Source organism: Nostoc sp. UIC 10890, from assembly GCF_054786515.1.
In genome coordinates this window covers 5,894,675-6,010,017 of sequence record NZ_JBSGKF010000001.1, presented here as the reverse complement: position 1 = coordinate 6,010,017, position 115,343 = coordinate 5,894,675, and the positions used below count along the sequence as shown (strand labels likewise).

The window sequence follows — 115,343 nt, the reverse complement described above, 5'->3', positions numbered from 1 at the left end:
TAATCCTTGTGCCCCTTGGATTATAGCTGTATTCATGGCAATTACCTCGCCACGAGAATTTAGCAGGGGGCCGCCGGAGTTACCAGGATTAATCGCTGCATCAGTTTGAATATACTCTACTCGCTTATCCGCAGCACCGATTAGATTACTACTGCGTCCAGTAGCACTGATGATTCCGGTAGTTACTGTATTATCTAGTCCAAGGGGGTTGCCGATCGCGATCGCCCATTCTCCTGGTTGCAATTGATCTGAGTTCCCTAAAGCTACTGAAGGTAGATTCTCTGCCTGAATCTTGACAACAGCGACATCGGTTAATTCATCTTTTCCTAACACCTTACCTTCCAAGGTGCGCCCGTCTTTGAGTGTCACTGTCACTGTATCAGCACCATCTATGACATGGGCGTTAGTGAGAATCCGACCATCGGAACTGATGAGAAAACCTGAACCAGTACCCCGTTGTACCCTTTCTCCTGATTGTGGCAGTTGGGAACCAAAAAAGCGGCGAAAAAACGGATCGTTGAATTCATCTGGTATCCGGCTTCTTACAGTTCGGGAAGAGTTAATCCGCACTACTGCTGGCCCGACCTTCTGCACCACCTGTGTCACAAAATTAGGATCTGTGGCGGCTGGTAATGGAGGAGCGGCATTGACTCGACTAACTGCCAAGTTAGATGCACTCTCAGACATCTGCCGAGAATTTCCAGCCATATAGCCACCGGCTAATGTCATACCTGATCCCAGCAGCACCAGCGATAGAGAGGCGGCAGCCTTTTTCCAGGGCGCTCGATTTTGGTATTTGGTGTCAACAGTGTTTGATAAAATGCTATTTGATGGGTGTTCTCCATCACGAGATTGGTTTTGCATTGCTGTCTGGAAAGATATTTTAGATATATTACTAATGTAGATATTATTTATGACAGTTTTGTTGCGGAGGTATTGCGTTGTTGTGAAAGATTTGGTATTTTAACCATCGCATCCCACCTTAACTGAACTCTACCTATATGGAATATAGTCATTCGTAGGGGCGCACATCTGTGTACTCCGATTGCGTGTTCCATCCATGTCTGAAGGAATAAAATGGCACAGGGTAAAATCTTACTTAAGCCTGGTACTTTATGGACAAGTGTCAAAGAGCAGACGGAACATGCTTTGCAATGTGGAGCGTTGCTGTCAATACCAACGGAATTTGAGTTTGTCGAACAGGATAATGTGCGCTTTTTAGTGCGGATTTTGTCTAACTTGAATCGCAAAAAAGCAGCCGATGAAAAACAGAAAAAACAATCTGCTACGTCTGGTCAAGAGTTTAATCCTTTCTTGCCCTACGAAGAGGATTTATTTGTAGCGGATATCTCTGATACGCATGTATGTATTTTAAATAAATTCAATGTTGTTGATTATCACTTGCTAATCATCACCCGTGATTTTGAGGAACAGGAAAGTTTGCTCACCTTGGAAGATTTTACGGCTATGTGGGCATGTCTAGCTGATTTCGATGGTTTAGCATTTTACAATAGTGGCAAAACGGCAGGTGCAAGTCAGCGACACAAGCATTTACAGTTAGTTCCTCTACCACTTGCATCTTCAGGCCCGCAAATACCTATTGAACCTCTGTTGAAGGCAGCACGATTTCAGGACTCGAACGCAACTTTACCAGGGCTTCCTTTTATACACGCTTTCGCACCGCTAGATCCCGATTGGATGCGAGGGGGTCAAGCAACACTGGAAGTTTATCTCACTTTGCTAGATGCGGTGGGTTTAGATGCAAAGCAATTGGGTGCTTACAATTTGCTGGCGACACGAGAATGGATGTTGATTGTACCGCGATCGCAGGAGCATTTTCACTCCATCTCTGTAAATTCATTGGGATTCGCTGGTGCTTTGCTAGTGCGAAATGCCGCAGAAATGGAGCTTCTCAAAGCTGAAGGGCCGATGACTATCCTCAAGAATGTTGCTATATCCTAATTAAGTTGGTGCGATATCTACGACGGATTACGCCTACACAGGTAATAAAACTTGAGAATTACCCTCACTTCCACAATTCACGGTCAACGTCATGATTTGAGCATCTCGTAAACTATCGCTATTTATGACTGCACCGTTTCCAGAATTCATCGCATAGGCTGGAAAGCACGCCGCACTTAAACTTAGACGTAAGGCGTTACCTTTGGCGATTCGCGCACAAGTCGGTTGCAGTTGAATTGTTGTAGAGATGTTACTTGCCACGTCTCGACAATGTACATAACCTTGGGTCAAATTATACACACGCCCATCAGGATGTACTTCTGATAGCACCGCACACAAATCATAACTAGGTTTATCAGCAGTACATGAGACTTTTACTACCACGTCTCCTGCCAAATGTAAATTTTCTACCAAGGGTTCACTAGTGTAAGTTAAGACATCGGAACGGCAATCAATATGCGATCGCTCAAATACACCCGCAGGAATTGCTGCATGACCACCCAAAGCCGGAACTGGTCGCCAAGGGTCATGAACTAATACATCTGGGGCATGGGGCATGGGGCATGGGGCATTGGAAAGAGTTCCTGAGTCTTCGCGGATGCTGGCTAGTCCGGTAGTTGACAAGAAATAGTATTTATGATTTTCTGTAAGGAAATTGGGGAAACTACGCCAAATATTACTTCCCATCTCAAATAGGCAAACAGGCGATTCCTGAAGCAATCCTGTATCTACACCTTTGAGAAACTGATCGAACCAGCGGACTTGCATCCTATCTACAGGACTCGCCGCTTTGGTACCAAAATCAATTTCACCAACTTTACGACCCCAAGGCAAATGCGCCCAAGGCCCGACTAACAAATGTTGGGGTGTATTGTTACGAACTGCCATATCTTTATATAAATGCAAAGTACCCCGCAGGTAGGTGTCAAACCATCCTCCAATGTGGAACATGGGCAAATCAACAGATTGCAAGTGGTGTTTAGGCGAAAGTTTTTCCCAGTATGCATCTGGTTGGGAATGTGCCAGCCACTCATGATAAAAAGAATCAGGGGCAAGTTGCTGGAGAATTTCTGGATTAGTCAAAGGCAGATTCCGAGAAGCGGCAAATAAGGCTTGATAGGCTGCTGTATCTCCTCGCAAACGGGCGCTTTCTGTAGCTAATTGAATTGCCCAAGCGAGATTAGTTTGTAAACAGAATGCACCTCCTTCATAAGCCCAATCTGTGTACAAATCATAGCCAATCATGGCAGGGCAAATCGTTGTGAGGGCGCTAGGCTGATTAACTGCGGCATATAGCTGAGTCATTCCTTGATAGGAAAAGCCATACATGCCAACTTTGCCATTGCTAGAAGGTAGATTTGCTACCCAATTTACCGCATCTTCGCCATCTGTAATTTCGTGAGTAAATAGCTGAAATTCGCCTTCAGAAGTGCCGCGTCCTCGGACATCTTGAATTACTACAATGTAGCCGTAGGCAGCATACCAATTAGGATGGGCATAGACAACAGTGGATGCGATCGCTCGTCCGTAGGGTTGTCGCATCAATAATACGGGAAATTCCCCATCAGCATCGGGACGATAGATGTCTGCATCCAAGCGGACTCCATCACGAGTGTGCATGGAGGCGGTTTGTTTGGGAAGGACTTTGAGCATGGATAAGATTAGGGAAATTTCAAAAACAGGTAAACTATACAGCGATCACAATACTGCTCGGTTAAGGGGAAAAGGAGTGGAAGGCTTGATATTTTAACCTTTTCCCACTCCCCCAAAACCAGACAAGTATTGACAGCGATCGCAGTTACTTGGGCTGCGATAATTTACCATTGCTCCTTACTTCCTGCACAATATCCTCTAGTTGACGACTGTTAATTTTCTCTCTAGGTCAAATAAGAAGCCGTGGATATACTCTTCAGTCCATTCTGCACCATAGAAGCGTTTAAACATCCCTCGTGCTGGGTCTTTTTCAGCCCGATATCGTAGGTATCGCAGTTGGGCTTGCTCAATGGCTGCTAAATTTTGGGAATCTGTTACAACTTCTGCTTGTTCTACAAAATCCAGATAAGCTTTCAAATAGTCTTTAAAAGCGGCAAACACCTGAGTTTCTACTACAGCCGTTTCTTGGGGACGAGTCCACAGAAAAGCGGGAGAGAAAAAGGGCTGTGCTTCTTCTGGAAAATCTCCTCCCCAAGATAGATGCTGTTGATGGGAGTGGAAAATGGGCAGAATTGGTTCAGTATATTTTGCTTGATACGCTGGATCGTCTCGAAATAGGGGCTGCATATCCAAAGCAATTAGATGTCCTCCGGGCAATGTCACCAAATCTGCCCCAAAAAAGGGTAAATCGTAGTTGAGACGGGGAAAAATCACAAAATTCAGCACTTGCAGCGAATTGCCACCCTGTACGTGAGCTGCGCGAATTTGCCGCAATTTTGAAGTTTGAAAGGCATAACTGGTGGTGACAACCTCTTCCTGATTCTTTCCCTTGCCCACAACAGCACTCTTGGACTCAAACCCAGTGGGGATAGGATAGGGCTGTAAATCCAAGCGCGATCGCATATAGGCGATCGCATAATCGAGAAATGGTTGATAAAGCGTCACGTTGCTTCGCTCCGAATTCAAAATTAATAATCCCCAATGCCCAATGCCAATTATCTTTTGCTAGCGCCAACTGCTAGGGGAACAGCATCTTCAAATAAGAATTCATGGAGAAAGCGCTCTGCCCATTCATGTCCAAAGTAGCTGCTAAACAAACCAGATGCGGGATCGCGGTCTGCACTATATTGGTCATAATCTTTTTGAGCTTTGACAATCCGCTGGATATCTTCAGGATCTTGGAGCGGTTTGGCATCTGCTAACATTTGCCAATACAGGTTTAAATAATCCTGAAAAGCTTCAAAGACTCGCGTTGCTACTGTTTCAGGGTCGGTTTTGGCAAACAGTAGGTATTTAGAAAAATACTGATTAGCATCGTAAAACTTCATTTCTAAGTTTTGCGCTAAATCCGGGTATTTATCGTGGAGAGATTTCAGCGGAACTATATATTTTTTTTGATAATCTTCATCCTGAAATAAAGGCTGAAAATCAAGCACAATCAGGTTTTTGACTTTACCAAAGGATAAAAAATCAATCCCTAACAGAGGTAGATCGTAGTGATGACTAGGATAAACCACGCTGTTAAAAATTTGGGCACTCTCCCCGGCATCAATGTAGGTATAGCGAATTTTCCGCAACTCTTGACATTGGTGACACCAACTGCGAATAGTTGCTGGGTTTCTGCCGCGATCGCTAACTTTGAATTCCAAACCAGGGGGAATGACCCTACTTTGTAAATCAAACCGCTGAAATAGCTCTTTTTCTAAAAATTCCAGGAAAGGCTTATACATGGAGCATGATTTGTTAACCCTTGCATGAAAATAAGTTATGGCAATCATGCACGTCTCATTTATGAGAAACAAAGCAACATTCCTTAATGGGGCATTAGTCATTAGTCATTTGTCATTGGTCATTTGTCATTTGTCATTGGTCATTTGTCATTTGTCATTGGTCATTGGGTATTGTAGATTACTCTTTCCATTCCCCATTCCCCCTTCCCCATTCCCCCTTCCCCATTCCCCCTTCCCCATTCCCCCTTCCCCATTCCCCATTCCCCATTCCCCACTCCCCATTCCCCATTCCCCCTTCCCCATTCCCCACTTCCCACTCCCCACTCCCCACTCCCACTAACGCCTAGCATGATTGTGACTGATCATTTGCTCCAGCAATTCTTGGGAAACACAGCGACGCTCAGAACAATAAGTCATCAAGTTGACTCCGTTCATCATTCGCACGGTACTGACTCTGACACGAAAATCATCCGTAACAAACCAACAACGTTCCTGACCTTGATTATTGTCATAGTCAGTATCAATCGTCAGCACTCCATCATCGGCAAATCGATACCGACTCACAACCGGAATGCTCTCAACATAACCTTGGTTGCGGATCAGTTTTCCAGAACGTCTCGTTTCGTCGGGAACATCAACCAAAATGGCAGCATTATCAGTATTCGGTAGCCTGGTATCTAGATTCGCTTGCCATGCAAAGCTTGCACCGCTTGTTGCTTTAGTAGGATCTATCCCTTGGGCTGTACAAACTTCTTGGACTTTTGGATCATCCTTTTCCATGACTTTAATGATCAAATTCGACTCTCCCGACTCATCCGCTGCCGAGTCAAAATGATGAACTGAGCGTTCCGTAAACCATGTTCCCTCACTCTTGCGGAAGAAGTCGAGCATTGTCAAGGGCGGTATTAAATGCATCTGTTTTGAAACCTCGTTTTATCAAACTTTTGGCGTTATTGAATACTGAGTTATGAGATGAAGTCCCCATTTCGCTAAAGTGTAGGATAACTCCAAAAGTTATATTTTAATCAGCTGATGACAAATACTGAAATTCAACTTATTACTAGCGATCGCCCCAGTCCAACTCCAGAAATCTTAACAGCCCTGAAAAAAGGAATCCCTGTGGATGGGGTTGATTTGTACCAATTCAATCTAAGGGAAGTCGATTTACGACAAGCTAACTTGAGCAAAGCCAAGCTATTAGGAGCCGACCTCAGTGAGTTGGTCTTGAGTAATGCTGATTTAAGTGGGGCTGATTTGCGAGGCGCGAATCTGCGAGGAGCCGATTTAAGTGGGGCGAATTTGCAGGGAGCCTATTTAAACCGTGCTAACCTCCAACAAGCAAATCTCAGTGGTGCAAATTTGGAGGGAGCTAAACTCCAAGTAGCACGTTATGATTCACAAACTAAATGGCCCCAAGAATATAACTACAAAGCTTCGGGAGCGGTAGGGCCGGGTGCTAATCTCAATGGTGCTTTTCTGAATACAGCTTCTTTACGAAATGCAGATTTACAAGGCGCGAATCTGCGTGGAGCCTACTTGAGTGGCGCTGATTTGACTGGAGCCAATTTGCAAGGTGCGGCTTTGAGCGGCGCTGACCTGACAAAAGCTTATTTGACAGGGGCTTGTTTGCGGAATGCTCGGTTGACTGGAGCCGATTTGCGGGATACAGACCTGCGAGCAGCTGACTTCAGTGATGCAGAGATGGAGCATCTTCAAAGTATTGCTGGGGCAGATTTTACTCTTGCTCAAGGACTCACAGAAGCAACTAAAGCTATGCTTTCCAGCCGTCCATATTCAGAACTTGACGTTTGGAACGCCTATACCCGCACAACAACTCGTGAGAGTTTGAGTGCTTGATAAATACAGTGCTGAGTTGCGAGTTCAGAGTCATGAATTGGATAAAAAAGAAGAAGGGGCACTCAGCACTCTTCATAAAGGTTTCCAGTTCTTTTTCAGGAGTGCTAAAAATGTCGCGTATCCTTCGGAAAAACCTGGTGGATCTGGTAGAAAATATTGGGGAAATTCTTTATACGATCGCCAAGGTTCTGAAGCATTATGCCGCAAATGTAAGGCACATTCTGAGGAACCTGGTAGTCGCCAAGTCATTTGACCAGTTGGTGTATCAGTCACAAATGCCTCCTCATCTTGAAAAAGTTGATCTTTTCTTCCAGATTTTGGCAGATTAACCGGATATTTTTGTCAGATTTAAGGTAAAATAATATATTAACTATTTTTCTGATAATTTTTATCACAATATTGTGAACAAAGTCACACTGCTAAGTAATCAGACAGAAATAATTACACAAGTTTTTTCCCGTAACCTCTAACCTGTTCCCTATCTCCACCAATGAATTTAATTGTGTCCGACTACTTATTGTGGCAACAAGTCTTCTAAAGCCGCTCCGACGACTCGGTGATCCTCATCCTGTCTGAGTTGGTTCAGGGCTGCTTTGGCTTCCGGCTCATCAAATCGTTTGAGGGCATAGCTAACTCGCACCCGCATCCGCCAAGATTCATCATTCACCAATGTTAGTATTTGGGATAATGCCGCAGCATTTTGGCTAGAATCAGCTAGTAAGCCGAGTCCATCAACAGAGGATTCCTGAACTGTGAAATCTTCATCTTTTAAACCCTGAACGCAGATATCAAATAGTTCTTCAGGACAATCCATTTCAGCGATCGCAGCCAAAATGCTCCGCCGCACTAACCAATGGTCATCCTGATAAAATGCCAGAACTAGATGAGAAACTGCGACTCTACCAAATAGCGATAAAGAATTTGCCGCCTCAGCCCGCACGTTTGGGGTATCGTCAAATTTCATAATTTGCATCAAAGCCGCAAAAGATTCCGCTGATTGTTGATTACCCAAACCCCTGGCGACAAAAGAACGCACTAAAAATTCTGAGTCATGAAGTTTACTTGTGAGCAGAGGAACTGCAACTTCTGATTCATAATCATCGAGGGCTGCGATCGCCTTCAAACGATAGTGAAAATCTGGGTTCTTCAGTTCAGTTTGGATTTTATGGATTTCCATAGGTGCATTTGGTAAAGCTATTCTTACTTTATTTTACAGATGTAAAAAAATGGCGATCGCATGATCAGAAGATTGAATCAAGGGCATTGGGAATACATAAGACCTCTTGCAAAAGTGCTTTTTGCAAGAGGTGGGAAAAGGGAAAAGGTTAAAGGGGAAGGGGAAAATACAAAACCTTTCCCCCTTTCCCCTTCACCTTTTCCCGACTTCTGCAAGAAGTCTATAGGTTATTCTCGTTGTTCCCTGTCTGCCCAATGCCCAATGCCCTATCCCCTAAACTAATGACTCAATTAAGCGAAACCGTCAAAGAATTAATAGCCAAAGCTAGAATTGTCAGCTTTACTGAGTGGGAACAGTCCCATCCCAAACCAGCGATCGCCATATTCCAAGCTGCGGATGATGCTTTTCGTTACCTGGACGATGAAGATTTATCGCAGATTAAAACCTTGTCACCCGATAATTCTGAGTTGATTCCTGTTGCTCAATTGTTACGCGATCGCGCAGCCGAAATCGTTGATGAAGCAAGAGTTCAGGTTTTAGCAACTTATCCTGAAATTATCCAGCCTGGAGGCGGTCTCTATCCACCTGAACGCGCCCAAGCTTGCTGGCGAGACTTTTGGCATTTTCTCCGCTGTATTACATACAGCATTGCAGGTGGCCACACTCAGTATACAAATCCCACCGGACTGCACTATATGAACTTGCTTTATCAGGAATTACAAGTTCCATTGGATGCAATGCTTTTAGGCTTAAAAAGCATCAAGGCTGCTAGTTTGCAACGCTGCCAAGCCAATCAGCAGCAAACTCTTGCTCCCTATTTTGATCATTTAATCAGCCAACTGGCTACTTTCCAAATTCGATAAGTTAAGTGGGCGTGAATAATTAAAGGTTTGTAGTCAGAGCTTCATCTCTTACTAGGAGACAATTTTAATTAATTTTACATTGCGTAATATAGTTTTATTTATTCTTGCCCACTTATTGAGATTAACTTCTCCCTTCGCGTAGCATCTCGTAGTGAAGGGGAGACGCCAAGGGTACTCAGCACGATTAATACTTTTGCTCAAGAGGACGGTAAAATACCATCACTTGTATCCCAATCGCAAATCAAATGCTAAAAAAAAGCTAAATTTTCTTTAAAAGTATCATATAGCTTCACAAATTTTAATAAATATGGTTTCGGCATCGTATCACAATATGTAAAAGCAAACGGTGCAAAAACTTAAAATCATCAAGACTAATAAGGATTTAAAGTCTCTATGTCCTCTCCTTTGTCACAATGATGTAAAGTTTTTTAACATCTGCTGAATATCCTTCTCATAAAATTTAGTTGTTAACTGGGAGATAGTTTGAATGGCTTTTGGACCAGCATCACGATTAGGGGTCGCACTGTTTGAAGACACCGATCCCATTGATCTGTGGCCAAGTCGCTCTAATGAGGAAGCTGAAACCGTAATTAGATCAGTCTACAAGCAAGTTCTAGGCAATGCTTATGTAATGGAGAGTGAGCGGCTTTCCGTTCCTGAATCCCAACTCAAACGGGGTAACATTAGCGTTCGTGAGTTTGTACGTCAAGTTGGGAAGTCGGAACTTTACCGTTCACGCTTTTTTGATAGCGCACCCCGCTATCGAGCGATCGAATTAAATTTCAGGCATTTCCTTGGTCGTGCGCCATTGGATCTAGAAGAAACGCGTACACACAGCACTATTCTGGATACAAAGGGCTTTGAAGCTGAAATTGATTCCTATCTAGACAGCGACGAATACCAAGAAACCTTCGGGGAAAACATTGTGCCTTATATTCGGGGCTACAAAACCGAAGCTATCCAGAGTTTGGTTCAGTTTACTCACTTGTTCCAACTGGTACGTGGTTCTTCTAGCAGCAGCTTGAAAGGTGACTTAGCTGGCAAACAACCAAAATTGAACAGTTTGCTAATTCAAAGCACGCCTACCCCCGTAATTTCACCAGCTAGCAAGGGTGCTGCATTCCGCAACCCAACATCTACTGCTCGCACTCGTCAAGGTGTGGGATCTGGTGACAACGGTAAGGTCTACCGGGTTGAAGTCACTGGCTACAAGGCAAATGTGGTAAATAACATTTCCAAGTTTCGCCGCAGTAACCAGGTCTTTTTCGTGCCATACAATCAGCTTTCACAAGAGTATCAGCGGATTCACAAGCAGGGCGGTGTGATCGCCAGTGTTACTCCTGTCAACTAGAGAATAGAAATTGGGGATTAGAGCTTAGGGATTATTTGAAAAGTGTTTCGCTATGACTTTAGGTACTTTTCAAACATTCTCTTAGGGATTGGGAAATAATTTCCACCATACTCAATCTCCAGTCTTTAATCCCCAGTGTTGATAGTTACTATGACTTACGCAAAACTTACGTGCTCTGGGGCAATACCCTGCAAAAAGCCGTTTTACGTCTATATGAATTGCCCCTACCTGACAATTAGTAAGGGTTTTGGCTATTGTTTGCGTAAGTCCTGATTCATTAACAGTTAGCTCAAGCGATCGCTGATCTGGGGTTTGATCGGTTCTGCTGTCAGTTGTCATATACGAAGATATTTAACACACTTTCACAAACTAAAGTTTTACAAAAGCTGGTCAGTAGCAAAAATAACTGACAACTGATAGGAAATTCTACCTTTATCAGGGGTAGGATGCTCAGAAATTTCATTTAATGCAAGTTTTTAAGGAGATACTTCAATGTCACTTTGGGCTATTGATTCACCGAGAGTTGAACTGCGTCCGAACACCAGCGAAAGTGAATTACAAACACTGATTCGGGCAGTTTACAAACAGGTTTTGGGCAATGCTCACTTGTTGGAAAGTGAGCGACTAGCCACTGCTGAATCGCAATTGCGCGATCGCAAAATCAACGTCCGCGAATTCGTCAACACCGTTGCGAAATCAGAACTTTATCAATCCCTGTTTTTCAACTCTTCTTCCCAATATCGGTTTATTGAACTGAACTTCAAACATCTGCTAGGACGTCCTCCTGCTGATCAGGCTGAAATTGCCGAACACGTCCGCATCTATAACGAACAAGGCTATGATGCTGAGATCGAATCCTATATCGATAGCTACGAATATCAGCAGAATTTTGGCGAGAATATCGTTCCTTATGTTCGCAGCACAAGCTCCCAAATCGGAATTAAGAATGTTACCTTTAACCGCACCTTTACCTTACTCAGAGGGGTAGCTAGCAGCGATCGCGATCGCAAAGCCAAACTGATCAGCGATGTTGGTTCCAACTTACCCACATCCATCAAGGCTCCTGCGGCTGGTTCTAGTGTAAGCAGTACCGACAAACGCTTCTTGATTAAGGCAGTCAAAGGTTCAGCCAATCTCCGTACTCGTTTGGGCAACCTCGAATATGTAGTTAACTACAACCAACTGTCTGGACAAGTGCAAAACATTCATCGGACAGGCGGCAAAATCATCAGTATCACTGAAGTTGCTTAACTAGGTGAGTTAGGAGTGGGGAATGGGGAATGGGGAATGGGGAATGGGAAAGGGAAAAGAAAAAACCTTTACCCCTTAACCTTTAACCTTTTCCCCAAACCAGATTCCGAGTTAAAAGTGATTAACCGAGAAGTATTGGCACTGTTGGCTAGTATATAGACTAGGAGAATAACTTTTTAGCCAAGATATATCTTGGATTTTAAGCTACTTTTTAAGATTGCTTTTCTAATGGAAATTACTGAATTCTTTGAACTTTCAATTGGACGATGGCGATCGCAGCGTAGCGGTCATCATTTAGCATTCGCCCACTTTGAACAAGTCCTGTCTGACATTGACATTGAATCTCTATCCACCGATGATCCGGCAGTGTTAGCAATTTGTCAATTGTATGACACAGACCCCACCAGTATCACCCACCCCTTTCGGATGACTTGGAAAGGTGAGTCAGACTGGGACGATAAGCCCATTTCTGGTAGTACTGTGCTGGTGCCAATTCCTGATGCCGCAAATTCTTCTATAGGAAAACTTCTGCGGGATAAGGGATACGCTGAAACAATCCCAGCAGTGGCTAAATATCATCTGAGTGACGATGGGATTTTTACCCTGCTGACAGAGTATGAACTCGCTGCTGCTGAAGAAAAAATTTGGTTTGCTACCCCAAATCTGCGATTTCGGGTAGCGACAATTAAAACCAGTGATGGTAAAGGCGTGACAACAGCTTCCTTTTCTTCAGAAATTCGTTCTTTGTCAAATTCAACCAGTTAGCAAATATCAGGTTAAAACATAAAAGGAATCATCTAGTTTTGTCACTCTGAGGTTGAATATGACGATAGCGCCCAGTGAATCTAGCACCAACGCTAGCGATTTGCTCACCTTAGCCTGTTGGATGGCGGGAGATTTTAGCAACTACAAGCAATCTTTTGCAAATCCCCAACTTTACGCCCACATTCACATTTTTTTTCGTCCTTTACCGATTGAGTTTTTTTCTGCTATCGGTTTTTATTCTGAACAAGCGTATGACCACGATTTATGGACACCCTATCGTCAGGGAGTACATAAACTAGTCGATTTGGGCGATCGCATTTATATCGAAAATTACAGCTTGAAAGATCAGATGCTTTATGCAGGTGCGGCTCGTGAATTAGATATCCTCAAAACCATCACCCCAGAGAGCATTGAACGGCGTTATAACTGTTCAATGGTTTTTCAACGAGAAGGTGAAATATTTCGAGGCAGTGTGGAACCAGGCAATCAATGTTTGATTAAGCGCAATGGATGCCAGACATATCTTGTCAGCGAAGTAGAAATGACCGAGCGTACTTGGATAAGTCTAGATAAAGGTATGGATATTGAAACCCACAAGCAAATATGGGGATCAACTGCTGGCCCATTGCGGTTTGAAAAACGAGAAAGTTTTGCTGATGAATTAAGTGCGGTGAGCGCATTATGTTGATTCAGCTTGAATCTGTTAAAGCTAAAATGTTACCTCCACAGGCTGAAAAAAAGATGCGCTGCTGGATTCGCAGCCGCCACTTGATTTGTTCGGGTAACTTTTTTATATTCGAGACATTAGAATATACAACGATTGAAAGATTCTCTCAATGTGTTGCTTCTTTAGGAGGAACAGTAATATCCGTTGACTCCGTTAATAAAATTTGGATGGGCGCTCATCGCCAAGTTATTTTATATCAGGCAAAAGCTAGTTTACATACACCTCATCATACTTTGAAACAATACTGGATAAAATACGGTGGTTTCTACACTAGATTTGATGAGCGGGTTTAAGGGTTACTATTCTGCGGAAATTATTCTGACAGGCGTCTATACTCCAATTCAAAATTAAGTTTTGAATTTTAAATACTCCCCAAGGGGGTTGACGGCTAATTGTTAATGTCTAGTTGCTAATTTTTTTATCATGATTAGCTATTAGTTATTAACAGTTAGCCGTCTCAGTTTGTTAGAAAATGTAACTAAAAAAATCCCCAAAACTTGATAACTTAATATCAATAACTAGTAATTAGTAAATCTTCAGTAGAGTGTGTTACGGCTTTGCTATTTAGTATTGCCAGCCTACTATAGAAATTTGGCGTTGCATATTTGCGGGATGATTTTGCTAGTTTTGTGGGATGGGCATCTTGCCACTGGTGTCAACTTAACGCGAAACCGCACGTCCGCCAGGGATTGTAAATCCCTGTCTCATAGCTAAAGTCCTCTTCAGAGGACTTCATAGCGCAAAAATTTTCAGTCTACTTCAGTAGACTTGAGCAATTAGTCAGGATTTACAATCCCTGGCGGGTGAACAACACCCAATCAGTACGCTATTTTTGGCTTAAGTTGACACCAGTGGCATCTTGCCCGTCCCTTGTATTTCAGGGCGGGCGAGACGCCCACCCTACAAGAATCATCCCTTGATTCAGCAACGCCAGAAATTTTATTTTTACTTGATAAATTAGTCAATTCTACCCACACTAACTCAATTATGCAGACCTTCATAGACGACGCAACCAGACAACGCCAATATCAAGCATTTCCCCAAACAGAACCCATCGAACTGTGGAATACTGCTTCAGTTGATGACATTGAAATTGTCATTCGGGCAGTTTATCGGCAAGTGTTGGGTAATGCCTACATTATGGAAAGTGAGCGGCTTGTCGTTCCAGAATCCCAACTCAAGCAAGGGATAATCGATGTTCGTGAGTTTGTGCGTCAAATTGCCAAATCAGAGTTGTATCGCTCCAGATTTTTTGATAACGTTTACCGCTATCGGGCAATTGAACTGAATTTCAAGCACTTACTGGGTCGCGCTCCCGATGACTACTCTGAGACGGTACTTCACAGCAACATTCTAGACGAGTCGGGTTTTGAGGCGGATATTGATTCTTATCTTGATAGTGACGAGTATCTAGATGCCTTTGGGGATAACATCGTGCCATATTACCGGGGTTATAAAACCCAAACCGGCAAAAAAATATTGGAATTTAGCAATATGCTGCAACTGTTGCGGAGTAATTCTAGCAGTGATCAGAACCTAGCAACAAATAATCAACCTCAACTAGTGCGATCGCTAATTACCAACACTCCTTACGGTAAACTGAAACCCACCGATGTTAGTGCAATACTTGCCGAAATATTCAAGCCCAGACCAGAAACGGCTGCTACTCCAGTTAATAACTTTATTGCAACTCGCACAGCAGCCGAACAAGGCTTGCGGCAAAAGATTAAAGAGCAAGAAAGCCAGATTGCAACTTTGCAACAACAACTAGCAGACTTAAGACCCTTTGCCAGCATCGGTGCAACAAAATTTAGTAATAGTTGGCAGACTTCTAGTTCCGTGACCAGCACAGGCGAATATACATCTTTGCAACAGCAAGCTGACGCCCAAGAAAAACAGATTGCAGCTTTGCAAGAGCAAGTTGCTGATTCTCGACGGTCTGCCACAATTGGGGAAGCCCGGTTGAATAAGTGGCGCAGTCGCGTTTTTAATGGCTAATTTCTCTATTGTTTAGTTCTATCGGGTGGGTTAGGCTTTTCTTAACTCACCCTATTTTAATTTCCTGATGTTTTCCAAGTCAGTTTGAAACAATAAATAGTCAAGAAGTGTCTTAATTATTGTTTGAATAAGCTTGCAATGTATGAAAAAAGCTATCGTTTATCGATACCCTACTTATGGACTAATTGGGTTAATATCCTTAACAACTATATTAATAAGCACAGCAACATCTGCCCTAACACAGTTAGCAGGCGATTCCCCAATTGGGCAAACTCCTATTTCTGCTTCTAACTTAATCTGGCCAACTCAAGGGTTTATTTCTCAAGGCTTCCGCAAATATCAACATGAAGGAATTGATATTGCAGGTGCATCTGGAACTCCTATTGTTGCTGCTGCATCCGGTACAGTTGTCAAAGCAGGTTGGGATAATTGGGGATTAGGCAATGCCATAACTATAAAACATCTCGACGGCAGCATTACTGTTTATGGACACAATCGCCGTTTATTAGTGAGTAAGGGTCAACAGGTCATTCAAGGTCAAATTATTGCCGAGATGGGATCTACAGGCAATAGTACAGCACCTCATCTACACTTTGAAGTTTATCCAAATAGTCGAATAGCAGTTGACCCCCTGCGTCTGTTGACATCCTTAACTGCAAGCGTTAATTCCGGTTCTCAAGTTCAGCAAGTGGATAACCCGAACCGCCCAGTTTCGCCACCTCCAGTAGCAATTCAAGTTTCACCTTCACAGCCAATTCCCATAGATTTTGCACCTATAAGCACTGATACTAAATGTAATGGAATTACTGTTATTGAAGGTGAGACTGCAAGCATTCGTGTAAAAGTCTGTGAAGAAAATGGTCAGTTATTTTATATTGGGCAGTTAAAGCAAGACCTAAGTCAGCCTATAAAGATCACAGCTTTGAATATTGGTAAAAACAGATATCGAGCAAATAATGGCAGTTTTTCTTATTTAATCACTCCTGAAAAAGTGGAAGTTTGGCGAAATGGCAGTCAGATTCGTTCTGACCGTTTTTTTACCGGAAACACACGGAAGGCGGATAGCCTCGAAGTAAATCCCTCAAAATCCCAAAAATTTTGAGGGATTTACGTCTTTCAAGTGGGGGTGGAATAGGAAGTCTCTTTATGGAGAATTTTAGCGATCGCCTAAACTAAAAGCAAGCATCTTTTATCCACATAATATCTATGGTTCAGTCTTCTAATCAACGCCTAACCCTAGAAGAATTTCTCGCACTTCCCGAAGAAGATATTACATACGAGTTTGTTAACGGTGAAGCTGTACCCAAGTATAAAGACAATGAAATGTCACCAAAATTTTTTCATAGCTCGACTACTGGTGCTTTATTTATACTATTGTCTGCATGGGCACAAGCAAAGGGTCGGGTTGTGATTGAATGGGCAATTAAACTAACACGAAATCAACAAGATTGGATGCCTGTAGCCGATCTGACCTATATTTCTCATAACCGTCTTCCTGCTGATTGGCTATTAGACGAAGCTTGTCCTATCGCACCTGAATTAGTCATCGAAATCATTTCACCTGGTCAAACTTTTGGTGAAATTGCAGAAAAAGCTACTGATTATCTGAAAGCTGATGTTTCTCGTGTTTGGGTGGTTGATACAAAAGCTAGAACTGTAACTGTATTTGCGCCATCTTCCTTGCCGATTACTTATCGATCTCATCAAATAATTACTGATGATTTGCTACCAGAATTGGAAATTACCCCTCACGCAATCTTTCAACAAGCTGGATTAAATCCCTAAAGTTTCATCAGAAATCAACAGTTTTTAGCGATCGCTATTTTATGGCATCCAATGAATTGAATCTTCTGAACACCATCCTGTTTGAAGATGAAGCAGATAACAAATAGTTAACCTCAGCTTATAAATTACTTAGCGCAAGGTCAAATTCTTCAACCAAGCTCATGGCTAGGTCAATTAAACTGACTTTTCACCGATGCATCAAAGGTACAGGTCGATGCATCAAAGGTGCAGGTCGATGCATCAAAGGTGCAGGTCGATGCATCAAAGGTGCAGGTCGATGCATCAAAGGTGCAGGTTAAAATACTTGTGTGTACACCGTAGCTTCTGCGAGGAGAGGGAAAATTTTATCCTTACAATGCCAAACAATTAATCCCACCAAAACAACAAGTCGTCACTTGAACGGAGACTCTCAGCTAACTGCTCCACCGAACCACAGCCTTGGTCCAATACTTGTCAGTTAAAGGGAAAAGGGTAAGGGGAAAGAAAAAACCTTTACCCTTTACCCTTTAACCTTTTCCCAAAACCCAATTCCGAGTTCAAAATGCAAAGCCCAAGCAGTATTGATTCCCAATCAACAAAACCCTTACACTGTCTTCATTTTTAATTTTTAATTTTTAATTTTTAATTCCGCCTTGCGGTACTAGTGTCTAAATAGTTAACAGCAAAATCTATTGTGGAAAAACCTTTACACTATCACTGGCTATAGATAACTCTACTCTTGTACCCACAGGTAACGCTATATCTTTCAGCGTCCGCGCATGGAGTTCTTTACCAGAAGGAGTTTGTAAACAATATTGATATTCACGCCCTAAAAACCTTCGGGTGCGGACAACTACGGGCGCATCTGTGGCTGGCTTTAAGATAAAATCTTCTTGGCGGATCATGATTTCACCACTATCATCGGTATGATTTGCCCTTAACTCAAAACTGCCGATTTCTGTTTTCCATAAATTCCCTTGACGATGGGCGGGAAGAAAATTAGCTTGAGTCACAAATTCGGCGACGAATCTTGATGCTGGATGAGTATAAATTTCTTCTGGCGTGCCTATTTGCTCTAAATGTCCTTGGCGCATCACACCCACTATATCCGAAATAGCTAATGCTTCTTCTTGATCGTGGGTAACAAAAATTGCTGAAGTACCCGCAGCTTTGAGAATGTCGCGCACTTCTTCTCGCAAGCGCAACCTAACTTGGATATCAAGATTACTCAAAGGTTCATCTAAAAGCATGAGTTGGGGTTGGGGTGCTAAAGCGCGGGCGAGTGCAACCCGCTGCTGTTGTCCACCTGAGAGTTCGTAAGGATAACGTTTTTCTAAACCTTCGAGTCTCACTAAAGTAATAACTTCGGCTATGCGTTTTTGTATTTGTTGTTTACTGAAATGTTTCAACCCAAAAGCCACATTTTCTGCCACATTTAGATGGGGAAACAGGGCATAATCTTGAAAAACAACGCCGATGTCACGCTGTTCGGCTGGGATGCAAGTAGAATTATCGCAAACTATCTGCCCACCAATTTTAATTTCTCCTGCTTGCGATCGCTCAAAACCAGCAATCATTCGCAACAGCGTAGTTTTACCACAACCAGATGGGCCGAGCAATCCTAATATATCTCCTTGTTGCAACGTCAAAGATACGTTATCTACAGCAGGGAAGGCACTTTCTACAAACCGCTTGGTGACATTTTGTAAATCTAGAATTACTTGTTGCATAGGGAGTGGGAAGTAGTATAGTTCAATTACTTGAAAAGTTGCAAATCAGTAGAGGTGGAATTCTATAAGTGATTTACTCCTTCTACCTCCTGCCCCCTGCCTCCTACCTCCTTCAAGACTTGCTCTTTTTTGACGTTCTCTTGAGATAGCACCAATAAAGTTGAACCCATAGAAACTAGTAGCATAGCTAATGAAGCCGCCGCCGCATCGGCAAAATCTACATTTTCTGTGGCTTGCCAAATTTGCATTGCTAAAGTACTAAAGCCAATAGGCGCTAACAGCATTGTGGCGGGTAGTTCTTTAATCGCTGTGAGAAATACCAGCACCGCACCACTCAACACACCTGGTTGTACCAGAGGTAGGGTAACTTCTCTTAAAGTTTGCCAAGCATTCCTACCTAGACTACGCGCTGATTCTTCTAGCTGGGGATTTACTTGTAAAAGCGAACTGCGGACTGTTCCCACTGATTGCGGTAAAAATAAAACTAAATATGCAAATATCAGCATCGGGAGAGTTTGGTACAGTGCTGGCAGATAGTTGGCACCAAAAAATACTAAAGATAAGGCAACAACTATTCCCGGAACTCCAAAACCGATGTAAGAACAGCGTTCAATTATGGCGGTGATTTTACTTGGAAATCTGACTGCTAAAATTGCTACTGGTAAAGCAAAGATTGTGGTGGCTAAAGCCGCTAATCCAGCCGCGCCAATGGAGTTGAGAATGGTGGGGAATAAATTGGGGAAAGTGTAGCCACCGTTAAGTCCGCGAATCAGCCAAAATAAGGTGATACCTACTGGTAAAACTACACCAAAGCTAGTGATTAGCAGACAAAAGCCGAAAGCTGGCCATTTCCAAATTCCCAACTTGACAATTTTGGGTGGACGCAGAGAAGCGGAACCACGACTATAATAAGCTGCCCGCGATCGCATTCGATATTCCAGCCACAAAATTAGCAGTACTAATGTCACCAACATCAAAGACAAAGCTGCGGCTGAGTTCCGATTAAAACTAGTTTTATATTGTAAAAAAATTGCCCGCGTAAAGGCATCAAATCGCATCAGCGAAGGTGTACCAAAGTCGCGCAAGGCATATAAAGCTACTAATAATCCACCTGCAATTAATGATGGTTTCAACTGTGGCAAAACTACCTTAAAAAAGGTTTCTCTACTACCATAACCCAAACTACGAGACGCTTCTTCTAGAGATGGATCAATACCTTGTAATCCAGAACGTACACTCAGCAGCATATAGGGATAGGTAAACAAAGTAATTGCCAAAACTGTCCCAGGAAAACCATAAATGGAAGGTAATTCTTCTACTCCTAATGGTTGAAGCAACAGCTGCAAAAAGCTACCCCGTGGTGCCAAAGTTGCAATCAGCGCAAAACTGCCTACATAGCTAGGAACCGCTAAGGGTAATGTTGTCGCCACTAACCAAAAACGTCTTCCTGGTAAGTCTGTCCGCACAGTTAAAAACGCCAATGGTACGGCAATTAGTGTAGAAAATAACGTCACCGTTGCCGCCATCGCCGCACTGTTGAAAAAAACCATGATATTGCGGGGACGAGAAATCAATTCCCAGAACTCTTCCCCGCCAATACCTGCGGTGCGAATTACTAAGTATAGCAATGGCAGGGCAATGGCAACTGCCACTACCGCTGCCGATAATGTGAGAAATAATGGAGGGCGAACCGCTTTCAACTGTTACAAAACTCCTGCCTGCTGTAATAAATTCAACGTTGCTGGCAAATCATCTAAATCTGTCAAGTTAACATTGGGTGGATTTAGCTTACTGATTGGTACTTGTTTTGATGGCGCTGGAATTCCTTTTACTAGAGGATACTCGTTAGTTTCTTGAGCAAAGTAATTTTGTGAACTCTGTTTGAGCAGATAATCAATTAAAGCTTCTACATCAGCTTTTTGATCTGTGGTTTTCGTAATAGCTACTCCTGCCACATTAATCATTGATCCTGCATCTTTGCTTGTGTAGTGGTGGGCAACAGGAAAGTTCGGATTATCTTTTTTGAAGCGATACAAGTAGTAATTATTCACTAAACCAAGATGAACTTCTCCACGTCCCACAGCTTCGACGATCGCAGAATTTTTACCGTAATCTTTGACACCATTAGCTTTCATCGCTTTGAGCCATTGGAGAGTCTTTGCGTCTCCATCTAAGACTCGCATTGCCGTAACAAATGACTGAAATGAGCCGTTTGTGGGTGCCCAGCCGACTTTACCGCGCCATTTTGGTTCTGTTAACTGCGAAATTGATGTCGGTAGTTCCCCTGCTTTAACTAACTTTGTGTTGTAGTCAATGACACGAGCGCGACCGGAAATTCCTAGCCAATGCCCTTTAGCAGAACGAAAGCGGGAATCAACCTTGTTTAGCAGTTTAGAGGCTATTGGTAGTGTTACCTGTTTTTTCTCCAAAGTGCCTAAAGCACCAGCATCTTGAGCAAAAAACAAGTCTGTACGGCTATTTTTCCCTTCTTCCAAAAGTGCGATCGCTAATTCAGCAGTATCGCCATAACGCACTTGAATATCCTGATTCAAGTCTTTTTTTGCTTTCTCTATTAAGGGGCCAATTAGTTTTTCTTCTCTGCCTGAATAGATTACGAGGGTTTTCGTTTGAGCATTTACAGCCACACCGATTCCCCAACCGAGCGTTACAGCTAGAGCTAACGCTGAAACTTTCAGCAATGGTAAACTTTTCAATTTCCAATCCTCCACCTTAATACTTACCAGGAAGTTTTTGCAATAATCTTGGTATTCTCAACCTTTACCATTAACCTGTACTGGTAAGCAATAAACTTTCTCAAAAAATTTAGATTTTTCCTACTCTTGTCAGATGCATTCCAACTTACAGCAGGTTATATGACTTGTACTTGCTGCATGAGCTTGAGTGTTGTCTCTAAATCGCTCAGATTACTCAAGTCAATTTTTTGAGTTTGTTTTTTAATTTCTTGGAGAGATTTTAGTTTAGCTTTGGGTGCAACAGCCGAAGTTAGAGGATACTCAAAAGTTTGATTAGCAAAGTAGTTTTGGGCATTTTCATTCAGCATGAATTCGACAAACTTTTGAGCAATATTTGGATGTTTGGCGCTGTTAAGAATTGCTACACCTGCGACATTTACCAAGGAACCCACATCATCGGTAAAATGATGCTCCACAGGAACTTGAGGGTTATCTTGTTTGACTCGTTCTAGATAATAATGATTGACAAATCCCACACCAATTTCGCCGCGAGATAAGGCTTCTACGATCGCAGTATTATTAGGATAAACTTTAGCATTGTTAGCTTTAATACCTTCTAACCATTGCCTAGCTTTGTCTTCTCCTTCTGCAACTCGTAAAGCGGTGACAAAGGATTGAAAGGAACCATTTGTAGGTGCCCAGCCAATTTTCCCTTTCCATTTCGGTTCAGTAAAGCCAAAAATCGACGATGGTAATTCACTCGATTTTACTGATTTAGAGTTGTAATCTACTGTCCGCACTCTCCCCGTAATACCTAGCCATTTCCCTTCTGGTGAACGATAGGTAGTATCTACTTGATTCAGAAGAGATGTTGGTAACTGTACTGCTCGATTTGCTTTTTGAATAGCACCGAGGGCGCTAGCATCTTGGGCAAAGAAGACATCTGCGGGACTGTTTGCCCCTTCTTCCAAAATTGCTGATGCTAATTCAGCAGTATCGCCGTAGCGGACTTGTACCTTAGCATTGCTTTGTTGCTCAAATTGTTTGATCAGCTCGCCAATGAGTTTTTCGTTGCGTCCTGAGTAGATTACTAGCTCTTTTTCTAAGACACCAGTAGCAGCCGTAGCTGGTGTAGCTTGCCCTGAAGGCGATTCGGCAGTATCGGTGGGAGTTTGATTAGGATTACAAGCGATCGCTAATCCCCCACTAGCAGTTGCTAGTCCAACTATATAGACAAACTTACGGCGCTTCATAATTTTCTTCCACCAGAATTAAAACTATTACCCAAAATTATCAATAATTGTATTGATTAAATATATCGATAATATCATAAACTGGTTTTACTCTTGACTAACATCTAAAACATAATGTTTTTTCTAAATCAAGATATTACAGCAAATTTTACTTATTTTATCTGGTTTAGGCGAGACTTATACTCGCCAGGGCTAGCTATAAACTAGAGTTTACAAACACCATCTTGGAGAGTTTTTACCTTGATAATTGATAATATTTTGAATAAAGTTCCAAGAAATACTTGATATTAATTTCCATTAAATCAAAAAGGTTGCCTTTAAGCAACCAGATACAGATGGGAATTATTTTCGTGTGGAAATGAGTGTGAGGTAAGCTAATCGGCATTTAACTTGCATCATCAGGGCGGGCAAGATGCCACTGGTGTCAACTTAAGCCAAAAATAGCGTACTGATTGGGTGTCAATACTTGTCGGGTTTTGGGGAAAAGGGTAAGGGGTAAGGGGAAAGAAAAAACCTTTAACCTTTACCCTTTAACCTTTTCCCCAAACCCAATTCCGAGTTCAAAATGCTTATCCGAGCAGTATTGGATTGGGTGTTGTTCACCCGTCAGGGATTGTAAATCCCTGACTAATTGCTCAAGTCTACTGAAGTAGACTGAAAATTTTTGCGCTCTTTATACCATTTCACGAAAAATCTGATCCAGATGTAACCCCTGAAAGCTATGCTGCATCTAAGTTTTTTAATTGCGTTAGCGGAGCGGGGCGTTAGCCCATTGCGAATTGCGAATTGTGAATTGGTATTAGTCCTCTTCAGAGGACTTTAGCTATGAGACAGGGATTTACAATCCCTGGCGGACGTGCGGTTTCGCGTTAAGTTGACAGCAATGGTTTTTCGGCGCACCCCACAAATAATAGTAAAATCATCCCGCAAATATGCAACCCCAATCTTGTCTGTAATTTATGAGATTGAATTTAACGCTTAACTAAAGATAAATCCGGTGTTAGTCTCTGCAAAACTTGCTTCAATACCATCACTGCCCAATCTATATCAGCAGCGGTGGTATCACGCCCCAATGTGATGCGAATTCCCCCCAAAGCCGCTTTTTCTGAATAACCCATCGCTAACAATATCGGACTAGGGCTAAGTTTACCACTATGACAGGCAGCACCAGCACTGATGCCGATGCCTGCAAGGTTTAGCTGTCGTACTAAGGCTTTACCGCTGAGTTTTTCGCCATCGGCGTTTTCTAGGCACAGACTAATATGGTGAGGTAAGCGATCGCAAGCATCCCCTGTAGGAATTAAACCAGGAATCTCAGCTAATTGGGCAAAAGCGCGATCGCGTAACTCAATCAATCGTGGTGTTTCTGTAGGCAATTCTTCGGCTGCTAATTCTGCTGCGATACCAAATCCGGCAATTATCGGTACTGCTTGTGTACCAGAACGCAATCCCATTTCCTGTCCACCACCACTAAATAGAGGCATCAATTCCACACCAGGACGCACATATAGCGCCCCAGCACCTTGTGGCCCATATATTTTATGACTAGAAAGGCTAAGTAAGTCTACGGGGAGTTGTTGCACATCTATGGGTAAGCGTCCCGCAGCTTGCACTGCATCTGTATGGAACAAAGCACCATGCGATCGCACTATCTTACCCAGTTCTGCGATCGGTTGCACTGTCCCTACTTCACTTTGACCGTAAATTATAGAAACTAAGACTGTGTTGTGTCGCAACGCCGCCTTTAAATCTAAGGGGTTGACTCTGCCTTTAATATCCACAGACAAGCGCGTAACTTCCCATCCCCACACTTCTAGCAAGCGTACTGTTTCAGAAATTGCGGAATGCTCAATGCTAGAGATAATAATATGTTGAGGAACAGCATACAACCGAGCCACGCCCATAATTGCTAGATTATCTGCCTCAGTGCCGCCAGAGGTAAAAATGATAGATTCCGAATTGGCGGCGTTAATTAAACCAGCAACTTGGACTCTAGCTTGTTCTACAACTGTTGCAGCCCGTTGTCCCCACTCATGTAAGCTGGAAGGATTGCCCCACTGTTGAGTGAGGATTGTTTGCATAACTGCGATCGCTTCTTTTCGAGTGGGTGTAGTGGCGCTGTAATCTAGATAAATTTGCATATAACCGCTAATGGTGAGAATACACGTTGGTACATAGACTGCTGATATTATCAGCTTGAGTAAAAAAAACGGAAAAAATCTTTGTAATTCTGCCTCTAGCAATAGATTTTTCCCTTGCCTTGGAAAGCTATTTTTCTACTTAATTCAGAACACAACATTTTGGGAATGATAAATATGTCCACTCCCAATCCACTTTTAACAGATTACAGTGCAACTTATCTCTAGACAAAGATATTTTTTATATATCTTTTTACTAATATTCTCCCTTGCTGGTTGTCAACGAGTCCAGTCCTACAATCAGCGTCCAGAACCCTTACCACAAGACCCATTAGTTCAAGTTTACTTTAACCATTCTGAGTCTTCAGAATACAAAGAATCTTACCGTCAGCAAACTCGCCTTGGGGATGATTTAGAAAAACAGATTACCGATGCTATTACACAGGCTAAATCTACAGTAGATGTGGCAGTGCAAGAATTACGTTTACCCAAAGTTGCCCAAGCATTAGTTGATAGACAAAAAGCTGGGGTAAAAGTCAGGATAATTTTAGAAAATAACTACAGCCGACCTTGGAGTAGCTTAACATCTGCTGAAGTAGGTAAGTTAGATAAAAGGGAACAGGAACGCTATAAAGAGTTTCGCCAATTTATCGATATTAACCAAGACAATCAACTTAGTCCAGCAGAAATCAATCAAAGAGATGCTTTGATGATTTTGCAAAATGGCCAAATTCCCTGGATTGATGATCAAGCGGATGGTTCAGCAGGTAGTAGCTTGATGCATCATAAATTTGTGATTGTGGATAATCGGATTGTAATTATCACTTCCGCAAATTTTACTTTAAGTGATACTTATGGTGATTTTACAAATTCCAACACTTTAGGGAATGCCAATAACTTATTGCAAATTGACAGTCCAGAATTAGCATCTTTATTTACAGAAGAGTTTAACATTATGTGGGGTGACGGGCCGGGAGGTCAGCCAGATAGTCGATTTGGTTTGCAAAAGCCAATGCGTTTACCTAAACAAATAACTTTAGGTAACACCCAAATTACTGTACAATTTTCTCCTACTTCTCCAACTCAACCTTGGAGTAACAGTAGTAATGGTTTAATTGGCAAAACTTTAGATTCAGCAATTAAATCAACCGATTTGGCGTTATTTGTGTTTTCCGATCAGCGGCTTGCAAATATTTTAGAAAAACGCCATCAACAAAGTGTCCAAATTCGCGCTTTAATTGAACCACAATTTGCCTATCGTCCCTATAGCGAAGCATTGGATATGATGGGGGTTGCTCTCAGTAATAAATGTAAATATGAAGTTGACAACCATCCTTGGGCTAATCCAATTACTACTGTAGGCGTACCTGTGTTACCCAAAGGTGATTTACTGCATCACAAATTTGGTGTTATTGATAGTACAACAGTAATTACAGGTTCTCATAATTGGTCAGATGCCGCTAATTATGGTAACGATGAGACAATTGTAGTGATTGAAAATCCCATCATTGCTGCTCATTATGTGCGAGAATTTGCTCGTCTTTATACCAAAGTGAAACCGGGCTTGCCACCAGCGATTCAAGAAAAAATTAAATTAGAACAAACACAATGTCCCCAAATAAAAACTTCTTCATCAAGTGAACCACAAGCAATTAAACAACTAAATATTAACACTGCAACTTTGGAAGAATTAGCAACTCTCCCTGGTGTTGGTAAGAAATTAGCGCAGCGGATAATTCTTAGTCGTCAACAGCAAAAATTTACATCTTTGCAAGACTTAGAACGAGTTCCAGGAGTGAGTGCTAGAACTGTAGGAAAATGGAGCAACCGCCTAACTTGGTAGTAGTCTTTATGAAGAAGGGGAAGGGGGAAAGGGGAAGGGGGAAAGGTAAAAACCGTACTTCGTCCCGCTGCGCTAACGCCCGAAGTAAAGCGAAATAATCCAAATTTTATGGGGAAGGTAAAAAGCGAGACCAATTGTGGGCGACAATCATCATCCCTTTCCCCTTTCCCCTTTCCCCTTTAACCTTTTCCCTTTTATATCAGCCCACAGAGGTGGGCTTTGTTTGTGTAGCCCTGAATGACCTTCGCCAGGGCTGTAAAACCACATGAATAGGTATTTAAATGCGATCGCTAGCTAACTCAACCAAACTGCGAAAATGCCCATTCTGAGAAAATCGTTCTGCGATTATTTGTTGATAAACCGCCTCATAACCATCAGTCATGTGCTCAACACTGAAAAGATTTTCGACATACTGACGACAGGTATAGCGGTCTAACTCGATGACGCGATCAATAGCACTAATGCATTCTTGAATATTATTGCAGAGGAAACCCGTCTTGCCGTGGGAAATTACCTCTTCAGTAGACCCCAATTTCATTGCAATCACTGGCGTACCCGAAGCCATTGACTCCACCATCACCAATCCAAATGGTTCCCGCCAAGTGATGGGGAATAGAGTTGCTACTGCACCTCCCATCAAAGCATTTTTTTGAGCATGGTTGGCTTCACCCAGATACTCAATTTGCTCCCCGTCAATCAGTGGTTTGATTTCCTTTTCAAAGTATTCCACATCGACGACATCCACTTTACCTGCCATTTTCAAGTGCCAACCAGATTGTTTGGCAATTTCTATGGCTAAGTGCGCTCCCTTCTCAGGAGATATCCGACCCAAAAACGCGAGGTAAGGAGGATCTTGTGGTTGGGAGTGAAACTTATAACTGCTGACATCAATCCCGTTGTAAACTGTTGCTATACAATTCAACCCTAACCTTGGTTCTCGTTGTGCATCGGAAATATTGACGTAGGGTTGTTTTTTACCAAAACTAAACATCTTTTCGTTGTCAGAGGTAAAAATACCGTGCAACGTGTGAACTGTAGGGGTTGTGACAAGATTTGCGTAAGATAATGCCCCGTGCCCGATATGGGAGTGAATAATATCAAACTCTTCTGCGCGTTCGTACACCGAAGCTAGATTCAGCATCTCGTAAATGCCAAAATCTTTGATAGTCGGATCAAGTCTGAGGGCACGGGGATGAACTGACCTTAATTTTGCCAGACTCATAGAATCTCCCGATGCAAATAAGGTTACGTCATGTCCGCGTCGGACTAATTCATCTGTCAGTAACCCTACTACTAACTCTATCCCACCATAACCTGGAGGTGGAACTCTTTCCCATAATGGAGCGACTTGAGCAATTCTCATCACAAACCTCCTAAAAAATAAAAGTTTAATTAGAAGTTTTTTATTTCTGTTGTTTTAGTGCTTGTAATTGATTCACTTGGCATCAGAAAGTAACTTCAGATACTAAACTTTTTAACAATCTCCTTCAAATGTTATGCTGTTACTTCTATATTTCTTGTCTATCCTAGTACGGAAATTACCCACCCCTAAAGAGGTAGCTATATTCTTATTTATGATTATTTGGTGATTTAGGGCAATTAAATAATATGGGGTTTTTTATAAAAACAAACTTTCTAAAATCGTTATAATCTAAGCTAAATAGCGATATTTGGCGATAAAACTCTGTTATTGCTTGTCAATTAACTTGTTTACAAATATTGATTAAAAAATAAAGTATCTAGACACTCTTTGGGCGGCTTTCCGTACTCTAAAGGATAACCTGTATCTACCCAAAGGACAGATTTTGGTAAATTCGATGGTTTGCAATCAGAAGTAGTATTTTTTAGAAGTTCTATCTATTTTCTTAAAAGTAATAATTAACTAGTAAATAGTGGCGGGAGTTTTCCCACACTTAACAAGTAGAGGCAATACCCTGCGGGAAGACGCAAAGCGTCTACATGAATTGCCTCTACTTGTCTATTGAATTCCCCACTAGGCAAAAGAAAAAGGAGTTAAATTATTGACTAATTACACAAAATATGATATTTTGTATTGCTATCAATAAAAATCATATATAAACGTGAATATCTCTCCATCTCTCAAAAAACCGCGTGTCTCATGGCAAGCGGTTTTCTCACTACTGATATTTGTGTTCATGTACCTGCCCATACTGGTACTTGGCTTTTATAGCTTCAATCAGTCACCCTACAGTGCAACTTGGCAAGGATTCACTCTCGATTGGTATGGCAAGTTGTTCAGTGACGATCGCATCTTATCAGCTTTGCAAAACAGTATGATCGTTGCTGGTTGTGCCGTGGCAGTTTCAGCAGTGCTGGGAACCTTGATGGCGGTTGGGTTAGCGCGTTACGAATTTCCTGGTAAGAAATTGTATCGGGGTATTGCTTACCTACCATTGATTATTCCCGATATTGCGATCGCAGTGGCTACCCTAGTATGTCTAGCCGCCTTTGCAATCCCTTTGAGTTTGTGGACGATAGTTGCAGCCCATGTAGTGTTTTGTCTCGCCTACGTCGGACTAGTGGTTGCTTCACGACTGACTAATTTAGATCCTCACTTAGAAGAAGCAGCACTAGATTTAGGCGCTACACCAACCCAAGCTTTCATCAAAGTATTGCTACCTGAATTAATGCCTGGGATTGTAGCTGGTTGTCTCTTAGCCTTTGTTCTCAGCCTAGATGACTTTCTCATTTCCAGTTTTACTGCTGGTAGCGGTTCTAACACCCTGCCAATGGAAATTTTTAGCCGGATTAGAACAGGAGTTAAACCTGATATTAATGCTCTGAGTGTAATGTTAATTTTCGTATCTGCGATCGTTGCTATTATAGCTGAATTAATTCGCGCCTCTGGAGACAAGAAAACTTTTAAATAAGAGTTTTAATTTGCAATAAAGATTATTGGCAATTTCGTTCTTCGTGAACTTTTTTGGCTCATGAACAACAGCTATATTAAAATTTAGGGTGCATTACGGCAAGCCCAACGCCCAAACATTATGGCAATGTGCCATATTTTCTGCTAACACAACGTCATAATTATAGATAAGTAATACCAATTGTAAAAAAGAATGTGACAAATACACCATTTGTAGAGACGCGATTCATCGCGTCTTAACCCAAGTATGTGTTGCAATAATTAATTGAATTGGTATAAATAAATATAATTTATTCATCCTTCTATCCTCGTGTTAAAGATAGTTTTAAGCACATGAATAAACTTCCGTGTTCGCTTCTCTACATAACTGTTTTCAATTAGATAATATTGGGACTAACTTTGGAGAAGATGCTATTTCCCCCTCATTATGCAAATCTGCCAAAATCCCAATTGCTCAAATCCATTCAACTCTGATAGCAATAGATTTTGTGTGAGTTGCGGACAAAGCAACTTTGGCAAACTGCTAAGAAACCGTTACCGCGTATTAAGACTTTTAGGTGAAGGTGGATTTAGCAGAACCTATGCTACAGAAGACGTAGATAGACTAAACGCGCCTTGCGTCATCAAACAATTTTTCCCACAATTTCAGGGAACAGGACAACGTACCAAAGCAGCAGAATTTTTCAAAGAAGAGGCTTTTCGGTTGTATGAACTGGGAGAAAATCACACCCAAATTCCCAGATTACTTGCTTACTTTGAACAAGGTGCTAGTTTATATCTCGTACAAGAATTTATTCAAGGAAAAACTCTCTTACAAGAAGTTCAGCAACAAATTTATAGCGAACAACAAATTTGGGAACTTTTAGCTGATTTATTACCAGTACTGCAATTCATTCATACCCATAACGTCATTCATCGGGATATCAAACCAGAAAATATTATTCGTCGTGCAAGTGATGAAAAACCAGTATTAATTGACTTCGGCGGTGCTAAACAGGTAACACAAACCAGTTTAGGAAGACAAGCTACAGTAATTTATACCCTTGGTTATGCCCCAACAGAACAAATGGCTGGATTTGCTTGTCACGGCAGTGATTTGTATGCTTTGGGTGTAACTTGTGTGCGTCTTTTAACTCGATGTTTGCCCTTCCAAGATGCTTCTGGACAGGTTAATGATCCTATTTATGATGCCATGAATGCTAAGTGGTTGTGGCGCGAACGTTTGCAAGAAAAAGGTATTACTATCAGCGACGACTTAGGAAAAATATTAGATAAATTACTAAAACATCTGCCTAGCGAAAGATATCAAACAGCAGTAGAAGTTATCAACGATTTGAAATTTGCAACATCGAACATTGAACCAGTTGCTCTAAAAATTGTTTCGATGTCCCAACCCATATTACCGCGGCTACCACAAAAAGTAATCGTACCATTACCACCCTTAGAAACCTTTGAATTTGACGTAGTGACAGTAGACACAGGTGGTAGAGAAGTAAATCGCATGAGTTGCAATGCAAACTTCTTTGCCGAAGAATTGGGTAAATCTGTCACATTAGAAATGGTGTCGATTCCTGGCGGTACTTATATGATGGGTTCACCAGAGTTTGAAGGAGATGCTGACGAACGCCCTCGACATCAAGTTACCGTTGAACCATTTTTTATGGGGAAATTTCCCGTAACTCAAGCACAGTGGAGAGTAGTAGCAGCTTTACCCAAAGTCAAACAAGCTTTAAATCCCAATCCATCGAAATTCAAAGGTCTAGATAGACCAGTAGAAAATGTATCTTGGTATGAGGCTGTAGAATTCTGTCTCAGACTATCAGAAAAAACTGGACGCGACTATCGTTTACCGAGTGAAGCTGAATGGGAATATGCTTGTCGGGCTGGAACTACAACATCCTTCCACTTTGGCGAAACCATTACCTCTGAGTTAGTCAGTTGCACTATCGAACCAAAAAGCAAATTCCGTAAAGAAACAACCAACGTCGGTAGTTTTGAAGTCGCCAACGCCTTTGGATTGTATGATATGCACGGGCTAGTTTGGGAATGGTGTGCTGATGCATGGCACAACAATTACAACGATGCGCCCTCAGATGGAACAGCTTGGGAAGTTGGCGGTGATATTAATCGCCGGGTACTACGCGGTGGTTCTTGGAGTTTCAACGCAGAACTGTGTCGCAGCGCTAGCCGTAGCTGGAATGAGTCAGACGGTGGACTGAGGGTTTGTGGCTTTAGAGTAGTATTTTCGGTAGAGGAGATTATTTAGCAATTTAATTTAGAGGCTGTAGAAATCATGAAAGACAGAATTGAGAAAGGTGACATAGTACTTATAAATAAAACTGGAAAATATCATCAACAAGTTGGTGAGGTAAGTGAAATTGATTACAATATTTTCTTCGTCAAAATAGTGATAGTAAAGTTAGGTAATCAAGAAGAAACCTTTGAAGAAAAAGATTTGCAATTACAAACTAAAAAGCCGAACCTGCAAGAAGTTATTGCATCAGTAGACAAAATTTTAGAGAAAATTGATCAGATTACCCACTTGCCAACAAGAGAGCAAGTAGAGTTACCCAATCGGCTGAAATATCTGAAATTAGATATTCCTAAACTAGATAAGCAGTTGATTCAAAAAAACTTCGACAGTATAGAAAAAATACTCGCAGCAACAAGAGAAGCAGACTCTTCAGCAAGTTTTTGGCAGGAAATAGATCCTAATTTGGAGAAAATAGGCTGGTGGATTAGAACAAGTTTGTGAATCAAGAATTTCTAAAAGTATTTGGCGAATGGAATTCGCTCCTACACAAGCAAAGTCCACGGAGGTGGACTAATGCAAAATCAAGTTTTTTCTAACCTGCATGGTATGCAGACCGCAGCGCAAGCGTAATAGGCGCATATTTCAACGTGGTTTATAAACTTACTCGTGTTTTGACTTAAATTAATACGCATAATCATTACTGTACGCGTAGCAGCGGATTTGTATCATTATTAAAGTGAAACCGCATAAAATAGTGCTTCACTTCTTAACTTTATGCTTGGGTTCGATATCGATTAAGAGCAAAGCTAAAAGTACCTCGTCCTCGCATCCAAGAAATATTCGACCAAATTACACTTGAGTAGGTAATATCTATCTCTTCTTATAACTTTATCCTAGAAGCTCTTTTCTATGCAGCCTCATATTAAATTGGTATTAATAGTCATTATCAGCCACACAAATACCTTTACATTTAATACCGTTTGTAGCAGTGCGTTGACAATGAGGACATAGAACTTTTTCATTTTCTATTTCTTTATTTATGTTTATACTAGTGCTTTCCTGTAGCTTGTCTTTGTCAGTCTGAAGTTTTACATTCATAAGAATAGAGGAATTTTTCACGGTTTAATATTTAGTCGCTTTGTTATGACCGTTATTAAGCAGAGGTTTGCACTGAATCAGAAGGCTGGATCAGAATCTCCGCCGGAATACCTAACTCTTGATTTAACTTCCGAATCATCTCCAAGGTCAAGGAGCGTTTACGAGATAGTATCTCAGATACTCTGACATAATTATATTCGGAGAGGAGAGACAAAGACGAAGTTAAACGCGACTAGCGTTACTATAAATAAAATCAGAAACGCACTGGCAATTACCCTTATCTACAACCCTGATAAGTAGGCAAAAACTTTTTCCTGCCAGAAATTAATCCGGTTTTCTCGTGTTGCTGGTTTACCCATTAGCTTATAACCAGTAACATTTGCTGCACCACTAGGATGAGGAAACTCAAGGTGTTTGACTACTAACTACAATAAGTCAGACTGCTTAATCCAGGAGTATTTATTAAGTCAGTATTGGCTATCCAACCATTACCAGATAACTCTCCAGGGAAACTTCTGGCAAGGTCGATTTCTACCCAAATGTAATTTTCAGCTTTGTATGACTTAACTACATTACCTGTAAGCAAGTTCACAAACAATATTGTGTTTGGAGAAAGTGTTGCAATATAGGCTCCTTTTGTACTTGGTTGGAGACGTAGAGTTTGAGGTTGTACAAGTTGCCGGCATTCACTGCCAATAGTAGGTTTACTCGACAGGTTTTGAGCGTTGTTATTCGTTTGACAAAATTTCAGCACAGCGGTTTGAATAAACCCTGAAGTCGGAGATTGAATTCTGACAAATCTATCTCCACTAACTGGTATATATGCCAAAGCAATCTTTGTTTTTGCCGACAATATTCTGATAGCGTTGGATGATGTTGAAGGTTCTTTGAAAATTGGAGTATCTACTTTAGTTGCACGACAACTCGATTGTGAAGAATTGGAGGGAGTCTGTGTGATTTGAGCAAATACAGGTACACTCAGAGCGAACGTAGCAATCTTTACTAGAGTAAAAATATACAATAACTTCTGAAATTCCACGTTTTTTCCTCAATATCACTTACGAAAGACTGTACATTAGATTTGCAACTTATAAACTCTGATATTAAAAGATACTATAAAAATTATTTTGAACCATTAGACTATCATATAATGACTTATTACTACTAATTACAAGCTACGTACAATCTTTTAATTATGAATAAATCCAATAATAGTGGAATAGTTGAACAATTTGTCAATGCAGTGATGGGGGTAAAAACTCTTAATCAACAACAGTCTCCAAATACATCAATAGCTACTACACAAGAACTAGATGTTAGAGCAGTTTTAGTTTATACACTAGGGACTATCTTACAAATAGTAGTCATGGTTCTCGTATTGCTGGGAATGGAAAAAATAGTAATGTTGATTGATACCAATTCTTCTTTTCCCAATTGGTTTAGCACTTTATTAACCGGATTATTTTTTGCTCTATTAAGTATCCGTTCACGAATTTTTTCTCTTTTAGATAATACCCGTTCTCGTCAGACTTATGACCAGGTAATCAGACCAAGATGGTCTCCTCCACCTTTAGTATTTCCCATAGTTTGGATGATAATTGCAGTTTTGCGGGTAATTTCTTCTGTATTAGTTTGGCAGCAAATGAATCACCAGTTTTTTGTGCTGCCTTTAATTTTGTTTGTGGTGCATCTGGCTTTGGGGGATACTTGGAATACGATTTTTACTGTAGAACGGAGATTAGGTGCTGCTGTTCCTGTGGTTATTTTAGGCCCTTGGTTATCTGCTGTAGTGGTGACGGCAATTTATTGGCAAACTTATCCTGTAGCGGGAATGACTTTATCATTTTCTTGTGTATGGCTAACTGTAGCTGCTGTATTGGTATTTAGAATTTGGCAATTAAACGGATCTGAGCCATTGTATCCTTTAAAACTAACACCTGTGGAGAAATAAATACTCAAGATTCACTTTCACATGAAAGCAAGGGAAAATATCACTTGACTTTTGAGTACTACATTCAACATACATAAAAAACGGTAGATTGCTAATTGATCTACCGTTTTTTAAATTCTTAAATCTAAGACTTAATGGGAAAAGTAAGATTGGGAATCTATAATACAAACCGGAACTCTTTTATAAGCAGGTGTACCACTTTGTGGATCAATTTTTGCTTTAAATAAAATATTAGCTTCAGGATAAAACATAAAAGCTACACCTTCAAGGATTGCTCCACAAATAATTTCAATATTGTCTAATTCTCCCCTATCTCCTTTAACTTTTATTCGCTGATGTTCATGGAATCCCGCTTTTTTTACATCTAGAGAATTCATTAAAATACAGTGACGATTGGGCATTCCTCGATATTTATCTTCATTGCGATAAACTACAGTATTATGTTGACCATAGCTGCGTCCTGTTCCTAAAATTACCACAATTCCTGGCTGATTTTCTGTGACACCAAATGTTTCTTTAGAAGGTAGCGATAATTGTGGTAAAGGTGTGACAAACATCTGTGCTTTGCCATCAGATGTAGGAAATTTAGGTTCATCTAAAATCCGTCCTTCAATGATAAATTCCTGTTTGTCTTGGTCAATTATGCCAACTTTTTCATAACCAGGAATGGTTTTAGCAATTAATTTTCTTACATAAACTGTATCTTGCAGCTTCCGCCAATCTATTGGTGTTTTACCATGTAACCGATGGGCAATTTCTGTAATTAATTCTATTTCTGAAATCAGATCAGCGTCAGGTGGTTGTAAATGACTTTTACCTTCGTTATTTAACCGTACAAAGTTATTACCTGATTCAGTTGTTGTTTTATGAGGATTTTCAAAGCGATTGAAGACAGGTAATATTAAAGTTTGCTGTTTGGCTAATCCGTGAAAGTGTCCTAAGTTTGGTTTAGTAGATACATAAAAAATGGTTTCTATTTGCGACAATGCTTGTTTGGCTTGCTGTAAGTCTGGATTAGCTGCATAGAAATTTCCCCCTAAACAAAATAGTGTATCTATTTTTCCTAATTCTGCCGCTGTTATTAAGTCACGGGTATGATAACCAGGAGTTTCATTGAGAGGTTTTCCTAATAGTTCAGATAGTGCTTGTTTGATTTCTTCCCGCAAGTTTATAGTGACACCCATTGAACCAAATCCTTGCACATTGGAATGTCCTCGAATGGGCATTGTTCCAGCACCAATTTTACCAGCATTCCCTGTAATTAATGCTGTATTAGCAATACTAAAAACATTATCTACACCATTAGCATGTTGAGTTATTCCCATTGCCCAGGCAAAAACTACACGTGCTGATTTACCAATTATATAAGCTGTTGCTGTGATTTCTTCTTGGGATAAACCACAGGTATTAGTGATATCATCCCACGATTTATTATTAGCGTAATCTATAACTTTTTGCCAATCTCGTGTATAAGATTGAAGATATTCTGTTTTAATCAAGTTCTGTTCAATTAGAGATTTTTGCAAACCTACAAATAATGCGACATCACTACCAGGAATTGGTTGTAAATATAAAGAAGATATATCTGAACCTCCTATGAGTAAAGATTTGATGGGAAATGCAGGAGATGCAAATTTAACTAAACCTATTTCAATTTGAGGATTAATAATAATTACTTTACCGCCTCTTTCCCGCAATTTTATCAATTCGTTCATCAATCGGGGATGATTTGCAGGTGCGTTGGAACCAATTAAAACGATACAATCACTATGTTCCAGGCTCTCTAAGCTGACCATTGATGTACCTGAGCCGAAAACTTTTTTTAACCCCACTGTTGAGGGTGCGTGACACAAATCTGAACAGTCTGCTAGATTATTACTACCTAGCGATCGCACTAATAATTGTAGTAAGTAGGCAGCTTCATTAGATGAACGTCCAGAACTATAACTAGCAATTCGTGCTGGTGGTAAATTGAAGGCTTGTGTAGCGATATCATAAACTTCTTCCCAACTTATGCGTTGATAATAGGATGAACCTGATCTGAGAATGAGAGGATAACTTAATCTACCCAAGCGATCGCATTCTTGAGAAGTCAGTTTTTGTAACTCACTGATGCTATTTTCTGGGAAAAAATCTTGTTTAATTCCTGGTTGCAATTCCGCAGCGATCGCTTCTACACTTTTAGCACAGCGTTGTAAATATTCTCCCGCTTCATTAACAAACCCCCCCTTTTGTCCACCCGTACCCCAAGCACAGGATAAACACGCACTTTTATGATTGAGAGTTTGCCATAATTTTAATCCTTGTGGTGAGAGAGTTTTTTCTGCCCAATATTGAATCACAGGTAAACCACCCCCAACAGGGTAGCTAGAATTGGTTTGAGGGAAGTTATCCATACTTAGCTACATCTCTGCTCGTTTAACTAACTATTATTACTATAGGAATCCGCTTTGATTCCTGAACTAATTTGCGTAGGCAGGCAGGCAATAGGCAACAGGCAACAGTCAAGAAGGCTTCTTAGTTGTACTGAGTTTTTTCAGAAATAAAATATGAGTCCTATAGTACAGCACGGCGTAAATAAACCACCCACTCCCAATCAACAAAATCCTTACGCTGTCTTCATTTTTAATTTTTAATTTTTAATTCCGCCTTGCGGTACTAGCCCTGGCGACTAGAAGTCACGGCTATACAGACAAAACCCACCTCCGTGGGTTAAAAACTCTTGATTTTTAACGCTTTCCACGCAGGTGGGCTACTCTGCGGGAAGCCGCAAAGCGTCTAGGTTTGTGTAGTAGCGAATTCTATTCGCCTAATACTTTTCAAACATCCTCTTAGACATCGCTTCTACACATGTTAAGAAAGATCCGGGTAATGGATCACCCTACTTGGGGAGGATTGGAGCTGACTTTTCACGGCATCTGAAAAACCTCTCTCTAAATCTCTCTCCTTTTAGGCTACGGTGTACACACAAGTCCTAAAAACCTAGCTTGATAAGACTTTCCTCGTTCCCAGATTGGAGGCAGAGCCTCCACGAGGAGCATTCCCATGTAGAACATGGGAACGAGATAAAAACGAGGTAAACGAGATAAACGAGAGAAGAATGGAAAATCAAGCTTTTTTCGACTTGTGTGTACACCGTAGCCTTTTAGGAGAGAGACTTTGAATTTTCCCCCTTCCCGCGTCGGGAAGGGGGTTAGGGGGTTAGGTTTTTGGTGGACTTTTCCACATAACGTGAAAAGTCAGGATTGAAGAGACGTATTATCTATGTATAGATATCTGCGATCGCAATAAATAAAGACGGGTTGCAGCCCGTCTAAATAGCTTGAAAGTGCAAATACACCTTGTATAGTATTGAAAATAACACAGTTAATTTCCTCAAAATTGCCAATTTGCCAAGTCTTGAAGGAGGCAGAATACAAGAAGCGTCCCACAAGTCCTCTTATTTCCGGCGAAATCCTTTACCAGACTCAGTGCTGAGTGCTGAGTAAGAAGGAGAGTACTCAGTACTTTTGCTCTTGGGTTTTCGCCTCGCATATTGTGGGCGGAATCTTTCTAGTCTGAAAACAGTAATAATCGCCCTGACGAGATATTGCTTTGTCTAAATAAGTCATAGTAGAGATTATAGCTACTGGATACAGAAGCTCCTCTAATGTGTTCTGATGACTGGTTTAGTTTTATATGAAGTAAACCAGTAACAAAAATCAAGGTTTATAAGCATCAAATATGAACGTTTTACTTCTATACCCCCGTTTTCCAAAAAGTTTTTGGTCTTTTGAAAAGACTCTGGCTTTATTAGACCGTAAAGCAATGCTACCGCCTTTAGGCTTGGTGACTGTAGCGGCGATTTTACCCCAGGAATGGAATTTCAAGCTAGTAGATCGTAATGTTCGCGTTTGTACAGAGGCAGAATGGGCTTGGGCAGATTTGGTTATTATGTCGGCGATGATTGTGCAAAAAGAGGATTTGCTCTCTCAAATATTGGAAGCAAAGCAAAGAGGTAAACAAGTCGCTGTGGGTGGTCCCTTCCCGACGGCGCTACCAAATGAAATGACATCCGCCGGAGCAGACTACTTGATATTAGACGAAGGGGAAATCACCCTACCTTTATTTGTAGCAGCGATCGCACGGGGCGATCGCACAGGTATCTTTCGCTCTAACGGTGAAAAACCAGATGTCACCAACACTCCAACTCCTCGCTTTGACTTGCTAGAGTTTGAAGCATACGCGGAGATGTCAGTGCAATTTTCGCGCGGATGTCCTTTTCAGTGTGAATTCTGCGACATTATTGTGCTGTACGGTCGCAAACCCCGCACTAAAAACCCAGAACAGATATTAGCAGAACTTGATTACCTCTATCAACTGGGTTGGCGGCGTAGTATTTTTATGGTGGATGACAACTTCATCGGCAATAAGCGGAATGTCAAATTATTTTTGAAGTCCCTTTTGCCCTGGATGGTAGAACATAACTATCCCTTTTCCTTTGCTACAGAGGCTTCAGTTGATTTAGCCCAAGATCAAGAACTGATGGACTTGATGGTAGCGTGTAATTTTGGAGCCGTTTTTCTGGGAATTGAAACCCCCGACGAAGAAAGTCTCACTTTTACTCAGAAATATCAGAATACGCGAGACTCACTCAGTGAGGCGGTGAATAAGATTACCCGCTCAGGGCTGCGAGTCATGGCAGGTTTTATTATTGGGTTTGATGGCGAAAAGGCAGGTGCAGGCGCACGAATTGTCAAATTTGTAGAGCAAACAGCAATTCCCACAGCCTTGTTTAGTATGTTGCAAGCACTTCCAGATACAGCCCTCTGGCATAGATTAGAAAAGGAAGGACGACTCCGCAATAAATCTGCCAACATCAACCAAACCACGTTGATGAATTTTGTACCAACTCGACCGTTAGAAGACATCGCTCGTGAATATGTGCAGGCCTTCTGTGATTTGTATGAGCCAGAACGGTTTTTAGAGCGTACATACAAACACTTCCGTCTTTTGGGCGAAGCAACCTACCCGAAAAAGGGCAAAGGTGCCAAAAAACCATTGAACTGGAAAGTACTCCGAGCGTTGCTGGTGATTTGTTGGCGTCAAGGTCTACTTCGTCAGACGCGCTGGCAATTCTGGCGCAACTTGTGGAACATGTATCAGCATAATCGAGGTGGGGTGAGTAGCTACTTAGCTGTTTGTGCCCAAATTGAGCATTTCTTGGAATATCGCCAAATTGTTCGGGATGAAATTGAGGCTCAAGTAGCTGAATTTCTGGAAGCAGAAGCTAGGGTAAAACCGGAAGCAGAAGTTATGGAAGTGTTAGGAAGCGTTACAAAATAACTCATACAGCACATCCTAAAATTCCACACAGTCGTAACACATTCTACTGGCGTGGCAAAGCTAAAGTCGTGCATTAGGAAAAAAGCAGAAAATATTGATTTATCTCAATTTTCTCAAAAATCTATTGAAGCATTTTAGGCTTGCCATGCCCCTACTTAATATTTACTTTATAACTAGGCTCTTATATTTTCTAAATTTTATATTCAAGTCATTAATTCACTTCTCAATAACGAGCTAATCAGTTTGATTAATAGCTCTCAGCTAATATAGGAATCCGCTTTGATTTCTGAACTAATTTGCGTAGGCAGGCAATAGGCAATAGGCAATAGGATTTCAGAAGATTAAGGTGTACCGAATTTTTTTCAAAAATCAAATATGAGTCCTATATATAAAAAAAAGTCCGCTTTCGCGGACTGTGGACATTGGATAAGGTTAAGTTGTCACCAAGAGTGTCTACAAGATGTTAGACTCAATATTCATTCTTTCTTAGTAAAGGTTAAAAATCAAGTTCCACACACTAAATATTAGGACATAACTCCTTTATTTAAGTCTTTTTTAGATGTTATCTAAAAATAAATTCTACGCAGTTTTGATTCCGTAGCTAGTCGATAAAAAAGCTATTTTTAACAAAAAATTGAATAAAAGTGCTGTACTTTCAGCTAAAAATAGTAATTTATATCACTAATAACTCAGACATAATTAAGAGATTTATGTCGGAATTTATGGAAAATCACAGTATTTTTATTCTCGGATTTAAACCAGGTTTGGCAATGTGATATTTAAATTGAGAAATATTGAGATTTTACTTAGTTTGAAAGATATTTTGTACCATTTTTTTGTCGGCATTTGCCGCTGCACTATCCAACTCTGCAATCTCACTGGCGTCTAATTGCCAACCCAACGCACCAAGATTCTCCCTCGCTTGTTCGACGCTCTTGGCTCCAGGGATGGGAATGGTTCCTTTAGAGATACACCAATTAATTGCTACCTGTGACATGGTTTTGTTTCTAGACTGTGCCACCTCTCGCAAACATCCCAACAGCGATCGCATTCCTGGTAATATCTGCCTAAATAACAGACCTCGGATGCCTTTGGGCAAAGGGCCTTGCTCAGAGTATTTTCCTGTTAGTATTCCCAAAGCGAGAGGGCTGTAGGCAATCAATTTAATTCCCAACTCATCACAAAGGTCTTTGAGTTTGAGTTGAGTGACAGGATATGTAGATAACAGAGAGTATTGAACTTGCAGAGTTGCAATCGGAACGCCTCGTTCAGCAAACTTTTTCTGCACTTTCTTAAGTCGTTTCGGCCCATAATTGGATAGTCCTACTCCCTTGACCAGTCCTTGCTCATATACATCGGCAAGACCATCTAACAGCCCTTCCTCTTGCCAAGGGGCATAATTCGCTGTAGACCAGTGCATCTGTACCAAATCGACATTTCTTCCCAGGCGTTGAGCAGATGACTGGCAAGCCCTTATCATTGATTGGCGTGTCCATCTCCACGGGTAAGCAGCAAGCTTAGTAGCAATACAAATCTTTTCTTTGTCTGAACCTACGTATTCTCGGTTAAATCGTCCCAGGAGTAACTCACTGCGACCATTCAATCTCCCTGTTCCATAAGAATCACCTGTATCAAATAAAGTTACACCGTTGCTTACACAAAGGTTAAAGACGGCTTGCAACTGGTCATCCATACTTTCGTCATATCCCCAAAGCAGTTGATTGCCCCAGGCCCAAGTCCCGCAGCCCATACTTGGGAGGAAGAGTTTTTGGAGAGTCTGCATCTTTGCTCTGTGTAGATTGCCTTATTAATTATCAGGCATTAATGCGCGGGTAGTTTAAAAAGGGCGACTAGAAGTCGCGGCTACACAGACAAAACCCACCTGCGCGGGTTAAAAACCTTCATTTCTCGTTAGTCCACGCAGGTGGACTTCTCTGCGAGACGCTGTTCGCGTTCGTTTGTGTAGTAGCGAATTATATTCGCCCAATACTTTTCAAACTCTAAGAACAACGTTGGTGATTAAAACAGACATTTACTATATGTAAAAATTTAATTGACTTAAATTAATGAAGGATTCGCGGATTTGAGAATTTGGAAAGGGTGTAGCTTCAAACTGTACCACTCCAATTGCTTCAACCATTTGATTATTGTATTTTTCTACTTCATCTGGCGATCGCAACGATTGTTTATTCCAAGATGCGAAAATGCTTACTTTGGTGTCATCCTCAAGCACAATTTGCGATTTTGTATAAAGTCCTTGAAAACCTGGAATTCCAGTAGATTGCGGGTCAGGTTTCCAGGCTTTTGATGTGTAACGTCCAATAAGTTTGACCTGTTGATGATTGAGACGAAGTAAATCAGCACGTTTTTTGACTATTTCCAATTTGTTTGTAGGAGCTTGTTGATTATTGACAGCAGTTTGAAAGTAACTGAGGTACAAAATGCAGAACTCACACATCAGATATAAAGCACTGCAAATGACTCCAGGTTATTGTACTTACCAATAACGAGTGACTGCATAATTATCTAGCACTGCATCCACGCTAATGATCGGAATCTTTTCTGTGAGTGCTTGGGCAACCAAAAGCCGATCAAAGGGATCTTTATGATGGAATGGCAGAGCCACGATCACCGCTGCATGAGCAACTTTAATTGGTAATATTTCAAATTCGTTAACTTGGATTTGATGCTCCATCCACATTTAAAAATTTCCAGGAATTTGATACTTACCAATACTAACTTTGATAGCAATTTCCCAATAGGAAGCAGGACTGAGCAAGATATCATTGAGGGGATCGACAATCAAATCACAGGCGACTTGACTAAGGGCGCGATCGTTGAGTACAAACCAAAGGAATGCCTGAGTATCGAGCAAAAACTTCATGGCATGTAGTCGTGAAAGTCTTCCAAGTGGGTTTCGTCTTCAGACAGGATGGTTAGGGTTCCGATCGCACTACCGGGCTGGCGAGGCTTGCGGGGTGGTTGGAGTTCGCCAATCAGTCTGGCAACAGTGCGATCGCCGGAAAAAATCTGTACTTCTTCACCGGGTTGCAGACTTGCAATCAGTTCGGGTAAATGAAGTTGAGCTTCTGTTAATGGAATCCGTATCATTAGTTTTGTGCTTCTATGCGTTAGCCTTTCGCGGAGCGTCTCGGAGAAAAGGCAATGGCTCCGCCATCGCTCTTGCTTAATTTTACAGATATCTATAAGATTTTTTGATCGTCTGCTGTAAGGTTATTTGGGTTTTTGGATGCGATCGCAATTTACCTGTAAAGCAGTTACGATCAGATAGTTGAGCCTATAATTAGAATTCTTAGGGAGACTCCAAAGCATGAGTGAAACTGCCGAAAAACTTAAACTAGAACTTTCTCAGCTTTCTACAAAAGAACGTGCTGAAATTGCCTACTTTTTAATTCATTCTTTAGATGAGGGTATAGATGATAATCTAGAAACTGCTTGGGATACGGAATTAACTCAACGGTTGGAGGATATTAGTAGCAAAACAGCTATTGGAGAACCATCATCTCAAGTTTTTTCTGAGTTACGAGAAAAGTATTCGTGAAGTTTATTGTTATCCACACCGAAGCCCGAAAGGAGCTTGACACTGCAATAGCTTACTATGAAGCTCAAAAAGTAGGCTTGGGACTAGATTTACTGTCTGAATTGGAAAAAGTTATTCTTAAAATTCAGCAAAACCCCAATTTAGGAACCCCACACAAGATTGAAGGAATACGTCGTTATGCTATTCAACGTTTTCCCTATCTGATTTTTTATACGGTGCTTGAAGAAGTAATTTGGGTTATTGCGTAGACGCTTTGCGGCTTGCCACTAGGCATCGCGCATGGTAAGCGCAAACCGAATTACTGGAAAGAAAGAAATATTGAAATTTAATAAAAAAAGACTCAAAGAAATGACAGATTCAGTTATTAAATGTGTTTTCTTGAACTGAATTCAACCGTACCATCGCTGAGTGCATAGCAGCCAACCGCCGAACAATCTGGTCAATCTCTAAATCTAATATGCTGTAATCAATGACTGCCTGACGAATCGGTGTATGTCCTTGATTGACATCTAGCTCTTGTATCCGGGCTGTACGCAGTGCTTGCAGGTGCGGTTGGATTTTTCGCAGCGTTGCTTCTAAGTCAGGTAAAGGCGGTGGGGTAATTTCCTGCTGTATTGAATCAGCTAACTGCTCTAACAGTAGCGAAATTTGGCGGACAAAGGTTTCTAATTCTGGTAGGGGCACTGTTCCTCGAAAATGTTCGAGATGTACTGCCAAAACTGTCACGGCGTTAGTAAAACGTCCCATGTACACCAGCAGCGTCATTACTGGTTCTACTAATTCTTTGTGCATTTTGGGTTCGCGTAGCAATCCTTGGAAGGAGGCTTGGGCATTGCCGATTGCCAGTCCAGTTTGTCGCCGTTGACTGATAATTGTAGAGTCAGGCTCTTTTGTTCCCTGATAAACAGCCATCACATCCCGAAAGTAGTTGTGACATTCTCGCAGTGCAGTGGCGAGTTGACTGGGTAAGCGATCGCGTTCCCGATTTGGCAATATAAAATAATGACTCGCAAAAGCCAGTCCCGCCCCAATTAATGTATTCAATATGCGAAAACCAGCAAATTCCCAACCAATGGGATGACCAATGTCAATAATGAGTAAGACAAATATTGACAAAAAAACCACTGAATAGGCGTAGTTGACACTGATCAGGGAAATGCCAAAAAAGACTGTCAGCAAAATGATGATGTCTAATACAGTCTTACTAGTGATAGTTGCAACGATGACAGCGGCTAATACAGCTCCCAAGATTGTCCCGCCAACTCGCTGGAAAAACCGCTGAAAAGTTGCACCCAAGTTTGGTTTGAGGACTAGCATGATTGTCAGTGTCACCCAATACCCCATTGGTAAATTGGTAATGCTGTATAGGATTACGCCTACAGTTAGACTCACAGCTATGCGGAGAGCATGGCGAAAGATTGCTGAGTTTAAGGTGAAGTTTTCTTGGAGTAAACTTAAGAGCGATCGCTGTTTGTCTTCAATTAACAGAAGTCTATCTACATCTCGGCGATTCTTTTTGCTGTGATCTGCCAGAGATTTCGCTGTCTGAGCCGTGTATTGCAATTGCTTGATCAGCTTTTCGATCATCAGCACTAGGTTAGTGAAAGCAACGAGAGTTGTGTAGTCTGTCTCACTCCCAGCAATTGCTTTCCTTTGCAGACTTTCTTGTTCCTTCAGTGCCTCACAGATACGCTTGAGATTTCCGAGATCGATGCTGGCAGATTTGCCAGAGATGACTTTCGCTATAGCTTGGAGAATGACTGATATTTGTTCGAGTGCATCGTCTACTAATTGCTGGACTGCTTGATATTGATGTTGTTGGAAGTGAGTTTCAAGTAATTCGGTTAAGGCGATAACTGAACCAAGTAAGCGATCGCCATCCTGAATTAGCACTAACAATTGCTCATCCATCCAACTCCGCGCTGGCTGTCCAATCCTGACAGTACCTAAAGTAGTCCTTGCTGTCTCTAATGCCTGTCTAATTTCGAGAATCTTTTCAGATGTTGCAACTTTACCTACAAAAGCTTGAATGTAACTAGCTAACGCATTTAAGGAATTAGCCAAAGCTATCCGTAGTGGATCATAAGGTTTAAATGGCCACATTACCAAAGAAAGTAGCATCGCCCATCCACCTGCAATTAGACATAGCAGCGATCGCATGAATGCAGTTTCCAAGTTTCCTGATTGTGCGATCGTGGTAACAAATGATATCCCTAGCACCAGTCCGACATTTGCACCAGCATTACCGTACAGGGACGCAAAACCAGAAGCAAGTCCCCAGAGAAATGTCAGCACCACAGCTAGCGCTGGAACTCTAGCGACTATAGTACCCACAAATACTGAAACAGCCATTCCCAAAGTAGCCGCCGCCATCGCCTTAGCTTTGATCTGGTAAGGGCCACCAATATTCGCAAAGTTGACAAAGTAAGCCATCAAACCGACAAATAATCCGCTTTCCCTTTGGTTGATGAGTTGCCCAATTAGCATGGGAACCCCTAACGCTAAAGCAGCTCGTAAGCCGTTGGATATTGCTGGCTTTCCTGGCTCTGACTGGATCAGAATCTTGAGGAAATTACTTCGATTCAACTGCATTGTTTTTGTTAACAAAACAAAATTTTTATCTGGATTTTCTTCATATTCTGATATATTCAGATTTATTTTAATTTATATTAGATACGTAAGAGCTTTTGCAAAAACTTAATCTTAGGATGCACATTTTGCCAATTTAGAATTCATCCTTAATTCTTCGTTATACAGATATAAGGTTTACCGATAACAACAGTATAATTGCTGTGATTAGCGTATAAAAAGCACTGTCTGAATGCAAAGAGCTTTAGTCAAAAGTGATATAGGACTCATATTTGATTTTTGAACAAAACTCAGTACACCTTTATTCCTTCTTCCCAGTCCCCATTGCCCCTAATCCCCAGAGGGGGCCCCGAGTTCCCCAATCTCCAGTCCCTGAACTCTACGAGTGATTCAGAAATCAAATCGGATTGCTATATACATCAAGACATATCAATAATCTTAGTTGTTTATTGCTAACATTTAAAAAATATTAACAACAAAACAAAAAAGTTAAAATAATGTCAACGAATTTGATAGAAAAAAATACCAAATCTGTCCAAAAGTAGGGATAATTTTGAGAAGACAAAAACAATAAAAACCATTTAATTGGATAGGGTTTGATGTCGATAAACTGTTCCAACTTCAGGGGAGGATTCATTTATGAATCCTCCGGTGGCATAAACCTGAAGAGAAATCGATTGTGAGCAGATAAATCAGTGAAATAGACAAAAAGTTAAGCGCGAGGACATAGATTTAGTATGGCTAACAACAGTGCAATCACCCCAGCAGGACGCTTGAGTGAAAAGTTACCTTCACCGCTCAAGCGTTTGGCAGATTTGGCTTATAACTACTGGTGGAGTTGGAGTGGCGATCGCATCTCTTTATTCCAAACAATTGATTCCCAAGAATGGGAACGCTGTGGGCATAACCCAGTGGCAATTTTAGAGTCTGCAAGTTACGAGCGTCTGACCCAATTAGCAGAAGACCCGTTTTACTTAAAGCAGATATCCGCCCTAGCGCGTGAGTTTGACCAATACATCAACCAGCAAGATACTTGGGTCAGTCGAGTTGCACCGCAAGTATCTGCATCTCACCCCATTGCCTACTTTTGCGCCGAATTTGGCATCCATGAATCCCTACCTGTCTACTCTGGCGGCTTAGGTATTCTCGCCGGGGATCACCTGAAATCATCATCAGATTTAGGTGTGCCGTTGGTTGGTGTTGGCTTGTTGTATCGCCAAGGTTATTTTCGGCAACGCTTGAACCGCCACGGTTGGCAAGAAGATTATTATATTGATAACCCCTTTCAGCAAATGCCCCTGGAGTTAATTAAAAATGACCAAGGGGAACCAATTACTATCCAGCTACAAGTTCGCCAGCGATTTGTGAAAGTGCAAATCTGGCGAGTCCAAGTTGGGCGAGTCACATTATATTTATTAGATAGCGATCGCAACGATAACGATCCCATTGACCGCTGGCTAACGGGACACCTATATGGTGGTAACTTGGAAACCCGCATCGCCCAAGAAGTAGTTTTGGGAATTGGTGGTGTTCGCGCCCTACACGCTTTAGGAATTGAACCTTCTGTCTATCACCTCAACGAAGGACACGCTGCATTCTGCACCTTAGAAATTGCCCGCTTAGAAATTGAGCAGACTGGTAAATCCTTTTACGACATCGAAGCCAAGGTGCGAAACAGTTGTGTATTCACCACCCATACGCCCGTTCCCGCCGGTCATGATGTCTTCTCCCCCGATTTAATAGATTCCTTCTTTGCCAGCTATTGGCCGCAATTGCGACTTTCTCGTGAGCAATTTTTAGCATTGGGTGCAAGGCGATTGGGCGATCCTTGGGAACCCTTTGGCATGACCGTTTTAGCATTGCGGATGTCGCGTGCTTGTAATGGTGTGAGTGAATTGCACGGTCAAGTTTCTCGTAAAATGTGGACAGTTCTCTATCCGCAGCGATCGGAAGACAAAGTACCAATTGGTTACATTACCAATGGCGTTCATGCACCCACTTGGACTGCACCGCTGTTAGGTGATTTATATAACGAATATTTGGGAGCAGACTGGAAAAATCGCGCCGTTGATCCCAAGATGTGGGCTAAAGTTGATGACATTCCCGACGAGGAACTGTGGTCACGACATCTTATTCTCAAAGAAAGATTGATTGCGTTTACCCGTTATAAGGTGAAGAAAGCACGGGAGTTGCGTGGCGAAAATTATGAACTCATTCAAGCAACACAAAGCTTACTCGACCCCAACGTGTTGACCATTGGATTTGCCAGACGCTTCAGCCCTTACAAACGCGGGGATTTGATTTTGCGGGATGCCCAACGCGCACTGAAGATTTTTGGTAATCCTCAACGTCCAGTACAAATAATCTTTGCAGGTAAAGCCCACCCAGCTGATGAAGAAGGTAAGCGGATTATTCAGCGATTGATGGAGTGGTGTCACAATTCCGGGATTATTAACCGAGTCGCCTTTATTGAAGATTACGACATTTACACTGGTCAAAAATTGGTGCAAGGTGTGGATGTTTGGTTAAATAATCCTCGTCGTCCTTTGGAAGCGTCTGGTACAAGTGGGCAAAAAGTCTGCTTCAATGGTGGTCTTAATTGCAGCGTTTTGGACGGCTGGTGGTGCGAAGGCTACCAAGCAGGGCCAGATGGTAAAGGAATTAACGGTTGGGCAATTGGTGAAGATGCTCATACTAGCGATCAAGAATTGCAAGATCGGATTGATTCGCGATCGCTTTATCAGCTGTTAGAAGAAGAAATTGTCCCTTTATACTATGACCAAGATGCCCAAGGCATTCCCCATCGCTGGGTGCAGATGATGAAAACATCCATTAAAACAAATGCACCATTATTCAACACCGACAGAATGATTGCCGACTACGTTTCACAGGTGTATGTCCCAGAGATTTCTAAAAGTGTGGAACCGATTTTAGCTAAAGTACTGCTTTAAAGGGAATTGGGAATTGGGCATGGGGCATTGGGCATTTTAAAGAAATTTTTTCCCATTCCCCATTCCCCATTCCCCATTCCCCATTCCCCTTCCCGAAAGCGATAAGATCAAAAATAAATTCATGCTGTGTTTATGGCAACCCAACTCAGCCAAGCCAAATCACCAACAGAACTGGTAATCTCTTGGGAAGCCTTGCCCAAAGATTTTCAACTAGAGGATGAACCAGTGGAGAATACCGGTCAGCCACTTTTGGCTGGTGCTTTGCGTGAAAGCCTAGAAATCAGTGGATTCATCCAACCGCAGATGTTGATAGCTTCCAACTTTGGTCTTTGTGCGACAGTCAACGGCCAATTTATTGCCAAAGCACCAGACTGGGTTTATGTACCGTCGGTTAATGAAGTCGTGGGTAATCGCAAAAGTTATACACCCAATTTAGAAGGAGATATCCCTGCGATCGCTATCGAATTTTTATCCGATACTGAGGGTGGAGAATATTCGGTAAAGCGAACCTATCCACCAGGAAAATGGTTTTTCTACGAGCAAATTTTACAGATTCCCATCTACATAATTTTTGAACCAGATGGCGGTTTACTAGAATATTTTCAACTAGAAAATAAACGCTATGAGTTAGAGCAACCCGACGAAAATGGGCGTCATTGGATTGATGTAATGGGCTTATTTTTGGGAACTTGGCAAGGAACAAAAGAAGCGCGAACTGGTTATTGGTTACGCTGGTGGGATCGAGATGGTAATTTGTTACCGTGGGCTGTAGAACAGATTGAACAAGAACGCCAGCAAAAAGAACGACTAGTTGCTTATTTGCAATCTCAGGGTATTGACCCTAATAACTTACCCCCGTTTTCGTAGAGGCAATTCATGAATTGCCTCTACGAGAATCATCCGATTGTGCAAAACAAACTAGTTTGTTATAGCAATCCTGAATCATTCATCATAAACAAGATCCCCGACTTCTTTGAGAAGTCGGGGATCTGCGGGTTGCAATTTTCACAAATTAAATAGGATTGTTACAGCAATACTAAATCATTTCTGACTAGATATTCATCACTCTGGGAACATCTTTTTGAGTTTCAAGATAAGAGTAGAGTTAGTTATTTTCCAATCTTCCCATGCATTTTGAATAGCTTTTTTTTGTTCTTGGGTTAACTGCCAAGAAAGCGGGGGATTAATTTTACCACGAGGAAATTTAATCGGAATATACATAATTTCTACGCCTTTCTGACAAGATTTATCTTTCAAAAATTGCTGCAATTTTTCCTGCTCATCATGCTTGTAACCACATTTATATTTGTCTGTCAAGAGTTTAATATTTAATGCGTTGCCTTCGTTCTGCGTAGAACTACGAACATTTAATAAAGCAAGCAATGAACCAATAACTTCCATCTGCCATCCGGGAGCACCTTTTTCTTCTTGAAGATTTTCATCATCAGGAAAAGCATTTATTTGGATTAAAATAACTCTTTTTATTTGGTTACATCGCTCAGATTCTAATAGGTTATCAAGTAAATCTATGCTAGTACCAATACCAAAATTGTCGAAGTAACCACCATCACCTATATGATAATTCCATTTAGTTTCTTGACTAGGACGACACACAGGAGACACATAAGGGAAAGTAGCGGATAATCTTGCAGCTGTCGTCACATCAATATCATATTCTGGATAAAGGGTATTAAAATCTATAGATTTGCAATCCTCATGCTTACTAAAAGTCATCGGACTAACTAAAAAACGCCGTCCATCTTCAACTAAAGTTGCATTAAAAATAGGAATAGGAATAATTCCTTGGTCAATTTTCTCACTCCAGCTACCTAAACTTGCATCGGGATGTTCCATTTCCCCTTTCCAATCTATTTCGATAGCTGTACCACGGTCTTGCTCAGTTGCAGTATTATCTTCTTGCGCTTTTGGTACAACAAAAGGGAAACCAATAAAACGCAGTAAATCTGGATAAGCTAATCCCCAGGCTGTAGCATCTAAACTATCTTCTGTAGCGCTTTTAAAAATCTGTTTTAATTGATTTTCTTCTGGATAACCTTGCTCTCCAAATCTATCCAAATAAAACATTGTTCCAACAGAACCACCAGAAACCGAGCTTATCCAACCAATGGCTTTGGTAAATTCAGATCCAAGTTCTTCTTGTAAACCAGTCAAAACTTTAGTTGTCCATCCAGATGCTTGAATACCTCCACCACTTGCACAAACTACAACTAAAGTTTTATCTTCAGTTTGTTGATTATTCAGCCGTTGAGAGATAATATTAATCCACTTTTCTTCTGTAGGTTTTAACCAATTATTCTTTAAGTATATTTTGTAAAAATGATCTACTTTAAAAATAGTATAAGAAGCAGATGAAATTGCTAAAAATAATAGTAATGTGGGAACGCGAGATACGTCGTTAAAGAAAGAAATTCCGCCTATCCACACTACCATGATTGAAAGAATAAGAGTAATATAGAAAAGAGCAGGAACTTCAAATCTATTCCTGATTGGGCGAGGTTTAAAAATCAAATAACCCAACCCATAAACAATTAAGAGAAAGATAGAAAATACTGCTATTTCAGCAATCCCATAAGACAAATCACTACTTTCATCAATATAACCTCTTTGTATTCTTCCTGGCAAAAAAGAAATTATTTTCAATAATACCTGTTCTAAAATTTGATTGGATTTAAAAAATATCTTGGCAAGGTGAGTTGTTATTATCAGGAAAGCTCCTGCAACAACGCCAAATATAATTCCCCAGCCATGATCTCCTTCTTTTATTTCTTTCTTGGAAAGTTGAGTTGCCTTTATGGCAATCGGAAGACTTAAGATAATAGCGATTAAATATTGGAGAAATTCTGGAATTCCTTGGTGCTGAGGTACATCAAAACGAAGATGGGAATTATACAAAATGATATCGAAAACTTCTATCGTAGCTAGTCCTGCTAAAACTGCACCTCCAATCACTAAAACCAATTGATTATTAGCGCGAAGTATAAACAAGTTTTTTAGCATCGCGGATAAACCAGTATTCACTGAAATTGTTGGCAAGAACAATAGCAATAAGCCAACAATTATAGGTACTCGGAGAAAGAAAATATATTGCAATACGTTGTAGAAGTTTTGTAGCATTAAACCCAGGAATGCCAGTCCCACCCACAATAAAATACCGTTAAAAACCTGTTGTTTTTTCTTCATGACAAATTTCTGTAAATATACAAAGAGTTAATTATTCATATTGGTTTATATCTTGTACCCAGCTTTAATTTCAACGAGAGTAAAAGGGAAAATAATCAATCTACAAGATGTTTTACTTCACTCAATAACAGTTAATATTAGAGGAACACGATATAAGCCAATAAAGTTTGATACACAAGAACATATCAAAATTCCGCAAAAGATATTATAAAGTTATATTTAGTTAAGTTTTAAGTAGTAATACCAATTTGAAAAAAGAATGCGACAAATAGACCATTTGTAGAGACGCGATTCATCGCGTCTTTACCCAAGGATGTGTTGCAATCATTAATTGAATTGGTATTAGTAGGTTTTATCAGTCAACGAAATAATGCGGATTGTAGCGGTCGTGCTTTCAGACTGATTGATAAATCTGACTTTTCACCGTATCTGGAAAACCTCTCTCTAAATCTCTCTCCTAAAAGGAGAGAGACTTTGAATTTCATGCAAAAGAAAACTGCTGTATATATTTTTCCAGGCGTTTACCTTATTTTAAACTTCAAATATCTCTAGTAATTGCGCCTCGCTTAACTGCGTAATTCCCAACGAGATCGCCTTTTCTAATTTAGAACCGGCATCTTCTCCTAGCACCAAATAATCTGTTTTCTTACTCACTGAATCAGTCACTTTTCCCCCAGCTTTTTGAATCAAAGCCTTTGCCTCATCTCGTTTTAAGGTTGGTAGTGTACCCGTAATTACAAAAGTTTTACCTGCAAACTTTTGATTACCATCACCAACTGTTTTTGTTTCCTCTGTGGCAGTTAATTGTAATTTTTCTGCTTGCAAGCGTTCTATCAATCTTTGGTTGGCGTCAATCCGAAACCACTGGTATACAGATTGGGCAATTTCAGCACCAATACCGTAAATGCCTTCAATATCTGATTGCTTGGCTGTAGCTAACTGGTCTACGGTGAAATACTTCTGAGTTAACAATTGAGCATTCACACTGCCAACGTGACGGATGCCTAAACCATACAATACCCTTGACCAAGGTTGATTTTTTGATTGAGCGATCGCATCAATCAATTTCTCTGCCGACTTTTTCCCCATCCTTTCTAATGCAGATAACTTCTCTGCTGTCAACTCATATAAATCGGCAACGGAATGCACCAATCCTTTATCAACGAGTTGATACACCAACTTTTCCCCCATGCCTTTAATATCCAAGGCATCACGACTGACCCAATGTTCAATGGAACCTTTGAGAATCGCCGCACAGGAAGCATTGACACACCGAGTCACCGCCTCACCTGATTCTCGCACCACCAATTGACCGCAGACTGGGCAATGGGTAGGCATAACAAAGGGTTCGGTATCAGCGGGACGCAGTTCTTTGATTACTCTCACCACTTCTGGAATGATTTCCCCAGCTTTACGGACAATAACAGTATCGCCAATGCGGATGTCTAATTGAGTAATGCGATCGCTATTATGTAAAGTCGCGCGGGAAACTGTTGTTCCCGCCAGTTGCACAGGGCGCATCTCAGCTAACGGTGTTAACGCCCCCGTTCTCCCAACATTCACAGCAATATTTTCTACACGGGTGGGTGCTTCTTCGGCTGGGTACTTCAAAGCGATCGCCCAGCGGGGAAATTTCTGCGTAAATCCTAGCTGTTCCTGAAGCTTAAAAGAATTCAGCTTCACTACTACCCCATCAGTCATGTAGGGTAAATTCAGCCGTTCCGTATCCCAGTATTCATAATATTTTGCCACTTCTGCGATCGAAGCACACAGTTTGTGGTTGGGGTTGACTCGAAAACCCATTTTTTCCAACAATTCCAACGCTTCCCATTGGGTATTGGCAATACTGGTGTCATCTCTACCAGGAATGTGCAGAGTGTAGCTAAAGAAATCTAACCGCCGTTTAGCGACAATGCGGGAGTCTAATTGCCTGAGTGTACCAGCTGCGGCATTGCGGGGATTGGCAAATAATTGCTCACCTGCTTTTTGTCTTTCCTCGTTAATTTGTTTAAAAACTTCCAAGGGTAAAAACGCCTCGCCTCGCACTTCCACCCTTTCCAGAATTTCTAACCCTTCAAAATTCAAACGTAAGGGAATTGAGCGAATTGTCCGCACATTTTGGGTGATATCTTCACCCGCCACCCCATCACCCCTAGTTGTCCCCCTAACTAGAACGCCATTCTGGTAGGTAAGAGCCAAAGCAGAACCATCAATTTTCAGTTCAGTGACATATTCCACTGATTCTATTTTTGGTAATTGTCGCCGCCAACGCTGATCCCACCCTTTCAACTCATCGATATTGAATGCATTCTCCAGACTGTACAAAGGGATATTATGCCGCGCCGAAGTAAACTGTGTTGCTGGTCTTTCACCCACGCGCTGAGTCGGACTATCGGGTGCTGTCAACTCTGGATATTGAATTTCCAGTTGTTGTAATTCTCGATATAGTTGGTCATAGACTGCATCTTCCATGATTGGAGTATCTAAGACGTAATAAGCATAGCTGGCTTGTTGCAATAACTGGCGCAATTCTTCTGTGCGCTTTACTTCAGGCTTAATCTGTGTCATTGAATTATTACAAAATATCAACGAATAAAATTTAAAGATGATCGAACCTGCTTTGTTTGGATTCACTCGTAGAGGTAAGGGACTGGGGATTAGGGACTGGGGACTGGGAAGAAGGAATAAAGGTGTACTGAGTTTTGTTCAAAAATCAAATATGAGTCCTATAGTTAATTGAGATGTTAGCTAGATTTTCGCCAAGCTGTACTTAGAGACTTTTCCAGGTTACTTAATTTAATCCCAATCGTTCCATCCATCGGTAGACTTAACATTTTACGTGCAGCGCTTCGTGACAATAAATCATTGTTCGCTGTTAGACTTGTACAGTCGGCAGTATTTTCACTTATGTTTTTTAAACATCAAATAGGATTCTTATACTAGTTTTCTGTGAAGCTGCATATTATTTTGACCCCTCCCTAACCCTCTACGGTGTACACACAAGTCGAAAAAAGCTTGATTTTCCATTCATTGTTTTCTCGTTGATCTCGTTCCCAGTCGGAGACTGGGAATGCCTGATTAGGGGCTGCTGCCTCTAGTCAGATATTGAGTCAGAGACTCAATGAATGCATTCCCAGTCTGAGACTGGGAACGAGGAAATGCTTATCAAGCTAGGTTTTTAGGACTTGTGTGTACACCGTAGCTTGCCAAGGGGGGTAAATCTAGAGTGTAGGCTTCATTCCCAAGGGGAGGTGCCGCCGGCGGTGGGGTTCTTTCTATGCGTCTTCATAAAGAATTGGTATTATATCTTAAATAATTTATATACTACTTTTTGAGGATAGCTTGAATTCCACTAAAACCATATCTGCGGCAACAGTTCCATTAACGCGATCGCGCCCTAATTGACGAGAGAAGATTTTCCAAAATAGACTAGGATCTTTTAGTATTGCTTGGAGTAGTCTCAACTTCGATACTGTTTGATTTTTGCCAAATTTAGATAAACTAAAATTGTTTGTTGCTCGTGCGATCGCAGAATTTGCAGGTGGCATATAAAATTTTATCTCACAGCCTAGTTGACGTGCTAGTTCTTCGTAAGATTTTTTACTAAAACGTAGTATATGATGTGGTGGATGATTTAATATATCAAACCAATCTGATTCAACTGACATTGGTGAATAAGGAGTACTAATCAAGATACTACCCATCGGTTTCAGAACAGAAAGCATTGATGCAATAAATTCCTTTGGTTGGCTAATATGTTCTAAGCAATGAAAAGACAAGACATAGTTAAACTTTTCACTAGAAAATTTATTGTAAAAACTCTCAATTGTTTCACAATAAACTTCAAATCCTCTTTTCTGACATTGGTCAACAGATTCTGGAGTTGTATCCAAGCCAACTATACGAGTATTTGAAAGTTTTTTAGCAGCAATTTCCAGAAAATTACCTCCTCCGCAGCCCACATCTAAGACAGAAATCGGATTTTGTCTTTCTCGCTTTTTTATTTGCTCAATAACCGCAAACCATTCCCATCTAGACTCTGGATAATAACCAACTCTTGTAGTAACCCATTGATAAAATGACTGGCTACCTGCTTCTAAAGGGAAAGCATATTCAAGCGAGCACTTTTTACATTGCTGTATTTCATAGTCTATGATTTCAATTTTTTCTGGAGGCTTCTCGGCAAAATAATCTTCTAATTCGCTGATAATATTTTTTTGAGATAATGAACGAATATGGATGCCATCATGGTTGCAAACAGGACATTTATTTGAAAAAGTTTCAGACATAATAAACGTTGATTGATCTATTTCTTGATGTGTTTACTTAGAGTTTACTATGCTTTTTATGCTCTACTAGATTTATATTTTCCGTTATGTGTTAATATCTTTCTCTTTAATATGCCAGTTTTTTGAGGCGGGGAAAGTAATGACTAGAATTCTGCAAAATACACCTGCAATTATTATTGCACACCGAGGTGCTAGCGGCTATCGTCCAGAACATACTTTAGCTGCATACAAATTAGCGATCGCACTAGGCGCTGATTATATTGAACCTGATTTAGTTTCCACCAAAGACGGTGTTTTAATTGCTCGTCACGAAAATGAGATTTCTGAAACCACTGATGTTGCTAGCCATCGAGAATTTGCTTACCGTCAAACCACGAAAATAATTGATGGCGAATCGAAAACTGGCTGGTTTACTGAGGATTTTACCTTGACAGAAATAAAAACACTACGAGCTAAGGAGCGAATTGGGCAACTGCGATCGCAAAATACCACTTATGATGGACTCTTAGAAATTCCTACTCTCCAAGAAATCATCGATTTAGTCAAGGTTAAAAGTGCCGAAATTAATCGGGCGATCGGTATTTACCCAGAAACTAAGCACCCAACTTACTTTCAATCTATTGGGTTACCCCTTGAAGCACCCCTACTTGCAACTTTGACAGCCAACGGTTATCAGGGCGCTAATGCACCTGTTTTCATTCAGTCTTTTGAAGTGGGTAATTTACAAGATTTATCTACAAAGACTGATTTACCTCTGGTGCAATTGCTGAATGACAGTGGTAAACCTTATGATTTTGTCGTTAGTGGCTGCGATAGCACCTATGCAGATTTAGCCACTGCATCAGGTTTAAAAGAAATTGCTAAATATGCACAAGCAGTTGGCGTTCATAAAAATTTGCTGGTTCCGAGAGACAGCAATGGTAAATTGCGTAGACGCAAAGCGGCTTGTCGCCAGACATCGCCTACATCTTTAGTCACAGATGCTCATGCGGCTGGTTTGCTGGTTCATGTCTGGACTTTCCGCAATGAAGACTGCTTTTTACCACTAGATTTTCAAGGAAATCCCCAAGGGGAATATGAATTATTTTTCAGCTTAGGTATTGATGGCGTATTTACTGACTACCCAGATACGGCTTTTGCTGTCACTGAAAACCCTCGGTTTAAACTTGGTTCCCCATGAAATTCGGGAGCATAAAATCAAATTTGTGGTAATGCACAATAAGATTCACGAATGATTAAATAAGTCGGGAACCTGAGATTTAGCATTATCACAAACTAGTCATCACCTGAGCTAATTGATTAGATAAATCAATTACAGACTCCTGGCATTTTTTAAATAAAACGCCAGCTAAAAAATAATAATCGCCAGAATAATATGCCATCTTATTTTCTCGGAGTTTTTCGATATGCTTCTTTACCTTGGGATCAGAGCTATAGTAGCCGAACTGCAAAGGTAACACCATGAAGTTTTGAACAGAATAACCATTTTCTTTTGCGAGGTTTAGCGTACTTGTTGGATTAGAAAAGCTAGATATTAAAACCAACACATTTTCATAACCTAACGATAAAAGCTTGTTAGTAACTGTGGCTCCATCTACGCCCCCAAATAAAAGTGGCATATAAATATCGCTATCTGGTGCGGGTAGATAGGGTGGATTAGCTACAAGGTAATCGGCATCGGGTTGAGAAGAATTAAACAAAGATGAATTATGGATGATGTATTTATTAGTGAGATCGTATTCATCGATGGTTGAATTTGCGACTTTCCATGCAGAAGTATTTAACTCAAATCCCTGAATTATTCCATCAAACTTATTTCTCAATAAGGAATTAATTACAGGGCTGCCATCTCCTGAACCAAACTCAACAATAGATTCGTAATTTTTACAATTTCTGAGGACAAAGTTTTCTAAGCAGTTTGAGTAGAAATTAGATTCTTCAGGACAAAAAAAGATATCTTTCATTTGACTAAAATTCAGGGGTAAGGTATAATCAAGCTAATAAGAAGTTATTAATTACCTTGTATTAAGGCAATAAAAAACTGTTCCTTTAGCAAAGAACTGTTAAAGAAAATTATTTGCAGGTGAATTAGCAATAAAATGACTTAAAAATGTCAAATTAAAACGCTAAGAATAACCTGCTATTTTGAAGTTTTAATTGTTGAGATTTCTCACAAGAGTAAATTGGCTTATTCTGCTTGGCGTATTGATCGCACAACAGCAGCAGCGGCGCGATCGCCCATTAGTTTCTCCTGGTCATACCCAAGCAGCAGTTCCCACGCATCATTGGGATACTGTTCTGCCAAAGACAAAGCTACATCATCTAACATCCAACGACCGTGACGTTCATCTTCCCTGATATGCAGTTCCCAATAACCCATAGCCGCCTCTGACAGTCCCAGTCGTTGCGCCGCCGCCAGATAGTTTTTATAAGCCGCAGGGCCAGCCACCTCAAAATATGTCAATGCACCACAATAACGTAGGAAATAGCGTTTGCGATCAGTAGTCAGAAAGTTATGATTATCGCAAGCTAACACTTCCCAAGGTACTAAATCGAAGTATCCCTCTGGTTCAGTATTCATTCCAAACTCAGCCAGCATTTGAGCAAAGAATGTCGAATGCTTGCGAGATAAACGACCATTACCGTATTCTTCTAGTAGTACTCGCACTAGCGTGCATTGCACTTCATTCGCAGCACCACCCAATACGTAGCAAAGACGACTACCTTCAACCAAGCCATCAAATGAGCCGATCGCTAGCAAGTGACGATAGCCAGCTTCAGTCATCTCCTCACGAATGTAGCGACTACTCTCCGACAAAGGCGGATTTAAATCGGCAGATGCACGCTCAATTAAAGCGTGTTTTACATCCAATTGTTGCAACGCAGCTACATCGATTTGCGTCAATTCCCACTGTTGCCAAGCAGCTTCGATTTGGTCACGACATGAGTACAAATACAGCGATCGCTCGTTGGTATAATTGTGCAAATCATCGTACCAAAACAGTTTTAGGCGATTAATTCGATAAAGTATACGTTGCAGAAAACGGTGAGCTTGTTCATCAGAGCGATCGTTTCCATACGCAGCACGAATTGCTGTTGAGAGTGCCTGTTCAAACTCACTGGCTCTTGAAGGCTTGACATCCAGTTTATGATCCAAATCCTCCATTGCCAGCAGTTCTATAAATTGCTCCTCAGCACGGTGGTACTTGGTAATTGTTCTGTCTTCAGTTTGCGTGCTCTTTTTCGCAGCCCCAGCTTTCGGAAATATAACTAAATTGCTTTGCATGGAATCTTCGGTAGCTTTGGAAAAGTGATAAATTACTTTCACCTCTAATATCTAGGTTTCCACACCAGTAGCTTTCTGTACCTCTTTCCTTGGTTATAAAGAAAAATTAAGTTTAGAAGAGAAGGATTATTCCCCAATCCCCAATCCCCAATCAATACTGCTTGGGCTTTGCATTTTGAACTCGGAATTGGGTTTTGGGAAAAGGTTAAAGGGTAAAGGTTAAAGGTTTTTTCTTTCCCCTTACCCCTTACCCTTTTCCCTTTAACCGACAAGTATTGAATCCCCAATCCCCAATCCCTACGGCGCTTCCGTCCGTTGCTCAATCGCCTTACTTGGCGGAATTTCCTCAAGAGGAATCAGCGCTTCGATCACCGACTTCACAATTGGCGCAGCGACAGTAGAACCATAAGCACTTTCTCCTTTTGGTTCATCCACCAGTGCGAACACTACATAGCGAGGAGATTCCACCGGTAAAATAGCCACAAAGCTGGTCATTCTAGCACCCTTGATGTAACCGCCAGAGGGACTAGCTTTTTGGGCTGTACCAGTTTTACCAGCAATCCGATATCCGGGAATTTGTGAAGCCTTTCCGCTGCCGTCAGTAACAACAGTTTCCATCATTTCCACAACCTTTTGGGCTGTTGCGGCTGAGAAAATTTGGCGGGGTATAGTGCGATTGGGTGAATCATGCATCTGCCCTTTGGTATCAATCAACCCTTGCACTACATGGGGTGTTACCAACTTACCGCCATTGGCTAAAGCACCGTGCATTTGCACTAGCTGTAACGGTGTCATAGAAAAACCTTGCCCAAAAGAAGTAGTAGCTGGTTCAATTGGCGAAGCGATAAATTCTTCTTGACTTTTGAGCCGACCGCTAGCTTCAAAAGGTAAATCTGTATCAACTTTTTGTCCTAGCCCCAAGCGTTCTAGCCAGTTGTAATAGATTGAAGGCTTTAAGCGTTGGATAATTTTCACCATACCAATGTTGCTAGAATTTTGGAGGATTTGGGCAATGTTGATTTGCCCATAACCATTGTTCATAGCATTTTTGATAGTGTAATTAGCTACTCGAATAGAACCGGAGTCATTAAACACATCATCGGCTTTGATCACACCATTTTCCAGAGCGATCGCCACATTCAAAGGCTTAAAAGTCGATCCCGGTTCATAAAGATCCGCTACCGTCCAGTTTTTAAATAGCGAGATATTAGCTTTACCATATTCATTAGGGTTATAAGTAGGTTGAGAAACGAGGGCGAGTAAGGAACCATCCAACGCATCCATGACAATTACCGCCCCACGTTTAGCATTAAACTTATCCATCTGTTGTTTGAGCGCAACGCGGGCAATTCGTTGCAGACGACTATCAATAGTGAGTTGCAATCGCAAATCATCAAAATGCAAAAAACCTTCAGGGGCATGATCCGGCATCAGTGAACCATCACCCGACCGACTGAGCCGCACCGTTTGCACAGGACGTTCTAGCAACTTCTCTTGAGAATATTCCACACCAGCTTGACCACGGCGGTCAATATTCACATAGCCCACCACATCAGCAACCAAATCGTCTGGCGGGTAAAATCGGGAGTATTTTTGAGTCCATTCCAGGCCATTTAAGCGCAAAGAGATGACGCGATCGATCATTTCTTCTGGTATGGCTGGGGCAAGTAGAATTCCGCTTTTTTTGCTTTGAAAAGTTTTTACCAATTCAGCAGTATCTTTTGCCAATATTGGGGAAAGTCGCTCTGCTATATCCTCATTAGACTTATCAAACAGCTTGGGATGAGCGTACAAAGTATACACAGGGCGGTCAATCGCCAACAGATTACTATTACGATCTACCACCGGGCGACGCGGCATAAAAGGTCGCAAATTCAACATTTGCTGGCTGCGTGCCTGCTCAGTTAACTTTGGCCCCTTGACAATTTGGAGATTATACAATTTGACACCCAACCCCAACCCGGCTGCCATTAATACGCCCCAGACTATGAACATTCGAGACTTGGTGCTGGATGTTTGGTCTTGGATCTTAGAGGCTAATCTTCCCAAAAGCCCTTGTCTATAACCCTTTTGTCGCCTTGTAAAAGCTGAATTCCGAACCTTTCTAAATTTTGTTCTGCTTGGTGACTTCTGCATTGGGTTTGTCCTTTGTCATTTGTCTTTTGTCATTTGCCACAAATCTGAGTCCTAATCACTAATGACAAATGAATAATGACTCTTAACCTTTTACCAATTCTCCAAAATAAAACTACAGATACAAGAGGTGGAAACTCAAATTGCAGCGTTTTTCATCTCTTTGAAGCACAATCTTCGCGATTATGAATTACGATTAGTATCCCAGTGGCGAGAGTGTTTGCTGTTGCGTTTCAGAACTTGGCGTTGTATTAGACGATTCTGGCTTAGGACTTAGAGATGCTGGAGGCAAGAAAATCATCCCTTGAGGAGTTGGTGAAACCAGCCCTGCTGTTGGTTGTTCTGCTTCATCAGCCATTTTATTTGTCAGTGTCGCATTAGTTGTCGTTAGCATTCGCTCATGACGTTGGAGCTTTTGTAGTCTTCGATATGACTGACTCCAAAGCTCTTGCGAATATACTGTGCAGCCATAAACAGCAAGTGTCGATGCTACTAACAAGAACGCCAAAACTGACGAATAACGATGAAAGGTGTACAAGCGCAGCAACCAACCAGGTGTCGCTCCAGAATTAGGTATTGTGGGGAAGCGAAGAAAACCTACCCCCGAACTCTTCTGCTTGGTACTCGACTGCTCATAAACATTTGGCATTTTTTGTTTACCCAACTCTTTCACCGATTTGGGCATAACTGCCTCATCTGTGGGAGAAACCGCTAACTTTTTTGAGGAACGCCGTTGTCTTTGAGAGGATACTGGTGCGGCTTGGGTAGCTGATGTAGAAGCGCTCCGTGTTGCTGAGTCAGTAGGCGCAGAGCGTCGCCTCCCTAAAGAAAGGATAGAATTTTGCCAGAACCGATTACCTCTTGTAGAAACAGCAGATTTACGAGCAACTACCATAGATTTTTTTAGATGGGAAATACTGTACTTTAGATTGATTGTCTAAATTGTCTTTTTTTGCTGAGGTTACAATCACCTTCGGTGCAACAAGCACACATAACAGACTACACTCTTTTAACTCTTCTGATAGGTAGCTGCACCAATGTTTCCAATCAGTGATTATAAACTGGACAGCCTACTTCTTAGGTATCGCACCTAAAGTATGGCAACGTCCGGTAGCAAGGTGCAACACTCCATGAAAAAAAAATTAAAATTTTTTGCTATGATAGCTCAGTTAACTATTAAAATTGGTAATTTTCGTTTTGCTCCTGAGTTAAGAGAAACTAATCAGATGGCTGTAGGATATACAATCCCAAAGAGAATACCCCAAAGGATTGTTTTTTTAAATATGTAATCTTGTAACATTAAAAAAAAAGCAATAAATACGGTATCGTATTCAACAGGCGAAAAATTGTTCTAGCCACAATTGGTGAAAGAGGAGTTATGAAAACAAAAATCTTTGGTTTTGCTTTAATGTTAAGTCTGGCTGCGATTCTCGGAGCCTGTGAAGGTGGTGGCGGTGGGACTGGTACTAGTACTCCCGCTGCTACAGGTGAACCAACTGATGCACCTCCCGCAGCTACTCCCCCAGCTACACCCGCAGCTACTCCTAAATAAGGCATCTTAAACTTTAGCGAAAGCGTTCCTCACTACATAGCTTGAATTAATTAGGCTCACACAAAAACCTGCATTTTTTTGTTGGTGTATCAGAGCCTAAAGTTTGTTCAAAAATCAGCTAAGTAGGGCATGAAGTCAAGGACACTGGTAAAGAGGGTTACATCCTCAACCAAGTGTCCGCAGTAAGTTATTCCCAGATCAAACCTTCTTCCCCGCCCAAGGAAGTTGAGTTATGTGAATGTAAAGCATTTTGTAGGCAAAATACTTCCCTCGCTGGGTATTTAGAATTGCTTAGACTAATGAGCTTTGAGAGGGCAAAACAATTGATCGCGATCGCTGGCAATTGCTCTTGAGCATTCCCCATAGTCTATTTTTTATCAGGAGAGACCTGGTAATATCACTTGATATTGCCAGATTTTTATTATTGGTAAAATTTGTAACTTTGGCAATTGGGCATGGAGCATGGGGCATAGAAAAAACAGATTTTCATCCTGCGTTGCGAACGCAGTTTAGGAGATGGGGAGAGTTAAAGCGAGAAAGGCAATAAAATTATTGAGCTTAATTGTAATTAGTGCAACATTATTTGTGCTAAATAGCTATTGGGGATCAACGGTAATAGCATTACCGCCGCCAGAGGATACACCAGAAGAAATATTAAGGACAAAGATTATCATAGAAGCGCGATCGCCTATTGATGGAAAATTCCTAACCGCTGCCGAGTATGTCCAATTGCAAGCCCAGCTGCAAGAAGTTCCGCCACCAAAACTAGACCCCAACATTCGGGATCAGATTTTCTTGCTTCGCTTACGTAAAACATTATTTCAGTTTTTCCCCTTTTTAAATTTTTGATAAATTACTCCAGTTTCAAAAATCAAGAGCTTTCCCCCAGTCCCCAGTCTCCAGTCCCTAGTCACCATTCTGATGTAGGATAACGGTGACGACAAAATTGCAAATAAATGTAAAGAATATATATAGATATTAAAAAAGTAGATTTAGTCAATCACGTTATTTCACTTAGGTAGCTTCATGTCCATGACCACGATCGCCCCTGAACAGGTTAACAGCATCGTTTGGAATCAGCATAACGATCCCTTTGAAATACTAGGTTCTCATCCCATAGAACAAGACGGCAAAACTGTCTGGGCTGTGCGGGCATACCTACCAAATGCAAGTGCAGCATGGGTCGTTCTTCCTGAACAACGCAAGGAATACCCAATGCAAACGGTGCATGATCCTCACTTTTTTGAATGCACCATTGAAACCGCAGAACTGGCAAACTACCAGTTACGGATTAAAGAAGGAGAACATGAGCGTGTCATTTATGACCCTTACGCTTTCCGTTCTCCCCGCTTGACAGACTTTGACTTGCATTTGTTTGGTGAAGGCAACCATCACCGGATATATGAAAAATTGGGAGCGCACCCCACGGAAATAGACGGCGTTAAAGGCGTTTATTTTGCCGTTTGGGCACCCAACGCTCGCAATGTTTCATTGTTGGGAGATTTTAATCTCTGGGATGGACGTAAAAACCAAATGCGTAAAGGCCCCACCGGAGTTTGGGAATTATTTATTCCTGAAATTGGTGTGGGAGAGCATTACAAATATGAAATCAAAAATTTTGAAGGACATATTTATGAAAAATCTGATCCTTACGGTTTCTACCAGGAACCCCGCCCGAAAACGGCATCCATTGTCACTGATTTAGATGCTTACAGTTGGAATGATGAAAGCTGGATGGAAAAGCGGCGTCACACTGATCCCCTCACCCAGCCCGTCTCAGTCTACGAAGTACATTTAGGCTCTTGGTTACACGCTTCGAGTGCGGAACCAGCTAAACTCCCCAATGGTGAAACGGAACCAGTAGTTGTCGTTTCTGAACTGAAACCGGGTGCACGTTTCCTTACCTATCGGGAACTGGCAGACCGACTCATTCCTTATGTCAAAGAATTGGGATACACCCATCTTGAATTGCTGCCCATTGCGGAGCATCCCTTTGATGGTTCTTGGGGTTATCAAGTGACTGGGTACTATGCCCCCACCTCCCGTTTTGGCAGCCCCGAAGATTTCATGTATTTTGTTGACAAATGTCACCAAAATGATATTGGGGTAATTGTGGATTGGGTTCCTGGTCACTTCCCCAAAGATGGACATGGTTTAGCTTTCTTTGATGGTAGCCATTTATATGAACACGCCGACCCCCGTAAAGGCGAACATAAAGAATGGGGTACTTTAGTGTTCAACTACGGTCGCCATGAAGTTAGTAATTTCCTGGCAGCAAACGCCCTCTTCTGGTTTGACAAGTACCACATTGATGGGATTCGCGTTGATGCTGTTGCTTCGATGCTCTATAACGACTATTGCCGTAAACCAGGAGAATGGTTGCCCAACCAATACGGCGGTAGAGAAAACCTAGAAGCAGCAGATTTTCTGCGTCAGGTAAATCACATTATCTTTAGCTATTTCCCCGGTATTCTCTCAATTGCGGAAGAATCTACTTCTTGGCCAATGGTATCTTGGCCCACCTACACAGGCGGACTTGGCTTTAACTTGAAGTGGAATATGGGCTGGATGCACGATATGCTGGATTATTTCAGCATGGACCCTTGGTTCCGCCAGTTCCACCAAAACAATATCACCTTTAGTATGTGGTACAACCACAGCGAGAACTTCATGCTGGCTCTGTCCCACGATGAAGTTGTGCATGGTAAGAGCAATATCATCGGCAAAATGCCAGGGGATACATGGCAGAAGTTAGCTAATATACGTTGTTTATTTAGCTATATGTTTGCTCACCCAGGCAAGAAAACCATGTTTATGAGCATGGAATTTGGGCAGTGGAGTGAGTGGAATGCTTGGGCAGATTTGGAATGGCATCTATTGCAGCATGAACCACACCAACAGTTAAAAACGTTTTTCCGGGAATTGAACCATCTCTACCGTTCTGAGCCAGTTTTGTACACCCAGGATTTTGCTGAACCGGGGTTTGAGTGGATTGACTGTAGCGACAATCGCCATAGTGTAGTTTCCTTTATCCGTCGTGACAAGGATACTGATGATTTTGCGATCGTGGTTTGCAATTTTACACCGCAACCCCATTCTCACTATCGTATCGGTGTACCGCAAAAAGGATTTTATACGGAGTTGTTCAATAGTGATGCGCGTCAGTATGGCGGCAGCAATATGGGCAACTTAGGCGGTAAGTGGACAGATGATTGGTCTTTGCACAGTCGTCCTTATTCGCTGGATTTATGTTTGCCACCTTTGGGCGTGTTAATTCTCAAGTTGGATAAGAAGAAGACTGCTGAGATCATGGGATAAACAAGAGGGGAAAAGGTTAAAGGGAAAAGGGGAAAGGGATGAACAGGTCGCGCCACTTGCGGGCGAGGTTTTTACCTTTTCCCCTTCCCCTTCTTCATAAAACCTTCTGCCCTCTGCCCTCTGCCTTCTGCCTTCTCAAGGTAATTTCTATGGGACTTGCAAAAAACAAAAGGGGAGAGAAAACCAGCCAATGGCTATTCTTCCCCAATAACCATCAATTTACTGTGAATCGGATTTTTCACTTTGAGTTTTTGCAGATGAATTATTAGCACCATTTGCAGTGTCTTTCTGTAACTGAATTTTTAACAAATTAATTAAACCTTCAGAAAGTTGTGATAATGAATTTTCTAATTGTGGTGAAAGTTCTAAGGGTAAGCTACCAGTACGCAAATGTAGAGAGCGTTGGGGAAAGGGAATATTGATGTTTTTTTGTCTGAGAATCTCATCAATCTGAAAATATAAGTCGCTCTTAATTTGAAACTGCTTGCGCGGTTTAGAAATCCAAACTAATAACTGAAAATTTAAAAAATCTTCACCATATCCTTGAAACCAAACAGTAGGATGTGGTTTTTTTAAAATATCAGGATTTGTCAGCGCTATTTCTAATAATGCAGAGCGTATAGTATTAATATTCACACCATAAGCAACTCGTATTGGTAATACTAGACGAGATGCCGAATTCTGATGGTTCCAATTGACTACTTCTGTATCTAAAAAACGGGAATTTGGCACAATTACTACTATATCATCTAAGGTACGGAGGTAGGTGCTGCGAGCATTTAAACGCTCTACTGTTCCCATAAATTCGCCAACTTGCACAAAGTCGCCAATTTCAATAGCGCGTTCAAAAGTAATTACAAAACCGCTTACTAATTCTTTAGCAACTCCCTGTAAGCCAAAGCCGATCGCTACACCAAAGACACTGGCTACTATTGCTAAAGAACTGATGTCTAAACCCCAAATTTGTAGTAATAAAACTGTTCCAATAAAAATTAGACTGTAATAGATAGCAATGGCAATTGATTCTTGCACACCACGGCTAACATTTGTCATGCGTAATACGCGCGATCGCAGCAGATTAGTTAAAGTTCCAGCAATCGCTAATACTCCAAAAAGTAAGCTGATGAAGATAATTATATTGATGACTGAATAAGAACTTTCACCAATAGTAATCACTGGGGAAGTTAAGCTCATCCAGAGAATATTGGCAATGCTTCTGCTCCATTCTCGCGTTAAGGGGAATAAGTCGGTAATGTAGATAGCTATTCCTATCCATAGTAGCGATCGCACTACAACCAGCGTCAATTGTAAAAATAGCTCGATTCCTTTGGGTTGCGCTCCCGTTTCCGGGTGATTAGCTTCTCTAGGAACCAGTCGCCGTAACCAATAGCGCCCAACCCAACCCAAAAGAAAATGGAGTGCGATCGCGCCTAATACAGATAAAGCTACTAGTAATATTGCCCGCCAAAAATAATCTAATCTGCGTTCTTCTTGACCTTGTTCAACTGCTTCTCTAATTCGTTGCGCCCAAATTTCTGCTTGTTCCTGTTTTGTTCTCCCAGTGAAAGTATCTTGTTGAGTCACTGTTAATAGGTGACGATTATTTACCAGAATTACAGGTAATTGATTAGTTTCTACAATCTCTACCTTCACACCGCCTGAAGAACGGACTGCTTCTCTTAAAATTAAGTTGGCATCAGCAGCACGATTTTCCGCGCTAAATTGTCCTGCTTCTGAAAGTTCAAATAACTGACGACCATCTACTGTAATATGAGCAGTTGGTCTTGATTGAGCTTGCACCGACATTTCAGTAGTTAACAGCCATCCAATCATCATGAAGACAATTACCAGGATGGCAATGGCTTTCCGAAAGTGATGAAAGCTATTCATAACATCATATTTTTATAAGGAACCTTTTTTATGAAATAAAATTATTAGTATTATTTATTATTGCATATTTTAAATAATCATATATCTGTCAATAGTTTTGCTATAAAATCCTATTTTTCTACCAAAAGGTATAAACAAATGCAATTATAATAAGCTCAAAGCCTTTATTTAGAGGATGTTTTAAAAGTCCTCTGGTTGGTAGCAAAACGTTTTAGATCCCCCTAAATCCCCCTTAAAAAGGGGGACTTTTAGAGACTTTGCCCCCCTTTTTCAGGGGGGTTGGGGGGATCAACAAGTGCCTAAAATTACAGCCAACCACTTTTAAAACATCCTCTTAGATACAAGATTTATCGCATTTTTAAATATCAATTATTTACACCAATAATTTTTAGGTGAAGAATAGTACCATTGCGATAATGAGTTATTTACTGTAGCGTCACACTCTTTTAAAAGCGATGCTGGCTGAAGATTTGTTAAAAATAACTAATATAACGCCATCTGCAACTTTATCTCAAATCAACCCCCAACCCCTTCCCTACTAGCGTTGGGGAGCAAAAATCAAAGCCTCTATCCTTTTACGAGAGAGGAATGGAAGTCAGGTCAGAATATTAGGTCGCACATCGCGTTAATATACTGTGCATGGATATTAGGAGTAGTTTTATGGTTCTACAAGTTAACCCTATCCAAAAAGAACCAATTGTTACTTGGGAAGCACTTCCAGCCGACTTCATTTTACCTGATGATCCAGTGGAAAATATTCAACAACCTGCGATCGCAGCTGCGCTTACCGATGCTTTGGGAAGCACAGGACGCATCCAACCTCAAATGCTGATTGGCTCTAATTTTGGACTTGTAGCCACAGTCAACAAAAAAATTGTTGTCAAAGCCCCAGACTGGTTTTATGTCCCTCAAGTGCAGTCTGTGGGAACGAATGTTGTTCGTCGCAGCTATACCCCGAATTTAGAAGGCGCTGCGGTGGCTGTGGTGATGGAATTTCTCTCAGACACAGAAGGGGGAGAACTCTCAGTCCGCTCAACTCCACCCTACGGTAAACTCTATTATTACGAAAAGATTCTCCAAGTTCCAACCTACGTAACCTACGACCCTTACGAACCAAGCATAGAGCTACGCTGCTTGCAAAATGGACAATATACCTTGCAGCAAGCAGACGCCAATGGACGTTACTGGATTCCTGAGTTAGAGTTATTTCTCGGAATTTGGCAAGGTGAAAGATTATGTCAAACCATGAATTGGCTGCGCTGGTGGGATAGAGAAGGAAATTTGCTGTTGTGGAGCAGCGAACAAGCCCAACAAGAACGCCAGCGTGCTGAACAGGAAAGCCAGCGTGCTGAACAGGAAAGCCAACGTGCTGAACAGGAAAGCCAACGTGCTGAACAGGAACGCCAACGTGCTGATATATTAGCAGCTAAGTTACGTGAGCTAGGTATTGACCCTGATGCGTAGGCGTAGCCCGTCGTAGACATCGCATAAACTCAAGGGATGCTGGGAATAATAATTTTGGGACATCAGCACCAAAATTCCATGAAACAGCAAAAAAATCAGTTCAGCCATCTCACTGCGATCGAAAGAAATTATCTATCATTTCCTGCACGGTTTTTATTAAATCAAAACCTTCTCCAGGGCAAGATACTAGATTTTGGTTGTGGCTTTGGTAATGATGTTAAAATATTGCGCCAAAAAGGTTGTGATATTACAGGCTATGACCCTTATTATTTTCCAGAATATCCTGATAATAAATTTGATACTATAGTTTGCGTTTATGTTTTAAATGTTTTATTTACTGAAGAACAAACTAATGTTCTTATGGAAGTATCGCATTTATTAAAGCCAGGAGGTAAAGCTTATTATGCTGTAAGAAGGGATATCAAAAGAGAAGGATTTCGAGAACATTATGTCCACAATAAGCCGACATATCAATGTATTGTCAAACTTCCCTTTCCTTCAGTTTTCTTAGATGAAAATCGGGAAGTGTATGAGTATGTCCACTATAATCATCAACGTAATTCATCTAATTATTGTATATTCTGTAATCCCCATAAAAATCTGAAACTCTTAACTGAGTCAGCAACAGCTTATGCTATTTTTGATGGCTATCCAATCAGCAATGGTCATGTTTTAGTTATTCCCAAACGTCATGTTAGCAGTTATTTTGAATTACCAGTTAAAGAGCAATCTGCTTGCTGGTTTATGGTGAACAAGGTACAAGAAATTCTTAAATCAGAATTTGAACCTGATGGCTTTAATATAGGAATGAACATCAATCGAGCCGCTGGTCAAAATATTATGCACGCCAGTATTCATATCATCCCTCGCTACAAAGGTGATACTGTTGGCGCTAAAAGTGGAATCAGGAACGTTATTCCTAAAAAGCAATAGTTTTTTTTACTGACAGCTTTTAGTAGTAAATCTTGATTTATGACAAATGCATAAATCTGAAAAACTCAGTTTTTTGAGTCTTGTTAAAAATATTGCAAAATATTTCAGTTAACCCAGATTATCTGGATCTATTCCCAGCGCTCTTAATTGTTCTGTCAATTGTTGCACCCGTAGTTCTGCTTGTTGAGCACGTTGTGCTTCTTGTTGAGCACGTTGTGCTTCTTGTTGAGCGCGTTGTGCTTCTTGTTGAGCGCGTTGTGCTTCTTGTTGAGCGCGTTGTGTCTCTTGTTTTACTTGTTCTGCGGGCGTAAGATACCGTTTTCCTTGCTCATCATACCAATACATCCATTCCCGCGTTACACCACAATAATTTCCCCTTTCGCAACCAATTCCTAAGCCAATCTCTGGTAGCCAAACGGTATTTCCCTCTTGCAATTCATACTTACCATTAACTAACTTATGTACTTCCAGATGTGGTTTGCGACGGCGACGAGAGGAATAAATCACGTAATAAAGTACACCTAAAGCCTCATATTCATCCAATTTAGTAGTGTATTCTTTGCGATAATTTTGGGAAACTACTTCTAGCACGAAAATCGGTACAACATTTTCATCCCACAGCACATAACTGGGACGCAGTTCTTCATCATAAAACCGCTCTACCCCTAAGCTCAAAAACCCATCTGGCACAATGGGCGGTTTATCCGGGTGATAATAAATACCCATATCTATGGCAAAGAGCCAATCCATGCGTTCTGACCAAAGTATTAGCAGAATCGCCTTCAGCAAGCCTGGTATCAATTCTTGTAGTTCATTATCCACAGGCGTTTCATCAGAGTCTGGTAGTTCCTCGGCTGAGGGCAAGTACCTTGGCAAGTTGTACTCTAACATGGCTGGTTTCCCCAAAACTCAAAGGATATTTGGCTTTATTTGGCTCACCAGAATTATAGCGATTTCTCCCCTAGCGATGTCACGAATAGTCTGTCTGATTAACTACGAAGCATGAACGAGTTCGTAGTCAGGACTAAAGTCCTGGTTTTTTAAGCACTAAAGTGCTTACTACAAACTCTCAAAATTAGCTTGACAAATTACTAGTTTACTACTGTATATTAAGTACTCTACTGACACTAATTGCTAGCTTTTAACTACTAGACAATCTTAAATCTGCCGGAATCATGAGCCAGAAAATTTATTTGCTGCCTAAATTCTAACTGTCACAATCCGATTATCTTGATGATGAAATGTTTTGCTTTGACTAAGGGATACCACTTGTGGTATTGATAAACAGACAAGATTCGACAGATATAATAGTTACTAGCTCGTTTCCTGATTGTGGATAGCATTGCCTCAGCTAAAGTTCCAGCCCAGTCAAGAATACAAGCGTTTCTATCCCGTCAAGGAAGCTGCTTAAGCTGATAAAATTTTGGTAACTCTTAACTATTAATAAATATATAAGTGCTTAGTGCTATCCATGCTTTATATTTAGCCACAGGGTGGTACAAACAGCCACTCATCTTCAAGTACTTAGGAGGCAGTACCCAGCGGGAGCACACTCACGCTTCGATACTACCAGCACGTAGTGTAAGTAAAGGTTAAGTTGATATTCAAACGAATAATTTTTGCTGAATTGCGACAGATAAAGACTAAACTAAAAAGTCTTGTGCAGCAAAACCTGTAGCTTTAAATGAAGTAATCATGTCTAAGGTTCTTGTCTCTGATTCGATTGACCAAGCTGGAATTGACATTCTTTCGCAAGTTGCTACCGTTGATGTCAAACTAGGTCTAAAACCAGCAGAACTGATCGCAATTATTGGTGAGTATGACGCGCTGATGATTCGCTCTGGTACGCGCGTCACTCAAGAAATCATTGATGCCGGCACTCAGCTAAAAATCATCGGTCGTGCTGGTGTGGGTGTGGATAATGTGGATGTTCCCGCTGCCACACGTCGGGGAATTGTGGTAGTCAATTCTCCAGAGGGAAATACAATTGCTGCGGCCGAACACGCGCTAGCGATGATTTTGGCTTTGTCTCGCCACATCCCCGATGCTAACGCTTCGGTAAAACGCGGTGCGTGGGATCGCAATAGTTTTGTTGGTGCGGAAGTCTACAAAAAAACTCTCGGCGTTGTCGGTTTGGGTAAAATTGGTTCCCATGTTGCGGCTGTAGCTAAGACAATGGGGATGAAACTCCTAGCTTATGACCCTTTTATTTCTACAGAACGAGCCGAACAAATTGGCTGTCAGTTGGTGGAACTAGATTTACTCTTCCAGCAAGCAGACTATATCACCCTCCACATCCCGAAAACCCCAGAAACTACCCACTTAATCAATGCCACAACTCTGGCAAAAATGAAACCCACAGCCCGGATTATTAACTGCGCTCGTGGCGGGATCATTGATGAAGTAGCTTTAGCAGCAGCTATAAAAGCGGGTAAAATCGGTGGTGCAGCCTTGGATGTGTTCGAGTCAGAACCACTGGGTGAATCTGAATTGCGATCGCTAGGAAAGGAAGTTATCCTCACCCCACACTTGGGAGCCTCTACCACGGAAGCTCAAGTGAATGTGGCCATTGATGTTGCCGAACAAATTCGCGATGTTCTTTTAGGACTACCAGCACGTTCAGCCGTAAACATTCCCGGACTCGGCCCCGATGTGTTGGAAGAACTCAAGCCCTATATGCAACTAGCAGAAACTCTAGGCAATCTAGTAGGACAGCTAGCCGGCGGACGGGTGGAAGTACTCAATATTCGACTACAAGGGGAACTCGCTACCAACAAAAGTCAGCCTTTGATTGTAGCTGCCCTCAAAGGACTACTTTACCAAGCTTTGCGGGAACGGGTAAATTACGTAAATGCCAGCATAGAAGCCAAAGAACGCGGAATTCGGGTAATTGAAACCCGCGATGCTTCCATTCGAGACTATGCCGGCACACTGCATCTAGAAGCCACGGGTACTTTAGGTACTCATTCTGTCACAGGCGCTTTGTTGGGTGAGCGGGAAATCCACCTCACTGACGTTGATGGTTTCCCAATTAACGTCCCACCCAGCAAATATATGTTGTTTACCCTACACCGCGATATGCCGGGGATTATCGGCAAACTTGGTTCCCTACTCGGCAGTTTTAATGTGAATATTGCCAGTATGCAAGTTGGTCGTAAAATCGTCCGTGGCGATGCCGTCATGGCTCTGAGTATAGATGACCCTTTACCAGAGGGCATTTTGGATGAGATTATTAAAGTCCCTGGTATTCGGGACGCGTATACAGTAACACTATGAGTGCTGAGTGCTGAGTAACGAGTGCTGAGTGAAGTAGAGACGCGATTAATCGCGTCTGTGCAGGAGTGAATCGTGAGGAATTAAAAGTTAAAAACTCCTAACTCCTAACTCCTAACTCCCTCAAACTCAGCACTCAGCACTCACCACTCAGCACTCTAAAGATGGCAAACACCTGGTGGGAATTAAATATTTTATGTGAGCCAGACCTAGAAGAATCGATCTTTTGGCGACTGGAAGATTTTGGCTGTCGTGGTACAGCTAGTGAAAATAAAGGAGATTCATCTTTAGTAAGGGCTTATTTGCCGACAATTCAAACACAGCTACTAGATTTGGCGGCGCTATCATTGTGGCTGCGTCAAGATGCCCTCTGTGTAGGAGTTTCATCTCCTTCCCTACAATGGCAATTAATTGATGAGGAAGATTGGGCGACTAGCTGGAAACAATATTGGCATCCACAGGAAATAGGCGATCGCTTCCTAATTAACCCCGCGTGGCTACCATTACCAGAAACAACCGAACGGTTAGTAATTCGTCTCGATCCTGGTGTAGCATTTGGTACTGGCAACCATGCCACCACTCAGCTATGTTTAGAATCCCTGGAAATGCGGCTCAGTGAAGTTCCTCAGTCCTTTGTGGGTACTGGTGGCAAACATGAACATCTAGTAATTGCGGATATTGGCTGTGGTTCAGGTATCCTTTCCATTGGGGCGCTGCTACTGGGAGCAGAGAAAGTCTATGCAGTAGATAATGACCCTTTGGCGGTGCAATCAACTATCAGCAATGGTGCGCTGAACGACATTAGCCCAGAACGTTTACTACCAGCACTGGGAAGTGTAGACGTTTTAGCAAAACTAATTGAGAAACCAGTTGATGGTATCGTTTGCAATATTTTGGCTCATGTAATTATTGAATTAATTCCAGAAATGAGTGCGATCGCAAAACCTGAAACTTGGGCGATCTTCAGTGGTATTTTACTAGAACAATCTAAAGCTGTTGCTGACGCCTTAGAACAAAATGGTTGGGTCGTCGCTACTCTGTGGAAACGAAAAGAATGGTGTTGCTTAAATGTACGTCGTTCTTAACCCAATGGATACTAGTAGTCTGGCAACCCAAAAATGCTGCGTGATGGCTGGGTAAAGGGGAAGGGGTAAGGGGTAAGGGATTTGAAACCTTTCCCCCTTACCCTTTACCCTTTACCCCGCCAAGTTCACTTGGCGAACTACTAGTACACTGTTGCCTATTGGCTACCTTTAACAAATAGCGATCGCTACATAGATACTGGCGATCGCTATTTGTTATCTTTATCGTCTTATACTGCCAGTACCTACTTCCACCTTCTGTGATCCTTCAACGATTTGGTAGAGTTTTTCTTCAAATTTTTGCATACATGCCGACCAATCAAATTCGAGTATAGAAGGGCGAGCGTGCCGAGTCATATCTGCTTTTAAGTCGGGATTTTCTAGAATCGCAATCACCTTTTGGGCGAAGTCTGTGGGGTTGTTGGGTTGGGCAAGAAAGCCGTTACGACCAGGAGATACTTGTTCCGAGGTTGACGGTGCAACAACGGCAACTAGAGGGGTTCCAGATGCTAGTGCTTCGTTATTTGTAGTGCAGAAGTTCTCGGTCACGGAAGGATTGACAAAAACATCCGCTCTAGCAAACCAACCTAAAAGTTCTGTACCGTGGGACTCGCCCCATACAGTAACACCCGATCCAAACTTTTTGGCACGCTCCCGGATCTCTTCATCTAGCGGGCCACTACCAACAATCACCAGATGGACATCAGGAATTTTGGCAGCTATGACTGGAAATATATCAAGCAGTTGGTTGACATTCTTTTCGGGTGTGATCCGTCCGACAAACAAAAGAGTCGGGCGGTGATCATTAGGAATTGGGTTGTAACAAATGTTTCGGGGATGGAATTTTTCGCAATCGATGCCTTGATAAGCGACGTATTCAGCGCGTTGGCATTTCAGTTCTTCGTATTTAGTGAGTTGTTCTTTAGAAGAAAAGTAATTGAAGTCATAAGACTCACTAAATTGCTTGACTAAAACAGGAACGATGGGACGAACCAAGTTAAAGAATTTATCCCCAAAGTAATATTTGATATATGCAACAATATCAGTATGAAAGAGTGATATTATTGGCGTGCCTGTTCGTTTTGCGTATTGAGTGCCGATAGGGCGACCATAACCTTGCAAGAAAAATGAGTATAAACCTCTCATTTGGGCTGCTTCTTCAACCACGATAATGTCGGGTTTGAATTTCTCCAGCAACTTGGTATCACTCCAATGACGATAGCTCAATGGTTGAGGAAGAGACTTATAGAATACTAGTGGTTCTGTAGGGAATGCGTAAGCAGAGAAATTAGGGAAAGATTGGATTTCCTCTAAACCTGGCATAGGGCGATCACCAACATTTTTGGGGTAGCGATCGTTGATTTGTGGATGGATTAAAAAAACCTCATGTCCTTGCTCTAGCAACCAACGAACCCGTTGGTGAACTGCGACGGAAACTCCAGTCAAGAAAGGAGCGTACAACCCTGTAAATAGTGCAATGCGAAGTTTTTGCTTAGTCATAAAAAAAGGGAATATTTCACGAAAATGCTGGTTTTGAATTTAGGATTTACGCAGCTTATGTTTCATGAACATCCTGATGATTTGGTTCAGGAATTCCCACTAATACAGTTAGACTAAGGATTTACGCATTGTCAAATAGCCGAAATTGTCGATTTTGAAGTGGATGTTTATAAACCTGGATTGAAACTATCAAAACATCCAAATTACTAAGTCAAAATTCCCCTTCATATATTTGTCTAAACCCTTGCCATTAATGCAAATACATTTTGCTAATCAATAAGAGAAAGCGTGTATTCTGACAAGGGTTATAGCTAATATAGTTCTACTAAATATAAGATAATATAATTTGAATACTAGGGAATGTTTAGTGTAATAACTTTCATACCCTAGTTCATCATAATTCGTAATTCGTAATTCGTAATTCGTAATTGAATACGGGTTGATACCTCCGTTTATATATAGGACTCATATTTGATTTCTGAAAAAACTCAGTACAACTAAGAAGCCTTCTTTCCTGTAGCAAGATTGCCTATTGCCTATTGCCTGTCTACGCAAATTCGTTCAGAAATCAAAGCGGATTCCTATAAAACATAATTACGTTAGCATAGTGGTAGCTAGTTCACGTACTCCTGCAAAGGAGCAAGCTACGCGTAGCGTCTCGTAGAGAGCTTGATTACGAAGTACGAATTGTTCATATTTTAGCGATTTAATTCAAAGAGAAACCTTGCTATCAATCGGCTGATCTAACCATTGATAAGGGCGATATTCAATTAGCCGGACATTCCAGGGCCCTTGAACCCGATAGCTGACACCGCGCCAGGTGACTGTTGATGTCCACAGGGATGATAGCATCGCTAACCCATAAACCCACTGCGTCAAGGGAATCGCAATCAACATTTTGATGATTGTAGCAACTGATAATTTTGCGATCGCCTGGTCATTAGAGCGAATCACTCGCTGTACCTCTAATTCCAACACGAGCATGATCAAGAGTAATCCGACAGTGTAGACTCCATAGCAGCCTAACAACAGACCCGCAGCTTCCCATTTTGCCTGTAACAAAGACTCTAGAACTAAGATGATAACTGTAGTCGGAAACAAAATGCTAGAAACAGCTTCACTAACTAAAGCTAACCAACGTGGGTGATAGAGTCGAGAATAAAGAATGAGGCGTTTGAGATAATCTATTAAGTTGAATAAATCAGTCTCTTCACGATTTACCGTCAACAGCGAAGGCACAAACTTTATTTGCAACCCCTGTTTTTTGAGGATGTCGTGCATCATAAAATCTTCGCCTAAAGCTTGTCCCCACTTATCAAGCAGTTCTGTTTGGCGAAGAACTTCTGTTTTCACAGCCAAAGTTCCACCCCAAGGGATTTGGAAGATAAACATTTGCACTACTGTGGATACATTGCCGGCGTAGCGCACTAAAGATCCCCAATACCTACCTGTAGGTACATACCAACGATTACCTGTTGTCGCCCCTACTTTCGCATCCCTTAAAGGACTGACTAATTCTCTGAGCCAATTCACATGGACTATAGTATCAGCATCTACTAAGGCAACCACCTTGTAAGAATCATCCAACTCACGGACAGCTTGGATTAAAGAGCTACATTTGAGACTACAATTGTTGCGTACTATTCTCAAAGAGCTAATTTGAACATTAGTCGCTTCTTGCTCTGTGATGGTTTCACTGGCAATTTTCCAAGCGGGATCTTCGTGACTATCAACGATTAATTTTAAATCATACTGTGGATAGTTTTGATTTAGGAGCGATCGCAAACATCTAGGCAAAAACGGATCGGCTCCGCGTAGGCAAAGAATCACTGCGGTTTTGGGTAACTGATCATCTGGTAATAAGTTTTTTTGAGATGAGCGCAGATACCATATAAAGACAAGCGTGAAACACACCTGAATAAACAACCAACCTGTCAAAGACTTAGACAGAAATATCGCCAAATCTTCCATTAATTTTTTAGTCTCCGACAGAATGAGGGATTGGGGATTGGGGATTAGGGAATGGGGAATGGGGATTAGGGATTGGGAATCACAAATATTTTCTAGAAAGCCAGTTCCCAGTTCCCAGTTCCCAGTCCCCAGCCCCCAGTCCCCTTTACGAATCCAGTGAATATTTCATGATGATATTGACAGTTGTATTTTTGTCTACAACAAAACTGGCATCACGAAACTTTGGTGTACCTGTTTGTATGGACACAGTTGGATTTTTGGAAATACCAAAACCTTCTGTGGGAATACCGAAAAAGTCTTTATTGAGTTTGCGATCGCCATTTTGATCATCAACTACGGCGACAGCATAAGTTCCAGGCTTCAAACCGGAAAATTCTTTTGTTACAGAATTGCCAGTAATCTTAGCGCAGCCACTTTGAGCTTCACTAGTACTACTCATCGGAAATCCTTTTTCACTTGCGTAAACTCTGAAACAAACCTCACCTTTTTGGTGACGTATTCCATTTACAACCACACTTAGTGTTGTTGTTGGCTCTGCATTCACTGTTTTAGCAAAGCTGAGGCTCACTAAAGTAGCAAGCAAAACATGAGATAGTTGAGATAGTTTCAGCATAATTTTGTAGTAAATAATAGGTGATTTTGAACTGAGAAAAAGCTGGCGATCGCAGCTTTTATTTCTGAACTGATTTGTTTAAAGTGTGACTTGCTGTTTTTGCATTGATAGAGGTTGCGAACCTTTCCATAATCTTTGCAGTGCTATTAGCAAATCCTTCAGCAAAAGATATTCTGTCCCTTTTAACTGCTGATGTAGACTTCTATGACAACACAGCCGCTCATCCAAACTCAGGGGACTAAGCCAAATGGAAAGTATATACTCCCAGATTATTCTCCAATGTGGTAATAAAATTTGTCCTTTCTTTGCTGAATCAAACCACACTGAATATGCATAATAATCAGGCATGGTACTCAATAATGATTGGTCATTCTTATCAGCAAACAGCAAGTAATTGGGAAAGAACATACTCATTGATTGTTGTGGATGGCTTCTGGGAAAAAACAGGTATTCAGGGATTTCATAAAACCGACCGAGAAGACCAAGCCTTAACAAGAGAATTCCATCTGCATTACCATAACCACCCATAGGTGGTATCATTCTCAGGGCACTGGCGCGAATTACTCCATAACATTGATAACATAAATGTTTGATCAGCAATTCGTGAAAACGCTCCTGTGGTTTTAGTGCATCTGCCTTGAGTTTGATATTGTAATTTTGGAGATAGTTCCCCTGTTCATCAATGAAATATGCCTGGGAGTGACATAAGATTATGCTAGGATCTTGGTCAAGCACCTCAACACACTTCTTGATAAAATCTGGAGAATGTAGATCATCATAGGCTGCCCATTTAAAATACTCACCCGAAGACAATTTAAAGACGCGATTAAAGTTACGAGCGCAACCTATATTCCTGTCATTACGGTAGTAACAGATACGTTTGTCTTGTTCGGCGTAAGCTCTACAAATTTCCTCAGTTTTATCTGTAGATGCATTATCTGAAATAATTAGTTCAAAATCTTCAAAGGTCTGAGCCAAGAGTGAATCTATGGCTGCTTTGATAAATTTTTCACCATTGTATACAGGTAATCCGATGCTTAATCGTGGCTGATTACTACTCATAGAAAACAAGTATTCGGAAAATCTGTGGATTATTTTATGCTTAATTGCAGATAATTGTTAGGCAGATGCAACGTCAGAATTCAGAAGTTAGACTTCAGAGAATTTAACTCTTGTACAGACGCGATTAATCGCGTCTCTCCTAACTCCTTGCAATGATTCTAAAAAATCTGGGGATTATTTAATCAAGCTTTGAATATCTGTTTTTTGCAGCCATTCATGTGTTCGCTGCATTCCTTCTTCGAGGTCGATTGCTGGTTTATAATTTAACAGGTTTTGTGCTTTGACAATAGAACAAGCGTAGGGACGAGTCATAAAATCTATAGACTCTGGTAAGATATCAACTTTTTTCCGAAAAAGTTTTTGTCCTTGAACGCGTAGCTTTAGAAACAACTTGATTTCATCTTTCGATAATGAAAGGGGTGCTTGTAAATCTTCCATTGCTGCTAAACGCATAAAATACTCTTTCCACGCAGTTTCTTGTCCATCGGTGATATTAAATATTTCACCGTAGGTTTCTTTTTCTATCGCGAGAAAGATGCCATCAATCAGATTATCTATATATACGTGATTGATAACTCCTTTAGCATCATTGGCACAGGCAAATAACTTTTGGCGCATCATCAGAATTGGTCTGACTATCCAGGGGATACTTCCTGGGCCGTAAACATCACCGGCTCGAATAACAATAATACCCAAATCTGGAGGATGATTCAGTTCTAATACTGCTGTTTCAGCTTCTATTTTTGTTTGACAGTAGGGATTATTTTCGCCAGAAAGTGGCCCGGATTCTGTAACACCATCAGGATAGTTGAAACCGTAAACCATCACACTGGATAGATGCACAAATGTTTTGACTCCAGCCTGTTTAGCGGCTTTAGCCATGTTGACAGTACCGCCAACATTGATATCACGAAAATGCTTAATTGCACCAGCTTCTTCGGCAATTTGCTCTGTATGTAAAACGATATCTACTCCCTGACAAGCCTTTTGAGCAATAGTAGAATCGGTAATACTACCAATAATTATCTCTACACCTAAATTCTGTAATTGTTTGTTCTGTTCTGTAGAACTTTGTAGTCCCCGAACCTTCATCCCTTGGGCTATGGCTAACTCGGCTGTACGCAAACCGACAAATTCATTAATCCCAGTAATTAGGAGAGTTTTGTTGCTGAGGTTCATATAGTAAGGGTTATACCAATTTTGGATTTTTGATTAAAAGAAAAGTGCTAGTTTGATAGTTTGTAGTAAGCACTTTAGTGCTTAAAAAATAAGGACTAAAGTCCTTACTACGAACTTGCTTATCTTTAACAAGTTGTTTTGGTTAGAAAATATCTCCCGGATCTGCGGAACGGAGTTTGTTGATCGCAAGCGCTCCTGATGTTATGCACATTAAAACTGTGGAAGTTAAGACAATAACCGCATTATTAGTGGTCATCATTATTGGTAGTTTGGTTGCTTCTGCTGCAAAGCTATATAACAAAACAGAAGTAATAAATCCTGGGATATAACCTAAGATTGCTAAAATCAACGCTTGTTGAAATACCACATTTAATAAATAGCTATTGGCATAACCGATGGCTTTTAAGGTGGCGTAAGCAACGAACTGTGTAGCAATATTGCTGTAAAGAATTTGATAAACAATAACCACCCCAACAACCGCAGCCATTGTCAACATCAAGTTAAGAATAAAACCAATGGGTGTTCTGACAGCCCAGTATTGTTTCTCAAAATCAATGAAGCCTTGGCGGGTAAAAACTTGGACATCATTAGGCAAACTTGCTTGTAAATTTTTTAGTACTGTTTCTGCATTAGTACCAGGTTTGAGGGAAATCAAACCGACATCTATCATATCTGCCGGACGAGTATTGGGATTTATCCTCAAGAAAGTGGAGTCACTAACAAGTAAATTTCCATCTACACCAAAGGAAGGGCCTAATGTGAATAATCCACCGATTCTCACCCGATAACCAATTAATGAATTGAAGGGAAATATTTCAATTGTCTGTGCAGTCTCTCCCGCATTAAATTTTTCAGCTATTGGGCCAAATTCTGGGCGAGAACCCCGGTCAAAAAGCATGACATCGGGAGTTTTGAGTTTATCTAAATTTTTCTCAACTTCTGGAATATTCATCACAGGTCTACCTGGATCGAAACCAATAACGTATATTGAATATTTCTCACCAGTTGCCGGATTTTTTAGTTTGGCAAATTGCAAATACATGGGGCTAACTGACTCTACGCCATTAAACCCCAGAGATTGATACAAACGAGTCCGCGAAAAACTTTGATTTGAGGTCAAAGATTTATATTGCGAACTAACTAAAAATAAATCTCCCTTGAGATTTTGATGCACTGCGGTTGCACTGGAATAGAGGGCATCTTGAAAACCAAGTTGCACAAACATTAGCAGCACAATAAAACCAATTCCGGCTACAGCTACTAGTAAACGAACTTTTTGCTGGGCTAGCTGTAGCCATGCTAAAGGAATTTTGAAAATCATGGATTTATTTGTCATTTGTCATTTGTTATTTGTCATTTGCCATTTGTCATTTGTCATTTGCAAATGACTAATGTTCAATGCCTAATGACCAATTACTAAATCTGAATGGCGACATCTACCTGTAAGTTGGTTAAACGAGCCACCCGCTCACTATCTGCGGGATTATCGATGGAGATTTTTACTTCAATTATTCGACGGTCTGTATCTGAACCAGGGTTGAGACTGAAGATGCTTTGTTTGTCAACTTGCCAACCAATTTCTTTGACAGTTCCTTTTAATGTTCCATTAAATGCAGTGCTGTTAATGGTGGCTTTTTGTCCTACACGCACTTTTTGAACATCGGTTTGATACACCTCTGCAATCACATACATTTGAGATGTTTTACCGATTTCAGCAAATCCGGTGTTGGTGTTGATTACTTCTCCAGTTTTGGCGTGAATTTTCAAAATTTTGCCATTTATGGGAGATTTTATATAACTTAAATCCAAGTCGGCTTTTGCTTGTTGAACAGATGTTGTTGCACTGTTGACTTCGGTTTGTGCGACTTGAACATCTACACTACGCACTTCGCTAATACTGGTGAGTTGTGCTTGTGCTTGCTTGAGTTGTTCTTGGAATGTGTCTTGAGTTCGCTTGAGGGTGGCTTGAGCTTCTGCTAACTGCTGTTGGGTAGTTTTTAGTTGCAAAGCTTTGCTATCTGCTACAGAAGCCGCGATCGCACCTTGTTTATATAATTGCTGATAGCGATCGTTCTCAGCTTGAGCATTATCTACTTCCGCCTGGATGCGGGCAATTGTCGCCTCTTGGGTAGCAACATCCCCTTTATATTGTGGCTCTAAACGTGCGATCGCGGCTTTTTGAGCATCGATATCTCCAGTTTTAGCTCCAGATTTAACCTGCGCTAGTTTAGCTTTGGCAACTTGCAGTTGGTCTAAAGCTTGTTGTAAAGCTGTTCTAGAACGACCATAATTTTCTAGATACGCCAGTATTTGCCCAGTTTTAACTGCATCTCCTTCTTTCACCAATAGTCTGTCTACACGCACCCCGTTACTAGAAGCGGGAGCAGTCAAAGAAGTTACTTCACCTTCTGGTTCTAAACGTCCCAAGGCTGTCACAGCAACTTTCACAGGCGTAGCAGCTTTTGGAGGATTCGCTGGTGGTGTCTCAACTTTAGGTTTAGACCAAAACGGTACCAAACTATAAAAAGCGATTAATCCAGCAGCTAGAGTCAGAGAAGCTGCCAAAATTACTTGCGATCTACCTACGGGTTTTGTGAATAATCGGCTTTCTTTATTTGCTGCCATATTTTCATTCCAATTCTGCTTTTTTAGGAGATAGCCTGGTTATATTTAGTCGATTAGATATAGACTCATCCGCAAATTACCACGAGGATTTTTCCTCTAGGGTTTCTACTTAATAATGTGGATGGTTCTAAATTGGTTTTATATGAATTGTTGTACGCTTCTACCGCCCAAATTTACTATTGTGGCGTGAAAATTAATGGTGGTGTTACTTCAAAGCTTCCTAAGTTATATCCTAATTTGATATCTAATCCAGTAGCGTAAAATACAATAGCGCCAACCAGAAAACTTAACTCTCAAGAACAACGAAGCGCTAATAAAAATGAACTCAGAATTGGGATAAACTTGTCATTAAGTATGGCGTAAAAAGTGAATATTGTCAACCAAAAAACTTTGCATAAATCCTGATTCTCTCACTAAATTATTTCATCACAGTCAGATTAGATGCTGCAAAAGTTACTTGTCACTAATCCTTTGTCTAGCAATTGAATACCAACAGATAGTTAGTTATTAAGCAGATTTGATATTACTAACAGATTATTATTAGCAAGGTTGTGTACTATAAGACATTATTATTGCTTTCGATTCTACTAATTCAATGCATGAAGTGATACCTTTGGTGAGTTAACGGACGTTAAAAGGGCGGTTAGAAACCGCATCTACACGAGACTTTACCCACCTCCGTGGGTTTAAAACATCCTCTTAGCATTCTTGTATAGTAGCCGCAAATTCCATTCGCCCTAGCTTTCTAACCGTCCTTTTAACTGATGCAATCACGATTATGTTTATCAAGTAACATACTAAAAATTAATATTTGCTTTATAAATAACCGCTTTGCTTTTTAACTTGACTTATATTGAAAAATAACCAAAAACTTTGACTAAATTATGATGTTTCTCTGAGAAAACATACTTATAGATATTTAATTTATCTATGTATTCATTCAATTGTGACTTACTAGACAACAGATTTTCATTGTTAACTTAATTCAGCACAAACTTATGGCTAACGCGTAGATAAAAAATATCTCATACATTTATAGAGTCATAAATTATACTTTTTTGCTTAATTTTATTCAAATTAACATCAGTAATTGTGGATGTTTGTTTATAAAATAACTTTAAAGAAATGATTTAGTTTCTGTAAAGTATGCTAGTGTTTTTATTAATTCAATGCTTTAAAGTGGTTAGACAAACTAGTTATTCAATTGAGATTTTTAAATTAAAAATAACTAAAGATAACTGCTTTGTCATTACCTTGTGACCATTTCATTACTTGTTCAAGTTACATAAATTCGGATTAAAGGTGGTGTCTTTTGTGTAACAAGCTTGTCAACTTTCCTGGTTTAAATAGCATAAAATATATTATCCCGGACGTTGAAACTGGCTATGACATTGAACAAGATACAGAACGTTGTCATTCACAACAGCTATGTTGCTGTGGTTAGCCTAGATAATCAAATGCTTTTGGGTGAAAAAACGTTTCTGTTCTCTTAGCTACTCCTCAGTTCCCATCACTCCAGTAGGATACCATTCAATACGGTTCGGTTAAAGGGGAAAGGGGAAAGGGGAAAGGTTTTAAATACATCCTTTACCCCTTACCCTTTAACCTTTTCCCAGACCACAAGGAAAGTTTATTGTGCTTATCCGAACCGTATTGGGATACCATTACTCAAAATCTTTACCATTACAAATGGATTAAATTCACTGGTCAAGCAGCTATTACACTCCAAGACTATTTTACCAGTTTTAACAACGTCTTTGACCTATTGCCACAATTTCAAGAGTCTAGCGTTGGATAACATTTTTGTGCGATGTCTACGACGGGCTACGCCTACGCAGTGTGCCAAAGCCGCCTGGAAACATCAGGTTCTCCCCTGGCAGTATGTGTCGTGTGTTGTCGATTTGGAAACAAGCATTTAGCAAAGATAAGATAGCTAACTGCTTACAAAACGAGAGTTTTTCATTATTTAGTAGGCAACAGAAATTACTGTAGCTACACAATTCACAGTACTAACTATGCCCTATGTCTGCTTATTCAATTGATACTGCCTTAACGGAGTTAGAGAGCCTGATAAATAATTGTGAACAGGCTGTGATTAAGTCTATCGAGGGAAAAAAAATGAAATCGGATAAATCAGTGTCAATCAACAAAATTAACAGACAATTACAACACAATCCTATCGCCATTGTTGGAATGGCTTCTCTATTACCTCAAGCTAGAAATTTGCGGGAATACTGGCAAAATATAGTAAATAAAATTGACTGTATTACTGATGTTCCTTCCACTCACTGGAGCGTCGAAGATTATTACGATCCAAATCCTAGAACCACTGAAGATAAAACCTATTGTAAAAGAGGCGGGTTTCTTCCAGAGGTAGATTTTAACCCAATGGAATTCGGTATACCACCTAGCATTTTGGAAGTCACAGATGTATCGCAACTATTAAGTTTAGTGGTTGCGAAAGAGGCGATGGAAGATGCTGGCTATGGCGAAAAACGTGAGTTTAACCGCGAAATGGTTGGTGTCATCTTAGGTGTGGCGATGGCCAAGCAATTAGGAATGCCACTTTCTGCCAGATTGGAATATCCGATTTGGGAAAAAGCACTTAAAAGCAGTGGTTTATCTGACGAAGATACTAAAAAAATCGTTGATAAAATCAAAAGCGCTTATGTGAAATGGGATGAGAACGCTTTCCCTGGAATGTTAGCGAACGTAGTCGCTGGACGAATTGCCAATCGCCTCAATTTTGGCGGGATGAATTGTGTAGTTGATGCCGCTTGCGCTAGTTCCTTTGGTGCTTTGAAAATGGCAATCAGCGAACTAGTTGAACATCGTTCTGACATGATGCTGACTGGTGGCGTTGATACCGATAACACCATCATGGCTTACATCTCGTTTAGCAAAACACCGGCGGTTTCTCCCAGTGAAAATGTCAAGCCTTTTGATGCTAAATCTGATGGGATGATGTTGGGTGAAGGTATCGGGATGATTGTCCTCAAACGGTTAGAAGATGCTGAACGGGACAACGATAAAATCTATGCCGTAATTAAAGGTATTGGTACTTCCAGCGATGGACGTTACAAGAGCATTTATGCTCCGCGCAAAGAAGGTCAAGTTAAAGCCTTAGAACGCGCTTATGAAGATGCCGGTTTTTCTCCCGCTACTGTTGGGTTGATGGAAGCACATGGCACTGGTACAATGGCTGGAGATCCGACAGAATTCGGTTCTTTAAAAGACTTTTTTGATGTGCATGATGACAAAAAGCAGCATATCGCTTTGGGTAGTGTGAAATCACAAATTGGACACACAAAAGCGGCTGCGGGTGCGGCGAGTTTGATTAAAACTGCTTTGGCTTTACATCACAAAGTATTACCGCCCACAATTAACATCACCGAGCCGAACCCCAAACTCAACATTAAAAATTCATCCTTTTATTTGAATACCGAAACTAGACCTTGGATTCGTCCAGAAGGGGAAGCACCCAGACGCGCAGGTGTCAGTTCCTTTGGATTTGGCGGTACTAACTATCACGTTGTTTTGGAAGAATACGAAGCCGACCAAAACGCCGCTTACCGCTTACACAGTGGTGCTAGTGAAGTGTTGTTGTTTGCTCCCACAGTAGAGCAACTGTTGAGCAAATCGGAAGAGATTTTAGGGAAGCTGCGATCGCCATCAGGTAATTCACATTATGCACAATTAGTCAATGAGTGCAAATCGCCACAAATTCCCCTCTCTGCTCCCAGATTTGGGTTTGTAGCTGAGAATCTCGAAGAAGCTTGCAAGTTCTTGCAAACTAGCATTGACTGGCTGAAACTCAAAGGAACAGCCGCATCTTGGGAACATCCCCAAGGGATTTATTACCGTTCCTCTGGTATGGAGTTGGGTGGAAAAGTTGTCTCTCTATTTTCTGGTCAAGGTTCGCAATACCTGGAGATGGGACGCGAACTGGTGATGAATTTTCCTTTGATGCGCCGTCTTCATGGCTATATGGATAGCCTGTTGCTCAAAGATAATTTGCAGCCGTTGTCAGAAATTGTTTTCCCTCATCCTGTGTTTGGAGAGGCTGAAAAGAATGTCCAAATTGCTGCCTTACAACGCACAGAATACGCTCAACCAGCTATCGGGGTGTTGAGTGCAGGGATGTATAGCATACTGCAACAAGCTGGATTTAAGTCAGATTTTGTTGCCGGTCATAGCTTTGGTGAATTAACCGCGCTATGGGCTGCGGGGGTTTTGAGTACTGAAGATTACCTGTTTCTGGTGAAAGCTAGGGGTCAAGCAATGGCTGCACCCGAAGATCCGGATCATGATGCTGGTAGTATGTTGGCTGTCAAAGAAGACATCAGCAAAGTGGAAGCAGTGTTGAGACATTTTCCGCAAGTTGCGATCGCTAATCAAAATTCTCCAACTCAATTTGTCTTGGCTGGGCCTACCGCAGAAATAGCGAGAATCAAAGACGCTTTACACGAGAAAGGATATACAGCTGTATTGCTACCTGTATCAGCAGCGTTCCATACACCGTTAATTGCCTTTGCTCAAAAATCCTTTGCGATCGCTACCAAGTCAGTCAAATTCCAAAGTCCCAAAATCCCTGTTTACAGCAACGTTACCAGTAAGCAGTATCCCAAGGAAGCCCAAGGTATTCAAAAGATTCTGGAAACGCACCTTTCTAATTCAGTGCTGTTTAAGCAGGAAATTGAAAATATCTATGCGGCGGGTGGTACTTGCTTTGTGGAATTTGGGCCTCGGAGAATTCTCAGCAACTTGGTGAAAGAGATTCTTGGCGATCGCCCTCATATCACCGTATCTTTGAACCCCAGCACTCAAAAGAATAGCGATCGCTCCTTGCGAGAAGCAGTTGTGCAGTTACGGGTAATTGGTTTGGCTTTGAATAACCTCGATCCTTACCAACTTCCCCAAACTATCCCCCCAATTGAGACGAAGAAGACATTAAATGTGCGTTTAAACGGCATCAACTACAGATCCGAAAAAACGAAAAATGCCTTCGCTCTAGCTTTGCAGGATGGACACAAAGTTACATTACCCACCCCTGAATATTCTGAAACTGCGGCTCCTTTGTTTACTAGCCCAGGTGTGACTCCACCTTTAGCAGTGATAGAGACTAACGGACATAAAAAACTTACCCCAGCAATGAACGGTGTGACTGCTAGTATCATCACCCAGCCAGAGCAACAGATGAATCCTGTGACCCTTTCACAACCAGCCCAGGAATCTAAGATGCAACCAACACCAGAAAAACTTACAAATTACGAACAACTTTTAGCAAGTTTAGAATATCTCCTGACACAGTTCCAGGAAAATCAAGCCGAGAATTTACAAGTTCACGGTACTTATCTCAACCATCAAATGGAATACGCTAAAGCGTTTTTCCAACTGATGCAGCAGCAGAATTCCTTGTTGAGTGAAAGTAAATCAACAGCCGAAACTGCCAAAATGAAGCTAGTTGTCATGGAAAGCCTAGAGCGTAGCATGATGCAGTTTCACTCCCAACAAGGTGAAACTCTACGCATCCATGAGCAATATCTCCAAGAGCAACTGGAATATACTAAGAGCTTTTTCCAACTCATCCAGCAAGAGTATTCTCAAATCATCTCAGGTGAGGGAGCAACTCAACTAACAGAGAAACTCAGCAATTTCACTCCGTTCACCACAGAAACAACTGTTACTGATGCACCGACCAAGATAGTAGAAAGCCAGCCTTTGCCTGTAACTGAGCCAGTAGCTAAAAATGGCTTAAATGTTACCCAAGCACCTCTCCCGGCTGCTGTAGAGCCTGTAGTTGAAACTTCCTACTCCTCACTTCCTACTCCCCACTTCGCCACTGTCGAAACAGTTGAGCCTGTAGTCGCGCCACCTATCCCAGTAGTAGAAGAACCCCAAGCTGAGGTTGTAGTCAAAATTAGCTCACCCCCAGTCAAGGAAGTTGTTGCAGAACCAGCACCCACAACTGCTGCACCTGTATCTGGCGCAACCATAGATATTGTTGACTTGGATAAAAACCTCTTAGCCATCACCAGCGATAAAACCGGCTACCCAGTCGAAATGCTGGAAATGGACATGGATATGGAGGCTGATTTAGGGATTGACTCGATTAAACGGGTAGAAATCTTAGGGGCGCTACAAGAAATGTACCCCAACTTACCCAAGCCCAATTTAGAAGAACTGTCAGAAAAACGCACCATCGGTCAAGTTGTAGAGTATCTGCAATCCCACGCTTCCAAAAGTGTTTCTGTAGAAATTGCAGTTCACGAAGTGCAACCAGCAACCGAGATTGCAGTAGAGACTGCACCAGTAGTTGAGGTAGTCATTGCACCGGAACCAAGCGTAGTTGTCGCATTCACCCCAGAACCAGAAGTTGCTCCTTCTACAAGTGATGAATTTGCAAACTTAGGTGAAACCCTGTTAGCCATCACCAGCGATAAGACTGGTTATCCAGTCGAGATGCTGGAACTGGAAATGGACATGGAGGCGGATTTAGGGATTGACTCGATTAAACGGGTGGAAATCTTAGGGGCGATGCAAGAAATGTACCCCAACTTACCCAAACCAAATATCGAAGAACTCGGCGATCTTCGCACCATCGGTCAAATAGTTGATTACCTACAGCAGTTGGCTGGAGGTGAAAAAAAAAAGTCTGAGCCTGAGTTTGTCCAACAACCACCGGAATTAGAGCATACTATCCAGCGCCATCCGGTCAAACTCAGAAGTCTAGCACAGCCCGATTATTTGGATTTCACGTTACCAGAGGGACACATCGGTTTAATCACCGATGATGGTTCCCTCACCACTTATAAATTAGCTGAATCCCTAATCGAGAAAGGCTGGAAAGTAGTAGTTATCAGCTTCCCCCAATCGCTCATCGCCCAACAAGCGCCCTTACCCACAGGAGTAACCCGCGTCACCTTAGCAAACTTGAGTGAAGAACATCTTCAACAACAATTGCAAGCGATCGCATCTCACTGCGGAGCGATTGGGGCTTTCATCCATCTACACCCAATGTTTGTAGGAAATCACACCGGAAGTATTTCTTATAACGAATCAGAAAAGGCGATCATCAAGCACGTATTTTTGATGGCGAAACATCTGAAACCTTCCCTCAACGAAGCTGCAAAGCATGGACGTAGTTGTTTCTGCACAGTTGCTCACCTTGATGGAGCCTTCGGTTTAGAGTATAAAGTCAACTTCGGTGCGATCGGCGCTGGTTTGTTTGGATTGACGAAAACTCTGAGATGGGAATGGCCAAAAGTATTTACTCGTGCGATCGACCTAAGCCCCAGACTTGATGCCAAACAATCAGTACAAAACATCATCGCCGAACTTCACGACCCCAACCTTTATATAAGTGAAGTTGGCTACGGCTCACAAGGACGAGTCACCATTATCGCTGATTAAAAAGTTGATTAATGTTGTGTGCAACTTGATCTCGAACCTAACCCCCAACCCCTTCCCTACAAGGGAAGGGGAGTAAGAATCAAAGCCTCTCTCCCTGTGGGGGAGAGGAATGGAAGTGGGGGTTTCAAGAATCAGTTGCACATCAAAAAACCCAATTTATGCAGGTATTCACGAGGATTTATGACACAAACAGCCCAGCTTAGTCCATCATCTGTCTTTGTCGTGAGCGGCGGTGCAAAAGGGATTACGGCTGAGTGTACTATCAGATTAGCCCAACAGCAACCCTGCAAATTCATCCTCCTCGGTCGCTCCGAACTATTAGATACTGAGCCAGATTATGCTCAAAACTCTGATGACTCCGCATTGAAAAAATGCATCATGGAAAATCTTCTTTCTCAAGGAGAGAAGCCCACACCCATGAATGTGCAAAAAATATATAACAAAATTACCTCCAGCCGTGAGATTAAAAAGACTCTAGCAGCAATTGAAAAAACCGGAGCTAAAGCAGAATATATCAGCGTCGATGTCACAGATACGCCAGCTTTACAAGAAAAACTAGCCACTGCTGTACAACGTCTTGGGCCAATTACAGGAATTATCCACGGTGCTGGAAACTTAGCTGATAAGTTAATTGAAAAGAAAACAGAAGAGGATTTTGAAAAAGTTTACACTGCCAAAGTTCAGGGTTTAGAAAATCTACTGGCTTGCGTCAACCCTAGTCAACTTCAGCATTTAGTTTTGTTTTCTTCAGTAACAGGCTTTTACGGAAATCCCGGACAATCTGATTATGCGATCGCAAATGAAATTCTGAACAAATCAGCCCATATATTTAAGCAAAGTTATCCCTCATGTCATGTCGTCGCTATCAACTGGGGCGCTTGGGATAGTGGCATGGTGACAGCAGAATTAAAGAAGATTTTTCAAGAACGAAAAATTGAAATAATTCCCATTGCAGTTGGGGCACAAATGCTCGTTAAAGAAATGGATAATTCCAATCATACAACTGCACAAGTTGTTATTGGTAGCCCACTAGTTCCCCTGGCGGCGGAGTTAGATTCAGAACTACGAACTTATCGTATCCGTCGCCAAATGACATTAGAGGCTAATCCATTTTTGCACGATCATACGATTGCTGGCTCTCCAGTTTTACCAGCAACTTGTGCAATGACCTGGATTATCAATGCTTCTGAACAATTATATCCCGGTTATCGGTTGTTTAATTACCAAGATTTCAAAGTTCTGAAGGGGATTACTTTCAATGAAACATTAGCGAAGGAACATATTTTAGAAATAGAAGAAATTTCTAAAGTTAATCTTGAAAGAATCGAACTTAAAGCCAAAATTTCGAGTAAAAACCCAGAAGGCAGAATCCATTTTCATTTTAGCGCTCAACTCAATCTCCAGCGAGAAATCCCATCTGCACCAACTTATGAATCTCTCAACCTCCAAGAAGATAATATCATCACCGCTACAGGAAAAGCATTTTACCAAAATGGTGGGGCGACATTATTTCACGGCCCCGGTTTTCAAGAAGTTAAGAGAGTTTTAAACATTAGTCCTGAAAAAATCACTACAGAATGTCTTTGGCCAGAACTCAGCGCACAGCAACAAGGACAATTCCCAGTCCAATGGGTAAATCCTTACACCACTGACTTGAGTATGCACGCTTTATGGATTTGGACACAACACTTTCATGAAGAAGGTTGTTTACCTGGAAAAGTAGAAAAGTTTGAACAGTTTGAAGCGATACCACATAACGAAACATTTTACGTTTCTTGTGAAGTACTATCTAAGACACCAAGCAGTGCGATCGCAAACTTCATCATACACGATCGCCAAGGTAAAATCTATTCACGAATGCTTGGCGCTCATGCCATTATTTGGTCAATGAAAATGCTCAGAAGCTAGTAATCTGTGAAATTCAAAGTTTGTAGTAAGGACTTTAGTGCTTATTTTCTGAATATCGTGGCGAATTGAGGGTTGAATTTTCAACGCAAAGGGGCGCAAAGGGAAACGCAAAGGTTCGCAGAGGATTTATGAAATGTTGTACTAAGCAATCAAGTCTTTACTACGAACTATCAAAGCTAGCTTAATCTTAGGATTGTTATAATTTGCCTCGTTTAAAGTTTGGGGAACAGCGTAAATCCTGCCTTTTAATTATCTCTTGCTAAATACCCAAACTCGGAGCATATAAATCGTGGAAAAAATAGCCATCATCGCATTATCATGCCTATTCCCCGATGCAAAGAATCCTGAAGAATACTGGCAAAACATCGTTAATCAAAAAGATTCGACATCCTCTGCAACCGTCGAAGAAATCGGAGTAGATCCGACAATTTTTCACAATCCAGTTAAAGGTACACCAGACAAAACCTATTCTCTCAAAGGCGGTTACATCCGCAACTTCCAGTTTAATCCATCTGAATACAATCTACCATCAGAATTTGTTGCTAGTTTAGATAACACCTTCAAATGGTCATTGTATGCCGCTAAACAAGCAATCGTACAAAGTGGTTATTGGGGTAATCAAAATGTCCTGGCAAAATGCGGCGTAATTTTAGGTAATTTGTCATTCCCAACAAAATTATCTAATCAATTATTCTCGCCAATTTACCAGCAAGCTGTTAATCCTGCTGTCAGAGAACTTTTGCAGGATGAAGACTTTAATTTAGCTGTACCAAGTGCAACCAAAGCGTCTTTATACAATGCAATGATATCTGGTTTACCAGCATCTATCGTTGCTCAAGCTCTATCTCTATCCCAGATTAATTTATGTCTGGATGCTGCTTGCTCGTCATCATTTTATGCGATTAAACTAGCATCTCATTACTTATGGTCACACAAAGCTGATGTCATGTTAGCTGGAGCCATCAGTTGTGCAGATTCCCTATTCGTGCGGATGTTATTTTCCGGTGTTCAAGGATATGCAGAAAACGGCATTAGCCGTCCTTTAGATAAGTCCTCTAGAGGATTAATTCCCGCCGATGGTGTTGGGATGGTGATGCTGAAGAGATATTCTGATGCCGTCAGAGATGGTGATAATATTCTTGCCACTATCTGCGGTAATGGATTATCGAATGATGGCAAAGGGAAGCATTTACTAAGTCCGAATCCTAAAGGACAAACCTTAGCTTTTGAACGAGCCTACAATGAGGCGAAATTTAGTCCAAAAAGCATCGATTATCTAGAGTGTCACGCCACCGGCACATTGCTAGGAGATACAACCGAATTCAACTCCATCGAAACATTCTTTGGTCAACATCAAGCTGCACCTCTAGTAGGTTCTGCTAAGGCAAATACTGGTCACTTGTTAACTGCTGCTGGCATGGTTGGCTTGACTAAAGTGATTTTGAGTATGTCTCATGGTGTAATTCCAGCAACCATGAATGTTTCTGAACCTTTAACATCAGAAAAAGGTACAGTTTCTGCCGATAAAATTGTTAGAACAGCTACAACATGGCCGAATAATAATGCACCAATTAAACGGGCGGCTATTAGCGCTTTTGGTTTTGGTGGCACTAATTCTCATCTGATTTTAGAACAAGGAAATACAGCAGAATCAGTTGAATCAACTCCACCTGTTCCACCTACCAAAGTCGCCATTGTTGGCATGGATGCCTTTTTTGGTAACTGCAATGGTTTAGATGCTTTTGAACGCAGTATTTATGATGGAACACAACATTTTACTTCTCTACCGCCTCAAAGATGGCATGGGATAGAAAATCAAGAAAGTGTTCTGAAAGAGTACGGTTTACCAGACGGGAAAGCACCAGTAGGGGCATATATTAAAGATTTTGAAATCGATACTTTATCGTGCAAAATCCCACCGAATGAGATAGAGAAATTAAATCCACAACAATTGTTGCTTCTGAAGGTTAGCGATCGCGCCGTCAAAGATGCGAAACTACAGGAGGGTGGCAATGTAGCGGTTATAGTCGCCGCCGAGACAGAATTCTCTGTGCATCAGCTACAGCAAAGATGGAATCTCTCTTGGCAAGTTAAGGATGGCTTACTCAACCAAGGAATTTCTCTACCTGCTGAACAACTGGCGCAACTGGAAACCATTGTTAAAGATAGCATTCACCAACCAGTAGAAATCGGCGAATATGTAAGTCACATCGCCAACATCATGGCGAGTCGGATTTCTGCTTTGTGGAATTTCACTGGCCCTGCATTCACCGTCAGCGCTGGCGAGAATTCTGCCCTCAAAGCCTTGGAAATTGCCCAAATGCTACTCGCTACTGGAGAAGTAGACGCGGTGGTTGTGGGTGCGGTAGATTTAGCCGGCGGTGTGGAAAACGTCTTATTCCGCAGCCAATTTGCACCAATTAATACGGGTGTCAATACCTTGGGTTACGACCAACAAGCTAATGGCTGGACGGTTGGCGAAGGTGCGGGTGCAGTTGTCCTCAAGCGCTACGAAGCTGCTAAGGAAGACAACGAACGCATCTATGCAGTAATTGATGCTATGAGTTTCGCACAAGGTGATTCTACTTTGAGTGATGCTTTGGTAAAACCTGATGCTTCAGCTATCAGTGATGTCTGCAAACAAGCCTTCGAGATGGCAGAGATTCAACCCACAGAAGTTAACTATGTGGAAGTCTTCGGTAGTGGCGTTCCCCAAGAGGATGAAGCCGAAATTACAGGTTTACTGCAAGCTTATCCAAAAGTGGGCAATGGTTTGCACTGTGCATTAGGTAGCGTCAAAGCCAATATCGGCCACACCTATACAGCATCGGGAATTGCTAGCTTAATCAAAACTGCTCTCTGTCTTTATTACAGGTATATTCCCGCCACTCCTAAATGGTCTGGTGTCAAAACACCGCAAGTATGGGAAGGTAGCCCTTTCTATGTGGCGATGGAATCAAGACCTTGGTTTGTCGATAAAGGCGGCACACGCAGAATAGCAGCAATTAATAGCATGGGTATAGATGGCAGTTACGCCCATTTAATCTTATCGGAAGAACCCAGCCAAGAGGAACGCGACAACAGATATTTGCAACAAATGCCTTTTCATCTGTTTCCTATCGCAGTTAGCGATCGCACTACTATCTCCGATCTTCTCAACAATCTCCAACATACCATAGAAGCGAGTTCTTCTTTAGCAGCTACCGCCAGCGAAACATTTGCTACTTTTCAACAGCAATCTAATCCAAAATACGTCTTATCAATTACAGGACGTAACACAAAAGATTTACTCAAAGAAATTGAATCTGCCCGCAAAGGTATAAATAATGCCTTTGAAAACGGTACAGATTGGCAAACGCCACTAGGAAGTTATTTCACCGCGAAACCATTGGGTAAAACGGGAGCAGTTGCTTACGTTTACCCCGCAGCAGTCAATTCTTATATTGGCATTGGTCGTACCGTCTTCCGCTTATTTCCGAAAGTTTTCGAGGATTTAAAAAGTAACAATCTCTACAATCGGGCTGCTGATGTTGAAAAATTGGTTTATCCCAGAAGCTTACCTAAATTGACGACTAGGCAACTAGAAACTCTCGAAAAGCAATTGTTAGATGATTCACTGGCAATGTTTGAAAGTGAAATTGCCTTTGCTAGATACATGACAGCAATTTTCCGAGATGATTTTAAAGTCAAGCCGCAATCCGTATTTGGGTATAGCTTGGGTGAAACTAGTATGATGGTTGCCCAAGGGGTTTGGAGTGATTTTGAAGGTGGAAGTAATACTTTAAACTCATCACCTTTATTCGGCGATAAGTTATCTGGGCCAAAAAATGCGGTACGTGAATATTGGGGATTAACCGATTCACCAAACAACAATCTTTGGAATACCTATGTTCTCATGGCTACTCCATCGCAAGTTAGAGAATGCCTGAAACATGAGAATCGCGTCTACTTAACTCAAATCAACACACCAGAAGAAGTATTAATTGCTGGTGATGATGCCGCCTGTAAGCGAGTGATTGCAACTTTAGGTTGTAATGCCTTCCCCGCGCCCTTCGACCATGTGATACATTGTGAAGCGATGCGATCGCAGTACGAGGAAATCAAGAAGGTAAACAGCTTACCATCACAAAATCTTCCTGGTATCGTTTTTTACTCAGCTGCCGACTATCAACCGATTGTACTTGATAGTGATGCGATCGCTCACAACATCGCCAAAGGATTGTGCCAAGAACTTGATTTTCCGCAATTAGTTAATCGTGTCTACGGCGATGGAGTCAAAATATTCTTAGAAGCAGGCGCAGGTAATGTCTGTTCACGATGGATTGATAAAATTCTTGGCAACAAAGAACATATCACCGTCTCTCTTAATCGTAGAGGGATGGATGACCATGCTGCAATGGTCAAAGCATTAGCAAAATTACTCAGTCATCAAGTGAACGTGGATTTATCACCACTTTACAACAAAGCTCAAGGAACTGCTAATTCAAATAAAGCAACATTGAGAACAGTTACCTTGGGTGGAAAAGCAATTGCTGCTACAATTTTGAGCGAAGAAAATCGCCAGATTGTTAAAGATTTGGTTGAGGATATTAAATGCGATCGATTCAAAATACAGCATCCAGATATACCTAACATCCAGCAATCTGAAATCACAGATTTTCTTAAGACTTCCAACCAAATAACCCAAGAAGAAACTTACTCCCCTAACATCTTGCCTCAGCCAGAAGAAGTAAAACCGAAAAATATCATTGATAACGTTTTTGAAACGAGAGAACAATTACAATCTTCTGAGTCAAGCGCAATTGGGCAGCAAAATCTTCTTCATTCACAACCTGTCATCACTCAAAAAATTAGTAGCATCATCAGCATGTTCGATTTAAATAAGACCCAGTATCAAAAGCTCAATGCGAATAATTCAAAGATAACTAAAGCACATACTGCCTTCTTACAAGCTAGACAAGATTACAGTCAACAAATGAGCGAAATCATTCAATTGCAACTAGCTTGCGCCCAAAACTTGCTTAACGACGAATCCTGACATAAGTCTACATACTTCAACCGTCAATAACCTAGGGTAAGGGGAAAGGTGAACTGATAAAAGGAAAATATTTCTTCCCCATTCCCTATTCCCCACTCCCCATTCCCCTTTTTTAATAATTGTAATCCGAGGGATAACTACCGTGACAACCGTAGATACGGTACTAAGTAAACACGATAATGGTCTTAACTTCTCCGCTTGGTCATATAACAAAAACCAAGTTTGGAAAGGTTCTTTAGAAACTGTATCTTTCGAGAAACAAACCATCAAAGATAAATTGATGGTGTTAAATAAACCCTGCTACATCGTGAAAGTTGCCGGAAAAATCGGTGTTACAAATGAGGGGTATTTATGCCCTGGTGATAATGGCACAACAGCACAAGTAGAACTGCTAACATTTGCAGCACCAATCCGCATTCAACAATTTGGAGATCCGAATTTTCTCTCCTCTCATGGAGTGAAATATGCCTACGTTACCGGCGCAATGGCTGGCGGAATTGCTTCTGAAGAAATGGTAATTGCGCTAGGAAAAGAGCAAATTTTGAGTTCTTTTGGTGCAGGTGGTTTAACTCCAGAACGTTTGGAAGCAGCCATCAATCGCATTCAACAAGCTTTACCTCAAGGGCCTTATGCATTTAATTTAATTCACAGTCCCAATGAACCAGCGATTGAACGCCGGGCTGTGGATTTATACCTAAAATATCAAGTGAGAACAGTAGAAGCATCTGCATTTCTCGACTTGACTCCCAACATTGTTTATTACCGTGTTGCTGGATTGGGGTTGAATAGCGCCAATCAAATTGAAATCAAAAATAAAGTCATTGCCAAAATCTCTCGCCGAGAAGTTGCTACTAAATTTTTGCAACCAGCACCAGCGAGAATACTGAAAGAACTTCTGCAACAAGGATTAATTACTGAGTTACAAGCAACTCTTGCAACTAAAGTTCCGATGGCTGATGATATTACCGTCGAAGCTGATTCTGGAGGTCATACAGATAACCGTCCCCTGGTTTGTTTGCTGCCTTCTATTATTGCCTTGCGGGATGAAATTCAAGCCCAATATCATTACCAAACACCAATTAGAATCGGCGTAGCAGGGGGAATTGGGACACCACAATCAGCATTAGCAGCTTTCATGATGGGTGCTGCTTATATAATGACCGGTTCCATTAATCAGTCATGTGTTGAATCTGGGGCTTGTGAACATACCAAAAAGTTACTAGCCCAAGCAGAAATGGCTGATATGATAATGGCGCCAGCAGCCGATATGTTTGAAATGGGAGTCAAATTGCAAGTTCTCAAACGGGGTACGATGTTCCCCATGCGAGCGCAGAAATTATTTGAACTCTATCGCGCTTATGATTCCATTGAAAGCATCCCCCTTGCAGAAAGAGAGAAATTAGAAAAACAAGTTTTTCGTAAAACTATTGCTGAAGTATGGGAAGGAACTGCGGCTTATTTGTCCCAAAAAAACCCTGAGAAACTTGGGAAAGCAGTCAATAATCCTAAACTAAAAATGGCGTTGATTTTCCGCTGGTATCTAGGATTATCTTCTCGCTGGTCTAGTTCTGGTGAAAAAGGCAGAGAAGTCGATTATCAAATTTGGTGTGGCCCGGCAATGGGCGGTTTCAATGACTGGGTACGCGGTTCTTATTTGTCTGAACCAAATAATCGTCAGGTAGTTGATGTTGCTAATCAAATTATGACTGGTGCAGCCTTTTTGTATCGTGTCCAAAATTTGAAAATTCAAGGGCTACAAACTTCCGATTATTACAGTCAGTATCACCCTGTTCGTTCTACATCATTGTTGGAGATTTAAAAATGACTATAAAACAGTCTTTCACAGCAGACGATATTCAAGTATTTTTGGTATCTAACTTAGCTAAGTTGCTAGGAGTTGCAACTGATGAAATAGATGTCACAGAACATTTAGAAAACTATGGTTTGGATTCAGCCCAAGCAATGATTCTAGTCAGTAACTTAGAAAAGTTGCTCGGATTTCAACCATCTCCATTGCTGCTGTGGCATTACCCAAATATTGAAGCTCTTTCACAGCGTTTAGCTGAAGAAGTGCAAGAAGGTTCACCAGTTCAAGATACAAAGGTAGTAGCCTCTAATGCCAATACTGCACCCTCTGTTCTAGATTTAGGTGCTGAGGCTGTTCTTGACCCCACCATCCATCCCGGCGCTGCATCTAATGTAGCTATAGGTGAACCCAAGAACATCTTTTTAACTGGAGGAACAGGCTTTTTAGGAGCTTTCATCATCCGGGAATTGCTACAAGAAACTAATGCGGATATCTATTGCTTAGTGCGTGCTGCTAATGCCGAAGAAGGCAAAAGCAAACTCCAAAAGAATCTGGAACAGTATGCCATTTGGCAGGAAGAATTTAACTCCAGAATTATTCCGATTGTTGGCGATTTATCTCAGCCTTTGTTAGGTATTGGTTCGGAACAGTTTCAAATTTTAGCTGCAAATATTGATACCATCTATCATAGTGCTGCTTTGTTGAATTATGTTTTTCCATACTCTGCACTAAAAGCAGCCAATGTATTAGGAACTCAAGAAGTTTTGAGATTGGCTTGTCAAGTTAAAGTCAAGCCTGTACATTACGTTTCTAGTGTTGCTGTTTTTGAATCCACTGCTTATGCTGGTAAGGTTGTCAAAGAGCAGGATGAATTTAATCATTGGGAAGGCATTTATCTTGGTTACTCACAAACAAAATGGGTAGCTGAAAAGTTAGTCAAAATTGCTCGTGACCGTGGACTTCCTGTAACTATCCACAGACCACCACTGATTTCTGGTGATAGTAAGACAGGCATTTGTAACACACATGACTTTATCAATTTGATGACCAAGGGCTGTCTACAAATGGGATATTTCCCTGATGTAGATTATATGTTGGATATGTCTCCTGTGGACTATGTAAGTAAAGCCATTGTTTATCTATCACGCCAAAAAGAATCCATAGGTAAGGCTTTCAATTTACAACATCCCCAACCCGCAGCTTTGAAAATGCTAGTTGAGTGGATACGCTCTTTTGGTTATTCAGTTGAGATGATTCCTTACGAAAAATGGCAATCAGAGTTAATCAATAATGTGACTTCTGCTGACAATCCTTTATACACTCTGCGACCATTTTTACTGGAACGTTGGTCTGATGAACAACTGACTATTCCTGATTTGTACTTGCAAGCTAGAAGACCCCATATTAGCTGCCAAGATACTCTCCATGCACTAGCAGGGAGTTCTATTGCTTGTCCTCCAATTGACTCTCAATTGTTTATGACTTATACAGCTTACTTGATTCAAAGCGGCTTCTTGAATCTAGCTTAGGAATTCACAAATTGCGTAGGATATGTTAGGAACGTAACGCACCATCCCGGATACTTTCGGTGCGTTACGAACCTAAAAAATAAGTTTATTTAGTCCAAGCTTTTTAAAACTCAGTACTACTAAATAGCCAATATTTCAGATGCCAGCAACAACTAATACACTAACAGCGGCAATATAATTGCCCTGTTTTTTTATGCTCAATCATGTAAATTTTTAGTATTCAACCCTTGACAGAAGCAATTGAGGATAGAATGGTTAATATCGGGCATAAAAGGTTGATTTTACCTGCTGGCTTTTGTGAGTGATCAAAAGCCTAATGCTAGCAGTCTAAAATAACCGAACTCCTTTAAGGCCTAACTTCTTCGATGCATAAGTCCTAAATTTGCGTTTGGACTGCTACATCTATCCAATGCATCACATAAGCATTTGAAAGGGTAATAGCTCAAGATATTTCTTGTAGGTTGAGATATTACGCGTACTTAATTGTAGAACAAGAACCACTGTAAATGCAACGCAGCTTCATCAAGTTGAATTCACCAATATTCTTACATGAACACAACACATCAAAGACAGAGCAAACAAACTGCTCTTATTACTGGCGCAGCTGGTGGAATTGGCTACGAATTAGCCTGTATTTTTGCTGCTCATGATTACAATCTAATCTTAGTAGACAGAAACGGGCCAACGCTAGTAGAAATTGCAGCTAAATTCCAAGAAAAATTTGGAATTTTTGTCAAAACTATTGTTAAAGATTTATCTATATCAACTGCTCCTGAAGAAATTTTCACGGAGTTGCAACTCGCCGATATTAATGTTGATGTGCTGGTAAATAATGCCGGATTTGGTATCTATGGATTATTTCATGAAACAGACCTAGCTACTGAATTGGAAATGCTACAGGTAAATTTGGTGTGTCTCACCCATTTAACTAAGCTATTCGTGAAGCACATGGTTAAGCAAGGTGAAGGTAAAATATTAAATGTTTCCTCGGCTGCTGCTTTTCAACCTGGGCCTTTAATGGCAGTTTATTTTGCTACTAAAGCTTATATTTTATCGTTTTCAGAAGCGATCGCTAATGAGTTAGAAGGTACTGGTGTCACTGTGACAGTTCTTTGCCCAGGCTCAACCGCATCTGCTTTTCATGAAAGAACCGGGATGGCTGACTCGAAGTTGCTCAAGGGTAAAAGGATGATGGATGCACGAACAGTAGCAGAAGTTGGTTTTCGTGCCTTAATGAAGGGTCAAACCATTGTCATTCCTGGTTTACTCAATGCAATACTTGCAAAAAGCGTTAGATTTGTACCTAGAAACCTGGTGACAAAAATTGTGCGAAATATGCAGGAGGATAAGTAAGCAGATTGTCATTTGTCATTTGTCATTGGTCATTTGTCATTTGTCCACCATATCCCTCTTGTTTCATCTAGGAGATGAGCTTAGTCAACATCAGTACTGCCAGGACTTTAAATTCCAGCCAAAATTCTCTATCGCAACGGCAGCAACATAATTGTTTGCAGGTACTAGTTCAAAAAGACTCCAGTCTCCTAATATCTGTAACTTGGCTGGTTCTGTGGGAGTCAGCGATACTTCAACTTGCTCTAACTGAGATAGTCCGTCTCCAGTTGCTTTTAAATAAGCTTCCTTACAAGTCCAGTAACGGAAAAATATCTCTTGCTGTTGGTTGGGAGATTGCGATCGCAACATATCATATTCTCTCGGCAAAAAGAACCGTTTGGCAAGAGCTTCTAAATCAGACATCGGGCGAATATATTCTAGGTCTACACCAATTTGGCGAGTACAATTCACCGCACACAAACCCAAACTTTGGGAGTGAGACAAGTTAAACGCCAGTCCACTATCGGCAAATTTATCTGCTAACACTGGTTTGCCACGCTGTTGATAATTAAACTGCACTTGTAAGGGCTGGATACCCAAATAGCTACCTAATATAGTTCGCAGAATACCGCGACCAGCGATGAAACGCTGTCGATGTTCCTGAAAATAGAACCGTTCAGCACGAGCCTTTTCGTCACTGGAAAGAGTTGCTGCTAAATTTTGCAGCTGTACTTCTGGTTGGTCAAGTTCTATGCGCCAGACATGAATCTCATCCGGTAACAAAGTTAAATCTGTCGGTGCAGGTTGCCAAATATCATTAGAAGCGGTCATTGAGTCAAAAAGTCAAGAAAGTTGTACTTTAATAGTTTGTTTAATTACGACGATTATTATGGGTGGATCTGGCTTGACGCTTTAGCATTACTATATACAACTGCGCGTGTTTTTCCTAGAATCTGCCATAGGTGTTGTTAGATATTAAGTCTAGCTGTAAACATAAATACAGGTAGCCGCGATTACTGTTGCCAGCTAAATATTATAATTTATCGAACTTTGGGGGTTTAAGTCCCCTACCTCTACAGGCAGACCGTTTTGGGTTGGGGTCTAAATCCCCGGACGCTCGCAGACTCGCTAACGCAAAACGTAATTGCAAATTGCGAATTGTTTTAATACTCTAGATGTACGCTTCTCAATTCCACGTTAAATACCCTGAGAGAATACTTTAAAACTCTTGACAGAGAATCGCAAATTTTATTTTAGTTACAACATTAGCATTACAGCATTGCTCAAAGTAACTAGGACTAATATCTGCAAGTGTTCTGAAGTAGATATCTCTTCAGTAATAAATAATTTTTCTCAGAAAGTGTTAAATCTGGAACAAAAAACCCTTGCCAAAGCTTGTTAAAAACCTATTACAACTACTTTTTTGTAGAACATAGTGAGGATGAATGATTCTTAATTTGGAGTACTTTGCCTTCTTTATACTGCTACTAGCAGCGCTGCTATTAGCAATTAGGCAAATGAGCGTTGCTTTGGATGAGTTAGATATTGCGCGTTTTACTCTCTGGACGGGTATTGCTTCTGTTATTGCTGGTTTACCAATGATATTGTGGTAGCTTCTGGGTCAATGCCATCCTCTCTATTTTGCGCTTCCAAACGATACGACTCTAAGAATATCGTCTCGCTTATTACTCTGTTCGTTGTTGCTCTAACCATTGTAAAACCCGATTCCATGCCCACCAAAGATCGGGGTCTTGTACTTGACGCTGGCACTCTTTGCTGCTCAAATAGCCAACATGACCGCCGTATTGAGTGAGTAACAAATCTATTGCAGGATTGCGATCGCACCCTTCTTCTAATTCCGGTATTATAGCTGGGTCAAAAAGTGGGTCATCAGCAGCATATAAGATCAAAGTCGGTTTCGAGATTTGCGGCAATATTTGTAAAGCACTACTAGCTTGGTAATACGCTTCCACAGAAGAAAAACCTAGTCGGTTAATTACCAGTTCATTATCAAAACCCCAAATACTGTTTGCCCGTTCAATCGCTTCTGGGTCAATGCTTCCAGGATGGGCATCATGAATCCGCCACGCCAGTTTTTTTAAATTTTGGGCAATCCCTGCTTCCAAATATCTGCCAAAGGGCTTTGTAACCAGATAAGATAGCGATCGCTGTGAATCCAAACTCGGACAAATTACCATACCACCGCCAATATCGCTATCTTCTAGCCCTAAATCTCCATACTCGCTAATCACCTCACCAGCGACCTTCAGCGCCCATAGCGCCAATTGCCCGCCTAAAGAAAACCCTGTAAACCAAAATTTACCCGGACATCCCATTGCCTTAGCAGCGGCGGCGATGCGAACAAAATCTTCCCCCTCATACAAACCATCAGAAGTCAGAGTCGGCGATAATTCGGCAGTTTTGCCGTGGGCCCGCCAATCAAATAACACTATAGCGTAGCCTTGAGCGTAAGCTTTACGCCCTAGCACTCTCAAAAACCATTCTGTTTTTAACTCTCCAGTAATGCCATAAGTGCCGATAATCGTGCTATGAGCATTTTCCGGGATGGCAACCAAGCCAAAAATTGGCACACCTTGGCCACCAACAAAGATTTTCTCGTGATAAGACGGTTCTGGGTCTTTAGTAGTACTTTGCCAGTGACGTTTTCCCCACAAAGCGGTGTATACAGTCATAATCACACCGTTTTGTAAAAACCAAGACGGATTGTAGGGGGGAGCATAACACATCATAGACTATAAGATTTCGTGTAATTGAGTCTTGATTTCACAGTCATTTAATCTTAATATTTATGTAAGATTTAAAAACTTTTTCATCATTGATTCAAAAATCTTTGTATCTATCAAAGGTTGTTAATTATCCTTAATAAGTAGTAATAATTTTTTAAGAATGCCGAGGATTCTTGTCATAGACGATGACCCAGCGATTTCAGAACTAGTTGCCGTCAACTTGGAAATGGCTGGCTACGATGTTAGTCAAGCTGAAGATGGCATCAAAGGTCAAGCGCTGGCTCTCCAGCTACAACCAGACTTGATCATGCTCGATTTAATGTTGCCTAGAGTAGATGGGTTCACCGTTTGCCAACGCCTGCGCCGAGACGATCGCACCTCTGAGATTCCCGTGTTAATGTTGACGGCTTTGAGCCAAACTCAAGACAAGGTGGAAGGCTTCAATGCGGGCGCAGATGACTACCTCACCAAACCTTTTGAAGTTGAAGAACTGCTGGCGCGGGTACGGGCACTTTTGCGGCGGACTGACCGCATTCCCCAAGCCGCAAAGCATAGTGAGATTCTCAACTATGGCTCATTGACCCTCGTTCCCGAAAGATTTGAGGCAATATGGTTCAATGAGACGGTGAAATTGACTCACTTGGAATTTGAGTTACTTCACTGCTTATTGCAACGCCACGGTCAAACAGTTTCTCCCAGCGAAATCCTCAGAGAAGTTTGGGGCTACGATCCTGATGACGACATAGAAACGATTCGAGTCCATATTCGCCACTTGCGAACCAAACTTGAACCAGATCCTCGCCATCCCCGCTATATCAAAACAGTATATGGTGCTGGATACTGTCTTGAATTACCCGGTGTACCTCCATCAGTAGAAGGGGCTTCTGTAACAGTGGTGGAGTGAAATCACCCAAGCAGTACTGAGTGTCTAGGTTAGTAGGGTAGCACAGCTGTGCTACCCTACGAATTTTATGTACTTTTATACCAGCTTTTAAACTATCTTCAGATATTGCACTCCTTGCCACAATCGCCTCAGAATGAATTCTGAGGCTAATAGCTAAAGTCTTCTAAAGAAGACTGAGTAAAAGATAGCTATGCAACCTTTAGCGACTGGGGCGATCGCTTTTTTGCCTCAACTGTATTCTAAATATTCTGAATTCTGCTCTAAGTTCTACGTTTCTATTTCCGATTTATTCAAACCTGTTAACCTAGCTACCTGTTCCACTGTCATCCCAGACTCAAGTAAGTTGCGTGCAGTTTGTAATAACTGTGATTCTGCCTTGTCTGCCCTTTGGCGTTCCTTTTCTTCAGGAGTTGGCAGTAATTCTCCTAACGACATTGCCCAGCGTAACCAAGTAGCATTAATACCTTTATAATTTCCCTGCCAAAGCTGCAATGCTAACCCTAAAGATTGACTCACCAACTGATTTTGAGCATTTGCGGCGATGGGTTGATAAACTCCTTTGTCATTAGAAAAACCAGCCAAATCATCAGGATTAAAAGGGTCATACCAAAAATATTCCGGTACACGCATTTGATTTTGATAAATCAGCTTTTTGAAGTTTTTGTCTGCTTGGGCTGTGCTGTCAGAAAGCAACTCAATAACTACATCTGGTGCTTTCCCCTCTTCCCAAACTACCCAACTGCGTCGTTCTCCTTTAGGGACTCCCAACACAGCAAAAAAGTCTGGCCCTTTAAAGTCTTTGTTCCGCACCTGCGCCAGACTGTAGTAAACAAACATATTACCGCCAATAAACCCATCCTCTCGTTCTGACAACCAAGGTATCAGAGCATCTATGAGCAAGTCCATCTGGGCTTTATGCCGTGCGCTTTCCATTGGAATACCGTCATCGTAAGGTAATTCTGCTTGGGTGGGTGGGAGTTGAATATCTGGTGCAGCTAGGATAGTTTCTGACATAGCTTTTCACCTGTTGGCTGGGCGTTGCGGATATTTTTATATTAAGCGATCGCACCATTTTTCCGAGTGTATCGCTTTTCGCTAAAATATTGCGATCGCATAATCCCATCATCGCTTTTGCGAACACCACCGGATAGCTAAGGTTTAGCCCATTCTGTATTCTGACTCCTGTTTTATCAATGCGGATATGATATTAAGCGGGGTATTGCTGTAGTATACTGAACAACAGCGCTGATACTGTTTATACTACTAATTTAAGTAGCCTGTAGCAGACTGACTAATTTCAGTTGGCGGCCGTTTAATTTTTCCCTCGCAGTAACCCAGGTCGTACATACTAGCAGCTTGAGAATCTTCTTCTGGTGCTAATTTAGCTTTTCCAGCCCAAGCATCAGATTTTCCTAAGTTAAACCAATCTTCATTAGTCATCCCTGAACTAAATGTGTTCTCGGTTGTATTTGTCATTTTAAGTACCTGTACTGTACGTTAAGTGACTGATTCTGATATACCTTGCGTTACCTATGATTGGGCGTGCCAATCTTGAGCTTGTTGGCGGATAGACTGTAATTCTTCAGCAGACATTTTATCCAAATTCTTTAAAATAAAACTCATCCTTCCTTGAGACTTTAGTTGTTGGCGATGTCTGTCAAGAAAATCCCAATAGAAGAAGTTGAACGGACAAGCATTTTTACCTACACGTTCCTTATGGTTATAAACACAACTTTTGCAATAGTCACTCATTTTATTTATATAGTTAGCAGAAGCAGCATAGGGTTTAGATGCCAACACACCTCCATCAGCAAATAAACCCATACCAATGACATTTGTCTGCATTACCCAGTCATAAGCATCTATAAACACTGCATGGAACCAGTTTTCTACAGATTGTGGTGAAAGTCCGGCAATTAAAGCAAAATTACTCAACACCATTAGCCGTTGAATATGATGAGCATAGCCAGTGCGTTCCACTTGCGTGAGAGTCTGGTGTAGACAATTCATTTCGGTTCTACTTGTCCAGAAAAAATCCGGGAGCGGTTGTGTGTGGTTAAACCAATTTTTATCTGAGTAATCTGCATCTACATAGTGATAAATACCGTGCATATATTCTCGCCAGCCCAATATTTGACGAATGAAACCTTCTACACTATTTAAAGGCAATTGCTGTTGGAAGTATGCTTGTTGTACAGCTTGAATTACCTCCATTGGTTGGAGTAACCCAATATTTAAATAAGGAGAAAGTAGCGCGTGCCACATTGTTTCTTCTCCCGTTACCATTGCATCTTGATAGGGGCCAAAATTTGGTAGACGGTTTTGAATAAACCAATCTAATACTTGAAGTGCCTGTTGACGATTTATCCCCCAGCGAAAAGGCTTTATTTCCCCATAAGTTGGGCAAGTGAGAGAATTAACTTGAGCAATGACATCGAGAGTAATTTCGTCTGGTTCAAACCATTGTGCAGGTGGTGTGTTTAATTTACCTTTGGGTGGTTGACGATTTTCTTGATCTAAATTCCACTGTCCACCGACTGGTTTATCTTTCTCCATTAAAATTTGAAACCGTCGCCTTCCTTCCCGATAAAAGTCTTCCATTAACAGGCGCTTACGACCTGACGCCCAATTATTGAATTCTTCTGTACTCCACAAAAAATGATTGTTAGGAATCAAAGTGATTGTGCAAAAGAGTTCTAAACTTTGAATCATTTGGGTGAATGGTAGATCATTCGGTGTCATCACCCGCAACTGAGTAATTTGATTTTCCCTAATCCATTCTTGGAGTGGTGTTTTAAAATCTTCAGCTATTTTGTATGTGACTGAATATTTTAGTTGTCGCAACTCTTGGGCAAAATGCCTCATTGCCGACCAAAGTAAGACTAATTTTTGCCGATGGTAAGGTCTTACTTCAATATGATGCAGCGACTCGATCAAAATTACAGGCACGTTTTCCTGATGAAAACAACTTTCTAAAGCTGCTTGTTTTACCCAAAGTTGGTCGCCTAATATCCAAACCCCAATTGTCATTGTTAGTACCACTAATACCCATACCTTACAGATAAACATAGATAGTGTTTATCTGTAAGGCGTGGGGGAGTGGATTTGATTTGGTAGTTTATCGAACAGAATTCAGGAGTCAGAGGGTGTTTGAAAAGTCTAAATTTTTACTAGCCTTGGCGACTAGAAGTCACGGCTACACAGACAAAACCCACCTACGTGGGTTAAAGAGTTTGATTTTGTGTTAGTCCGCGCAGGCGGACTTTGCTTGTGTAGCTGCGATTTCCAATCGCCCAAAACTTTTCAAACATCCTCTCAAGAGTTTTCTTTTAGAATTTCTGGGGGCGATCGATTTTAGGCAATTCTAGTTACTTGTTGATTCACACGGGGACGACCAAAGCGCTCCCAAGCACTCCCTCCTCGCAGAAATAGCTCTAAAAAGCGCAATGGTTCTCCTGAATCGCCTCTTGACCAACCGGAACTACCAGGAGCAAAGGCTAAAGTTCCTTCAGATACCTTGAAGCTGCCATCAGAATATACTGCATCGCTGACCACATCTCCAATGCGGATCACGATCTTGCTTTGAGGCTCCAAGTTAAGTGTATGGGCCCCAATAGTTGTTTTGATGTTGCCGTAGCCATCAATCCAGGCAATTCGATCTGGTGGAACGTCTGGGATTTGCTCACTCTTCAAACTATCTCCCAAAAGGCTAAAATCTTCATTCATAATGGCAGCCGCAGCTGGAGGAAATACATCCCGTGAGCGAAACTGCGAACCACCACGAGAAACGTTGATCACTCGCAACTCCTTTGTATAGTCTTTGATAAAAGAGAGGGTGTAGCCCGCATTCACACCCACTACTTTTACACCATTGGATAGAAGGGCATAAGTTAATCCTTCACCTTCATTATCTCGACGGGCTTCAGGATCATCTTGACGAGGCGCACAGTTGTGATAAATTAGGCGATCGCTAGGCCCAGGGTTAAGTCCTAGTTGGGCAATCCAGAATCCCGTTGCTAAGGTACTGAATGCTGGAACCGAAAGCAAATGAATTTGGGCATGGGGAAAAGTCATCAGCAGACGTTGTGTGACTTCAGTAAATGCCGGATCTCCTGTACCGTAGTCTGCAATGACGCAGATAAACATTCTGTTACTCCTTCTGATGAGTAGTAATTTGCAATCAACTTAATTCATAATTAGGAATTATGAATTATTTCGTAATTATGTGATTACAGGTTGAAATGAAAAAACGATTGTTCATTTCACTCCTAATTAATAACGTTAAAGTCTTAGTCAACGCAATGAAAACAATTACTTCACTTTTTAGCGAAGAACGCAAGCAACTTCAGACAGATATTGATAATACAATCGGCATTGAGCAAATAGTTAAACTGGTTCAAAACCGACTCGATAATCTCGAAAGAATTTACATTGAAAAGCTTAATTTGGCTCAAGTTCGTCTAGCTTCCTTTTTCCTGGATACGCTGCGGCAGTCTATCGCCACTCTGGCTGCGGCTAACTACCTTCAAGTTGCTCCAACAGAACAAAGACAAATTACTAACCCAAGTACAAAGTTGTTTAGCAGCAGATTAATTCTGAAACTGCTAAAGGGACTAATTTATATAGGCATCTTAGGTTCGTTGTTTTCCTTAACTAAAACTACCCCAGGTGTGTGGATGGCTATCTTATTAACCTCTCTACTTATAGGATTAGAAATTGTACTTCAACTTGAATTAAAGAATCAGCAAAATAATTCTATATCTAAAGGACTATTGGAATTACCTCAACCGATTCTTAGGGTTGATAGCAAAGTATTTCTCGATCATCTTGGCGATGCTCTCAACACTATCGACCTAGCAGTAGCTAGAGTAGAAGAATCAAATAAACATGATGGCGACTTAGCAATAGAAGAATTGCCAGAGCTATTGAATTTTCTCCAAAGACTAGTGGGCGCATCCAAACTTGATAAACCCCAAATGGCTCATGAACTGGCGAAACTTCTGCCACAGATTTTAATGTCTCAGGGAATTAACGCTCAAATTTACCGAGCAAATAGCGATCGCGAGTATTTTGACTTTGAGCCAAGTATCGACCCCGATACCAAAGAACACGTGACTCTAACGCCGGCTTTGTTGAAAGGCGATCGCTTAATTAGACGCGGTAGGGTAATTGAGCCAGCATATTCCTCAGCTAGAGAATAATAGACAATAAGGGTATGGAAATTTTAGAAACAATCGGTTTTGATTTGGGACACGGTGAAACGGCTGTAGCGAAAGCGATCGTGGAAAGCATCGAACCTCCGCAAATGCTGGAGATTAATAACAAGAAGAACCAAATTACAGCGCTTGGCTGGCATCCTAAACTCGGTTATCTTGTCGGCGAACAAGCATTAATTCAAGCTGGCGTTACCCAATTGACGATTTCTTTCAAGCAAAAACCTAACAACGATCCCAAATATCGAGAAACAATCAGCACTTTTGTAGCAACCTACTACCGACTTTTGAAAGAAAGTAAACAGCTTGAAGGTGGTGAAGGTAGCTATTTTTACATTGGTTGCCCTTCAGGATGGACAGTTAGCGATCGCACCGAATACCAAAAGCTACTTCAAGAAGCTGGCATTCCCCAACTAAATGTTGTACCAGAATCGCGGGCTGCTTTCATGCAAGCCAAAGAAGCCGGGAAACTGGAGTATGACAAACTTGTTGGCTCTGTGTTAATTGTCGATATTGGTTCTTCAACCACAGATTTTACTCTGGTTAAAAGTTTAGAAGAGATACCGATAGATTTCGGGAGTAATACTTTAGGTGCATCCCTAATTGACAAAGCTATTTTTGCCCGGACTCTCGCCAACCACGAACAAAAAGTATTACTCGAAAAAGTATTTCAGGAATATCCACATCACCAAGCTCGTTGTGAACTTGCTTGCCGCAAAGCTAAAGAAGATTACTTTTCTAATGAACAGTTATACAGCGATCCTGAATCCTTTGCGCGTGGCTTCGAGTCGATCAACGAACAGATTTATTTTATTCCCCAAGTGAATAAATTGATCATAGAGGAAATTTTAAATCAACCCTTACCGGAACTGGAAAATCATAGTTGGATTAAATCATTTCGCAACTCTTTAACCGAGGCGAAAGAAAAGCTAGAAAAACTTGGAATCGTGCCGAAACTTTTGCTAATGACTGGCGGTGCATCTCGCATGAAGTTTACGCACGTTCTTTGTCAGGAAATGTTTCCCGAACCAGAAACGCTGCTTCGCCCTGATCCAGAACCAGAACGCTGTATTGCACTGGGTTTAGCACGAGTAGGACGATGGGATCTGCGTGCTGCTGCTTTTAAACAAGAAGTCAACAAACTATTTACCTCAAATAAGCTTAAAGGTTTGATTGAAAAGCATATCCCGGAGTTAATCGAATCACTAACTAAACCTTTGACAGATGGCTTGATTGTCAACGCAGTTAAACCAGGTTTAAAAGATTGGCAAAAAAACAAAATCCGGACTTTGGCAGATTTGGAAACATCTTTATTCGGTCGAGCAGAACAGTGGCTCAAAAGCGATATTGCTGTGCAGATAATTAATCATCAATGTGCTTATTGGTTTAGTAATAAAATCCAACCAGATTTAGCCGCACAAACCGATCCAATATGTCGAAAGTTTCAGATACCTAGAAGCAGCTTAAGATTTGAGGATAGTATTGATCCAAATTTTGTTAACCCAGAGCTACGAATTGGAGATGCCATCCTGGCTGAGACAGTAGCGTTTATTGTCAATGTAGTAATTGGTGGTGGCGCTGTGGCTAGCATCATTACTCTCATACTGACTGGACATTTAACCTGGCCTATTGCACTAGTATATGGAGCTTCGGTTATGGCGGCAGGAATGGAGCTAAATCGTAAGAGTGTTCAAGAAGTAATCAAGACAAATGTGGATGTTCCTAGTTGGATTCGTTCGAGTTTTTTGAATGACAAAAAAATTGAGGATATGTGTGAGCAAATCAAGCCGGAGTTAGAGAAAGTTTTTCAAGAACAATTGACAGCAAATCAAGAGGCTTTTGACAAACTGATTGTCAAAGTTGAACAAGGGCTGCAAAAAACCCTTGCCACTAAAGTTCAATCTTGTATAATTCTGATCCAATAACAGTGATATTACCAGTAAATATAGTTTTTATAAATTCTTATCGCCTCGCCTCAGTTGACCGATAACTTAAATATGTAAACTGCTCAAAAGAAATGATTAAAACAATAGTTGTCTTTCTCATTATTGGGCTGATCATCACTGGAATTTTAGTCAATCCTAGCCTAGTCAATAAACGAAGAAACCGTCTTAAAAATCGTCCTTTTCCTCCACTTTGGAATGCCATTATTGAGAATAATCTTCCCATCTTTCTCTGCCTTTCTCCCGATGAAATCAGGCGACTTCAGGGGCATATTCAAGTTTTCTTAGCAGAAAAGCAATTTATTGGCTGTAGAGGATTACAGGTAACGGAGGAAATGAAACTGACTCTTGCTGCGATCGCCTGTTTACTTCTATTAAATGAACGTGGGCAGTACTTTCCCAGACTTCGTTCAATTCTGGTATATCCCAATGCTTATTTTGTTCAGGAAAAAAATTCTGTCGGAAATTATGTTGTTGAAGAAAGGCGTGTAGCAAGACTGGGTGAATCGTGGACAAATGACCAATTAGTAGTATCTTGGGAACAGGTGAAACAAGACACGAATAACTGGAGAGATGGACGTAATGTTGTGCTTCATGAATTCGCCCATCAATTAGATCAAGAAAATGGTAAAGCTGAAGGAGTTCCTATACTGCAAAGTAACTCAGACTATACTATTTGGGCGAAGGTGATGACAGAAGCATATCAGCAACTTTGTAATGATGTTTTACAAGGTGCAAAGACGGTAATGGATAGCTATGGTGC

Annotated in this window: 86 protein-coding genes (2 of these 86 running past the window's edge); 42 read left to right on the top strand and 44 right to left on the bottom strand. The window is 41.3% G+C overall.

The window, feature by feature from the left end:
* Positions 1-864 carry the 5' portion of an HhoA/HhoB/HtrA family serine endopeptidase gene (locus ACWATR_RS24940; RefSeq protein ID WP_460338340.1) on the bottom strand. 399 nt of this gene lie to the left of the window's left edge, so 864 of the gene's 1,263 nt are visible here — the first part of the coding sequence; it begins with the start codon at positions 862-864; the stop codon falls past the left edge of the window.
* A 213-nt stretch (positions 865-1,077) separates the two neighbouring features.
* On the opposite strand from ACWATR_RS24940, the gene ACWATR_RS24935 reads away from it, so the two are divergent.
* The gene (locus tag ACWATR_RS24935) at positions 1,078-1,962 is read left to right on the top strand and encodes an ATP adenylyltransferase family protein (RefSeq protein ID WP_460338338.1); all 885 of its coding nucleotides are present in this window, start codon (positions 1,078-1,080) and stop codon (positions 1,960-1,962) included.
* 33 nt (positions 1,963-1,995) lie between these two features.
* On the opposite strand, the gene ACWATR_RS24930 is transcribed toward ACWATR_RS24935, so the two are convergent.
* From ACWATR_RS24930 to ACWATR_RS24915, 4 genes are all read right to left on the bottom strand, one after another.
* Positions 1,996-3,615 (bottom strand): CocE/NonD family hydrolase, encoded by a 1,620-nt coding sequence (locus ACWATR_RS24930; protein WP_460338336.1) that lies wholly within the window; start codon positions 3,613-3,615, stop codon positions 1,996-1,998.
* Positions 3,616-3,813: 198 nt separating this feature from the next.
* Positions 3,814-4,560, bottom strand: a complete 747-nt coding sequence (locus tag ACWATR_RS24925; RefSeq protein WP_460338334.1) for a phycoerythrobilin:ferredoxin oxidoreductase — start codon at positions 4,558-4,560, stop codon at positions 3,814-3,816.
* 50 nt (positions 4,561-4,610) lie between these two features.
* Positions 4,611-5,345: a 15,16-dihydrobiliverdin:ferredoxin oxidoreductase gene (locus ACWATR_RS24920; protein ID WP_069068876.1), complete on the bottom strand. Its 735-nt coding sequence runs from the start codon at positions 5,343-5,345 to the stop codon at positions 4,611-4,613.
* Positions 5,346-5,681: 336 nt separating this feature from the next.
* Positions 5,682-6,260, bottom strand: coding sequence for a phycobiliprotein lyase (locus ACWATR_RS24915; protein ID WP_460338332.1), 579 nt, complete (start codon positions 6,258-6,260; stop codon positions 5,682-5,684).
* Between the two features lie 117 nt (positions 6,261-6,377).
* On the opposite strand from ACWATR_RS24915, the gene ACWATR_RS24910 reads away from it, so the two are divergent.
* Entirely contained in the window at positions 6,378-7,202 is an 825-nt protein-coding gene (locus ACWATR_RS24910) for a pentapeptide repeat-containing protein (RefSeq protein WP_460338330.1), read from the top strand.
* 72 nt (positions 7,203-7,274) lie between these two features.
* Here ACWATR_RS24910 and ACWATR_RS24905 read toward each other — a convergent pair whose 3' ends face one another.
* On the bottom strand, positions 7,275-7,475 hold the full coding sequence (locus ACWATR_RS24905; protein ID WP_420760158.1) for a hypothetical protein: 201 nt from the start codon (positions 7,473-7,475) through the stop codon (positions 7,275-7,277).
* Between the two features lie 241 nt (positions 7,476-7,716).
* Positions 7,717-8,379, bottom strand: a complete 663-nt coding sequence (locus ACWATR_RS24900) for a HEAT repeat domain-containing protein (RefSeq protein ID WP_460338328.1) — start codon at positions 8,377-8,379, stop codon at positions 7,717-7,719.
* A gap of 281 nt (positions 8,380-8,660) precedes the next feature.
* Between ACWATR_RS24900 and ACWATR_RS24895 the strand changes: the two genes are divergently transcribed.
* Together ACWATR_RS24895 and ACWATR_RS24890 are read left to right on the top strand one after the other, a co-directional pair.
* Complete coding sequence (locus ACWATR_RS24895; RefSeq protein WP_460338326.1) at positions 8,661-9,242, top strand: phycobilisome protein; 582 nt, start codon at positions 8,661-8,663, stop codon at positions 9,240-9,242.
* 487 nt (positions 9,243-9,729) lie between these two features.
* Entirely contained in the window at positions 9,730-10,593 is an 864-nt protein-coding gene (locus tag ACWATR_RS24890) for a phycobilisome rod-core linker polypeptide (RefSeq protein WP_460338324.1), read from the top strand.
* Positions 10,594-10,704: 111 nt separating this feature from the next.
* On the opposite strand, the gene ACWATR_RS24885 is transcribed toward ACWATR_RS24890, so the two are convergent.
* Positions 10,705-10,932 carry a hypothetical protein gene (locus ACWATR_RS24885; protein ID WP_460338322.1) on the bottom strand — a complete coding sequence of 76 codons (228 nt, stop codon included), beginning with the start codon at positions 10,930-10,932 and terminating at the stop codon, positions 10,705-10,707.
* Positions 10,933-11,085: 153 nt separating this feature from the next.
* Between ACWATR_RS24885 and ACWATR_RS24880 the strand changes: the two genes are divergently transcribed.
* The 8 genes from ACWATR_RS24880 to ACWATR_RS24845 all read left to right on the top strand — a co-directional run bounded on the left by ACWATR_RS24880 (position 11,086) and on the right by ACWATR_RS24845 (position 17,418).
* Complete coding sequence (locus tag ACWATR_RS24880; RefSeq protein WP_460338320.1) at positions 11,086-11,844, top strand: phycobilisome rod-core linker polypeptide; 759 nt, start codon at positions 11,086-11,088, stop codon at positions 11,842-11,844.
* 228 nt (positions 11,845-12,072) lie between these two features.
* On the top strand, positions 12,073-12,609 hold the full coding sequence (locus ACWATR_RS24875; RefSeq protein WP_460338318.1) for a phycobiliprotein lyase: 537 nt from the start codon (positions 12,073-12,075) through the stop codon (positions 12,607-12,609).
* A gap of 58 nt (positions 12,610-12,667) precedes the next feature.
* Positions 12,668-13,297 carry a CpcT/CpeT family chromophore lyase gene (locus ACWATR_RS24870; RefSeq protein ID WP_460338316.1) on the top strand — a complete coding sequence of 210 codons (630 nt, stop codon included), beginning with the start codon at positions 12,668-12,670 and terminating at the stop codon, positions 13,295-13,297.
* Complete coding sequence (locus tag ACWATR_RS24865; protein ID WP_460338314.1) at positions 13,291-13,629, top strand: CpeR family transcriptional regulator; 339 nt, start codon at positions 13,291-13,293, stop codon at positions 13,627-13,629. Before ACWATR_RS24870 ends, ACWATR_RS24865 begins: the two co-directional genes overlap by 7 nt.
* A 694-nt stretch (positions 13,630-14,323) precedes the next feature.
* Complete coding sequence (locus tag ACWATR_RS24860; protein ID WP_460338312.1) at positions 14,324-15,334, top strand: phycobilisome rod-core linker polypeptide; 1,011 nt, start codon at positions 14,324-14,326, stop codon at positions 15,332-15,334.
* 142 nt (positions 15,335-15,476) lie between these two features.
* Positions 15,477-16,436, top strand: a complete 960-nt coding sequence (locus ACWATR_RS24855; RefSeq protein ID WP_460338310.1) for a M23 family metallopeptidase — start codon at positions 15,477-15,479, stop codon at positions 16,434-16,436.
* A 104-nt stretch (positions 16,437-16,540) separates the two neighbouring features.
* Positions 16,541-17,119, top strand: a complete 579-nt coding sequence (locus ACWATR_RS24850; RefSeq protein WP_460338308.1) for a Uma2 family endonuclease — start codon at positions 16,541-16,543, stop codon at positions 17,117-17,119.
* Between the two features lie 161 nt (positions 17,120-17,280).
* Positions 17,281-17,418, top strand: coding sequence for a hypothetical protein (locus ACWATR_RS24845; RefSeq protein WP_460338306.1), 138 nt, complete (start codon positions 17,281-17,283; stop codon positions 17,416-17,418).
* A gap of 369 nt (positions 17,419-17,787) precedes the next feature.
* Here ACWATR_RS24845 and ACWATR_RS24840 read toward each other — a convergent pair whose 3' ends face one another.
* The 5 genes from ACWATR_RS24840 to ACWATR_RS24820 all read right to left on the bottom strand — a co-directional run bounded on the left by ACWATR_RS24840 (position 17,788) and on the right by ACWATR_RS24820 (position 24,915).
* Positions 17,788-18,828, bottom strand: coding sequence for an ABC transporter ATP-binding protein (locus ACWATR_RS24840; RefSeq protein WP_460338304.1), 1,041 nt, complete (start codon positions 18,826-18,828; stop codon positions 17,788-17,790).
* A 62-nt stretch (positions 18,829-18,890) separates the two neighbouring features.
* Positions 18,891-20,528: an ABC transporter permease gene (locus ACWATR_RS24835; protein ID WP_460338301.1), complete on the bottom strand. Its 1,638-nt coding sequence runs from the start codon at positions 20,526-20,528 to the stop codon at positions 18,891-18,893.
* 3 nt (positions 20,529-20,531) lie between these two features.
* Positions 20,532-21,542 carry an iron ABC transporter substrate-binding protein gene (locus tag ACWATR_RS24830; RefSeq protein WP_460338299.1) on the bottom strand — a complete coding sequence of 337 codons (1,011 nt, stop codon included), beginning with the start codon at positions 21,540-21,542 and terminating at the stop codon, positions 20,532-20,534.
* A 155-nt stretch (positions 21,543-21,697) separates the two neighbouring features.
* Positions 21,698-22,774, bottom strand: a complete 1,077-nt coding sequence (locus ACWATR_RS24825) for an iron ABC transporter substrate-binding protein (protein WP_460338297.1) — start codon at positions 22,772-22,774, stop codon at positions 21,698-21,700.
* A 971-nt stretch (positions 22,775-23,745) separates the two neighbouring features.
* Positions 23,746-24,915: a cysteine desulfurase family protein gene (locus ACWATR_RS24820; protein WP_460340656.1), complete on the bottom strand. Its 1,170-nt coding sequence runs from the start codon at positions 24,913-24,915 to the stop codon at positions 23,746-23,748.
* 208 nt (positions 24,916-25,123) lie between these two features.
* Between ACWATR_RS24820 and ACWATR_RS24815 the strand changes: the two genes are divergently transcribed.
* Entirely contained in the window at positions 25,124-26,755 is a 1,632-nt protein-coding gene (locus tag ACWATR_RS24815; RefSeq protein WP_460338295.1) for a DUF655 domain-containing protein, read from the top strand.
* Between the two features lie 277 nt (positions 26,756-27,032).
* On the opposite strand, the gene ACWATR_RS24810 is transcribed toward ACWATR_RS24815, so the two are convergent.
* Positions 27,033-28,118, bottom strand: a complete 1,086-nt coding sequence (locus tag ACWATR_RS24810; RefSeq protein WP_460338293.1) for a glycosyltransferase family 4 protein — start codon at positions 28,116-28,118, stop codon at positions 27,033-27,035.
* A gap of 718 nt (positions 28,119-28,836) precedes the next feature.
* Between ACWATR_RS24810 and ACWATR_RS24805 the strand changes: the two genes are divergently transcribed.
* The 3 genes from ACWATR_RS24805 (at position 28,837) to ACWATR_RS24795 (ending at position 32,400) form a co-directional block, all read left to right on the top strand.
* On the top strand, positions 28,837-29,646 hold the full coding sequence (locus ACWATR_RS24805) for an ABC transporter permease (RefSeq protein WP_460338291.1): 810 nt from the start codon (positions 28,837-28,839) through the stop codon (positions 29,644-29,646).
* Between the two features lie 426 nt (positions 29,647-30,072).
* On the top strand, positions 30,073-31,911 hold the full coding sequence (locus ACWATR_RS24800; RefSeq protein WP_460338289.1) for an SUMF1/EgtB/PvdO family nonheme iron enzyme: 1,839 nt from the start codon (positions 30,073-30,075) through the stop codon (positions 31,909-31,911).
* Positions 31,912-31,938: 27 nt separating this feature from the next.
* The gene (locus tag ACWATR_RS24795; protein WP_460338287.1) at positions 31,939-32,400 is read left to right on the top strand and encodes a hypothetical protein; all 462 of its coding nucleotides are present in this window, start codon (positions 31,939-31,941) and stop codon (positions 32,398-32,400) included.
* 1,018 nt (positions 32,401-33,418) lie between these two features.
* On the opposite strand, the gene ACWATR_RS24790 is transcribed toward ACWATR_RS24795, so the two are convergent.
* Positions 33,419-34,036: a hypothetical protein gene (locus tag ACWATR_RS24790; protein ID WP_460338285.1), complete on the bottom strand. Its 618-nt coding sequence runs from the start codon at positions 34,034-34,036 to the stop codon at positions 33,419-33,421.
* A 156-nt stretch (positions 34,037-34,192) separates the two neighbouring features.
* On the opposite strand from ACWATR_RS24790, the gene ACWATR_RS24785 reads away from it, so the two are divergent.
* Positions 34,193-34,948, top strand: coding sequence for a TspO/MBR family protein (locus ACWATR_RS24785; RefSeq protein WP_460338283.1), 756 nt, complete (start codon positions 34,193-34,195; stop codon positions 34,946-34,948).
* A 131-nt stretch (positions 34,949-35,079) separates the two neighbouring features.
* Here the strand turns inward: ACWATR_RS24785 and ACWATR_RS24780 are convergent, their stop codons facing one another.
* Positions 35,080-37,344 (bottom strand): FdhF/YdeP family oxidoreductase, encoded by a 2,265-nt coding sequence (locus ACWATR_RS24780; RefSeq protein WP_460338281.1) that lies wholly within the window; start codon positions 37,342-37,344, stop codon positions 35,080-35,082.
* A 1,327-nt stretch (positions 37,345-38,671) separates the two neighbouring features.
* Here ACWATR_RS24780 and ACWATR_RS24775 point away from each other — a divergent pair.
* On the top strand, positions 38,672-40,273 hold the full coding sequence (locus tag ACWATR_RS24775) for a B12-binding domain-containing radical SAM protein (protein WP_460338279.1): 1,602 nt from the start codon (positions 38,672-38,674) through the stop codon (positions 40,271-40,273).
* Between the two features lie 802 nt (positions 40,274-41,075).
* On the opposite strand, the gene ACWATR_RS24770 is transcribed toward ACWATR_RS24775, so the two are convergent.
* The 5 genes from ACWATR_RS24770 to ACWATR_RS24750 form a co-directional block, all read right to left on the bottom strand.
* Positions 41,076-42,056, bottom strand: coding sequence for an aldo/keto reductase (locus ACWATR_RS24770; protein ID WP_460338277.1), 981 nt, complete (start codon positions 42,054-42,056; stop codon positions 41,076-41,078).
* Positions 42,057-42,308: 252 nt separating this feature from the next.
* Complete coding sequence (locus ACWATR_RS24765; RefSeq protein WP_460338275.1) at positions 42,309-42,713, bottom strand: hypothetical protein; 405 nt, start codon at positions 42,711-42,713, stop codon at positions 42,309-42,311.
* Between the two features lie 57 nt (positions 42,714-42,770).
* A complete protein-coding gene (locus tag ACWATR_RS24760; protein ID WP_460338273.1) occupies positions 42,771-42,968 on the bottom strand; it encodes a type II toxin-antitoxin system VapC family toxin in 198 nt (65 codons plus the stop codon).
* 6 nt (positions 42,969-42,974) lie between these two features.
* Positions 42,975-43,157: a type II toxin-antitoxin system VapC family toxin gene (locus ACWATR_RS24755; protein WP_460338271.1), complete on the bottom strand. Its 183-nt coding sequence runs from the start codon at positions 43,155-43,157 to the stop codon at positions 42,975-42,977.
* A complete protein-coding gene (locus tag ACWATR_RS24750; protein ID WP_435026090.1) occupies positions 43,154-43,384 on the bottom strand; it encodes a type II toxin-antitoxin system Phd/YefM family antitoxin in 231 nt (76 codons plus the stop codon). Before ACWATR_RS24750 ends, ACWATR_RS24755 begins: the two co-directional genes overlap by 4 nt.
* 220 nt (positions 43,385-43,604) lie before the next feature.
* Between ACWATR_RS24750 and ACWATR_RS24745 the strand changes: the two genes are divergently transcribed.
* Positions 43,605-43,835: an addiction module protein gene (locus tag ACWATR_RS24745; protein WP_460338269.1), complete on the top strand. Its 231-nt coding sequence runs from the start codon at positions 43,605-43,607 to the stop codon at positions 43,833-43,835.
* Positions 43,832-44,083: a type II toxin-antitoxin system RelE/ParE family toxin gene (locus ACWATR_RS24740; protein WP_460338267.1), complete on the top strand. Its 252-nt coding sequence runs from the start codon at positions 43,832-43,834 to the stop codon at positions 44,081-44,083. The genes ACWATR_RS24745 and ACWATR_RS24740 overlap by 4 nt, the downstream gene beginning before the upstream one ends.
* Positions 44,084-44,192: 109 nt before the next feature.
* Here the strand turns inward: ACWATR_RS24740 and ACWATR_RS24735 are convergent, their stop codons facing one another.
* The gene (locus tag ACWATR_RS24735) at positions 44,193-46,427 is read right to left on the bottom strand and encodes an FUSC family protein (protein ID WP_460338265.1); all 2,235 of its coding nucleotides are present in this window, start codon (positions 46,425-46,427) and stop codon (positions 44,193-44,195) included.
* Between the two features lie 734 nt (positions 46,428-47,161).
* Between ACWATR_RS24735 and glgP the strand changes: the two genes are divergently transcribed.
* Positions 47,162-49,375, top strand: coding sequence for an alpha-glucan family phosphorylase (glgP, locus tag ACWATR_RS24730; protein WP_460338263.1), 2,214 nt, complete (start codon positions 47,162-47,164; stop codon positions 49,373-49,375).
* A gap of 132 nt (positions 49,376-49,507) precedes the next feature.
* Positions 49,508-50,242 carry a Uma2 family endonuclease gene (locus ACWATR_RS24725; RefSeq protein ID WP_460338261.1) on the top strand — a complete coding sequence of 245 codons (735 nt, stop codon included), beginning with the start codon at positions 49,508-49,510 and terminating at the stop codon, positions 50,240-50,242.
* 195 nt (positions 50,243-50,437) lie between these two features.
* Here ACWATR_RS24725 and ACWATR_RS24720 read toward each other — a convergent pair whose 3' ends face one another.
* The 3 genes from ACWATR_RS24720 to ACWATR_RS24710 form a co-directional block, all read right to left on the bottom strand.
* Positions 50,438-52,576, bottom strand: coding sequence for a hypothetical protein (locus ACWATR_RS24720; RefSeq protein ID WP_460338259.1), 2,139 nt, complete (start codon positions 52,574-52,576; stop codon positions 50,438-50,440).
* A 531-nt stretch (positions 52,577-53,107) separates the two neighbouring features.
* Positions 53,108-55,144: an NAD-dependent DNA ligase LigA gene (ligA, locus tag ACWATR_RS24715; protein ID WP_460338257.1), complete on the bottom strand. Its 2,037-nt coding sequence runs from the start codon at positions 55,142-55,144 to the stop codon at positions 53,108-53,110.
* 749 nt (positions 55,145-55,893) lie between these two features.
* The gene (locus ACWATR_RS24710; protein WP_460338255.1) at positions 55,894-56,865 is read right to left on the bottom strand and encodes a class I SAM-dependent methyltransferase; all 972 of its coding nucleotides are present in this window, start codon (positions 56,863-56,865) and stop codon (positions 55,894-55,896) included.
* 139 nt (positions 56,866-57,004) lie between these two features.
* On the opposite strand from ACWATR_RS24710, the gene ACWATR_RS24705 reads away from it, so the two are divergent.
* Positions 57,005-58,045, top strand: a complete 1,041-nt coding sequence (locus ACWATR_RS24705; RefSeq protein ID WP_460338253.1) for a glycerophosphodiester phosphodiesterase — start codon at positions 57,005-57,007, stop codon at positions 58,043-58,045.
* A gap of 88 nt (positions 58,046-58,133) precedes the next feature.
* On the opposite strand, the gene ACWATR_RS24700 is transcribed toward ACWATR_RS24705, so the two are convergent.
* From ACWATR_RS24700 to ACWATR_RS24685, 4 genes are all read right to left on the bottom strand, one after another.
* Complete coding sequence (locus ACWATR_RS24700; protein ID WP_460338251.1) at positions 58,134-58,829, bottom strand: class I SAM-dependent methyltransferase; 696 nt, start codon at positions 58,827-58,829, stop codon at positions 58,134-58,136.
* Positions 58,830-59,053: 224 nt separating this feature from the next.
* Positions 59,054-60,151, bottom strand: coding sequence for an iron-containing redox enzyme family protein (locus ACWATR_RS24695; RefSeq protein WP_460338249.1), 1,098 nt, complete (start codon positions 60,149-60,151; stop codon positions 59,054-59,056).
* 297 nt (positions 60,152-60,448) lie between these two features.
* Positions 60,449-62,287, bottom strand: coding sequence for a peptidoglycan D,D-transpeptidase FtsI family protein (locus tag ACWATR_RS24690; protein ID WP_460338247.1), 1,839 nt, complete (start codon positions 62,285-62,287; stop codon positions 60,449-60,451).
* 193 nt (positions 62,288-62,480) lie between these two features.
* A complete protein-coding gene (locus ACWATR_RS24685) occupies positions 62,481-63,179 on the bottom strand; it encodes a hypothetical protein (RefSeq protein WP_460338245.1) in 699 nt (232 codons plus the stop codon).
* 235 nt (positions 63,180-63,414) lie between these two features.
* Between ACWATR_RS24685 and ACWATR_RS24680 the strand changes: the two genes are divergently transcribed.
* From ACWATR_RS24680 to glgB, 4 genes are all read left to right on the top strand, one after another.
* Positions 63,415-63,573, top strand: coding sequence for a hypothetical protein (locus tag ACWATR_RS24680; RefSeq protein ID WP_460338243.1), 159 nt, complete (start codon positions 63,415-63,417; stop codon positions 63,571-63,573).
* An 89-nt stretch (positions 63,574-63,662) separates the two neighbouring features.
* Positions 63,663-63,836: a hypothetical protein gene (locus tag ACWATR_RS24675; RefSeq protein WP_176727164.1), complete on the top strand. Its 174-nt coding sequence runs from the start codon at positions 63,663-63,665 to the stop codon at positions 63,834-63,836.
* A 516-nt stretch (positions 63,837-64,352) separates the two neighbouring features.
* Entirely contained in the window at positions 64,353-64,685 is a 333-nt protein-coding gene (locus tag ACWATR_RS24670) for a hypothetical protein (protein ID WP_460338241.1), read from the top strand.
* A gap of 177 nt (positions 64,686-64,862) precedes the next feature.
* Positions 64,863-67,154, top strand: coding sequence for a 1,4-alpha-glucan branching enzyme (gene glgB, locus ACWATR_RS24665; RefSeq protein ID WP_460338240.1), 2,292 nt, complete (start codon positions 64,863-64,865; stop codon positions 67,152-67,154).
* A 219-nt stretch (positions 67,155-67,373) separates the two neighbouring features.
* Here glgB and ACWATR_RS24660 read toward each other — a convergent pair whose 3' ends face one another.
* Positions 67,374-69,044, bottom strand: a complete 1,671-nt coding sequence (locus ACWATR_RS24660; protein ID WP_460338238.1) for a mechanosensitive ion channel family protein — start codon at positions 69,042-69,044, stop codon at positions 67,374-67,376.
* Between the two features lie 660 nt (positions 69,045-69,704).
* On the opposite strand from ACWATR_RS24660, the gene ACWATR_RS24655 reads away from it, so the two are divergent.
* On the top strand, positions 69,705-70,508 hold the full coding sequence (locus ACWATR_RS24655; RefSeq protein ID WP_460338236.1) for a Uma2 family endonuclease: 804 nt from the start codon (positions 69,705-69,707) through the stop codon (positions 70,506-70,508).
* 78 nt (positions 70,509-70,586) lie between these two features.
* Positions 70,587-71,441 (top strand): HIT family protein, encoded by an 855-nt coding sequence (locus ACWATR_RS24650; RefSeq protein ID WP_460338234.1) that lies wholly within the window; start codon positions 70,587-70,589, stop codon positions 71,439-71,441.
* A 108-nt stretch (positions 71,442-71,549) separates the two neighbouring features.
* On the opposite strand, the gene ACWATR_RS24645 is transcribed toward ACWATR_RS24650, so the two are convergent.
* A complete protein-coding gene (locus ACWATR_RS24645) occupies positions 71,550-72,332 on the bottom strand; it encodes a Uma2 family endonuclease (protein ID WP_460338232.1) in 783 nt (260 codons plus the stop codon).
* A gap of 804 nt (positions 72,333-73,136) precedes the next feature.
* Between ACWATR_RS24645 and serA the strand changes: the two genes are divergently transcribed.
* Positions 73,137-74,717 (top strand): phosphoglycerate dehydrogenase, encoded by a 1,581-nt coding sequence (serA, locus tag ACWATR_RS24640; protein WP_069073671.1) that lies wholly within the window; start codon positions 73,137-73,139, stop codon positions 74,715-74,717.
* A 161-nt stretch (positions 74,718-74,878) separates the two neighbouring features.
* Positions 74,879-75,799, top strand: a complete 921-nt coding sequence (gene prmA, locus ACWATR_RS24635; RefSeq protein WP_460338229.1) for a 50S ribosomal protein L11 methyltransferase — start codon at positions 74,879-74,881, stop codon at positions 75,797-75,799.
* Positions 75,800-76,018: 219 nt separating this feature from the next.
* On the opposite strand, the gene ACWATR_RS24630 is transcribed toward prmA, so the two are convergent.
* The 7 genes from ACWATR_RS24630 to ACWATR_RS24600 form a co-directional block, all read right to left on the bottom strand.
* The gene (locus ACWATR_RS24630) at positions 76,019-77,296 is read right to left on the bottom strand and encodes a glycosyltransferase (RefSeq protein WP_460338227.1); all 1,278 of its coding nucleotides are present in this window, start codon (positions 77,294-77,296) and stop codon (positions 76,019-76,021) included.
* Positions 77,297-78,007: 711 nt separating this feature from the next.
* On the bottom strand, positions 78,008-79,267 hold the full coding sequence (locus tag ACWATR_RS24625) for a glycosyltransferase family 2 protein (protein ID WP_460338225.1): 1,260 nt from the start codon (positions 79,265-79,267) through the stop codon (positions 78,008-78,010).
* 145 nt (positions 79,268-79,412) lie between these two features.
* Positions 79,413-79,880 (bottom strand): DUF2141 domain-containing protein, encoded by a 468-nt coding sequence (locus ACWATR_RS24620; protein ID WP_460338223.1) that lies wholly within the window; start codon positions 79,878-79,880, stop codon positions 79,413-79,415.
* 78 nt (positions 79,881-79,958) lie between these two features.
* The gene (locus ACWATR_RS24615; protein ID WP_460338221.1) at positions 79,959-80,942 is read right to left on the bottom strand and encodes a glycosyltransferase family 2 protein; all 984 of its coding nucleotides are present in this window, start codon (positions 80,940-80,942) and stop codon (positions 79,959-79,961) included.
* Positions 80,943-81,116: 174 nt separating this feature from the next.
* Entirely contained in the window at positions 81,117-82,121 is a 1,005-nt protein-coding gene (locus ACWATR_RS24610) for an NAD-dependent epimerase/dehydratase family protein (protein ID WP_460338219.1), read from the bottom strand.
* Positions 82,122-82,263: 142 nt separating this feature from the next.
* Positions 82,264-83,442, bottom strand: coding sequence for an ABC transporter permease DevC (devC, locus tag ACWATR_RS24605; RefSeq protein ID WP_181932900.1), 1,179 nt, complete (start codon positions 83,440-83,442; stop codon positions 82,264-82,266).
* A 95-nt stretch (positions 83,443-83,537) separates the two neighbouring features.
* Positions 83,538-84,746, bottom strand: a complete 1,209-nt coding sequence (locus tag ACWATR_RS24600) for an ABC exporter membrane fusion protein (protein WP_460338217.1) — start codon at positions 84,744-84,746, stop codon at positions 83,538-83,540.
* Positions 84,747-86,768: 2,022 nt separating this feature from the next.
* On the opposite strand from ACWATR_RS24600, the gene ACWATR_RS24595 reads away from it, so the two are divergent.
* The 6 genes from ACWATR_RS24595 to ACWATR_RS24570 all read left to right on the top strand — a co-directional run bounded on the left by ACWATR_RS24595 (position 86,769) and on the right by ACWATR_RS24570 (position 103,794).
* Positions 86,769-92,159 carry a beta-ketoacyl synthase N-terminal-like domain-containing protein gene (locus ACWATR_RS24595; RefSeq protein ID WP_460338215.1) on the top strand — a complete coding sequence of 1,797 codons (5,391 nt, stop codon included), beginning with the start codon at positions 86,769-86,771 and terminating at the stop codon, positions 92,157-92,159.
* Positions 92,160-92,339: 180 nt separating this feature from the next.
* On the top strand, positions 92,340-94,067 hold the full coding sequence (locus tag ACWATR_RS24590; protein WP_460338213.1) for an SDR family NAD(P)-dependent oxidoreductase: 1,728 nt from the start codon (positions 92,340-92,342) through the stop codon (positions 94,065-94,067).
* A gap of 289 nt (positions 94,068-94,356) precedes the next feature.
* The gene (locus tag ACWATR_RS24585) at positions 94,357-99,105 is read left to right on the top strand and encodes a PfaB family protein (RefSeq protein ID WP_460338211.1); all 4,749 of its coding nucleotides are present in this window, start codon (positions 94,357-94,359) and stop codon (positions 99,103-99,105) included.
* Positions 99,106-99,247: 142 nt separating this feature from the next.
* On the top strand, positions 99,248-100,924 hold the full coding sequence (locus ACWATR_RS24580) for a PfaD family polyunsaturated fatty acid/polyketide biosynthesis protein (RefSeq protein ID WP_460338209.1): 1,677 nt from the start codon (positions 99,248-99,250) through the stop codon (positions 100,922-100,924).
* 2 nt (positions 100,925-100,926) lie between these two features.
* On the top strand, positions 100,927-102,441 hold the full coding sequence (locus ACWATR_RS24575; protein WP_460338207.1) for a thioester reductase domain-containing protein: 1,515 nt from the start codon (positions 100,927-100,929) through the stop codon (positions 102,439-102,441).
* A gap of 549 nt (positions 102,442-102,990) precedes the next feature.
* A complete protein-coding gene (locus tag ACWATR_RS24570) occupies positions 102,991-103,794 on the top strand; it encodes an SDR family NAD(P)-dependent oxidoreductase (protein WP_460338205.1) in 804 nt (267 codons plus the stop codon).
* Positions 103,795-103,884: 90 nt separating this feature from the next.
* Here the strand turns inward: ACWATR_RS24570 and hetI are convergent, their stop codons facing one another.
* Entirely contained in the window at positions 103,885-104,604 is a 720-nt protein-coding gene (gene hetI / locus ACWATR_RS24565) for a 4'-phosphopantetheinyl transferase HetI (protein ID WP_460338203.1), read from the bottom strand.
* 614 nt (positions 104,605-105,218) lie between these two features.
* On the opposite strand from hetI, the gene ACWATR_RS24560 reads away from it, so the two are divergent.
* The gene (locus tag ACWATR_RS24560; protein WP_190893192.1) at positions 105,219-105,386 is read left to right on the top strand and encodes a hypothetical protein; all 168 of its coding nucleotides are present in this window, start codon (positions 105,219-105,221) and stop codon (positions 105,384-105,386) included.
* Positions 105,387-105,458: 72 nt separating this feature from the next.
* On the opposite strand, the gene ACWATR_RS24555 is transcribed toward ACWATR_RS24560, so the two are convergent.
* Positions 105,459-106,523, bottom strand: a complete 1,065-nt coding sequence (locus ACWATR_RS24555) for a YheT family hydrolase (RefSeq protein WP_460338201.1) — start codon at positions 106,521-106,523, stop codon at positions 105,459-105,461.
* A 157-nt stretch (positions 106,524-106,680) separates the two neighbouring features.
* Here ACWATR_RS24555 and ACWATR_RS24550 point away from each other — a divergent pair, with 157 nt between their 5' ends.
* Positions 106,681-107,424 (top strand): response regulator transcription factor, encoded by a 744-nt coding sequence (locus tag ACWATR_RS24550; protein ID WP_460338199.1) that lies wholly within the window; start codon positions 106,681-106,683, stop codon positions 107,422-107,424.
* 267 nt (positions 107,425-107,691) lie between these two features.
* On the opposite strand, the gene ACWATR_RS24545 is transcribed toward ACWATR_RS24550, so the two are convergent.
* From ACWATR_RS24545 to ACWATR_RS24530, 4 genes are all read right to left on the bottom strand, one after another.
* Positions 107,692-108,438, bottom strand: coding sequence for a Uma2 family endonuclease (locus ACWATR_RS24545; protein WP_460338197.1), 747 nt, complete (start codon positions 108,436-108,438; stop codon positions 107,692-107,694).
* A 249-nt stretch (positions 108,439-108,687) separates the two neighbouring features.
* The gene (locus ACWATR_RS24540) at positions 108,688-108,900 is read right to left on the bottom strand and encodes a hypothetical protein (protein WP_460338195.1); all 213 of its coding nucleotides are present in this window, start codon (positions 108,898-108,900) and stop codon (positions 108,688-108,690) included.
* A gap of 54 nt (positions 108,901-108,954) precedes the next feature.
* Positions 108,955-110,454, bottom strand: a complete 1,500-nt coding sequence (locus tag ACWATR_RS24535; protein ID WP_460338193.1) for a cryptochrome/photolyase family protein — start codon at positions 110,452-110,454, stop codon at positions 108,955-108,957.
* A gap of 324 nt (positions 110,455-110,778) precedes the next feature.
* Positions 110,779-111,570, bottom strand: a complete 792-nt coding sequence (locus ACWATR_RS24530; RefSeq protein ID WP_460338191.1) for an SAM hydrolase/SAM-dependent halogenase family protein — start codon at positions 111,568-111,570, stop codon at positions 110,779-110,781.
* Between the two features lie 155 nt (positions 111,571-111,725).
* On the opposite strand from ACWATR_RS24530, the gene ACWATR_RS24525 reads away from it, so the two are divergent.
* The 3 genes from ACWATR_RS24525 to ACWATR_RS24515 form a co-directional block, all read left to right on the top strand.
* A complete protein-coding gene (locus tag ACWATR_RS24525) occupies positions 111,726-112,625 on the top strand; it encodes a hypothetical protein (protein ID WP_460338189.1) in 900 nt (299 codons plus the stop codon).
* Positions 112,626-112,639: 14 nt separating this feature from the next.
* On the top strand, positions 112,640-114,562 hold the full coding sequence (locus ACWATR_RS24520) for an Hsp70 family protein (protein WP_460338187.1): 1,923 nt from the start codon (positions 112,640-112,642) through the stop codon (positions 114,560-114,562).
* Between the two features lie 92 nt (positions 114,563-114,654).
* Positions 114,655-115,343: the 5' portion of a M90 family metallopeptidase gene (locus tag ACWATR_RS24515; RefSeq protein ID WP_460338185.1), read on the top strand. It continues 136 nt past the right edge of the window; only the first 689 of its 825 coding nucleotides appear in the window; its start codon is at positions 114,655-114,657; the stop codon falls past the right edge of the window.

What these genes read in the sequence shown, in the direction of transcription:
- ACWATR_RS24935 (WP_460338338.1), top strand. Translation starts at nt 1,078, where the DNA reads ATGGCACAGGGTAAAATCTTACTTAAGCCTGGTACTTTATGGACAAGT.
- ACWATR_RS24930 (WP_460338336.1), bottom strand. Translation starts at nt 3,615, where the DNA reads ATGCTCAAAGTCCTTCCCAAACAAACCGCCTCCATGCACACTCGTGAT.
- ACWATR_RS24920 (WP_069068876.1), bottom strand. Translation starts at nt 5,345, where the DNA reads ATGTATAAGCCTTTCCTGGAATTTTTAGAAAAAGAGCTATTTCAGCGG.
- ACWATR_RS24915 (WP_460338332.1), bottom strand. Translation starts at nt 6,260, where the DNA reads ATGCATTTAATACCGCCCTTGACAATGCTCGACTTCTTCCGCAAGAGT.
- ACWATR_RS24910 (WP_460338330.1), top strand. Translation starts at nt 6,378, where the DNA reads ATGACAAATACTGAAATTCAACTTATTACTAGCGATCGCCCCAGTCCA.
- ACWATR_RS24900 (WP_460338328.1), bottom strand. Translation starts at nt 8,379, where the DNA reads ATGGAAATCCATAAAATCCAAACTGAACTGAAGAACCCAGATTTTCAC.
- ACWATR_RS24895 (WP_460338326.1), top strand. Translation starts at nt 8,661, where the DNA reads ATGACTCAATTAAGCGAAACCGTCAAAGAATTAATAGCCAAAGCTAGA.
- ACWATR_RS24890 (WP_460338324.1), top strand. Translation starts at nt 9,730, where the DNA reads ATGGCTTTTGGACCAGCATCACGATTAGGGGTCGCACTGTTTGAAGAC.
- ACWATR_RS24885 (WP_460338322.1), bottom strand. Translation starts at nt 10,932, where the DNA reads ATGACAACTGACAGCAGAACCGATCAAACCCCAGATCAGCGATCGCTT.
- ACWATR_RS24880 (WP_460338320.1), top strand. Translation starts at nt 11,086, where the DNA reads ATGTCACTTTGGGCTATTGATTCACCGAGAGTTGAACTGCGTCCGAAC.
- ACWATR_RS24875 (WP_460338318.1), top strand. Translation starts at nt 12,073, where the DNA reads ATGGAAATTACTGAATTCTTTGAACTTTCAATTGGACGATGGCGATCG.
- ACWATR_RS24870 (WP_460338316.1), top strand. Translation starts at nt 12,668, where the DNA reads ATGACGATAGCGCCCAGTGAATCTAGCACCAACGCTAGCGATTTGCTC.
- ACWATR_RS24865 (WP_460338314.1), top strand. Translation starts at nt 13,291, where the DNA reads ATGTTGATTCAGCTTGAATCTGTTAAAGCTAAAATGTTACCTCCACAG.
- ACWATR_RS24860 (WP_460338312.1), top strand. Translation starts at nt 14,324, where the DNA reads ATGCAGACCTTCATAGACGACGCAACCAGACAACGCCAATATCAAGCA.
- ACWATR_RS24855 (WP_460338310.1), top strand. Translation starts at nt 15,477, where the DNA reads ATGAAAAAAGCTATCGTTTATCGATACCCTACTTATGGACTAATTGGG.
- ACWATR_RS24850 (WP_460338308.1), top strand. Translation starts at nt 16,541, where the DNA reads ATGGTTCAGTCTTCTAATCAACGCCTAACCCTAGAAGAATTTCTCGCA.
- ACWATR_RS24845 (WP_460338306.1), top strand. Translation starts at nt 17,281, where the DNA reads ATGGCTAGGTCAATTAAACTGACTTTTCACCGATGCATCAAAGGTACA.
- ACWATR_RS24840 (WP_460338304.1), bottom strand. Translation starts at nt 18,828, where the DNA reads ATGCAACAAGTAATTCTAGATTTACAAAATGTCACCAAGCGGTTTGTA.
- ACWATR_RS24825 (WP_460338297.1), bottom strand. Translation starts at nt 22,774, where the DNA reads ATGAAGCGCCGTAAGTTTGTCTATATAGTTGGACTAGCAACTGCTAGT.
- ACWATR_RS24820 (WP_460340656.1), bottom strand. Translation starts at nt 24,915, where the DNA reads ATGCAAATTTATCTAGATTACAGCGCCACTACACCCACTCGAAAAGAA.
- ACWATR_RS24810 (WP_460338293.1), bottom strand. Translation starts at nt 28,118, where the DNA reads ATGAGAATTGCTCAAGTCGCTCCATTATGGGAAAGAGTTCCACCTCCA.
- ACWATR_RS24800 (WP_460338289.1), top strand. Translation starts at nt 30,073, where the DNA reads ATGCAAATCTGCCAAAATCCCAATTGCTCAAATCCATTCAACTCTGAT.
- ACWATR_RS24795 (WP_460338287.1), top strand. Translation starts at nt 31,939, where the DNA reads ATGAAAGACAGAATTGAGAAAGGTGACATAGTACTTATAAATAAAACT.
- ACWATR_RS24785 (WP_460338283.1), top strand. Translation starts at nt 34,193, where the DNA reads ATGAATAAATCCAATAATAGTGGAATAGTTGAACAATTTGTCAATGCA.
- ACWATR_RS24780 (WP_460338281.1), bottom strand. Translation starts at nt 37,344, where the DNA reads ATGGATAACTTCCCTCAAACCAATTCTAGCTACCCTGTTGGGGGTGGT.
- ACWATR_RS24775 (WP_460338279.1), top strand. Translation starts at nt 38,672, where the DNA reads ATGAACGTTTTACTTCTATACCCCCGTTTTCCAAAAAGTTTTTGGTCT.
- ACWATR_RS24770 (WP_460338277.1), bottom strand. Translation starts at nt 42,056, where the DNA reads ATGCAGACTCTCCAAAAACTCTTCCTCCCAAGTATGGGCTGCGGGACT.
- ACWATR_RS24760 (WP_460338273.1), bottom strand. Translation starts at nt 42,968, where the DNA reads ATGGAGCATCAAATCCAAGTTAACGAATTTGAAATATTACCAATTAAA.
- ACWATR_RS24755 (WP_460338271.1), bottom strand. Translation starts at nt 43,157, where the DNA reads ATGAAGTTTTTGCTCGATACTCAGGCATTCCTTTGGTTTGTACTCAAC.
- ACWATR_RS24750 (WP_435026090.1), bottom strand. Translation starts at nt 43,384, where the DNA reads ATGATACGGATTCCATTAACAGAAGCTCAACTTCATTTACCCGAACTG.
- ACWATR_RS24745 (WP_460338269.1), top strand. Translation starts at nt 43,605, where the DNA reads ATGAGTGAAACTGCCGAAAAACTTAAACTAGAACTTTCTCAGCTTTCT.
- ACWATR_RS24735 (WP_460338265.1), bottom strand. Translation starts at nt 46,427, where the DNA reads ATGCAGTTGAATCGAAGTAATTTCCTCAAGATTCTGATCCAGTCAGAG.
- glgP (WP_460338263.1), top strand. Translation starts at nt 47,162, where the DNA reads ATGGCTAACAACAGTGCAATCACCCCAGCAGGACGCTTGAGTGAAAAG.
- ACWATR_RS24725 (WP_460338261.1), top strand. Translation starts at nt 49,508, where the DNA reads ATGGCAACCCAACTCAGCCAAGCCAAATCACCAACAGAACTGGTAATC.
- ACWATR_RS24720 (WP_460338259.1), bottom strand. Translation starts at nt 52,576, where the DNA reads ATGAAGAAAAAACAACAGGTTTTTAACGGTATTTTATTGTGGGTGGGA.
- ligA (WP_460338257.1), bottom strand. Translation starts at nt 55,144, where the DNA reads ATGACACAGATTAAGCCTGAAGTAAAGCGCACAGAAGAATTGCGCCAG.
- ACWATR_RS24710 (WP_460338255.1), bottom strand. Translation starts at nt 56,865, where the DNA reads ATGTCTGAAACTTTTTCAAATAAATGTCCTGTTTGCAACCATGATGGC.
- ACWATR_RS24705 (WP_460338253.1), top strand. Translation starts at nt 57,005, where the DNA reads ATGACTAGAATTCTGCAAAATACACCTGCAATTATTATTGCACACCGA.
- ACWATR_RS24700 (WP_460338251.1), bottom strand. Translation starts at nt 58,829, where the DNA reads ATGAAAGATATCTTTTTTTGTCCTGAAGAATCTAATTTCTACTCAAAC.
- ACWATR_RS24695 (WP_460338249.1), bottom strand. Translation starts at nt 60,151, where the DNA reads ATGCAAAGCAATTTAGTTATATTTCCGAAAGCTGGGGCTGCGAAAAAG.
- ACWATR_RS24690 (WP_460338247.1), bottom strand. Translation starts at nt 62,287, where the DNA reads ATGCAGAAGTCACCAAGCAGAACAAAATTTAGAAAGGTTCGGAATTCA.
- ACWATR_RS24685 (WP_460338245.1), bottom strand. Translation starts at nt 63,179, where the DNA reads ATGGTAGTTGCTCGTAAATCTGCTGTTTCTACAAGAGGTAATCGGTTC.
- ACWATR_RS24680 (WP_460338243.1), top strand. Translation starts at nt 63,415, where the DNA reads ATGAAAAAAAAATTAAAATTTTTTGCTATGATAGCTCAGTTAACTATT.
- ACWATR_RS24675 (WP_176727164.1), top strand. Translation starts at nt 63,663, where the DNA reads ATGAAAACAAAAATCTTTGGTTTTGCTTTAATGTTAAGTCTGGCTGCG.
- ACWATR_RS24670 (WP_460338241.1), top strand. Translation starts at nt 64,353, where the DNA reads ATGGGGAGAGTTAAAGCGAGAAAGGCAATAAAATTATTGAGCTTAATT.
- glgB (WP_460338240.1), top strand. Translation starts at nt 64,863, where the DNA reads ATGTCCATGACCACGATCGCCCCTGAACAGGTTAACAGCATCGTTTGG.
- ACWATR_RS24660 (WP_460338238.1), bottom strand. Translation starts at nt 69,044, where the DNA reads ATGAATAGCTTTCATCACTTTCGGAAAGCCATTGCCATCCTGGTAATT.
- ACWATR_RS24655 (WP_460338236.1), top strand. Translation starts at nt 69,705, where the DNA reads ATGGTTCTACAAGTTAACCCTATCCAAAAAGAACCAATTGTTACTTGG.
- ACWATR_RS24650 (WP_460338234.1), top strand. Translation starts at nt 70,587, where the DNA reads ATGAAACAGCAAAAAAATCAGTTCAGCCATCTCACTGCGATCGAAAGA.
- ACWATR_RS24645 (WP_460338232.1), bottom strand. Translation starts at nt 72,332, where the DNA reads ATGTTAGAGTACAACTTGCCAAGGTACTTGCCCTCAGCCGAGGAACTA.
- serA (WP_069073671.1), top strand. Translation starts at nt 73,137, where the DNA reads ATGTCTAAGGTTCTTGTCTCTGATTCGATTGACCAAGCTGGAATTGAC.
- prmA (WP_460338229.1), top strand. Translation starts at nt 74,879, where the DNA reads ATGGCAAACACCTGGTGGGAATTAAATATTTTATGTGAGCCAGACCTA.
- ACWATR_RS24630 (WP_460338227.1), bottom strand. Translation starts at nt 77,296, where the DNA reads ATGACTAAGCAAAAACTTCGCATTGCACTATTTACAGGGTTGTACGCT.
- ACWATR_RS24625 (WP_460338225.1), bottom strand. Translation starts at nt 79,267, where the DNA reads ATGGAAGATTTGGCGATATTTCTGTCTAAGTCTTTGACAGGTTGGTTG.
- ACWATR_RS24620 (WP_460338223.1), bottom strand. Translation starts at nt 79,880, where the DNA reads ATGCTGAAACTATCTCAACTATCTCATGTTTTGCTTGCTACTTTAGTG.
- ACWATR_RS24615 (WP_460338221.1), bottom strand. Translation starts at nt 80,942, where the DNA reads ATGAGTAGTAATCAGCCACGATTAAGCATCGGATTACCTGTATACAAT.
- ACWATR_RS24610 (WP_460338219.1), bottom strand. Translation starts at nt 82,121, where the DNA reads ATGAACCTCAGCAACAAAACTCTCCTAATTACTGGGATTAATGAATTT.
- devC (WP_181932900.1), bottom strand. Translation starts at nt 83,442, where the DNA reads ATGATTTTCAAAATTCCTTTAGCATGGCTACAGCTAGCCCAGCAAAAA.
- ACWATR_RS24600 (WP_460338217.1), bottom strand. Translation starts at nt 84,746, where the DNA reads ATGGCAGCAAATAAAGAAAGCCGATTATTCACAAAACCCGTAGGTAGA.
- ACWATR_RS24595 (WP_460338215.1), top strand. Translation starts at nt 86,769, where the DNA reads ATGTCTGCTTATTCAATTGATACTGCCTTAACGGAGTTAGAGAGCCTG.
- ACWATR_RS24590 (WP_460338213.1), top strand. Translation starts at nt 92,340, where the DNA reads ATGACACAAACAGCCCAGCTTAGTCCATCATCTGTCTTTGTCGTGAGC.
- ACWATR_RS24575 (WP_460338207.1), top strand. Translation starts at nt 100,927, where the DNA reads ATGACTATAAAACAGTCTTTCACAGCAGACGATATTCAAGTATTTTTG.
- ACWATR_RS24570 (WP_460338205.1), top strand. Translation starts at nt 102,991, where the DNA reads ATGAACACAACACATCAAAGACAGAGCAAACAAACTGCTCTTATTACT.
- hetI (WP_460338203.1), bottom strand. Translation starts at nt 104,604, where the DNA reads ATGACCGCTTCTAATGATATTTGGCAACCTGCACCGACAGATTTAACT.
- ACWATR_RS24560 (WP_190893192.1), top strand. Translation starts at nt 105,219, where the DNA reads ATGATTCTTAATTTGGAGTACTTTGCCTTCTTTATACTGCTACTAGCA.
- ACWATR_RS24555 (WP_460338201.1), bottom strand. Translation starts at nt 106,523, where the DNA reads ATGATGTGTTATGCTCCCCCCTACAATCCGTCTTGGTTTTTACAAAAC.
- ACWATR_RS24550 (WP_460338199.1), top strand. Translation starts at nt 106,681, where the DNA reads ATGCCGAGGATTCTTGTCATAGACGATGACCCAGCGATTTCAGAACTA.
- ACWATR_RS24545 (WP_460338197.1), bottom strand. Translation starts at nt 108,438, where the DNA reads ATGTCAGAAACTATCCTAGCTGCACCAGATATTCAACTCCCACCCACC.
- ACWATR_RS24540 (WP_460338195.1), bottom strand. Translation starts at nt 108,900, where the DNA reads ATGACAAATACAACCGAGAACACATTTAGTTCAGGGATGACTAATGAA.
- ACWATR_RS24535 (WP_460338193.1), bottom strand. Translation starts at nt 110,454, where the DNA reads ATGACAATTGGGGTTTGGATATTAGGCGACCAACTTTGGGTAAAACAA.
- ACWATR_RS24530 (WP_460338191.1), bottom strand. Translation starts at nt 111,570, where the DNA reads ATGTTTATCTGCGTCATTGCAGACTACGGTACAGGAGATCCGGCATTT.
- ACWATR_RS24525 (WP_460338189.1), top strand. Translation starts at nt 111,726, where the DNA reads ATGAAAACAATTACTTCACTTTTTAGCGAAGAACGCAAGCAACTTCAG.
- ACWATR_RS24520 (WP_460338187.1), top strand. Translation starts at nt 112,640, where the DNA reads ATGGAAATTTTAGAAACAATCGGTTTTGATTTGGGACACGGTGAAACG.